The sequence below is a fragment of the Streptomyces cupreus genome (genome assembly GCF_014257025.1).
Classification (GTDB): Bacteria; Actinomycetota; Actinomycetes; order Streptomycetales; family Streptomycetaceae; genus Streptomyces; species Streptomyces cupreus.
In genome coordinates, this window is sequence record NZ_JACMSF010000001.1 from 57,672 (window position 1) to 170,753 (window position 113,082).

Sequence of the window (113,082 nt, forward strand, 5' to 3'; positions counted from 1 at the left end):
GCGGCGCCGGTAAGGGACGTCCTGCGGGGAATGCACCGGAATCGTGCCCTCCAGGGCATGGGCCGGTATCAACTTCCGCGACGGGCTCGCGTGATCACCGCCGGGAGGTGACGCTGGGCGGTATGGCCATCCCGCCCGTACCGCCCCAGCCGCCCGGTCCGCCCCCGGGCGGCGGCTTCGGACCGCCCACCGACGGCTTCGGACCGCCCTCGTACGACGACGGGCCGCCGCCCGGCGGAGGCCCGAGGAGACGACGCGGCCTGCTGCTCGCCCTGCTGGCGGTGATCGTGGCGGGCGTGGCCGTCGCCCTGGTGGTGCTGTTGGCCTCGGGGAGCGATGACTCGCCGGAGGAGAAGCCGACCGCGGAGAGCCCGTCGCCGAGGCCGTCGTTCAGCATTCCGACCGAGCTGCCCAGCAGACTGCCGAGTGAACTGCCCACGTCGCTGCCGTCGGGGTTCCCCAGTGAGCTGCCCAGCGACCTGCCCAGTGAGATCGAGTCGCTGCTGCCGGATCTCGGCGAGGTCGACCTGCCGTAGGGCGACGGCCACGTGCGCGGCGGAGGTGAACCACCACGCACGCGTGCAGGTCGCCGTCAGATGCCGCGCGGCAGGCGCACGTACGTCACCGTCGTCTCGATCCCGCTGTCTACCAGCCGGCCCTGTGCGTCGAAGGCGCCCGTCCCGTCGGTCATGCCGAAGTCGTTGTCGTTGATCAGGGCGAGCGTGTCGCGGTCCACGCGCGCGACGCCCTCGATCTTGCCGGGCACTCCGGCGACCGTGCCGAGATCGACGACCAGCTTCTTGCCGAGGACGGGCACGCCCGCGGCGGCCGGGTCGTCGATCTGCTCCAGCGACGGGGACGTGGTGTCGTCGTCCCAGGGGCCGCCGAGGATGTTCGAGTCCTTGTCCAGCCGTACCAGGTGCAGCCGGGCGGTCTTGTCGGTGCGCTCCTCCACCAGCAGCCGGTCGCCCCCGACGGCGACCACCGAGGAGATCTTGAGCTCGGAGGTGTCGTCCTCGCCGGGGTCCACCACGTTCACCGGGTCGAAGCGGTACGCGTACTCGGCGGTGACCGCCTTCTTCTTCGGCGAGAAACGCAGCAGGCGGGTGGTGCGCGAGGCCTCACCGGCGTCCGCGTCGGGCAGGGAGAGCGGGCTCTGCACGGCCATCACCAGGTCGCCGCCGGGCAGTTGGGCGAGCCCCTCGAAACCACGGTTGACCTTGCGGTGCAGCAGGACGGAGGGCAGCGCCTCGACCACCGGGTAGTCGGCGCCGGTGAGGTTCAGCCCCTCGGGCACATAGCGCGTGAGCACCTTCCCGCGCGCGGAGACATGCACGAGCGAGGGCCCGTGCTCGTCGACCAGCCAGAAGCTCCCGTCCTTGGCCCGCACGATGCCCTCGGTGTCAAGACCATTGGGGTTGTACGACAGCGGTGTGCTCGCGTTGTAGGAGTACGGCGCCTCGTCGCGGCCCTGCTGGTTGGGCATCCCGGTGACGGGCTTGCCGGAGGAGGTGGTCAGCGGGATCGCGTCGATGACCCGTACCGAGTCGCCCGAGACCCGGATCTTGACGATCGCCGGGTCGAAGCCGGGCACCGGGAAGGTACGGCGCTTGGTGCCGTCCACCTTGATCTGGCCGTTGGGCCCGCGGTCGGTGACGGTCCAGAACTCGCCCTCGCGGCCGGTCGGGTAGATGTCGCTGCCGATGCCGCCGAGGTCGACACCCCGGTCGTCGGCGACCGTGCCGGGCAGCAGGGCATTGCTGAACGCGGCGAGCGGTGTGTCGCCGAGCGTGGCGGTACCGACGACCCGGGCGTCGTCCTCGGACGGGGTACCCGCGGCCGGACCCGTCGCCGCCAGGACGGCCAGGACGGCGAGGGGTACGCCCGCTGCGACGGAACGGTGGACGCGGCGCCGGCCGGTGGCGTGCGGGGACATCGGGCCTCCTGAGGACCAAGTTCGGTGACAGCGGCCAGATTTGGGTCCCGCGCGGAACGCCGCGCGACCAACTGGTGAACGCGGGGCGTCGGCCGCTCGTCGAGCCGACGCCCCGAGCACACAATCCCCAGTTGGGATGGCCCCAGGATGTGGGGGCTACCGCTCGGGTCCGGGCTCCGCCGAGGCCAGTGCCGTCGCCGGGTCCTGAGAAGGGCCGCCGGCCGGCACCCAGCGACCGCGCTCCTTCCGGTACGGCCACCAGCGGCCGTCCCGTCCCAGCCGAACCTGCCCCGACGTGCCGACCGCCGTCCAGCGGTTGCCCTTCGCCCGCAGCGACGGTCGCTCGTCCTCGTCCCAGGCCGCCTCCAGAACCGCACGCGCGCGTGCGAGGGTTTCCCCCTCCACGGCCCACTCGTCCTCCAGCGCGGACAGCGCCGCCGGCCCGCCGAGCTCCCAGGCCCGTACGGCAAGCGCCAACTGCTCCCGACCGCGCCCCGAACCATCGGCGAGGCGCTCCAGCACAGCCGGCGCGGGAGCGGCCGCCGCGAGCCGGACCGCGTCCTGGGCCAACGGCAGGTCAGGATGGTCCGCCACTCCGCGCAGAGCGTTGACCAGCAGATGGTGCGCCTCCGCCGCGGTGCGGGCGGCGAGGTACTCCAGGGCGGAGGGGTCGACACCGGGCGGGGGAGGCGTCTCGGTGTCGAGGGACGGCGGTACGCCGGGCTCCTCGGGGAGTTCGGGGAGATCCGGCAGCAGCGGCAGGATGTCCCCGGCCGCGAACGCCTCCGCGGCGTCCACGCCCTCCGGCTCGGGCGCCGCCTCGGTGGGTGCGGTGCTGCGGGCCTGGAGGTCGTCCAGCAGGGCGCGTTCGCCCCGTCCCCGCATCAGCAGCAGCACGAACGGATCCTGGTCCAGCAGCCGCGCCACCTGGTAGCACAGGGCCGCCGTGTGCGCGCAGTGGTCCCACGCCTCGCAGTCGCACTCGGGTTCCAGGTCGCCCATCCCCGGCAGCAGTTCGATGCCGGTGGCCGCCGCGTCCTCGACCAGGTGCGGCGGCATGTCGCGGTCCAGCAGCGCCGCGACATGTCCGGCCCGCTCGACGGTCATGTCCAGGAACCGGTCCCACTGTTCGTCGGACAACTCCTCCAGCAGGACGTCCGCACGGTGCTGTGTGCGGTCGCGGTCCTGGACGACGGCCGTGATGCGCCCAGGGCGCACCGACACCGCGCCCACGCTTCCCGCGCGGGCGAGCCTGCGGCCCGCCTTGAGCTGTGCGGAGTCCAGCGCGGTGTCCTCCAGCGCCTTCAGCCAGGCCCGGCCCCACCACGTCTGCGCGAAGCCCCTCCCGCGCGCGGGCGGCAGCGCCGCGAACGTGCGCTCCGTGTTCTCGTCTCCGTCGTAGCGATTCATCGTGCGCCCCCTCGCAGTTCCACCAGATCGGCCAGCTCCGCGTCCGTCAGCTCCGTCAGCGCTGCCTCACCGGAGCCGAGCACGGCGTCGGCGAGCTCCTTCTTGCGGCTGAGCATGTCCGCGATACGGTCCTCGATCGTCCCCTCGGCGATCAGCCGGTGCACCTGCACGGGCCGCGTCTGACCGATGCGGTACGCGCGGTCGGTGGCCTGCGCCTCCACCGCCGGGTTCCACCATCGGTCGTAGTGCACGACGTGCTCGGCCCGTGTGAGGTTCAGGCCCGTGCCCGCCGCCTTCAACGACAGCAGGAAGACCGGGACTTCACCGTCCTGGAACCGCCGTACCAGCTCCTCTCGCTCGGCGACCGGCGTCCCGCCGTGCAGGAACCGGGAGTTCACACCACGGGCCGCCAGATGCCGTTCGATCAGGCGCCCCATGCGCACGTACTGGGTGAAGACCAGGACGCCCGCCCCCTCGGAGAGGATCGTGTCGAGCAGCTCGTCCAGCAGCTCCAGCTTCCCGGAGCGGCCGTCGATCCTCGGCCGCTCCTCCTTGAGGTACTGGGCCGGGTGGTTGCAGATCTGCTTCAGGCCCGTCAGCAGCTTCACGATCAGCCCGCGCCGCGCCATGCTGTCGGCCTCGGCGATCTCCGCGAGCGTCTCGCGCACCACCGCCTCGTACAGGCCCGCCTGCTCCTTGGACAGCGACACCGCGCGGTCGGTCTCGGTCTTCGGAGGCAGTTCCGGCGCGATCCCGGGATCCGACTTGCGGCGGCGCAGCAGGAACGGGCGGACCAACCGGGCGAGCCGCTCGGCGGCGGCCGGATCCTGACCGCTCTCGACGGACTGCGCGTACCGGGTACGGAAGGTGCCGAGCCGGCCCAGCAGTCCCGGGGTCGTCCAGTCGAGGATCGCCCACAGCTCCGACAGGTTGTTCTCGACCGGGGTGCCGGTGAGCGCCACGCGCGCGCGTGCGCCGATGGAGCGCAGCTGCCGCGCGGTCGCCGAGTAGGGGTTCTTCACATGCTGGGCCTCGTCGGCCACGACCATGCCCCAGGGCACCTCGGCGAGCCGGGGCGCGTCCAGGCGCATGGTGCCATACGTGGTGAGCACGAACTCCCCGTCGGCGAGGGCGTCGAGATCGCGCCGGGCGCCGTGGAAGCGGCGCACGGGCGTCCCGGGGGCGAACTTCTCGATCTCGCGCTGCCAGTTGCCCATCAGCGAGGTCGGGCACACCACCAGCGTGGGACCGGCCGACGAGCCGTCCGTCTGGCGATGCAGATGCAGTGCGATCAGCGTGATGGTCTTGCCGAGGCCCATGTCGTCGGCCAGGCAGCAGCCCAGGCCCAGGGAGGTCATGCGGGCCAGCCAGTTCAGGCCCCGCCGCTGGTAGTCGCGGAGAGTGGCCTGGAGCGCGGCGGGCTGCGGGACCGGCTCCTGCCCCTCGGGGTCGGCGAGCCGCTCCCGCAGGGCCGCCAGCCACCCGGTGGGCTGCACTTCGACTCTGCGGCCCTCGACTTCGGTCGAGCCCGTCAGAGCGGCGCTCAGCGCGTCGACGGGCGTCACCTTGCGGTCCTGTTGCCCGCGAGCCCGGCGCACCTCCTCGGGATCGACCAGGACCCACTGGTCGCGCAGCCGCACGAGCGGCCGGTCGGCCTCGGCCAGGCGGTCGAGATCCTCACGGGTGAGCCGCTGGTCGCCCAGCGCGAACCGCCAGTCGAAGGCGAGCAGGGCGTCGGCGGACAGGAACGACGGCGTGTCGGAGGCGAGCTTGCCGGGGCCCGTCTCGTCGTCGGGCGGGCCGACCACCGCGCGGGCGGTGAGCTCGTGGGCCAGCTCCTTGGGCCAGTGCACGTCGACGCCCGCCGCGGCCAGGGCCCGGGCGCCGGTGGAGAGCAGGTCGGTGACCTCCTCGTCGGCCAGTTCGACGGCGTCCGGCACCGTGGCCGAGAGCAGGGGAGCGAGCGGCGGCCACGCGCGTGCCGCGCGGCGCAGCGCCAGCAGGGCGTCCATCCGCGCGCGGGAGCCGAAGGCGGAGGCCCCGGCCCACACCTGAGCGGCGTCCGCGACGAGCCCCGGATCGCTCACGCCGTGCACCTGGAGCACGGCACGGAACGCGGGCGCCGTCTCCTCCTCGGCCACGGTGGCCAGGCCGGGAACCTCGACGCGCAGGGACAGGCGCACCCCGGCGTCGTGGCCCGCGGCGACATCGGCCGCCCACGCGCGATGCTCGGGCAGACGCTGCGGATCCGGCGCGGCGTAGGCGGGGCCGCCGGTCACGAGGGGAGCCGCGGGTGTGCGGGGCAGGGTGTCCGCGACGGCGTCCAGGAAGCCGCGCAGCAGCCGCTCGGGGTCGGGCAGGCGCAGCGGGCCGGTGGTCTTCAGCGGGACGGCGTGCGCCTCGGGCGGCATCGCCGCGGCGAGCCGGCGGAGGTGCTCAAGGTCCGCGGTGCTCAGCGGGCCGGTGCGCCAGGCGTCGTGGTCGTCGGGTGACAGGCCGGGCAACAGCAGTCCTCGTGCCGCGAGTTGCAGGGCCAGCACGGCCGCCGCGCCCCAGAAGGCGGACCCTCGATGGGCGTGGGTGGAGACACGCGCGTGGACCAGGACGGGCAGGGCGGCGCGCAGGGGGAGCCACACCGCGGGGACATGCGTGAGCTCGACGTCGTCGCCGCCGGGCACGACGACGGTCAGGTCCTCGGCCGATGCCGTCTCGACGAGGGGAAGGGCTTCACCGTCGGGGTGCCAGAAGGCGACCCTGCTGGTGCGTGCCGGATCGCCGGGCACGAACACGGCGGAGCAGCGGGCCAGTTCGAAGATCTCGGAGGGTGGTGCCGGGGGAACCTTCTGCGCAGCGATGGTGAATTCCTCAAATTTGACTACCGGGCGGAGTCGCCGAGGGTACAGCACCGGGTGACTTGATCCGGCATGACGGGGCTGTGTTCTGCGTCACTGCCGTGGGAGGGTGGGGTATGCCCCTGCGAGGACGCCGCTCGCGCACACGGCGAGCCCCTCCCGAGCGAGTGGGCCAAGAGGAGGACCAGTAGGGGGAACACCTCAGGGACGTCTCAGGGTCGCGGTTCGGAACCGCGGGCAGCGCGGGCCCGTTTTGAGAGCAGAGAGCGGCAGTGCGCCGCGGAGGAGGCGACACACATGACGAGGAACCACAAGATCGCCGCAGGAGGTGCGGCGGTCGGGATCATTCTGCTCATCTGGCTGCCCTGGTGGGCAGCGCTCCTGATCATTCTGGGCGTCCCAGCCGCCGCGTACCTCGCACTCGACCCCTCACAGCGGCGCAAGCTGCGCCGCGCCACCCGTAAGGAGCTCGGCCGCTGAGGGAGCAGGGGCCCGGCCGGCATGACCGCCGACCAGGCCCCGGCTCCGGCCGGGCTCCCGGCTCCCGGCTCCCGGACGGGTCCTAGGTCCCGGCCGGGTCCGACAGTGCGCAGGAGTCGACCACATCGCCGCTCGCGGGCTTGCCGACGGTTCGGTCCGCGGGCGGCCGGACGCCCTGTTCCACCCAGGAGACCAGGGCATCGAACGCCGAGCGGTAGCAGGGCAGGATCGGCCGCAGACGGTCCGGATGGCTGTCGTACAGCCCGTCGACATGCGTCCCGCCCTCGATCGTGTAGTAGCGGTGCAACGAGCCCCGACCGGCGGCGCCGACCATGCGTGCGTACACATCCGAGTCGGCCGCCTTCGGCAGCAGCGCGTCCAGATCGCCGTGCAGTGTGATCAGCGGCCTGCCGATCCGTCCGGTCAGTGCCACCCTGGCCACCGCGCGACGGACGGAGGCTGGACGCGACGCGTAGTCGTAGGTCGCGTCCTCGGCGCAGGGCGCGAGGATCTGCTCCGGGGTGGTGCCGGCGGACGGGCCGGGGCAACCCGGGGCGTACGTGGGGTCGAACTCGGCGCGGTAGATCTTCTGCGTGACGCCCCAATAGGCCTTCTCGTGATACGGCCACAGGAATTCGGAGCCGCGTGCGAAGCCCACCGCGTACAGATCCTCATCCCGCGCCGAACCGGCCATGCGGGCCACAGTCGTGGGGAGCGAGGTGAGCAGATTGGGGCCGTCCGCGGTCCACAGCGCCCCTTCCCAGTCCACGCCTCCGTCGTACAGTTCCGGATGGTTCTCCAACTGCCAGCGGGTGAGATAGCCGCCGTTGGAGATGCCGGTGATGTATGTGCGGCGCGGGAGATGTCCGTAGCGCTGGGCCAGGGCCTGCCGGGCGGCGCGGGTGAGTTGTGTGGTGCGGGTGTTCCACTCGGCCACGGCGTCACCGGGCCGGGTGCCGTCGCGGTAGAAGTCCGAACCGTTGTTGCCCTTGTCGGTTGCCGCGTAGGCGTAGCCCTGGGCGAGCACCCGGTCCGAGATCGCTTTGTCCGTCGCGTACTGCCGACGCGTGCCCGGCGCGCCCGTGACTACCAGGCCGCCGTTCCAGCGGTCCGGCAGCCGGACGACGAACTGCGCGTCGTGCTTCCAGCCGTGGGTGGCGTTGAACCGTGAGGAGTCCGGGAAGTAGCCGTCGATCTGGATCCCGGGCACCCCGGACGGCACCCGGGTGCCGACGGCCGTCAGCCCTGTCTGGTCGGCCATGTCGGTGTACGGGGTGCCGGCGAGGCCCGTTGTGGTCAGGTCCGCGAGACAGGCGCTCTGCTGGAAGGCGGCGCCGGGGATCCGCACCCGCTCCTGGCGGGCGCAATGGTCCTCGCCAACAGGTGTCGCCCCGACGGAAGTCGGCCAGGTGAGCGTCGCCGCCATCAGCGTGGCGGCGACGAAGGGAACACCTCGGGACAGGCGCATAGGGGCCTCCAGGGACGGGAGTCGGCGACGGCGCGGGACGGCGTCGGAGCTGCCTCATGGTGCGGTCCTTCCTTGGCGTCATCCATGGGTTGGGACCACATGGAACGGTGCCGTCGCATGGGGGCCAAGACAGGCGTCGGGGGAGCGGGGCGGTGCGGGAAATCTGCTGCGCGGTTGATCAACGGCACGTCACGATGGCCGACATGACGTACGGAAAGGAGGCCCAGCGACTCCACGGTGAGCGCTGATGGCCGCACATGAGGCGTCCCGGACGCCGTCCTCCGAGCCCCGGACCCCGCCCGCGCCCCTGACGCCGGGCTTCGTGCCGCTGCCGCGCTTGTGTGCTGGATCGCCGCCCTGGGGGCCGTGGCACGCGGTCGCCACGACGAGCACCGGTGGGACCGGCTGGTGCGCGTGTGCGAGGCGGGGCCGGGACGGCTTCCGCCGTCCGATCACGTGCCGGTGAACCTCAGCCGGGCACGCGCGCGTGCCGCCGCCCTCGCCGCGGCCCGCAGTCTGCGCGTCCGTGGGACGCCCGTGTCCGGGCTGCCGGCGGTGGCGCTGGTGGGCGTCGTCGGAGGGCGCGCGACCGCCTGGGAAGGCCCTGGCGGCAGGAACTCGTCGACGCCCTGCGCGGCCACTGCGACCCGGACACCGCCACGCAGGCACTCATCGTCGACATCGAGTGAGGTCCGGCGCGTCGGGCCTCAGCTGGGGCGTACGGCCATCTTGTCGAGCGCCTCCAGGAGACCCGGCAGTTCCGGACCGCGACCCACCGGCAGGACCTCGCCGGGCTCCTCGTCGAGCAGCACGAACGCGATGTCGTCGGTCCTGGCCACGAGCGACCAGCCGGGACCGTCGGCACGCAGCGTGCGGGCCTCGCCCGAGGCGAAGGCGGACCGGACCCGCCCGAGGGGCGGCGGGGTGTCCACGTACGCGCGCGCCTCGGCGAGGACCCGGCGGATGCCGCTGTGCCCCTTCGGCTTCGGCTCGCCCTCGCCCGAAGAATCGCCCGAGGACCCTTGCTGGGCCTCCTCCGAGGTGCCCTCCGCGGCCTCCTGCGGCGCCTCCTGGCCCTCTCCGGCCTCGGAGGCGCCCCCCGCGCTCGGGAAGTCGGCGTCGTCGATCTGCTCGCGCCACAGCGCCCACTGGAGGGCGATCTCGTCGGCGCCGAGCCGGCGCTGCGCCGGGCCCCAGGTGGAGGTGTCCGGCGGCGCCAGGGGCGGACCCTCCGCGACATCGGGACCGGGGTCGTGCGGCGGGGGCACGTTGGGGGCCGCGACGGCGACCGCCAGGGGCCAGCCGGGCAGGGCGGCGACGACCGTGCGCTCGTCCGGCGACAGGTCGTACTCCATGCCGCAGTCCCAGGACGCGATGGCGACCGCGACCAGCGAGACGTCGTCGATGACGACCGTCCAGCGGGCACCGTCGCCGTCCTGGCCGAGCACCAGCCCGTACCCGTCGGCGAGCGGCGCGAGGCCGAGCGCCGCGCATGCCTCCGGATAGTCGTCGCCCAGCACGCTCGGGAACTTCGCCGGCGTCAGCAGCACCGCCGTGAGCACATAGAGCGCGTCGTCCTCGGCGGCGACGGCGTCCTCGTCCGTCCCGGCCATCCCAGCCTCCCCATCGGTTCGTCCATCGGCGCGCACCCTAATGCGAGCGGAAGGCGCTTGTCACGACTCCCCACCCCACCCGGAGCTGCAGTTTTCCGGCTGGACGGGGTGAAATCGACCCTCCTTCGTGGCGCGTTTCAGGCCGCCGGGAGACCGAGGAGGTCCCGCGCGACGCTCCGGGGGGACTCGTCGCGTTCTCGCGCGAGGGCGATGACGGCCCGGCATGCCAGCTCGTTCACCCCGAACGACAGCGCCTCCGGCGACACCCAGGCCGCTGCTTCGTCGATGCGCTCCTGATCGTCCTCCGCGCAGGCCGAGACGTAGGCCGCGGCGGCCTCGAAGAGGTTGTGCGTACGCCTGTCCTCATCGGCGCTCGACTCCGTGCGCCACGCATCCAGAAATCTGCCCCAGGACTGTCGGACCCTGCCGAACATGCTGACCACCTTCCCCCTGCGTGGTTGCCATGGCTGATCGTCCATCTCCTGCTGCTCAACGTAGAGTTGGAGTTCCGTCGGCAGAAGGGGGACGGCGCGGTCAAGGGCATGGGTACCCAGCCGGAGGCCGGTACGCCCTCAGCCTCTGAGCGAGGCGATCTTCGTGGTGATGACGGCACACGGGAGGGCGGGGCTATGAAGCAGGCCGAGTTCGACGGTAAGGGGAGCTGTGTCCGGTGGACGGAGACGCCGGGCGAGGAACCCGCGCGCGTGTACGTGCACGGGCTGGGGTCGGTTTCGTCGGTGTACCACGCGCACATCGCGGCCCGTCCCGAACTCGCGGGCCGGCGCAGCCTCTTCGTCGATCTGCCCGGGCACGGCATCAGTGACCGGCCCCAGGACTTCGGCTACACGCTGGAGGAGCATGCGGACGCCTTGGCGGCCGTGCTGGGCGCGGCGGAACTGTCCGGGGCCGAGTTGGTCGCGCACAGCATGGGCGGCGCCGTCGCCATCGTGCTCGCCCACCGGCGCCCCGAGCTCGTCTCCCGGCTGGTCCTGGCGGAGGCCAACCTCGACGCCTTCCCGCCGCCCACCGCGGGAAGCAGCGGAATCGCGTCCTATGAGGAGGACGCGTTCGTCGACGGCGCCCACGCGCGCGTGCTGGAGAAGGTCGGACCGCTGTGGGCGGCCACCATGCGCCTGGCGGACCCCCGCGCCCTGCATCGCACCGCGGTCGGGCTCATCCGTGGTTCGCAGCCCGTGATGCGCGACATCCTCGAAGGCCTGCCGGTCGACCGCGTGTATCTGCAGGGCGAGCTCAGCGGTGAACTGGAGGGCAGGCAGGCCCTGGAAGCGGCGGGCGTGCGCGTGGTGACGGTGCCCGGCGCCGGCCACAACGTCATGTTCGACAACCCTGACGCCTTCGCGGCCGTGGTCGCCGGGCGCGGGTGAGGGCTCAGCCTTCGCGAACGGCGAGCGCCAGGAAGCGGTCGTCCTGGTCGACGTACGACGTCATGCGCCACCCGGAAGCGGCCAGCAGCGGGCGGAGGTTGGGCTCCGCCCGCAGGTCGTCCGGGGTGATCTGCCGCCCCTGACGGGCCGCGAGGGCCGCCCTGCCGATCGGGTGGAACAGCGCCAGCGTGCCGCCCGGGCGCACCACACGGGCCAACTCCCGCAGATTCTCCGCCGGATGGGGCAGATGCGCGATGAGCCCCGCCCCGAAGACGGCGTCCAACGACCCCGAGCGCAGGGGGAGCGCGGCCACATCGGTGAGCAGCAGCTGCCCGTCCCGGTGCCGTCCCGCCCGTACGGCGGCCTCCAGCATGGCCGGGGTCAGATCGGCCCCGAGCACCACTCCCGAGGGCCCCACCGCCGCACGCAGGGGCGGCAGGGCCCGTCCGGTGCCGCAGCCCGCGTCGAGCACGCGGTCCCCCTCGCGCAGGCGGAGGTCGGCGACCGCGGCCGCGTACGCGGGGCAGTCGTCGGGGAACCTGGCGTCCCAGTCGGCGGCGCGGGCGGTGAAGAACTCCTGGACACGTGTGTGGTCGTCGCTCATGTTCCGCATGATCCCTCACCGGCGGGAGTGACGCCCTCACCGACAGGGATGACGCAGCGGCGCACATGTTCGAGCGGGAGGCGATCGTTCAGGGAGGCATCCGTGTCATGTTCCAACACCTTTCGAAATGCGCGCCCTTTGCGCGCCCCTGCCCCGACTAGCGTCCCTGGGCCATGGGACACCTGGACCACGCCGCCCTGGGGTGGCTGACCCCCGTGCTGTCGTACGTCATGGCCTGCATCGGCGCCGCGCTGGGTCTGCGCTGCACCGTCCGCGCCCTCGGCGCCACCGGCAGCTCGCGCCGCAACTGGCTCGTCACAGCCGCCTCGGCCATCGGCACTGGCATCTGGACCATGCACTTCGTGGCCATGCTGGGCTTCAGCGTCAGCGGCACCGACATCCGCTACGACGTGCCGCTCACCGTCGCGAGCCTGCTCGTCGCCATGGCCGTCGTCTGCGCCGGCGTCTTCGCCGTCGGCTACAGCCGCGACCGCACACGCGCGCTCTTCCTGGGCGGGCTCACCACGGGGCTCGGCGTGGCCAGCATGCACTACCTGGGCATGGCGGCCGTGCGCCTGCACGGCGACGTGAACTACGACCCCGTCCTCGTCGGCCTCTCGGTGCTGATCGCCGTCGTCGCCGCGACGGCGGCGCTGTGGGCGGCGCTCAACATCAAGTCCCCCGTGGCCGTCACCGTCGCCTCACTGATCATGGGCGCGGCGGTGAGCAGCATGCACTACACAGGGATGTTCGCGGTGAGCGTGCGGGTCACGCCCGGCGGGGACGTCCTGCCCGGGGCCACGGCGATGCAGTTCATCTTCCCCCTCGCCGTCGGCCTCGGGTCCTATCTCTTCCTGACCTCGGCCTTCGTCGCCCTGTCCCCGACGGCCGGGGAGCGCGAGGCCTCCGCCTCCGCCCAGCGGCCGGTCGAGAGCGTCGCCCGCCAAAGCGCTCCGCTGGATGTGCCGTGATGTCCCGTCGTTCGTCTGCGGCGCCATGGTGGCTGGTCGCGCAGTTCCCCGCGCCCCCTTGGGGTGCTGCCGAACCGACGGCGGACTTCGCCGAAGCCGCTCCGGCCACCCGCACGCCCCGACGAACCACTTCCGAGCGAGGAGGCCATGCGTACACCCCGTAGGACCACCCCACCCGGCGCCCAGTCGCCGCCCTCACCGCCCGTGCGCGGCCGCCGCGCCCACGCCGGACCGCCCGCCGACGAAGGACCGGACGAGTCCGCGGGAGCGGTGCCCGAGGCCGCACTCGCGCGCGGCGGAAGCTGGCGGATACGGCCGCGCACCGTCCGGGCCAAGATCGTCTGCCTGTTGATGGTGCCGGTGGTGTCGCTGCTGGCCCTTTGGGCCTACGCAACCGTCACCACCGCGCAGGACGTCTCCAGGCTGCGGCAGGTCCAACGCGTCGACGCCGAGATCCGCGCCCCCGTCGCGGTCGCCGTCGCCGCGCTGCAGGCCGAGCGCGCGACCGCGGTGCGGCTCGCCACCGACCCCTCCGCAGTGCCGGGCGGCGACTTCAAGAAGCTCACCGAACGCACCGACGCGGCCGTCGCCGAGCTGCGCCTCGGCGACAGCAACACCGTGGCCGACGCCGAGGAACTGCCCGCCGGAGTGGCCCAGCGGCTGGAGGAGTTCGTCACCGGCGCCGAGCGGCTCGGCTCGCTGCGCACCGCCGTGCTCGACCGCAGGGCGGGCTGGGACCAGACCTACGAGCGGTACACCAGGACCATCGCGGCGGCCTTCTCCGTGGGCGGCGCGCTGACCGGCATCCAGGACGCCGACCTCGGTTCCGACGCGCGTGTGCTGCTCGAATTCTCCCGCGCGGGAGAGGCGTTGGCCCAGGAGGACGCGGTCCTGGTCGGCGCACGCCTGGCCGGGAAGCTCGACGGAGAGCGACTGAGGCTGTTCTCCGGCGCCGTCGAGACCCGCCGTACCCTCACCGAGGCCGCTGTCGCCGACCTGCGCGGCCCCGAGCGCACCGCCTGGCAAAAGCTCGCCTCCGGCGGTGACTACGCCGCCGTGGGAGCCGCGGAGGACGCGGTCCTCGCCGCCGCACCCGGGGCACGCGCGGTCGACGCCGCCCCGCAGGCCGCCTGGGACCGGGCACTCGCGCGCGTGCAGGACGAGATGCGCACCATCGAGGCCGACGCGGGACGCGGAGTCGCGGACCGGGCCGACCCGTTCACCCGTGGCCTGCTCACCCCGGCCGGCGCCGCGGTGCTCCTCGGCCTCGCCGCCGTCGCCGCCTCGCTGGTGATCTCGGTACGCATCGGCCGGGGCCTGGTCGTCGAGTTGGTGAGCCTGCGCAACAGCGCGCTGGAGATCGCCCGCCGCAAGCTTCCCGAGGCCATGCGGAGACTGCGTGCCGGGGAGGAGATCGACATCCGTGCCGAGGCCCCGCCGGGGCCGCCCGCGGAGGACGAGACCGGACAGGTGGCCGAGGCGCTGGGCACCGTCCACCGCGCCGCTCTGCGCGCCGCCGTCGAGCGCGCCGAACTCGCCAGCGGCATCTCCGGAGTCTTTGTCAACCTCGCCCGCCGCAGTCAGGTCCTGGTGCACCGCCAGCTCAGTCTGCTGGACAGCATGGAGCGCCGTTCGGACGACCCCAACGAACTGAGCGACCTGTTCCGGCTCGACCACCTCACCACCCGTATGCGCCGGCACGCGGAGAGCCTGATCATCCTCTCCGGCGCGGCACCCGGCCGCGCCTGGCGGATGCCGGTCTCGCTCACCAACGTGGTGCGCGCGGCCGTCTCCGAGGTCGAGGACTACGCGCGCGTGGAGGTACGACAGCTGCCCGAGGCGGCCGTCGTCGGCGCGGCCGTCGCCGACCTCACCCACCTGCTGGCGGAACTCGTCGAGAACGCAGCCCAGTTCTCGCCGCCCCACACACGCGTGCGTATCACCGGCGAACCCGTGGGCAACGGCTATGCCGTCGAGGTCGAGGACCGCGGGCTCGGCATGGGCAAGGAGACCCTCGCCGAGGCCAACCGCCGTATCGAACAGTCCGAGGCGCTCGATCTGTTCGACAGCGACCGGCTCGGTCTCTTCGTGGTGAGCAGGCTCGCCGCCCGGCACGGCATCAAGGTGCACCTGCGCACATCGCCCTACGGCGGCACGACCGCAGTCGTCCTGCTGCCCACCTCGCTGTTGCACGGCGGCGCGGCGGAACGTTCCCCCCGCAAGGCCGCCGAGGCGTCCCGGCCCGCCGAGCGCGAGTACGCGCGCGTGCCCGGCGGCGCCGCGCACCAGGAGCTGGTCGAGGCGTCGGCCGACCGGCCCGCGCTGGTGGCCCCCGCACCCGTGGCCGCGAAGACCGCCACCGAAACCCCGCCCCCCGGAGTCACCGCCTTGCGACTGCACCGTCCCCCGGACGACTCCGACGGCTCCGACGACCTCCCACGCCGCGTCCGGCAGGCGAGCCTCGCCCCCCAACTGCGCGAGCCGCACGCCGAGGAGCCGGACCGGACGTCCACCCCCCGGGACGACGACCGGCGCACACCCGAACTCGTACGGGACCGCATGGCGGCGTACCGCGACGGCTGGGCGCGCGGCGGTGGACGTCAACCCGGCCACGGCGCAGCCCCGGATTCGACAGTGCGCAGCGACAGCAGCGAAGGAGACCCCACATGATCCAGGACCCCGGCATGAGGGCCGCCCAACGGTCCGGCGAAGTCGATTGGCTGCTGGACGACCTGGTGCTGCGCGTGAGGGAGGTGCGCCACGCGGTGGTGCTCTCCAACGACGGGCTCGCCGTGGGTGCGTCGACCGATCTCAGCCGCGAGGACGCCGAACACCTGGCGGCGGTCGCGTCCGGCTTCCACAGTCTGGCCAAGGGCGCGGGCCGGCACTTCGGGGCCGGTGGCGTGCGCCAGACCATGGTGGAGATGGACGACGGCTTCCTGTTCGTGGCCGCCGCCGGCGACGGCTCCTGCCTCGCCGTCCTCACCGCCGTGACCGCCGACATCGGCCTCGTGGCGTACGAGATGGCGCGTCTGGTGAAACGTGTCGGCGAGCACCTCTACACCGCGCCGCGCCTCGCCGCGCGACCGCCCGCCGCGGGCTGAGGTCAGAAGGCGGTCGGTACTGATGAACGAAGAGCTGAGGGGCGCCCCGCGCGAGCTGGGCAGCCAGTGGTACGACAACGAGGCCGGGCCCCTCGTCCGCCCGTACGCCATGACGGGCGGACGCACCAAGCCCGGCCCCACCGGAGTCCGCTTCGATCTGATCGCGCTCGTCACCCTGGACGCGGGCGCGCCGGGCGTCGACGACGACACCGCGCTCGGGCCGGAACACCGGGCGCTGATCGAGCTGTGCCGGCCGGAGACGCAGTCGGTCGCGGAACTCGCCGCGGGCGCCGACCTTCCGGTGGGCGTCGTCCGGGTGCTCCTCGGCGATCTCCTGGAACTGGGCTGTGTCACCGTCAGCCGCCCGGTACCGCCCGCGCAGCTTCCTGACGAACGGATTCTGCGCGAAGTGATCGAAGGATTGCGGGCCCTGTAGATGACAGTTCACAACCAGGTAAAAAGCGGTCGAATCCTTCGGGAGGAAGCCGGAGTTGTCATGATGCTGACTTCGCGCACACGCACTGAATCCGCGTACGCACGTTCCGTGAGGGCGCGGTGCGCACCCGACGACGTCGACTGTTGCCGGCATTCCCGAGAGAAGTGATCGATGGTCTCCGAGCACTCCGATGACCCGGTCGGCGAGACGGCCGCCCTGGCGTTGAAGATCCTTGTCGCCGGCGGTTTCGGCGTGGGCAAGACGACTCTGGTGGGCGCGGTCAGCGAGATCAGGCCGCTGCGCACCGAGGAACTGCTCAGCGAGGCGGGCCAGTTGGTGGATGACACCGATGGCGTGGACCAGAAGGTCACGACCACCGTGGCCATGGACTTCGGACGCATCACCATCCGGTCCGGGCTCTCGCTCTATCTGTTCGGTACCCCCGGCCAGGACCGCTTCTGGTTCCTGTGGGACGAACTCTCCCAGGGAGCCCTCGGCGCCGTCGTGCTCGCCGACACCCGGCGCCTGGAGGACTGCTTCCCCGCCGTGGACTACTTCGAGCACCGGCACATCCCCTTCGTGGTGGCCGTCAACTGCTTCGCGGGCTCCCGCACCTACGGCGCCCAAGACGTCTCGCGCGCCCTCGACCTCGACAAGGGAACGCCCGTGGTGCTCTGCGACGCCCGGGACCGCGACTCGGGGAAGGAGGTGCTGATCCGGCTCGTCGAGTACGCCGGGCGGATGCACACCGCCCGGCTGCTCGACTCGGTGGGCTGAACGGGCTCAGCCCGCGACGGACTTGTGTGCACCACGAAGTCGAACGGCGGCCGGTCGTCGTCCACGCACAGAGTGACGCGGCCGTCGCGGGCGAGGTTGCGCCCCCGTGCCACGCGCGGGCTCCCGTCGGCCCAGACCGTGGAGAGCTTCGCGGTGCGAGTGCCGTACGAGACGAACTCCCGCCATTCCATGTCGGTCATCTTCTGTGCCATGCCCCCAATCTCCTTGCCCGGAGCCCGGCTCGTCCGGAAGGCTGGCGAGCGGATCCTCCCTCGGCCAGGGGGAGACATCGCACGGGGAGACGGGGCATGGCGCAGAATCAGGGACTTGGGTGGCTGTTGGACGATCTGACCGAGCGCGTCGAGCATGTGCGGCATGCGCTGGTGCTCTCCAACGACGGGCTGGTGACGGGCGCGAGCACGGGGCTGCGCCGCGAGGACGCGGAGCACCTGGCCGCGGTCTCCTCCGGGTTGCACAGCCTGGCAAAGGGCTCCGGCCACCACTTCGGCGCGGGCAGGGTGCGCCAGACGATGGTCGAGTTCGACGACGCGGTCCTGTTCGTGACCGCCGCCGGAACCGGCAGCTGCCTCTGCGTCCTCAGCGGAGCGGAGGCCGACATCGGCCAGATCGCCTACGAGATGACGCTGCTCGTCAACCGGGTCGGCGAGCACCTCGCGGTCGACGCCCGAAAGCCCGAGCGGGATTCCAACACAGAGCTCTGACCAGCGCGTTTTCGCTTCCCCGTGGAGTTATCCACAGGCTCGCGCCGAGATCTGCCGGATTGGCTACGGTTCTGTCACGGCAAACGCACACAGCGTGAGCATCCGACTCCACGGGGGAGATCGACCATGACAGGCGACACCATCACCCAACCGCACGGCACCTCCTGCACGCCCGGACGCGCCGCCCGTGAACTGGGGCTGAAGCGACGCGAGTTCGACCTCGCGGTCCACCTCGGCCACATCCGGACCATGCCCGACGAAGGAGGAGGCGGCGCCCGCCGCGTCGCCCGCTCGGAGATCGATCGCGTCAGGGCCTCGGACGGCTTCCCCGAGGCACTGCTGGAGCGGGTGAAGACCGTCGGCACCACCGATGGGGCGGTCCTGATGCAGGTGCCACCCAGCCGGTTCACCCGCCTCGCCCGCCTGGGCCTGGTGGTGCCCGTGCACTTCTACCTCAACCGCTACCGGGCCGTGGTCTGGATGTATCTGGCCGAGGAACTACGGCAGTTCGCGGCCAACGAGGAGAACACCCCGTTGCTGAAGGCGCGTACCCCCGAAGGGCTGCGCGACCAGCTGGACGCCGGCCTGGACCTGCGCCCGCGCAACTGGCGCGGACGCCATCTGGGATTCCTGCTGCGGCAGACCGACGACCCGTGGCAGCAGGCCGGAGCGGTGGCCGCCTTCCTCGACCCCCTCCAGATCGCGGAGATCGTCACCGACCCCTACGAACGCTCCCATCTGAACCGCTTCCGGCCCGGTCCGCCCGCGCACGGATCACCGGGCTCACCGGCCGCGCGCCTGTGCGAGCAGATCATGACGGCGGACGACGCGGATGAGATCGGCTGGCTGCGGGCCGACCTCACGCGGGCGATGGACGAGGCGCGCGAGCACCGGCCCGCGCCGCGCCCCGCGGCGAAGCCGGCCACCGCGGTGCTCGACGAACCCCGGCAACCTCACCGTCTGCTCGGCTGGCTGCGCCGCAGAAGCGACTGATCTACAGCGCCCGGAAAAGCCCCTCCTGGACGACGGACACCAGCAGCCGTCCCTGGAGGTCGTAGATCCGCCCACGGGCCAGACCACGCCCGCCCGTGGCGATCGGCGACTCCTGGTCGTACAGGAACCACTCGTCCGCGCGGAACGGCCGGTGGAACCACATCGCGTGGTCCAGCGACGCGATGTCGAAGCTCCGCGGTCCCCACAGGGGTTCGACCGGGATGCGCACGGCGTCCAGGAGGGTCATGTCACTGGCGTAGGTCAGCGCGCAGGTGTGCACGACCGGGTCGTCGCCCAGCGGCCCGACCGCGCGCATCCACACCGCGCTGCGTGGCTCGGCGTCCTTGACCTCCTCGGGCGTCCAGCGCAACCGGTCCACATAGCGGATGTCGAAGGGCTGGCGGCGCGCCATCCGCTCCAACTGTTCCGGCAGCGTGCCCAGATGCTCCCGGATCTCGTCGGTGACGCTCGGCAGCGACTCCGGGTCCGGGACCTCGCGGGCCGGCGGCAGCTGGTGCTCGAAGCTCCCCTGTTCAGGCTTGTGAAAGGAGGCGGTGAGATTGAAGATCGTGCGGCCCTGCTGCACGGCGGTGACCCGGCGGGTCGTGAACGACCGCCCGTCCCGCACCCGTTCGACCTGGTACACGATCGGAACACCCGGCCGGCCCGGGCGCAGGAAGTACGCGTGCAGCGAGTGCACCGGACGGTCGCCGTCCGTGGTGCGCGCGGCGGCGACCAGCGCCTGGCCCGCGACCTGGCCGCCGAAGACCCGCTGGAGGGACTCCTGGGGGCTGCGGCCACGGAAGATGTTGACCTCGATCTGCTCCAGGTCGAGCAGGTCGACGAGCCTCTCGGCCGGATTCGTCGTCATGGGTGGGATTCTCCTGTGCTCACAACTGGCCTACGTCGGTGACGCGGACCACCGCGCGGCCCTCCGCGTCGGAGGCGGCGAGGTCGACCTCCGCGCTGATGCCCCAGTCATGGTCCCCGTTCGGGTCGTCGAAGATCTGGCGGACCCGCCACAGCCGGTTCGCCGGCTCCTCCTCGATCACCAGGAGCTTTGGGCCGCGGGCGTTGGGGCCGGTACCGAGGTCGTCGTACTCGTCCCAGTACTTGTCCATGGCCTCGCCCCAGGCGTCCGCGTCCCAGCCGGCGTCGGCGTCCAGCTCGCCGAGCTCCTCGACCTGGTCGAGCGCGGCGAGCTCGACACGGCGGAAGAGCGCGTTGCGCACCAGGACGCGGAAGGCACGCGCGTTGGTGGTGACCGGCTTGACCTCGTCGGCCTTCTCCTGGGCCTCCTCCGCGGTCATCTCCTCCGGGTTGGCGAGCTGCTCCCACTCGTCCAGCAGGCTGGAGTCGACCTGGCGCACCATCTCGCCCAGCCACTCGATCAGGTCCTGAAGGTCCTCGGACTTCAGATCGTCCGGGATGTTGTGGTCGAGGGTCTTGTAGGCACTGGCCAGGTAGCGCAGCACGATGCCCTCGGTGCGGGCCAGCTCGTAGAAGGAAACCAACTCCGTGAAGGACAGCGCCCGTTCGTACATGTCGCGGATGACGGACTTCGGCGACAGCGGGTGGTCACCGACCCAGGGATGGCTCTTGCGGTACGTGTTGTACGCGTGGAAGAGCAGCTCCTCCAAGGGCTTGGGGTAGCTGATGTCCTGGAGGCGCTCCATGCGCTCCTCGTACTCCACGCCGTCGGCCTTCATCGCCGCGACGGCCTCGCCCTTGGCCTTGTTCAGCTGGGCGACGAGGATCTGCCGGGGATCGTCCAGGGTGGACTCCACGACGGACACCATGTCCAGGGCGTAGGACGGCGACTCCGGGTCCAGCAGCTCGAACGCGGCCAGCGCGAAGGTGGACAGCGGCTGGTTGAGGGCGAAGTCCTGCTGGAGATCGACGGTGAGCTGTGCGATACGGCCCTCGGCGTCCGGCTGGTCGAGCTTCTCGACGATGCCGCCGTCCAGGAGCGAGCGGTAGATGGCGATCGCGCGCCGGATGTGTCGCAGCTGCTGCTTGCGCGGCTCGTGGTTGTCCTCCAGCAGATGCCGCATCGCCTCGAAGGCGTTGCCGGGCCGGGCGATCACCGACAGCAGCATGGTGTGCGTCACCCGGAAGCGGGACGTCAGCGGCTCCGGCTCGGAGGCGATGAGCTTCTCGAAGGTGTTCTCCGTCCAGCCGACGAACCCCTCGGGCGCCTTCTTGCGGACGACCTTGCGTCGCTTCTTGGGGTCGTCGCCGGCCTTGGCGAGCGCCTTCTCGTTCTCGATGACATGCTCGGGCGCCTGGGCGACGACGAAGCCTGCCGTGTCGAAGCCGGCCCGGCCGGCCCGGCCCGCGATCTGGTGGAACTCACGGGCGCGCAGCGTGCGGACACGGTTGCCGTCGTACTTCGTCAGCGCCGTGAACAGCACCGTGCGGATGGGTACGTTGACGCCCACGCCCAGCGTGTCGGTGCCGCAGATGACCTTCAGCAGACCGGCCTGGGCGAGCTTCTCCACCAGACGGCGGTACTTGGGCAGCATGCCCGCGTGATGGACGCCGATGCCGTGCCGGACGTAACGGGAGAGGTTGCGGCCGAACTTGGTGGTGAAGCGGAAGTTGCCGATGAGCTCGGCGATCTGGTCCTTCTCCTCGCGCGAGCACATGTTGATGCTCATCAGCGCCTGCGCCCGCTCCACGGCCTGCGCCTGGGTGAAGTGCACGATGTAGACCGGCGCCTGCTTGGTTTCGAGGAGTTCGGTCAGCGTTTCGGTGAGCGGGGTGAGTTTGTACTCGTAGGACAGCGGGACGGGGCGGGTCGCCGAGCGGACCACGGCCGTCGGGCGGCCGGTGCGCCGGGTGAGGTCCTGCTCGAACATCGAGACATCGCCGAGCGTGGCCGACATCAGCACGAACTGCGCCTGGGGCAGTTCGAGGATCGGGATCTGCCAGGCCCAGCCGCGGTCCGCCTCCGCGTAGAAGTGGAACTCGTCCATGACGACCTGGCCGACGTCGGCGTGCTTGCCGTCGCGCAGCGCGATGGAGGCGAGAACCTCGGCGGTGCAGCAGATGACCGGGGCGTCGGCGTTGACGGACGCGTCGCCGGTGAGCATGCCGACGTTCTCGGTGCCGAAGAGCTTGCACAGCTCGAAGAACTTCTCCGACACCAGCGCCTTGATCGGGGCCGTGTAGAAGGTGACCTCGTCCCGGGCGAGCGCGGCGAAGTGGGCACCCGCCGCGATCATGCTCTTGCCGGAGCCGGTGGGCGTCGACACGATCACGTTCGCGCCGGAGACCACCTCGATCAGCGCCTCCTCCTGGTGGGGGTAGAGGGTCAGACCCCGTTCCTCGGCCCACGACTCGAAGGCTTCGTAGAGGGCGTCGGGGTCGGCGGTCGGCGGCAGCTGATCGATGAGGGTCACCCACCCATCTTGCCTGGCGTCCCGGCCGACGGGGGAATCGGCTGCCCGCACGAAGATCGCGACCGCTACGCTGTGTCGCCGACGACACGTCAGCGCACTCCGTCAACTGGACAGCGGCACACGAGGAATGGGGCGGGCAACGGCCATGATGGGACCAGCACACTCACTGTCGGGCGCCGCGGCCTGGCTCGGCGTCGGGGCGGCGGCCGCGGCGGCCGGACGTCCGATGCCCTGGCCCGTCGTCCTGGTCGGCGCGCTGATCTGCGCCGGCGCGGCGCTGGCCCCGGACCTCGACCACAAGGCGGCCACCATCTCCCGCGCCTTCGGGCCGCTCTCACGGTGGCTGTGCGAGATCGTCGACAAGCTCTCCTACGCCGTCTACAAGGCGACCAGGAAGCAGGGCGACCCGCGTCGCTCCGGCGGTCACCGCACGCTCACGCACACCTGGCTGTGGGCGGTCCTGATCGGTGCGGGCGCCTCGGTGCTGGCGATCACCGGCGGCCGCTGGGCGGTGCTGGGCATCCTCTTCGCGCACATGGTGCTGGCCATCGAGGGCCTGCTGTGGCGGGCGGCGCGGGGATCGAGCAGCGACGTCCTGGTCTGGCTGCTGGCCGCGACCAGTGCCTGGATCCTGGCGGGGGTGCTGGACAAGCCGGGCAACGGCGCGGACTGGCTGTTCACGGCGCCGGGCCAGGAGTACCTGTGGCTGGGGCTGCCGATCGTGCTGGGAGCGCTGGTCCACGACATCGGGGACGCGCTGACGGTGTCGGGCTGCCCGATCCTGTGGCCGATCCCGGTGGGCCGCAAGCGCTGGTACCCGATCGGCCCGCCGAAGGCGATGCGCTTCCGGGCGGGCAGCTGGGTCGAGCTCAAGGTGCTGATGCCGGCGTTCATGCTGCTCGGGGGAGTGGGCTGCGCGGCGGCGCTCAACGTGATCTGAGCGAGGGCGGCACGTTCCGGTCAGGAACCCTCGGCGTCTGCCCCGCCGTACCGGCGCTCGAAGCGGGCGACGCGACCTTCGGAGTCCACCGTGCGCGCCTTGCCGGTGTAGAAGGGGTGGCTCTCCGAGGAGATCTCCACGTCCACGACTGGGTAGGTCTCGCCGTCGTCCCACTCGATGGTCTCGCCGCTGGTCGCGGTGGACCGGGTGAGGAAGGCGTATCCGGCGGCGCGGTCCCGGAAGACGACCGGGTGGTAGCCGGGGTGCTTGTCCTGCTGCATGAAGGCTCCTCACGGGACTCCGTGCCGGCTGCTTCAGCCGGACAGGGCGTCCTCGTCGACGATGTGCATGGCGGCCTCCTCGGCCGAGGCCGCGGCGCCGTCGATGCCGACGTCCGTGGCGACCAGCGCGCTCTCCTCGTCCTCGTGCGCGCCCTCGTCGGGGGCGACGAGTCGGCCGGAACGGGCCGCGCCGACCTCGTTGTCGAGGAGTTCGCCGTCGGTGCCCTCGCAGTCGCCGAGGCCGTCGCTGTCGGGAGTGTCGAGTTCGGGCAGCTCCTCGGCGAGCCGCTGGTCCAGCGTCTCGCCCTGGTGGCGCTCCGCGGCCGTCACACCGCTGTGCTCCACCGCCCATGGTCGCTCCGGCGGGGACCAGCCGCGGTCGAGAGGGTCGCCGACGCCGTCGTTGTCAAGGGTGTCCTCGGCGTCGAGCAGCCCCGCGTCGTCCTGTACCTCGGACGCGTCGGGCTGGTAGACGTCGTCACCCCATCCGTCGGCGCTGTTCACGGGTACCTCCAGGTGGTGGGGACGGGCCCGTCGTCACCGCGATCGACGACAGGCCGGCGCGCGGGGCACAGGCTGCGCCCGACACGTGCCGCATGCATCCCGGGTGCTCCCCGAACCGGTGCCGGTATCCAGCCTTCCACCCCTTTTCGCCCCTGCGCAACGGCACGAGGCCTGGGCGGCACCGAGACGCCTGTGGGACCTGGTCTCCAGCTGGGAAATCCGGCGACCCGTGTGCGCGGCCGCCGGGTCGGTCGGCCGCCGGGTCGGTCGGCCGCCGGGCCGGCGCGCGGCTCGCCCGCTCGCCGACCGCGGCCCCGGGCCGGGAGGCCACCCTCGCCGGCTCAGGTCCGTTGCCCTCGGGCTGGGGGAGCACCCTCGCCGGCTCAGGTCCGTTGCCCTCGGGCTGGGAGAGCACCCGCGCCGACCCAGGTCCGCTGCCCCGGGCCGGAAGATCCCTTGCCGCCCCACGTCACACGCGCCCGATGCCCCCGGCCAGGTCCGCCCGTTCACCTCACCCGTGCCAGGACCGCCAGAGCGCCGCGTACGCCCCCTGCGCGGCGACCAGCTCGTCATGGCTGCCCAGCTCGCTGATCCGGCCGTTCTCGACGACGGCGATGACGTCGGCGTCGTGGGCGGTGTGCAGGCGGTGGGCGATGGCCACCACTGTGCGGCCGTCCAGGACGCGGGCCAGGGAGCGCTCCAGATGGCGGGCGGCCCGTGGGTCGAGCAGGGACGTCGCCTCGTCCAGGACCAGTGTGTGCGGGTCGGCCAGCACCAGTCGGGCCAGCGCGATCTGCTGTGCCTGCGCCGGGGTCAGGGCGAAGCCGCCGGAGCCGACCTCGGTGTCCAGGCCGTCGTCGAGGGCGCGGGCCCAGCCGTCCGCGTCGACCGCCCCGAGCGCCGCCCACAGCTCGGCGTCCACGGCGTCGTCCGCCGCCCCCGCGCTCGACGGGAGCCGGGAGTGGGGGAGGGCGAGCAGCAGGTTGTCGCGCAGGGAGCCCACGAAGACGTGGTGCTCCTGGTTGACGAGGGCCACGTGCTCGCGGACCCGCTCGGCCGGCATCCGGGACAGCTCCGCGCCGCCGAGGGCGATCCGGCCCTCCCGGGGCGCGTAGATGCCGGCGAGGAGCCGGCCCAGCGTGGACTTACCGGCGCCGGAGGGGCCGACCAGTGCCAGCCGGGTGCCGGGGGCCACCTCCAGGGACACCTTGCGCAGGACGTCCACGCCGTGGAGGTAGCCGAAGTGCACCCGGTCGGCGTGCACGTCGCGTCCGTCGGGGGCCAGCGAGGCGTCCCCGGCGTCCGGCTCGATGTCCCGGACTCCGACCAGGCGGGCCAGCGACACCTGGGCGACCTGAAGCTCGTCGTACCAGCGCAGGATCAGGCCCACCGGGTCGACAAGCATCTGCGCGATGAGCGCGCCCGTGGTCAGCTGGCCGACCCCGATCCAGCCCTGGAGGACGAACACGCCGCCGAGCATCAGGACCGAGCCGAGGACGGTGACATGGGTGACGTTGATGACCGGGAAGAGCACCGACCGCAGCCAGAGCGTGTAGCGCTCCCAGGCCGTCCACTCCTTGACCCGCTGCTTGGACAGCTCGATACGGCGGTCGCCGAGCCGATGGGCCTCGACCGTGCGGCCCGCGTCCACCGTCTCCGCCAGGGCGGCGGCCACGGCCGCGTACCCGGCGGCTTCCGAGCGGTAGGCGGCAGGCGCCCGCTTGAAGTACCAGCGGCAGCCGACCACCAGCAGCGGCACGGCGACCAGCACCGCGGCGCCCAGGGGCGGAGCGGTGATCACCAGTCCGCCCATCAGCAGCGCCGCCCACACCACGCCGATGGCCAGTTGGGGCACGGCTTCGCGCATGGCGTTGGCGAGCCGGTCGATGTCGGTGGTGATCCGCGACAGCAGATCGCCGGTCCCGGCGCGCTCCAGCACGCCGGGCGGCAGCCCGACGGACCGGACGAGGAAGTCCTCGCGCAGGTCGGCCAGCATCCGCTCGCCGAGTATCGCGCCGCGCAGCCGCACCTGCCGGACGAACACCGCCTGGATGACGAGCGCGACCAGGAACAGCGAGACGGTGAGCTCCAGATGAAGCTCCCGGGCCCCGTCCGACACCCGCTCGACCAGGCCGCCGAGCAGCCACGGCCCCGCCATGGAGGCCATGACGGCGGCGGTGTTGACGGCGATCAGGATCAGGAAGGCCCGGCGGTGCCGGCGGAACAGTTCGGTCACGTAGGCGCGTACGGTGGCCGGGGCGCCGACGGGCAGGGTGTTCGCCGTCGTCGGGGCCGCGGGGTCGTAGGCCGGTGGCGCCACGCCGATCATGCGCTCTCCTCGATCTCTTCCAGTGCGTCCAGCCGTGCAGCGCCGACCGGCCGCGAATCGCCACCGAGCCGGGAGTCTCCGCTCCGCCTTGCATCCCCGCCGAGCCGGGAGTCCCCGCCCCGCCTTGCATCCCCGCCGAGCCGGGAGTCCCCGCCCCGCCTCACATCCCCGTCCACCCGGGAATCCCCGTCCAGTCGGGCATCCCCGTCCGGCCGCGCCGAGTCCCGCAGCGCCGCTTCCTCGTCCGTCTCCCGGGTCACCACGGCCCGGTACAGCGGCTCCTTGTGCAGCAGTTCCCGGTGCACGCCGACCGCGGTGACCTCGCCCTCGTGGACGAGGACGACTCGGTCGGCCCGGTCCAGGAGCAGTGGCGAGGAGGTGAACACCACGGTGGTGCGCCCCGCGCGCAGGTCCCGGAGACCACCCGCGATCCGTGCCTCCGTGTGGGAGTCCACGGCGGAGGTGGGTTCGTCGAGGACGAGGACTTCCGGGTCCGTGACCAGCGACCGGGCCAGTGCCAGGCGCTGGCGCTGGCCGCCGGACAGAGACCGGCCGCGTTCAGTGATGAGCGCGTCCATCGGGTCCGCCGCGTCGAGCGAACCCTGGCCCAGCGCGGCCAGTACGTCCTCGCACTGCGCCGCCGCCAGCGCCTCCGCCGACCCGACCGAACCCGACTTGGGCACGTCGAGCAGTTCGCGCAGGGTGCCGGACAGCAGCACCGGGTCCTTGTCCTGGACGAGGACGGCGGTGCGCGCGGTGTCGAGGGGCAGTTCGTCCAGCGGCACCCCGCCCAGCCGGACCGAGGTGCCGGCCTCGGAGGGGTGGCCGCCGAGCCGTTCGGCCAGGCGTCCGGCCGCGTCCGGGTCGCCGCACACCACGGCGGTGAACCGGCCCGCGGGGGCGAGCAGTCCGGTGGCCGGGTCGTACAGGTCGCCGGACGGCAGGTCCGCCGCGCCGGAACCGTCGCTGCCACGGTCGTCGACGGCTCGCTCCAGCGCGAGCACCCGGGCGGCCCGCCGGGCCGAGGGGCGCGAGAAGGAGTAGGCCATGGCGATCTCTTCGAAGTGCCGCAGAGGGTAGGTGAGCAGCATGATCGAGCTGTAGGCGGTGACCAGTTCACCGACGGCGATGCGGCCGTCGCGGGCGAGATGGACGCCGTACCAGACGACCGCGATCAGCAGTAGGCCCGGGAGCAGGACCTGGATCGCGGCGATCAGGGACCACATCCTGGCGCTGCGTACGGCGGCGTGGCGGACCTCCTGGGAGGCGCTGCGGTAGCGGTCGAGGAAGAGTTCCTCGCCGCCGATGCCGCGCAGCACGCGCAGCCCTGCCACGGTGTCGGAGGCCAGTTCGGTGGCGCGGCCCGCCTTCTCGCGCTGGAAGTCGGCGCGTCGGGTGGCCCGGGGGAGCAGCGGCAGGACCGCCACCGCCAGGACGGGCAGGCCGACCGTGACGACCACGCCGAGCGCGGGCTGGTAGAGCACCAGGCCGACGCAGACCAGCACGATGGTGACCGCCGCCGCGGTGAAGCGGGAGACGGCCTCCACGAACCAGCCGATCTTCTCGACGTCACCGGTGGAGACGGCGACGACCTCACCGGCCGCGACGCGTCGGGTCAGCGCGGAGCCGAGCAGGGCGGCCTTGCGGGCCAGCAGTTGCTGGACGCGGGCCGCGGCGCCGATCCAGTTGGTGACGGCGGCGCGGTGCAGGAAGGTATCGCCCAGGGCGTTGCCGGCGCAGGCGAGCGCCAGCAGTCCGCCCGCGAGGGCGAGCCGGCTGCCTGAGCGGTCCACGACGGCCTGGATGGCGAGTCCGACACAGAACGGCAGCGAGGCGACGGACACGAAGTGCACCAGGCCCCAGGCCAGGGCCTTCAGTTGTCCGCCCAGTTGGTTCCGGAAGAGCCACCACAGGAAGCGGGGCCCCGAGCGGGCGTCCGGGACGCCTGGGTCGGGATACGGAAGGTCTTGAATCTGCATGACGTCCCAGTGGCTCGGGTCGGGGTGGGAGGGCGGGGCAACCGCGTACTGCGGCAGCAAACCGTGACAGGTTCGCGTCGCAGCGTGGTCGGAGGCAAGCGGTTTTCCATAGGGGCGAAACGATTCGGCTGTTACCACGGGCCACGCCGGACCCAGGCGTTCCGGCCGACACGCAAAACGGTCGTGCCGACGCCCCATTGCGCCGCCCCCGAACACCCCCGTAGAACACGCGACATGAAGAGACGGATCGTCATGTCCATGCTCGCCGGAGCGACCCTCCTCGCGAGCACCCTCCTCGGAACCAACCCCGCGTCCGCCCAACAAGCAGACGTCCCCGCCGAGTTCGGCTCGGACTGGCACGACCCGGTCACCGCCGCCCCGCCGGTCACCGCCCCGGACACCAGGTCCTGCCAAGTGCCCCTGGCGGAGGCGCAGTTCCGCGACTTCACGCCGTATCTGGGCACGTACACCCCGCCCGACGACTGCGGCGACCGCTGGAACAAGGTCGTGCTGCGCCTGGACGGCAAGGTCAAGGGCCGCCAGTACGACCGCCTCGGCCATGTGAGCGTGGGCGGCGTCGAGATCTTCCGTACCTCGACCCCGCAGCCCTCGCCGGACGGCATCGAATGGTCCGTCGAGAAGGACGTCACGCGCTACAGCGACACCCTCCGCGAGCGTCAGGACGTCGAGATGCTCATCGGCAATGTCGTCGATGACACCTACACCGGCATCATCGACGTGAAGGTGACCCTCACCTTCTACACCGGCAAGGTCGCCCGCACCCCCGACCGCGTCCTCCCCCTGACCGACGGCACCACCCTCACCACCCCGCGCAACAGCGAGCGCATCGTCGCCGAGGTGTACGCCACCGGATCCGGCGGAGGTTGTGAGGAGTACTGGTACCTCACGGTGCCCGACTCCGCGCCGTACTCCTGCCAGGCCGCCGACGGCCCCTACCGCGAGGTGCAGATCAGGGTGGACGGCCGACTGGCCGGCGTCGCCGCGCCGTTCCCGCACGTGTGGACCGGCGGCTGGTCCAATCCCTTCCTCTGGTACGTCGTTCCGGGCCCGCGCGCCTTTGATGTGAAGCCGATCGAATACGACCTGACGCCGTTCGCCGGGATCCTCAACGACGGCCGACCGCACGACGTCCAGGTCTCCGTCGCCGGACTGCCCGAGGGCCGCCCCGGCTGGAGCGCCCCCGTGAACATCCTCGTCTGGCAGGACGAGGGCCGCGCACAGGTCACCGGCGCGCTCACCGCGCACCACGACGAGGGTCTCGCCAACTCCTCGGCCCACATGCCCGGTTCGGAGCACCGGGTGGACACCGAGAGCGGGCACCGGCTGACCGTCGCCGGATACGTCGACACCTCGCACGGCCGGGTGACGACGACCGTCCGCCGCTCGCTGGCGCACACCTCCGCCCATCGCTGGACCGACGGCGAGACCATGGACGCACTCGACGCCACCTGGCGCGACGACGAGTCGGTCACGGTCGACGGACGCGGACCGGTCAGGACGACGCGCACGCAACGGACGTACACGATGGACGGCATCACCACGCTCGGCGCGGACGACCGGCTGCGTACCGTGCTGACCCTCGGCGACCGGGCCTCGGCCGTCACCACCGGCGACGGGCGGCGCACCGCCTGGTCGAGGCTCGACGACACCCACACCGGTGACGCGACCTGGACCGTGAACGTGCCCCGCGACCAGCGCCATGCGGTGGGCACATCCAGCGAGCGCTATCGGCTCTACGGCTCGCATGTACCCGGCGGTTGCTATGACCACTTGCTGGCCACCGAGCAGGGCGTGCTGACGGAGGACCGCGAAGTCTGCTGAGCCCCGTGGTGTGCGACGCGTCACGGGAGGCGTGATTTACACGGCTGCAACGCGGCGGTTTTCCCCACGATCAACAGCACGGTCAGAGTGATCGCCACGGAAATCGCTTTCCGTATTGCAGAAGTGCATCGCAGAAGTCCCGTCCCGGCTTCTGCGCGCCGCCGCTCGTCCCCCAAGGAGTGCCCGTGCCGCCGCCCGTCCCGTCTCTGCCGCGACGCGTCGCACGCACACTGCGTACCTCTCTCTTCGCACAGGTCACCTGCGCGCTCGTGCTCGGCATCGCCGTCGGCAAGCTGTGGCCCGGCTTCGCCGCCGAACTCCAGCCGCTCGGCGACGGGTTCACCCGGCTCATCAAGACGATCATCTCGCCGCTGGTGTTCTGCGTGGTGGTCGTCGGCATCGCGAAGGCCGGTGACCTCAAGGCCTTCGGCCGGATCGGGCTCAAGGCGCTGATCTGGTTCGAGGTCGCGAGCACCCTCGCGCTGCTGATCGGGCTGCTCGCCGCCAACGTTGTCCAGCCCGGCTCGGGGATGAACGTCGACCCGGCGAGCCTCGACTCCTCGGCGGTGGACGCGAAGACCGGCGGCGGTTCGCTGCCGTCGACGACCGAGTTCGTCCTCAACGCGCTGCCCACCAGTTTCATCGGCGCCTTCGCCGAGAACTCTCTGCTCCAAGTCCTCATCCTGGCCTGTCTGGTGGGCGCGGCGCTGCTGCACCTCGGCCGCACCAAGGTGCCGCAGGTGCTGCCCGCCATCGAGCAGGCCCAGGAGATCATCTTCGCGATCGTCGGCTTCGTGATGCGTCTTGCCCCGATCGCGGTGTTCGGCGCGATGGCCGTCCTGATCGGCCAGTACGGCCTCGGCGTGATCGAGACCTACGCCAAGCTGATCATCCTGTGCTACGCGGCGGCCGCGTTCTTCATCGCGCTGCTCGCCCTCGCGCTCAAGGCGCTCACCGGCCTGAGCCTGTGGAAGTTCCTGCGCTACATCCGCGAGGAGATGCTCCTCGCGCTCGGCACCGCCTCGACCGAGTCCGTCATGCCGCGTGTGATGCAGAAGCTGCGGGGGGCCGGTGCCCGCGATGACGCCGTCGGCCTGGTGCTGCCCACCGGCTACTCCTTCAACCTCGACGGCGCCTCGCTCTATCTGTCCATCGGCACGCTGTTCATCGCCCAGGCCGTGGGCGTCGACCTCAGTCTCGGCCAGCAGATCACCGTGGTCCTGGTGCTGATGCTGACCAGCAAGGGCATGGCGGGCATCCCCGGTTCGGCCTTCCTCGCCCTGTCCGCCACCGCTTCCTCGCTCGGCGCGATCCCGGCCGGCGCCGTCGCCCTGCTGCTGGGCGTGGACCGGATCATGGACTCGATGCGCGTGGTGACGAACCTGCTCGGCAACTGCGTCGCCGTGTTCGCGGTGTCCCGGTGGGAGGGGGCGCTGGACATGGACAAGGCGAAGAAGGTGCTGGACGGGGAGGAACCCGTACCGGCGCAGACAGCCAAGGAGCCCGTCTCCGAGGCCAGTTGACGAGCGTACGGCCGCCACCCGGAGTGGCGGCCGTACGCCGGCTCAGTACCGGACATCACTCTGCAGCAGCGGCGGATACACCATCGACGTCTCCCCGTCGACCGTCGCCCCCGCGAACTGCAGCATCGCGCTGAGCGAACCATGCATGGGCGCCGGATAGTTCAGCTCCGGCGCCGACACCTTGTCCAGCGTGTCGAGCTGTTCCGGCGTCAGCCGCACCTCCAGCCCCGCGAGGTTGGATTCCAGATGCTCCACCCGCCGGGCCCCGACGATCGGTACGACCGTCCCCGCCCGCGCCCGCAGCCATGCCAGCGACACCGCCGCCGACGAGGTCCCCCACTCGTCCGCGATCGCGGCGACGGCGTCGATCACCTCGTACTCCCGCTCGCTGGGGCCGCCGACGAAGGCCGCGCGGGCGGAGTCGGTGACCTGGGTGCCGCGTCGGTACTTGCCGGAGAGGAAGCCGTTCTTCAGCGGGCTCCACGGCACCAGCGCCATGCCCTGGTCCTGGGCCAGCGGGGCGAGTTCGCCCTCGACGGTGCGGGCCAGTAGGGAGTACTCGACCTGGAGGGCGATCAGCGGGGTCCAGCCCTTGAGTTGTGCCATGGTCTGGGCCTGGGCGGTGAGCCAGGCGGGGGTGTTGGAGAAGCCGATGTAGCGGATCTTGCCGGCGCGCACGAGGTCGTCCAGGGTGCGCAGGGTCTCCTCGATCGGGGTGTGGCGGTCCCAGTTGTGCAGCCAGTACAGGTCGAGATGGTCGGTGCGCAGTCGGCGCAGCGTCTCGTGGAGCTGGGCGATGATCGACGCGCGGCCCGCGCCGCCGCCGTTGGGGTCGCCGGGGAAGAGGTTGCCGAAGAACTTCGAGGCCAGGACGACGTGCTCGCGCCGGCCCGGACGCGCGGCGAACCAGTCGCCCAGGATCTTCTCCGAGTGGCCGTTGGTGTAGAAGTTCGCGGTGTCGATGAAGTTCCCGCCATGGTCGAGGTAGGTCGCGAGGATCTTCTCGGACTCCTCGACGCTGCATCCGGCGGCGCCGGGATCCTCGCCGAAGGTCATGGCGCCGAGGGCGAAGGGGCTGACGCGGAGGCCGGAGCGGCCGAGGGTGACATAGTTATCGAGCGGCATGATCGTGCTCCTTCGATGGTGGAACGGACATCACCATGGAAGCGCTGAATCGCAGGTCAGCGGTAGAACGATCCGCCTGAGCTCTTGCACGATCCTCCCGATCTGGCTCGGATTGGGCTCGTCGGACCAATACAGTGAAGTGTGCGCACAGCAGAAGGCCTCCTCGACGAGATCCGCGGCATCATCGCGACCCACGCCGGCCCGGACCCGCACACCCCGGTCCCCGGGCTGCTGCTGTCCCGGGTGGAGACGTCGGAGCCGGACTACTCGCTGACCGAGCCGCTGCTGGTCGTGATGGCGCAGGGCGGCAAGCGCCTCATGCTCGGCGAGCAGGTGCACGAGTACCGGGCGGGGCAGTGCCTGGTGGTCACCGCGGATCTGCCGGTCACCGGTCACTTCATGGGCGCGAGCCGACAGATGCCGGCGCTCGGCATGGGGCTGGTGCTGCGCCCGGCCGCCGTGGCCCCGCTGCTGCTGGAGACACCCCCGGCACCCCGGGTGTCCCCGCCCGCGCTCGCCACCGGCGACGCCGGAGTCGACCTGCTCGATGCCGTGGCCCGCCTGCTACGACTCCTCGACCACCCGACGGACGTGCCCGTCCTGGCCCCGCTGATCGAGCGGGAGATCATCTGGCGGCTGCTCACCGGCCCCTACGGCGCGATGGTCCGCCAGATCGGCCGGGCCGACAGCGCACTGGCCTACGTCGTCCGGGCCATCCGCTGGATCCGCGAGAACTACGCCGAACCGATGCGCATCGAGGAGCTCGCCCGGCTCACCGGGATGAGCACCTCGGCCTTCCACCGCAACTTCCGTGCCGTCACGGCGATGAGCCCGCTGCAGTTCCAAAAGCGCATCCGCCTCCAGGAGGCCCGTTCGCTGCTGGTCGCCCGCCCGGGCGATGTCGCCGGGGTCGGGCATCTCGTCGGCTACGACAGCCCCTCGCAGTTCAACCGTGAGTACCGCCGCCTGTTCGGCGTACCGCCCGGCCAGGACGCCGCCCGCCTGCGCGCGGCCACTACGCCCGTACGGCAGTTGCCCTGACCCTCAGCAGGCCCCGCCCGTACCGCAGTTGACGCTCAGCAACCCGGTCCGCCGTCCACCAGGGTGTCCAGCAGCCCGCCGAGCACCTCGCGCTGGTCGTCCGTGAGCGGCGCGAGGATCTCCTGAGCCGCCGACCTGCGTGCCCCGTGCAACTGCTGTAGCGCCTTGAGTCCGTCCTCGGTGAGCTCGATCCGGATCACCCGTCGGTTCGTCGGATCCGGCACCCGGCGCACCTTGCCGCTCGCCTCCAGCCCGTCGACCAGCGAGGTGACTGCTCGCGGGACCACTTCCAGACGCTCGGCGAGGTCGGCCATCCTCGGCGGCGAGGGGTAGTGCGCGAGGGTGCGCAGCAGCCGGGACTGGGCCGGGGTGACGCCCAGCCCTGACTGCTCGATGTGCCGCTTCTGGATCCGGTGCACACGCCGGGTGAACCGCAGCAGTTGCTCGGCGAGCGCGCCGTCGGGATCGGGGGTGCCCACGGGATCGGGGGTGGTCATGCGGGAACAATATCAGGACCAAGCTCATTGTGAGCATAGGTAACAATGAGCTAAGCTCCGTCAGTCCCGTCCTCACCCCTCCGTAGGAGCCCATGCATCCCGATCACGAACCCGCCTGGACACCGCCGGCCGATGCCGAAGAGCAGCCCCGGCAGGTGCGCCGCATCCTGCGTCTGTTCCGTCCCTACCGCGGCCGCCTCGCCGTCGTCGGCCTGCTGGTCGGCGCCGCCTCGCTGGTGTCCGTCGCCACCCCTTTCCTGCTGAAGGCGATCCTCGACGTCGCCATCCCCGAGGGCCGCACCGGGCTGCTCAGCCTGCTCGCCCTGGGCATGATCCTCAGCGCCGTGCTCACCAGCGTCTTCGGCGTCCTGCAGACCCTGATCTCCACCACCGTCGGCCAGCGCGTCATGCACGACCTGCGCACCGCCGTCTACGGCCGCCTCCAGCGCATGTCGCTCGCCTTCTTCACCCGGACCCGCACCGGCGAGGTGCAGTCCCGCATCGCGAACGACATCGGCGGCATGCAGGCCACCGTCACCTCCACCGCCACCTCGCTGGTCGCCAACTTCACCAGCGTGGTCGCCACGATCATCGCGATGCTCGTCCTCGACTGGCGGCTGACGGCTGTCTCGCTGCTGCTGCTCCCGGTGTTCGTGTGGATCAGCCGCCGGGTCGGCAACGAACGCAAGAGGATCACCACCCAGCGCCAGAAGCAGATGGCCGCGATGGCCGCCACGGTCACCGAGTCGCTCTCCGTCAGCGGCATCCTGCTGGGCCGCACGATGGGCCGCTCCGACTCCCTCACCCAGTCCTTCGCGGTGGAGTCCGAGGGACTCGTCGACCTGGAAGTGCGCTCCAACATGGCAGGACGCTGGCGCATGGCCGTGATCACGATCGTCATGGCCGCGATGCCCGCCGTCATCTACTGGACCGCCGGCCTCGCCCTCCAGATGGGCGGCCCCGAGGTCTCCATCGGCACCATCGTCGCCTTCGTCTCGCTCCAACAGGGCCTGTTCCGCCCGGCCGTCAGCCTGCTCGGCACCGGCGTCCAGATCCAGGCCTCGCTCGCCCTGTTCCAGCGCATCTTCGAGTACCTCGACCTGCCCATCGACATCAACGAACCCCAACACCCGGTCCACCTCGACAAGATCAGGGGCGAGGTCCGCTTCGAGAACGTCGAGTTCCGCTACGACGGTGAAGGCGCCCCCATCCTCGACGGCGTCGACATCACCGTGCCCGCCGGCGGCTCTCTCGCGGTCGTCGGCCCGACCGGCGCCGGCAAGTCCACGCTCGGCCATCTGGTGCCGCGGCTGTACGACGTGACCGGCGGCCGGGTCACCCTCGACGGGGTCGACGTGCGCGACCTGGACTTCGACACCCTGGCCCGGGCGGTCGGCGTCGTCTCGCAGGAGACGTACCTCTTCCACGCCTCGGTCGCCGACAACCTGCGCTTCGCCAAGCCGGACGCCAGCGACGAGGAGCTCCACGAGGCGGCGAAGGCGGCGCAGATCCACGACCACATCGCGTCACTGCCCGAGGGCTACGACACCGTGGTCGGCGAGCGCGGTTACCGCTTCTCCGGCGGCGAGAAGCAGCGTCTGGCCATCGCCCGCACCATCCTGCGCGACCCGCCGGTGCTGATCCTCGACGAGGCGACCAGCGCCCTGGACACCCGTACCGAACGGGCGGTGCAGGAAGCCATCGACGCGCTTTCGGCCGACCGCACCACGCTCACCATCGCGCACCGTCTGTCCACCATTCGGGGCGCCGACCAGATCGTGGTCCTGGACTCCGGGCGGACCGCCGAACGCGGCACGCACGAGGAACTGTTGGAGCGGGACGGACGGTATGCGGCGCTGGTCCGCCGGGACGCCCGACTGGAGCCGACAAGATGAAGATATGCCGGGTTTATGAGCTTTAGCGGGTTACCGTGCCCGCATGCACATGAACACTCCGTCACGGAACACGATTCGACTGACGCGCCGGGGCCGAATCGCCCTCATCGCGACCGGGGCCGTCGTGGCCGGCACCGCCGTGGCGGTGCCGCTGCTGAGCCTGGGCAGCGAGGGCGAGGAGAAGCCCACCACCCTGGTGATCCCCGAGGGCCGGCGGTCCGGCCAGGTCTACGAGGCCGTCGACAAGGCGCTCGCCCTGCCCGCGGGCACCACCAAGAAGTCCCTGGCCAAGGCGAATCTGAAGCTGCCGAACGACGCCGAGGGCAACCCGGAGGGCTACCTCTTCCCGGCGACATACCCCCTGGAACAGAACGGCAAGAAGACGACGCCCGAGCAGCTGCTGTCATCCATGGTCGACACCGCCAACAAGACGTTCAACGGCGCCCCGATCGCCGCGGGCGCCCAGCGCAACGCCATGAACGTCTATCAGGCGGTCACCATCGCGAGCATCATCCAGGCCGAGGCGGCCACCAAGGCCGACATGGGCAAGGTGGCCCGGGTCCTCTTCAACCGGCTGGAGCGCGGTATGCCGCTCCAGATGGACTCCACCCTCAACTACGCCCTCAACCGCTCGACACTGAAGACCACGGCGGCCGACACCCGGATCGACAGCCCCTACAACTCGTACCAGCGCATGGGGCTGCCTCCGACCCCGATCGGCAACCCGGGCGAGGACGCGGTGCGCGCCGCGATCAGCCCCACCCCGGGCGACTGGCTGTACTTCGTCACGGTCAAGCCCGGCGACACCCGCTTCACCGCCGACTATGCCGAGCACCAGCGCAATGTCGCCGAGTTCAACCGCAATCAGCGCAGCTCGTCGCCGAAGGCGAAGTGACCGGGCGGGACATCACGCGGCGACCGGCTGCTCCTTGGCCAGCAGCCGCCTGATGTCCCGTACGGCCGCGCGGCCCGCGCGGTTGGCGCCGATGGTGCTCGCCGAGGGACCGTAGCCGACGAGGTGGATCCGCGGATCGGCGACCGCTCGCGTCCCCTCGATCCGGATCCCGCCGCCCGGCTCGCGCAGCTTCAGCGGTGCCAGATGGTCGATGGCGGCCCGGAACCCGGTCGCCCACAGGATGACGTCGGCCTCCACGCGCCGGCCGTCGGCCCACTGCACGCCCTCAGCAGTGATCCGGTCGAACATGGGCTGCCGGTCGAGCACCCCGTCCGCGAGGCCCTGCCGGATAGCGTCGTTGAGGGGCAGGCCCGTGACCGACACCACGCTCTTCGGCGGCAGCCCCTGCCGCACCCGCTCCTCGACGAGCGCCACCGCCGAGCGGCCCGCGTCCTCGTCGAAGGGCCCCTCGCGGAAGACCGGGGGCCGCCGGGTGACCCAGGTGGTGGCCGCCGCGTAGGGGGCGATCTCCAGCAGGTGCTGCGTCCCGGACGCGCCCCCGCCCACCACGACGACTCGCAGCCCCGCGAACTCCTCGGGCCCCGGGTACTGCGCGGTGTGCAACTGCCGCCCGCGGAAGGTCTCCTGGCCGGGGTAGCGGGGCCAGAACGGGCGGTCCCAGGTGCCGGTGGCGTTGATCAGCGCCCGGGTCGACCAGACCCCGGCCGAGGTCTCGACCAGCAGCCGCCCGCCGTCGCCCTCACGTACCGCCCTCACATCCACCGGCCGCCGCACCTTCAGATCGAAGGCGCGCTCGTAGTCGGCGAAGTACTCGGCGATCACGTCGGCGGACGGCCGCGCCGGATCGGCCCCGGCCAGCTCCATGCCGGGCAGCGCGTGCATCCCGTGCACCTTGCCGTACGTCAGCGAAGGCCACCGGTACTGCCAGGCGCCGCCCGGGCCGGGGGAGTGGTCCAGTACGACGAAGTCGCGCTCCGGCTCGAACCCGGTGCGGCGCAGGTGATAGGCGCCGGCGAGGCCTGCCTGCCCGGCGCCTATGACGACTACCTCGGTATTGTTCACGTTTCCACTAACTCCACCGAGGCCGTAGATCTTCCCGAGCGGCTACCGTCCGGACCGTCAGGTCAGGACCGGGTCAGGACGCCTCCGTGGTGGAGGGCGGCAGGTCGCCGTTGTAGCGCTTGTCCACGAAGTCGGCGAAGTCGACCTTCTTCGGGATCAGCTTCAGCTCGGTGAAGGTGTCGGCGATCTCCTGCTCGGAGGCGATGAGCGGCTCGTCGATCGCGACCGGGATCCGGGTGGCGTTGGTCCGCCGTACCGAGGCCAGCGCGACCTCGTAGGGCAGCCCGGTGTCCTTCGCCCAGACCTCGGCCCACTCCTCCTGATGGTCGTGCACCCACGCCGTGGCGCGCCGCAGCCGCTTCAGGTAGTCCTCGATGGCGGCGGCCTTCTTCTTGTCCTGCAGCGCGGCGGGAGCCGCCGCCTGGAAGGTCAGCCCGTTGGTGACTCCCTCGCCGGTCGTCAGGATCCGCCCCTGCTCGGCCTGGAGGACCTGAGAGGTGTACGGGTCCCACACAGCCCACGCGTCGACCTTGCCGGAGGTGAACGCGGCGAGCGCGTCGGCCGGTTGCAGATACTTCACGTCGACATCGCTGAGACTGAGCCCGGCCGCCTGCAGTGAGGCGACCAGCTGATAGTTGGCGGAGGACCCCTGCGCCACCGCGATGGACCGCCCCTTGAGCTGCTCGGTCTTCGTCAGCTTCGAGTCATTGGGTACGAGGATGGTGTCGCCCTTGGACGTGCCGTGGAAGGCGGCCACCACCTTGATCTTCGAGCCGGCGCCCGCCGCGAAGACCGGCGGGGTGTTGCCGACACCGCCGATGTCGACGGCCTTGGCGTTGACGGCTTCGAGCAGCGGCGGGCCGGACGCGAAGGTCGACCACTTGATCTTGTAGTCGAGGTTCTTCAGCTCACCCGCGGCGCGCAGGATGGCTTCCGAACCGCCCTTCTGGTCACCCACGTCGAGCGTGAGGGAGCCCTGGCCGTCGGTGTCCGTGGAGGTCGAGGCGGCCGAGTTCCCGCCGCACGCGGTGAGCAGGAGGGCGAAGGGGAGGAGCAGAGCGGCGGGGACGAGGCGTCGTCGCATGGTGGTTCCGTTCTCGGGGACGGTTCAGGCGGCCTCGGCGCCGAGGCGCCGAAGGAGTCCGGCGCGCAGTTCGGCGAACCTGGGGTCGGTGATGTCACGGGGCCGGTCGAGGTCGATGCGCTGCTCGTGGGCGATGACACCGTCGTCCATCAAGAGCACCCGATCGGCGAGGAGTACGGCCTCCTCGACGTCGTGCGTGACGAGCAGCACCGCGCAGCCGCGCCGCTGCCACAACTCCCCGACGAGCCGCTGCGCCGTGATGCGGGTCAGCGCGTCGAGCGCGCCGAACGGCTCGTCGAGCAGCAGCAGATCGGGTTCCCGCACCAACGCCCGGGCCAGCGAGGCGCGTTGGGCCTCGCCGCCGGAGAGGGTCTTGGGCCAGGCGGTCGTACGGTGGCCGAGGCCGACCTCGTCGAGGGCGCGCTCGGCGAGGGCACGTTCGGGCTTGCCGGGCAGTCCGAGCAGTACGTTGCGCCAGACTCGCTTCCACGGCATCAGGCGGGGTGCCTGGAAGGCGACGGCCTTGCGGCGCGGCACCAGCACGGTGCCCTCGATGTCGCGGTCGAGTCCGGCGAGGATGCGCAGCAGTGTGGACTTGCCGCAGCCGCTGCGGCCGAGGAGGGCGACGAACTCGCCGGGCCGGATGTCGAGTCGGAGCCGGTCGATGACGGGACGGCCGTCGAAGGAGCGGGTCAGCCCCTCGACACGCACGGCGTGCGCGGCCTTGGTGGTCACCGGCCGGTGAACGTCGGTCGCCATTGCAGCAGCAGCCTTTCGAGGGTACGGACGACGAGGTCGGCGAGCAGGCCGAGGAAGGCGTAGACGATGAGGCAGACGACGATCACGTCGGTCCGCAGGAAGTCCCGTGCCTGGACCATGAGGAACCCGATGCCGGAGTCCGCGTTGACCTGCTCCGCGAAGACGAGGGCGAGCCAGGCGATGCCGAGGGAGTAGCGCAGTCCGGTCAGGGCACCGGGCAGCGCCCCCGGCAGCACGACATGCCGCACCAGACCCCACCGCGAGAGCCCGAGCGACTCCCCGGCCTCGATCAACTGGGCGTCCACGCCGCGGATTCCGGCGTAGACATTGAGGTAGAGCGGGAAAGTGACGCCCAGGGTGATGATGGCGACCTTCGGGGCCTCCCCGATCCCGAACCAGATGATGAAGAGCGGGATGAGCCCGACGAATGGCACGGTCCGCAGCATCTGGACCGGCGCGTCCACGAGATCCTCGCCGATCCTGAACAGCCCCGAGACCAGGGCGAGTCCGGTGCCGATGACGGTCCCGAGCAGCAGCCCGCCCGCGACGCGCTGAAGGGAGGTGCCCATGGCGGAGGTGAGTGACCCGTCGCCGATCAGATCGGCGCCCACTTCGGCGATCCGGCCGGGCGAGGCGAGGATGTCGGGGGCCAATGCGCCGGTGCCGCTGAGGAGTTGCCACAGGGCGAGCAGAAGCAGGGGCCCGGTGGTGCGGCGGAGCCAGCGGGGGAGGTGGGGGCGGCGGGAGGAGGCGGGCAGGACGGGGACGAGATCGAGTGCGGGATCAGGGCCGGATACAGGGGATATATCCGCCTTGTCAGGGCTGGGTGGGGCGTGGCTGATGCTCATGGAGTGCTCCACAGGCGAAGAGCGGGCGACGAGGCGGGGAACGCGCCTCGGCACGCACGAGAGAATCGGGGAAGGGCGTCAGCGACCGCGGCGACACGCGGCGGAGGCCACCCGCAGCAGGTCGATATGACCGCGCGTGGTGAGCAGGGCTGAACACAACATGCGGCCGACCGTAATGAGGTGCCGTTGCCCTGGTCAACGGGCGCCCGCCGAACTTCATGCGGGTGTCACACTCGCGCGGCGACCTGCCGGACTCCGACCGCCGGATGAAGGAGGATGGAAGGCATGTCAGACGCCTTCACCACCCGAGTTCTGCAGATCGCCTCCGGCTCCCAGGAGACGGTCGTCGACCTCACCCGCGACTGTGAGGCCTTCCTCAGGGAGGCGGCCGCGGGCCGCGACGGCCTGTTGAACATCTTCGTCCCCCACGCCACGGCCGGCATCGCCGTCATCGAAACGGGCTCGGGCAGCGACGACGACCTCCTGGCCGCCCTGCACACCCTGCTCCCCGCCGACGACCGCTGGCAGCACCGCCACGGCAGCCCCGGCCACGGCCGCGACCACGTCCTCCCGGCCATGGTGCCCCCACACGCGACACTTCCGGTGCTGAACGGGCGCCTGGAGCTGGGGACCTGGCAGTCGGTGTGCCTGGTCGACACCAACCGCGACAACCCGAACCGGCAGGTGCGGTTGAGTTTCCTGGGCTGAACGGGGCCGTCCGCCGCGTCAGTTCGGTCGGCGCAGTCCCGCGACGAGGAGCTTGACCAGTCGCCGGGCGTCGTAGCGGGGGTCGCTGTCGGCGCCGACGCAGAGGTTTCCGATGCCGCGCATGAGGTGGTAGGCGTCGAGGTCGTCGCGGATCTCGCCGGCGGCGGCCGCGGCGTCGAGGAGTTCGGTGCAGACCGGCAGGAGGCGTTCGAGGAAGTAGGCGTGCAGCGCCTCGAAGCCCGCGGTGTCGGACTGCATCGCGGCGGCCAGGCCGTGCTTGGTGACCAGGAAGTCCACGAAGAGGTCCACCCACTGCTCCAGGGCGGCGTGCGGAGTCGGGCCCGCCGCCAGCAGGGCCGGGCCCGCCTCGGCGCAGGTGTCGACCTGGTGACGGTAGACGGCGATCACCAGGTCCGCCCGCGTGGGGAAGTGGCGGTAGACCGTGCCCACCCCGACGCCCGCCTTCGCCGCGATGTCGCGTACCGGCGCCTCCACGCCCGAGGTGACGAAGACCGCGGCCGCCGCGTCCAGCAGGGTCTGCTGATTGCGCCGGGCGTCCTTGCGCTTGGACCCGGCCGAGCTTCCCGGGTTCCTGCCGCTGTCGCTCACCGCGGCACTCCTTCCATGCACAGCCTTGGACAACCTTGAAAAGCGGAACAGTGTTCCGTATCGTAAGTGGAGCAAGGTTCCGTTTCATCCATGATGGCAGACCGGAAGACCAGCAGCCATGCCCCGCCCCGAACGGAAGGCACTTCCATGTCCACAGTCATATCCGCGAAGCCCGTCCTCCTGGCCACCCCGGGCCGCGGTGAGGACCTCCAGGTCCGTGTGTCCGCCCCCGCGACCGGCTGCGGTCTGCCCGTCGTCGTCTTCTCGCACGGCTACGGCTGGTCGATGAACGGCTATGCCCCGCTGGCGGACCACTGGGCGGCACACGGCTTCGTGGTCGTCCAGCCGACTCACCTTGATTCCCGGACCCTTGGCATCCCCGCCGAGGACCCCCGTACTCCGCGCATGTGGCGCTTCCGCATCGAGGACCTCACACGCGTACTGGACGGACTCGACGCCCTGGAGGCCTCCGTGCCGGGACTCGATGGGCGCCTCGACCGCGACCGCATCGCCGTCGCCGGCCACTCCTGGGGAGCCCAGACGGCGAGCGCGCTGCTGGGAGCGCGCGTCCTCGGCCCCGACGGCGTACCCGGCGAGGACATGTCCGACCCCCGCGTCAAGGCGGGAGTCCTGCTGGCCCTGACCGGCCTCGGCGACGACCTGACCCCCTTCGCCGCCGAGCACTTCCCCTTCATGAAGCCGTCGTTCGCCACGATGACCACGCCGGCCCTGATCGTCGCCGGGGACAACGACCAGTCCCACCTGTCCACCCGCGGACCGGACTGGTTCACCGACCCCTACACCTACAGCCCCAGCGACAAGAGCCTGCTCACCCTGTTCGGCGCCGAGCACTCCCTCGGGGGCATCCCCGGATACGAGGTCGCCGAGACGACGGACGAGAGTCCCGCACGCGTCGCCCTGCTCCAGCGGCTCACCACCGCCTACCTCCGCAGCGCCCTCCTCGGCGAGGACACCGACTGGAAGGCGGCGGCCACCGCGCTGGAGGCGGACCCCGCCCCGCTCGGGAACCTGCGGAGCAAGTGAGAAGCCCGTCCACCACCTGAAAGGACATGCGATGATCCTCGTCACCGGAGGTCTCGGCTTCATCGGATCCCACACCGTGCGCGCTCTGCTCGACCTGGGCGAGGACTGCGTCGTGGTCCAGCGCAGCGTCCGTGAACTCCCGGCCGTACTCGCCGGAACACGGGTGGCGGTGGAGCGGGCGGACATCGCCGACCGCGAGGCACTGCTCGCCGTCGGCCGCCGTCACGCCATCACCGGCATCGTGCATCTCGCCGGGTCCTACCCCTGGCCTCCCGTCCCCGAGGCGCCGGTTGAAGCGACCCGGCAGGCTCTCGACGGGCTGCTGAACATCGCACAGGCGGCGCAGGACTGGGGCGTACGGCGGCTCGGCCTCGCCAGCACGATCGGCGTCTACGGCGGCGCCGACCACGACGCACCGCTGCGCGAGGACGCCCCGCTGTCGATGAGTGCCCCCGTCTCGATCCCCACGTTCAAGAAGGTGGGCGAACTGCTCGGCGGATTCCTCGCCGACACCACGGGCATCGACATCGTCAACTACCGCATCTCCGGCACCTGGGGCCCGCTCGGCCACCGCGACCCGTTCTTCGCCGCGCCCGCCCTCGTCCACGCCGCCGCCCGAGGCACCGCCCCGGACCTCTCCCACCTCATGGGACCGGCCTTCGCCGAGGACGGGCTCGACCTCGCCTATGTGAAGGACACCGGCAGGGCGATCGCCCTTCTTCAGCTCGCGGACAAGTTGAACCACCGTACGTACAACGTCGGTTCGGGCAGGGTCACCACCAACGCCCAGCTCATCGCGGCGATCAGGAAGGTGGTCCCCGACGCCCGGGTCGGCCTCCCCACCGGAGGTGAGGCCTCGCACATGGTCCTCGACATCAGCCGCCTGGCCGAGGACACCGGCTACCGGGCCGAGTACGACACCGAGCGGGCCGCCGCCGACTACATCGCGTGGCTGCGCGCGGGCCACGCCGGCTGAACAGGCGGCTCATGTCCCCGGCCGGGGGCGGACGGTGAGGATCTGCTGGGCCTGGCCCACCGGGCCGTGGACGTCGTGCAGGACCGTGCTGGTGAGGCCCTGGCCGGAGGGGCCGAAGGTGACCGTGGCGTCCAGTCCCGTCCAGGGACCGCGTGGCTGCCGGTGCAGGTGGACGGTCAGGTCGACGTTGGGGAACATCCACGCCGTGGGCGGCTGCCGTACGGCGATGCCGTTGGCGGTGTCGACGAGGGCGAGATACGACGCGAGCCGGCCGACCGGAACACCGGCGACCAGGTCCAGCGGCGTGGAGATCCAGGCAGCCGTACGGCCCAGCCGGGGCGGTGCGACCGGGCGGACGTCCAGGGAGGCGATGTAGCCGCCGGGCCAGGCGTCGGACATCGGCCAGGTGGCCAGGGACTCGGGGGAGGTGAGACGGTCGTCGGGGCCGCCCGCGACCTCACTGGTGTCCACGGCGGCCAGGAACCAGGCGCGGGCCCTCACCACCGGGCGGCCGGCTATCCGTACGACTGCTTCGACGAGCTCGATGGTCCGGCCGGGGCGCACGGTCGCCACCTCGATCTCGCACTCGTCGAGGGCGAGGCGGCCGAGGATGTCGTAGCTGATCCGGGACAGCAGCAGGCCGTTGTCCCCGGCGGCGGTCCGGTGACGGTCGACGGCGTGGGCGACGAGTCCGCCCAGCGGGCTGAAGTGGATCTCGTCCTGGGCCCAGGCCCCGCCCGCGTGCGTGGTCGGCTTGTAGCGGTGGTCGTCGATGGGCTCGAAGTAGCTGTCGGGCGTCAACGGAGGCTTCTCCAAGTGCTGTTCAGAGGGTGTTGAGAAGGACAACATAGACGGCCGTGCCCGCGCCGACGCTGAGGATGGTGCGGCGGCCGAAGGCGAGGTGGACGGCGCCGGTCACGGCGACCGCGAGCAACGCGTACCAGGTGCCGTGCGGGTCGGCCGTGATCGTGCCGTGCAGTGCGGTCACCGCGAGGATGGCGAGGATGCCGACCGGCATCCACACCGCCAGCCGCCGCACGATCGCCGAGCCGCGCAGTCGGCCCAGCACGGCGAAGGGGACCCCGCGTCCGTGGGCCGTTCCTTCGAGGTGCTGATCGACCTCAGCCTTGAGGCGCAGGACGCGGAGACGGTCGAGCGCTTCGAGGAGGCCCTGACGCAGGCCGAGGAGGTACGGGAGTTGCGCCGGCTGTTCGGCACCCCCGACTACTTCGTCCGCGTGGCCGTGGCCGACCTGCCCGCGTACGAGGCGTTCCTCAGCCGGCAGGTCATGACCATCCCCCGGATCAAGAACGTCACGTCGCACTTCACGATGAAGACCGTCAAGCAGGGCCCGTAGCGTTCAGCGTCACTTGGGCGGCAGGCCGGCCGCGAAGGCGCGGCCCCGCTCGACCCACGCGCCCAGTTCCTCGTCCTCGGTCACGGCCGCGCCGTCGACCACCACCCAGCCGCGCATCGGGCGGCCGGTCATGTCGAAGACACGGGTGCCGGGGTGGGTGAGCGCCAGAAACCCTGCTCACGAACTTAGGTAAGGGACGTCGTACGGCCGAGCGCTCAGTGCTGCTCGGCCAGGTCCCTCTCCAGGGCGTGGGCGGTGGCGTTGAGGGTGGTGACCAGGGCCTGGAGTCGATGGGGGTCGTAGCGCACGCTCGGCATCGACACCGACAGGCCCGCCAGCGCGGTGCCGTCCCGGTCGCGGACGGGCACGCCGACGGCGACGAGGCCGCGTTCGGAGCGCTCCCGGTTGACGGCGAAGCCGTTGCGGCGCAGGCGCTTCAACTCGGTGCGCAGCCGGGAGAGATCGGGGCGGTCGGCCGGGCGGTCGCGGTAGCGCTCGGGGGCGTAGACCCCGTCCAGATCCTCGTCGGAGAGGTCGGCGAGCAGCAGCAGCCCCGCCGTCGTGCGGTGCGCCGGGAACACCATGCCCTCCCGGGAGCCGACCCGCAGCGCCTGCCGGCACTCCACGCTCGCGATGAACCGGGCCGTCTCCCCGGTGCGCACGATCAGGTTCGTCGTCTCGTCCAGCAGATCCACGACCCGGTGCAGATGGGGCAGCGCCGCCGCGCGCAGCCGGGACACCAGGGACTGGGAGTGCGCGGCGAGCTCCAGCACCGGTCCCGCGCGGTAGACGCGGTCCTCGTCCTGCACGGCGAAGTCCCGGTAGACGAGCATCGCGAGGACCCGGTGGGCGGTGGACCGGGCGACGCCCAGCCGCTCGGCGATCTGCGACACGGTCGCGCCGCCCTCCATCTGAAGGATGGTCGCCGCCCGCAGCGCGTGGTCCACGCTGGCGATGGGGTAGGGCGGCGGGGTCTTGAGCGGTTTGTCCATGAACCTTGACCTTGAGCTCGGATTCTGCTCTCCAGAATCTACCTGTTCTCCAGCCGGACAAGGAGCACGCTGAGCTCCGTGACTCAGTCCTCCATCGCGCACGACACCGCTACGGGTTCCCCGGTACGCCTCCAGGCCGTCGCCGCGGACGGGCAGCCCGAGGTCACCCCGGCGCTCCAAGAGCTGTACCGGGGCTTCGAACAGGAACTGCTCGTCCCGCTGTGGACCGAGATCGGCGACCTGATGCCCGCCCACCCGCGCTCCCGGGCCCTGCCGCACCTGTGGCGCTGGGAGCGGCTGCGGAAGCTGGCCGCACGCGCCGGCGACCTGGTCCCCGTCGGCCGCGGCGGAGAGCGCCGGGCCATCGCACTGGCCAACCCCTCCCTCGGCGGCAGGCCCTTCGCCACGCCGACGCTGTGGGCCGCCATCCAGTACCTCATGCCCGGCGAGGACGCCCCCGAGCACCGGCACACCCAGCACGCCTTCCGCTTCGTCGTCGAGGGTGAGGGCGTGTGGACGGTCGTCGGACGCGACCCGGTCGCCATGCGGCGCGGCGACTTCCTCCCGCAGGCCGGCTGGAACTGGCACGCCCACCACAACGCCACCGCCGAGCCCATGGCCTGGATCGACGGCCTCGACATCCCCATCCAGTACGCCACGGAGGCGCAGTTCTTCGAGTTCGGCCGGGACGAGATCAGCGACGCCGAGCGCACGACCCCCGAGCGGTCACGCTCCGAGCGGCTGTGGGGCCACCCGGGCCTCAAGCCCGTCGCCGCCGCCACCCGGGCCGCCCCCGGCACGCCGCTCCTGGCCTACCGCTGGGAGCACACCGACCGCGCCCTCACCGACCAACTCGCCCTGGAGACCGAGGGATACGGCGGCACCGTCGAGCCCGGTCACGCCGCCGTCCGGTTCACCGACCCGGCGACCGGCGCCGACGTGCTGCCCACCCTCCGTGCCGAGATGCACCGCGTCACCCGCGGCACCGAGACCGCGCCGGTGCGCGAGACGGGCTCGTCCGTGTACCAGGTCTTCGACGGCTCCGGCACCGTCACGGTCGGCGAGACCACCTGGTCGGTCACCCGCGGAGACCTCTTCGTCGTCCCCTCCTGGCAGCCGCTGTCGGTCCGCTCCGAGGCAGGCGCCACCGACTCCGACTCCGGCGCCCTGGACCTGTTCCGGTTCAGCGACTCGCCCGTCTTCGAAGCCCTGCGGCTCGACCGCACCCACGTGGAAGGAACCACCCGATGAAGCTCGCCACCCTCCGCACCGACGGCACCACCCGGGCGGTACGGCTCGACGGCGACGTCCTGGTCGACCTCGGTGTCCCGGACGTGGGCGCGCTGCTGGCCGAGGACGGCTGGGCCGAGCGCGCCGCGACGGCGACCGGGACCACGTACCCGGTCGAGGGCGCCGACTTCGCGCCCGTGGTCCCCGCCCCCTCGAAGGTGGTCTGCGTCGGCCTCAACTACCGCAACCACATCCAGGAGATGGGCCGCGACCTGCCCGAACACCCCACGCTGTTCGCGAAGTTCGCCGACTGTCTGATCGGCGCCCAGGACGACATCGTGCGCCCGGTCGAGACGGAGAAGCTCGACTGGGAGGTCGAGCTCGCCGTCGTCGTCGGCGCACCCGCGCGCCGCGCCCGGGGCGCCGAAGCGGAGGCGGCCATCGCCGGGTTCACCGTGCTGAACGACATCACCTGCCGTGACTGGCAGTTCCGCACCCGTGAATGGCTCCAGGGCAAGATGTGGGACTCCACGACGCCCGTCGGCCCCTGCCTGGTCACCCCGGACGAGCTGCCCGGCGGTGTCCGCCCGGCCGTGGACGTGAAGCTGCTGGTGGACGGCGAGGTCATGCAGTCCGACTCCACCGGCGACCTGCTGTTCGACCCGGTCGACCTGGTCGAGTACGTCTCCACGATCGTCCGCCTCAACCCCGGCGACATCATCGCCACCGGCACCCCCGGCGGCGTTGGCCACGCCCGCAGGCCCGAGCGCTACCTCCTCGGCGGCGAAACCGTCGTCACCGAGATCCAGGGCATCGGCCGCCTGGAGAACCGGGTCGTCAAGGAGAAGTCCGCCTGATGCCCCGCACCTTCGACGACGCCCGCCGCTGGGCCCGGCTCGGCACAGAACTGTTCCTCGGGGCGGCGGGTGCCGGGCTCGGCGAGCCGAGCGCGCTGCCCGGCTGGACCCGCGCTCACCTGGTCGCCCATGTCGCGGCCAACGCCGACGCACTCGGCAACCTCGTGCACTGGGCCGCCACCGGCGAACCCACCCCGATGTACGCCTCGCCCGAGGAACGCGCCACCGTCATCGAAAGGGGCCGCGCCCTGCGGGCCGCCGAACTGAGCGCGTGGCTGCGGGACTCGGCGGACGCGCTGGAGAAAGGGATGGCCGCACTCGGCGAGGAGCAGTGGGGTGCGCAGGTGGTCACCGCGCAGGGGCGGACCGTGCCGGCCACCGAGGTGCCCTGGCTGCGCTCCCGCGAAGTGTGCGTGCACGCCGTGGACCTGGCGAACGGCGTGTCCTTCGCCGACCTGCCGGCCGACTTCCTCACCGCCCTGTGCGACGACGTCGTGGCCAAACTGGCCGCCGCCCCCGGACCGGCCGCCTCGCTGCGGGCCCCGGGCGCTGCCTGGGAGCTGCCGGGCCATGGCGAAACCGCCCTGGTCACGGGCGAGTTGCACGAAATCGCGGCCTACCTGACCGGACGGGAGGCCATCCCGGCCGCCCCCACACTCGGTGCCTGGCTCTGACCCGGCGACCCAAGGGACAGATCATGAACCCTGAATCCAGCCCCGACGTCCTCGTGGTCGGCGGCGGCATCGGCGGCCTCAGCTCCGCCTTCGCCCTGGCCCGCCAAGGACTGCGCGTGCGCGTCCTCGAACGCGCCAAGGAGTTCGGCGAGGTGGGCGCCGGCCTCCAGATCGCGCCCAACTGCACCCGCATCCTCGCCGAGTACGGCTTGCTGGAGGAGGCCAAGACGCTCGGCGTCCTCCCCGAGAACATGGTGATGCGCGACGCGCTCGACTCCCGTGAGCTGACCCGGCTGGACCTGCGCGACCTCGAACGCCGGTACGGCTTCCCGTACATGGTCATCCACCGCAGCGATCTGCACGGCATCTTCCTGCGCGCCTGCCGACGCGCCGGGGTCGAGCTGCTGACCGACCGGACCGTCGTCGGCTACCGGAACACCGCGGACGGCGCCCAGGTCCTCCTGGAGGACGGGCGGGCCGAGTCCGGGCCGCTGGTTGTCGCGGCCGACGGACTGCACTCCGCGGCCCGCCGCCTGCTGGTCGGCGACGACGTGGTCAGCTCCCACTACGTCGCCTACCGCGCCGCCGTCCCGATCGAGCAGGTCCGCGAGAACGGCATCGCGGAGAAGGACGTCACCGTCTACATCGGCCCGCGCTGCCACTTCGTGCAGTACGCCCTGCGCGGCGGCGACATGTTCAACCAGGTCGCCGTGTTCCGGTCGCCCAGGGCGCTGGCCGGGCAGTCCGACTGGGGTACCCCCGACGAACTGGACGCCGCCTTCGAGGCCACCTGCGAGACCGTACGCAAGGGCATTCCGCTGATGTGGCGGGACCGTTGGTGGCAGATGCTCGACCGCGACCCCGTCGAGACCTGGGTGCACGGCCGTATCGCCCTGCTCGGTGACGCCGCCCATCCGCCCCTCCAGTACATGGCGCAGGGCGCGATCATGGCGATCGAGGACGGCTGGGTGCTGGCCGAGCACCACGCCCGCCTCGCCAAGTCCGCCGAGCCGTGCACCGCACCGGACTGGGACGCCGCGCTCGCCGCCTACCAGGCGGTCCGGGTGGAGCACTGCCACCGGGTGCAGACCACGGCCCGCGCCTGGGGCGAGCTGTGGCACCTCGACGGCGAGCCCCGGCGCCGGCGCAACGCGATCATGCGGGCGCGGGACACGTACGACTACTCCTTCACCGACTGGGTGTACGGCCCGACCGCGCTCACCCCGGACGAGGAGCCCCCCATGTTCACACCGATCCCGCTGTCGTCGGTGCCGGCGGCGGACGCCACACCATGAGCGACGTCCGTCCGTACGAGCCCTGACGCGCCCGCGCGCGGATGCGGCAGGTACGGCCGCCCCGGCGCACACGCCTCGATGTCCGCGACCAGCGCGCACAGCGCCTCGTAACCCTGCGGCGCGGCAGGGGAGTTGTCCAATGTGGCCAGTGCGCGCCGGGCGCGGTGCAGGGCACGGTCGCTGCGTCCGTGGCGGTGGTCGACATACGCCAGCGCGTGGCGGGCCAGGAGCGTGGCCCAGTCGTCGTCGCGTACGCCCTGCTGGGCCAGGGCGCGCCGGACCGTGCGGCGGGCGGCGCCGGGTGCGAAGGCGGCCTCGGTCACGGCCTGGGCGGCCAGGCTCACGGCCGGTGAGGGGCCGTGCGCCGGCCGGTCCGGGATCGTGTGCGCGGCCTCCTCGAAGTACTCGGTGGCGCCCCGCGGATCGCCTTCCCGCAGGGCGATCAGCCCCTGGACGTGGGCGATATGGCCGACGGCGGCGTCGTCCCCGGTCAGGACGGCCTGCGGCCAGGCCCGGCCCAGCAGCGCCCGAGCGGCCTGCGGATCACGGTCGGCGCCGAGCCAGGCCGCCAGCCACCGTCCGCGCACGCCCACCGGGCTGTCGTCCGGGGACAGCGGCAGCAGCCGCAGCAGATGATCGCGCCCCTCCTCGGCCCTGCCGTACACCAGCCACCAGAACCACAGACTGACGACGGTCTCCAGGGCGGCCCCGGCATGGTCGGGGCGGTTCACCGCCTGCCGCAGTACGGCGGTGAGTTCTTCCTCCTCCTCTTGTACGAGCGTCACGGCCTGGCTCTGGAGGCCTGTCGCCCACAGGTTCGCCGCTGTCTCGGCGACCTGCCGGCAGTGCGCCGCGAGGCGTTCCAGGGCCGTCTCGCACTCGCCGGCCTCGTGCAGCCGTTCGGTCCCGAAGTCCCGGGCGGCCCGGGTCATCCGGTATCGGGGAGGGCGCGGGCCGCCCGGATCGCGGACCGGTTCCAGTACGTGGATGGCGGCCAGCCGGGCCAGCAGGGAGGGCACGCGGTGGGGCTCCACGCCTCCGCCGCCGCACAGGAAGGCGGCGGTGGACTCGTTGAATGCCCCGGCGAGGACACTGGCCCTGCCCCACACGATCCGCGCCTCACGCTCGCACAGCGCGTAGCCGGCCCCGACCGTGGCCCGCAGCGAGCGGTGCCGGCGCAGCGCGGGGCGCTCGCCGCGCAGCCAGCATTGGTTGACGTCCAGCATTTCGGCGAGGTCCTGCACGGGCTGGAGCGCCACCTGCTCGGCGGCCAGCTCGATGGCGAGGGGGACGCCCTCCAGGGTCCGGCAGATCGCCTCCACCGCGTGCAGATCGGCGCCCTCGGCGCGGAACCCCTGCACCGTGTCCTGGGCCCGCTGGAGGAACAGTTCCACCGCGGCGGGCTGACACGGCAGCGGCGCCAGCCGCAGCACCTGCTCCTCGCCCAGCCCCAGCACCTGCCGCGACGTCACCAGCACCCGCAGCCCGGGCACGGCCCCGAGCAGCCGCTGCACCACCCCCACGGCCTCCCGATGGACGGGGTCCACGTCATCGAGGAACAGCAGGGTGTCACCGGTCTGTGGGCCCCCGCCCCGGGTGAGTGCCCGGCGTACGGCCGCCGCCGGCGCCTCCTTGCCCTGCCCGTGCACATGGACCACCCGCCACGGCCCCCGCGTTCCCACGGCCGCCGCCATCCGGCTCTTGCCGACGCCCGCCCTCCCGGTCACCGTGACCAGCCGGTGCCCCGCCAACAGCCGCTCAAGGACTGCCGATTCCCGTGCCCGTCCGACCAGACCCTCAGCCGGGTCGCCGTAGCACCCGCCCGGCTTCGCGGCGCAGCCGACACACGTCCATACGTTCATGACTTCCCGCACTCTTCGGCAACAGCGATCGGTGACACCTGCCCGGGGTCGGCGGCCCGGGATGCAGAACCGTCACTGCGTGGCGTCACGGCAACCCCAACGCGGTACCGCCATCGAGGTGGCGACACAGCGGGGCGGACCACACGCCACAGCGACAGTGCGAACGCCAGTGCAGCCCCAAGAGCAGGCGCAATTCGATGTCGCCGTGATGCGGCATCAAATGTGCGTAAAGATTGCCGGAATCAGGCAATGAACCGATGCCCGCCCCGGTGTCAGTATCCCGTCAAGTCGGAGCTCAGCGACGGGTGAGAGGGGGACGGCACGCATGGCCTGGTTTCTGGGAATCGGCATCACGGGGGTCGTGCTGCTCGCCCTGTCGCTGGTCTTCGACGGGATGCTGGACGGCGCGCTCGACGGCGCGCTGGGCGGCATCCTCGACGGGTGGCTGTCGTTGCCGGTCGTCGCCGGGTTCACGGCGATGACCGGCTTCGGCGGGGCACTCGCCACCGGCACGGTGGACGCCGGTCCCGGCCTCGCCACGGCGGCGGGCGCCGTCTGCGGGCTGGGGACGGCCTGGCTGACGTACCGCCTCGGTCGCGCCCTGATGCGTGACCAGACGGCCCTCACCCCGCGCGGCGACGACCTCGTGGGCAGCTCGGGCAACGTGGTGACCGCCATCCCGGCCGACGGATTCGGCGAGGTACTGCTCCACATCGCGGGCCAGCGGGTGAAGTTCGCCGCCCGCAGCGCGGTGCCGGTGGCCCGGGGCGCCGAGGTGTGGTCCGAGCGAGGCGTTCATCGTCACCGGCCGGCGCGGCAAGAAGGCCACGGATCCGGAGACCGGACGCGTGTTCACCGACAACAGCGGGCAGAAGGTCGTGGTCGGCGGCGGGGTGTTCGTCGTGCCGTTCGTCCAGCAGAAGTTCAGCCTCGACCTGTCCTCCCGGCACATCCCGGTCGCGGTGCGGGGCGCGGTCACGCTGCGCGGGGTGAAGGCCAACCTGGAACGGCGTCGCCATCGTCAAGGTCGGCGGGACCGAGGACTCCATCCGGGCCGCGGCCCAGCGGTTCCTGATGCAGCAGGACGGCATCGTCGGCTTCACCCAGGAGGTGCTGTCCGGCGCCCTGCGGGCGATCGTCGGGCGGATGTCGGTGGAGGACGTCATCCGTGACCGCGCCGCGTTCGCCGGGCAGGTGGCGGAGGAGGCGGAGGCGAGCCTGTCCGGGCAGGGGCTGGTGCTGGACGCCTTCCAGATCCAGGACATCACCACCGAGGGCTCCTACCTGGAGGACCTGGGCCGGCCGGAGGCGGCGCGTGCCAGGCAGGAGGCGGACATCGCGGAGGCGGTGGCCCGGCGTGCGGCCGAGCAGGCCCGGCTGAAGGCGGAGGAGGAGATCGCCGTCGCGCAGCGGACGTTCGCGCTGAAGCAGGCCGAGATCAAGGCGGAGACCGACGAGGCCGCGGCCCGGGCGGCCGCCGCGGGTCCGCTGGCCGAGGCGGCCCGCCGGCAGGAGATCCTGACCGAGCAGGAGAAGGTCGCCGAGCGGCAGGCCGCGCTGACCGACCGTCAGCTCGACACCCAGGTCCGCAAGCCCGCCGACGCCCAGCGGTACGCCGCCGAACAGGAGGCCGAGGCCCGGCGGGTGGCCCGGGTCAAGCAGGCCGAGGCGGAGAAGTCCGCGGGCATCGCGGCCGCGCAGGCGCAGGCCGAGACGGCCCGGCTGACCGGTGAGGGCGAGAAGCAGCGCCGCAGCGCGCTGGCCGAGGCGGAGGCGATCGAGGGCCTGAAGCAGGGTGAGGCCGAGCGGTCCCGGCGCGCGGCGATCGCCGAGGCGGTCCGGCTGGAGGGCGAGGCCGACGCGGCGGCGATCGGCGCCAAGGGGGCGGCCGAGGCCGAGGCGATGCGCAAGAAGGCGGACGCGTTCGGGCAGTACGGCGACGCGGCCATCCTCCAGATGCTCGTCGAGGTGCTGCCGCAGGTCGTGGCCAAGGCGTCCGAGCCGCTCAGCGCCGTGGACAAGATGACCGTCATCTCCACCGACGGCGCAGGCCGCATCCCGCGGGCCGTCGCGGACAACGTCGCCCAGGGCCTGGAACTCCTCGGCTCCACCACCGGTGTCGACCTCGCCGAGCTGCTGAAGGGCGTCACGCGGCGTGGGGTCGCGCCGGGGGAGCAGCCGGCGCCGGTCAACGGCCAGCTGGAGATCAGCGGCTGACCCAGAATGGACAGCCGCTCCTGGCGCCTCTCGCTCTCCGCCGACGGCGCACGGGCCACGCGTCTTCCGACGCCCGGCGCCGCTGTTGCCGAGGGCCTGGAAACGCCCACCGCCTCCGCCCGGGGCACGGCCAGTGAGCTGGTCCTCACCCTGTACGGCCGTATTCCGGTGGACTCCCTGAAGCTCGACGGCGACCGAGCTGTCTTCGACCTGCTCCAGGCCTGGGAGCCGGAGGAGTAGGAGGCGACGAGGCGTCACCTCCTACGCCACGACTCGGCCCGGCAGGCCCTCCGCTAGGGGCGGGCGTAGGGCCGGGTCATGATCTCCATGTTGTGGCCGTCCGGGTCGTCGAAGTAGGCGCCGCGGCCGCCGAACAGGCGGTTGATCTGGCCGGGTTCGGTGTGGCTGGGGTCGGCGTAGTAGGTGACTCCGAGGGCTTCCAGGCGGGCGATCATGTCGTCGAACTGTTCGTCGGGCACGAGGAACGCGTAGTGCTGGGACTGGATCGGCTCGTCACGCAGCTCGTAGTAGTCGAGCGTCACGCCGTTGCCGAGGTCGAGGGGAAGGAACGGGCCGAAGGGGGCGCCGACCTCCAGTCCCAGGATCGCGGCCAGGAACTCGGCGGACAGTTGCCGATCGCCGGCGAGGATGGCGGTGTGGTTCAAATGGACGGATGTCACGGGCAGTTCGGGTACATGGCCCATGGCCGACCCGGCAGTCACGCGAACGACCTTAGCAACGCAGACGTGTGCACGCCTCTCCCTTCGACGGGAGAGGGGCCTGGCGTCGAGCGAGAGGAAGAGAAGACGTGGATGTGTACGAGGCCGTGGACAGTCGTCGGGCCGTGCGGGCGTTCAGCGATGAGCCGGTGCCCAAAGAGGTACTCGAAAGGGTGCTGGCGGCGGCGACGCGGGCGCCGTCGAGCGGGAACCTCCAGCCGTGGCTCGTGTACGTCGTCACCGGCGAGCCCCTGGCCGACCTGAAGGAACGCGCGACGGCCAGGGCCCTGGCGGGAGACCCGGGTGACGAGCGGGAGTATCCGATGTACCCGGCCGAACTGACCTCACTGTATTTGGACCGCTTCTCCGCCGCGGCCGCCCAACGGTACGAAGTACTGGGAATCGACCGCGACGACCCCGAACGGCCCATGAAGATCGCCGCGTTGAACTCGGAGGCGTTCGGAGCGCCGGTCGTCCTGTTCTGCTACCTCGACCGGATGATGGGGCCGGGACAGTGGGGGGACGCGGGCATGTACTTGCAGACGGTCATGCTGTTGCTGAGGGCGGAAGGGTTGCACAGCTGCCCCCAGGTGATGTGGACGATGTACCGCAAGACCGTCAGCCAGACGGTCGGGGCCGACGACGGGCTCGTACTGTTCTGCGGAGTCGCGGTGGGATTCGAAAGGGAGGGCGTGCCCCAACTGCGCACTGGGCGCGCGGATATGACGGAGACGGTGAGCTTCATCGGGTCTTGACCGCTAGGCAGTGGTGAGGCCGCCGGATGGCCGCTGTGCCACGAACACGAACTCCCGGCCCGGGCGGTCCGGAGCGTCGCGGACGTCCTCGATCGCGTAACCCTGCGCGATCAGGGTCGCCTCGATCTCCTCCCGGCCGCGGAAGTACAATGTCGAGTCCGATGTGAGCACTTGACCGTCCGAGGTGAAGATGTAGGTCCATCGGAACGTCACCAGCGGCAACTGTACGTCCGTGACCTCGACCCAGGTCTCGACCGCGCCGATGCCGGGGATCTCCGTCACGCGGTACGAGTCCTCCCGGTTCCACTCCTCCCAGCCGCGCCTGGCGGGATCCCGGGTCTCGAACACCAGGCGTCCGCCGGGGCGTAGGGACTCGTGCGCCGTTCGGAGGGTTCGCTGCCAGGGCCCCGGGTCGACGATGGCCTGGGCGACGTTGCCCGTCATCGTCGCAAGGTCAACTCGCAGAGGTGGGAGAGCGGTTGCGTCACCACTGATCCAACGCACCTGCCCGCTCCCCGACTTGGTCCTGGCCACGTCGATGGACGCAGCCGCGGGGTCGACTCCGACAACCTCGATTCCCCGGTCGGCCAAGAGCAGGGCGAAGACCCCGGTCCCGCAGCCGATGTCCAGCACCCTGCGCGCCTTGAACTCGTCCGTCATGCGAAGGTACGCGTCGAGGTCGGTGCGATCGGGGTCGAGTTGGTCGTAGATCGCGGCGAGCCGGGGCAGTCCGAAGCACTCGTCAGCCATGCGGGTGACGGTATGCGGCTTGCCTGCGGGTGCTCTACCGGGTTTCGCCGTCGGTCCTGGCTGACAGGCTGAGGCCATGAATGGTGTGTCTGGGACCTACTGGCTGGGCCAACCGATCGACGCCCGCCCCTTGTTCGGTTCGGAGTTGGGAGCGCTGCTCAAGACCCTGCGTGGGCTCCGGGCCGCCGACTGGCGCAGGCCCGCACTTCCCGGCTGGACCGTGCATGACCTTGCCGCGCACATCCTCGGTGACTCCCGCGGCCGCCTCGGCGGAAACCGGGGCGCCCTCCTCCCCGGGGAATCCCTCGTCGCCTACATCCACCGCACCAATCAGGAACTCGTCGACCGCCACGCCGACGACAGCCCGGCCGCACTCATCGACGCCCTGGAATCGGCCGGGACCCAGGTCGCCGAGCGGTTCGCCGCCGCTGACCTCGACGTGCCCGCCCTGGGTGTGTCCTGGGCGGGGGTCGATCCGGCCCCGGCGTGGTTGGACATCGCCCGGGAGTTCACCGAGTACTGGACCCACCGGCAGCAGATCCGCCATGCCGTCGGCCGCCCCACCGACCCCGAGCCACATGCCATGTCCACGGTCCTGGACACCTTCATGCGGGCATTGCCCCACACCCTGCGGCATACCACCGCACCGGTCGGCGCCCAGATCGAAGTGATCGCCGAGGGGGAGGGGGGTGGCCGCTGGTCCGCCACCTCCACGGCCGGCCGCTGGACGCTTGCCGAGCCCCCCAGCGGCCGCCCGACCGCCTCTGTACTCCTCGACACCGAAACCGCCTGGCGGCTGTGCACGCGTGGCATCGAACCCGCCATCGCCCTCGGCCGAGCCCGTATCCAGGGAGAACACCGGCTCGCCGCCGCCGTGTGCGAGGTCGTCTCCATCGTCCGCTGACGGTTCGCACCGCCGATTCAATCCGAGGCCGCCGTCAACCCAAGTTGCCTGCCGCGGCCCGAACCATCAGCGCCGCAGCTCCGTCTCCCGCTCCATGCGCGCCAGCTTCTCCGGGTTGCGCACCGCGTACAGCCCCGTGATGCGGCCTTCGTCGATGCGCACCGCCAGCACCGTGTCGACCTCCCCGTCGAGCCGGAGGATCAGCGCCGGGGAGCCGTTCACCTGGGCCGGCTCCAGCGGGGCCACGGAGGCCAGCCGTGACGTGGCCAGCAGCGCCGCCACACTCTCCGCGCCCACGATCGGCGAGAGTGCGGCCCGCGCGACTCCTCCGCCGTCGCCGAGGAAGACCACGTCCGGCGCCAGGACGTCGAGCAGAGTCTGCAAGTCGCCTGTTTCGACCGCCCGTTGGAAGGCTCCCAGCGCTGACCTGGTCTCCGCCGCCGAGACTTCCCCGCGCGGGCGGCGTGCGGCGACATGCGACCGTGCCCGGTGCGCGATCTGCCGTACCGCCGCCGGGTTCTTGTCCACGGCCTCGGCGATCTCGTCGTAGTCGAGGGCGAACACCTCCCGCAGCACGAACACCGCCCGCTCGGTCGGCGTGAGCGTCTCCAGCACCAGCAGCATCGCCATCGAGACGCTGTCGGCCAGCTCCACGTCCTCCGCCACGTCCGGCGCCGTCAGCAGCGGCTCCGGCAGCCAGGGGCCGACGTAGGTCTCCTTGCGGCGGTCGAGCATACGCAGCCGGATCAGCGCCTGGCGGGTGGCGATCCGTACCAGGTACGCGCGCTGATTCCGTACGGCGTCCAGGTCGACGCCCGCCCAGCGCAGCCAGGTCTCCTGGAGTACGTCCTCGGCGTCGGCGGCCGAGCCGAGCAGCTCGTAGGCCACGGTGAAGAGCAGGTTGCGGTGCGTGACGAACGCCCTCGTGGCGGAGTCGCCCGTCTGTGTCGTGCCTGCCATGCGTGGTCCCTCCGCGCTGTCGACTGTGTCGCACACGGGACACCGGCCGCCGTCGATCTGTGACATCGACAGGTTGTGCCGCTCGTCACTCATCAGGAGCTGTCACAGCGCCGGACGCCCCGGCATCTCATGACTGTCAACGCGCCGCGACGGCGCACGAGTTCACGGATGAGGACCACGCCATGGAACCCCGTTTCGACCTGCTCGCCAACGAGATCGGCTCCAAGATCGCCAAGCGGACCTACAACGTCAGCCTCGTCATCGAGCAGTCGGCGTTGCCGAAGACCACCCAGGAGCTGGTCAGCCTGCGCGCCAGCCAGATCAACGGCTGCGGCTTCTGCGTCGACATACACACCAAGGAGGCCGCCGCGGCCGGCGAGAGCGCGGTCCGGATCGGCCTGGTCGCCGCCTGGCGGCATGCCACGGTGTTCAGCGAGGCCGAGCGGGCCGCGCTGGCGCTCGCCGAGGAGGGCACCCGGCTCGCCGACGCCCACCAGGGCGTGTCCGACGAGACCTGGGCCCGGGTGCGCAAGCACTACGACGACGACCAGATCGCGGCGCTGGTCGCTCTGGTCGCCATGATCAACGCCTCCAACCGGTTCGGCGTGATCCTCAACAACCAGGGCGGCTCCTACCAGCCCGGCACGTTCACCAGCCTGACGAACTGAGCGTCGGGAGAACGCCGGGGCCTGAACTCGGGCCCCGGCGCGGAGCGCCGCGACCCACAGCGCGCGTCAGGGCAGGAAGTCGTAATACGGGCCGTCAGGGCGAAGTTGCGGGAGCACAGCGTCACGTCCCTGCCCCTGAGACAGGCCCGCTTCCCCCGTTGTGGCCGATGCCACCGGTGTCAAGCTACAGCAGCGGGTCTCCGGAAAACCGTTCGTTCGCTTCGCCGGGCCCTGGCACAGTGGCGCACCATGGATGACTCCGAGTTCATGACCGCCGCGGACGTACAGCTCATGCAGGCCCTGGCGCAGCGGATGGTGGCCGTCCGTCCCGACCTGGTGAACAGCGACGCGTCGTTCGGGGAGTTGGCCTGGAACTGGGGCAAGGGGCACGCGAGCCAGGGCGGGAGCTGGCGGCGTCGGCTGTGGTTCTCCGGCGGCGAGCTGGTCGCGTGGGGCTGGGCCCAACTGCCCCACCGGGTACGGCGGAACGACGGATCGGTGAAGGACGTCACCAGTGCCTACCTGGCCTATCAGGTCGATCCTGACCACGGGGAGCTGGTGGACGAGGTGATCGGCTGGTACGACGGTGTGGCGGACGGCATCGAGCGTACGGTGGTGCCGCAGGCCGCCGATGAGTTCGCCCTGAAGCGCTGGGCGGCGCACGGTTATGGGACCGATCCGGACTCGCTCGGCGACACCGGCTCCTGGACCCAGCTCAATGTGCGGGACCTCGATGAGCTGGAACAGCCGGTGCTGCCCGACGGATTCCGGTTCCGCACCGCCGACGAGGCCGGGCCGCGGGCCGTGGTTCAGGCCCATGTGGACGCCTGGGCTCCGTCGCCCTACACAGCCGAGGCCTATGAGGACGTCCGGCGGACACTGCCGTACCGCGGCGATCTGCACGTCCTGGTGGAGGCGCCGGACGGAACGATGGCCGCATCCACGATCATGTGGCTCGACGAGGCGAACAGGACCGCCGAGTTCGAGCCGGTCGGCACGCATCCGGACTACCGGCGGCGTGGCCTGGGCAGGGCGATGCTGCTGCACGGGATGAGTCGGGCGCGGGACGCCGGGGCCCGTCACATGACGGTCGCCTGTCTGGGCGCACCAGGACATCCCGGGGCGCGCGGGCTGTACTACAGTGTCGGGTTCCGGGAGTTCACCCGAGACGTGCCGCTCATCAAGACCGTGCGCTAGGGCAGTTGGGCGCTGTGCGCCTGTGCGCCTCTGTGCCTGTGCGCCTCTGTGCCTGTGCGTCTGTGCCTGTGCGCCTGTGCGCCTGTGCGCCTGTGCGTCTGTGCGAGGATTCCCGGCGTGATCGGTTATGCGGTGAGTTTCCTGCTCGGCCTGGGAGTGGGCGGGCTCTACCCGATGGTGCGTCGGCGCCGAGCCCCCGAAGCGGGACCTCCCGCGGTGGAACTGTCCGCAGCGGTCCAGGAGTCGGTGACCGTCTTCGGGGAAGAGGCCGCCGCTCTGGAGTTCGACGCCAGTGGCCCCGACGCCACCCCCGCTGTCCTGAAGGAGTATCGGGCGGCGTTGACGGCGTACGACCGGGCCAGTGGGGCCCGTACGGAAGCCGACGCCCTGACCGCCCTGCGCGACGGCCGCGCCGCCATGATCCGTCTCGATGCCCGGCGCCAGGGCCGACCGGTCCCGATCGACGCCCTGCCGCCGGCGCCCGAGGCAAGCCGCCCGCTCCCGCTCACCGGCACCGGCGAACGCCATGTGTCCACCGGTCACGGCGACGGCAGGACCGAGGTGCTCATCGACCGCCCCGAGCCCGGCCGTCCCGCCCTGCTGGAGGCCGAGGTCACGGGCGGAGGCAACTTCATCGTCCAGACCGTGACGCGCACCGAGGAACTGACCGGCACGGGCGATTCGCTGCTCTCGATCATCGACGAGTACCACGGCCGCCGTTACCTGCCCGCCGACGCCACCCACCTGCGCGTCATCACCGACAACAGCAGCGACGACCACCGTTGGTCGACCCGCATCGCCCCGTTGTCGGCCGCGACCCCGCTCGCCGCCGAACACCGCGGCCACGGCGACGAGGTGCTCCACCACAGCGGCGGTCCCGCGTTGCTCACCGTCCAGTTCCAGACCGACAGCGGCTGGCAGGTCCGTTACCTGTGCCAGTGCCTGCGGGGCTGGCGCGACTGCGACTGCCGCCCACCCGCATGGCCCAAGGACACCCCCGGCGACTGGGGCGACGGTGTCTCGGGCCTGGGCGACGGACGCCGCACGCTGCGACTGCCCCGCTCCGGCTTCCTGGTCGTCCACGAGGACTACGGCGGCGGCTCTTGGTACCTGACCACCCAGCCGGTGGACATCCCGCCGCAGCCGTCCCGGCCCAGGCGCGGGCGGCGGCGCTGACTCGGCGGAACGCGGAGAGCGGTCGTCGCCATTCCGGGGAAGTGGCCTGATCGAGGCGCGGTGAACGAGTGCGCCGGGCTGTTCGGGACGTCACTCGGCACGATCGAGGCTCATCGCGCGGTGGGTTGGCCAGCGGTGACTCGCGCGGCGTCCAGGACCGTGTCGAAGCAGGGCCAGCCGTCCAGGTCCAGGTTCTGCTCCCGTGGCCGCGTCCGCAGTACCGGTGCCGCCGCGTCGAGCAGGCGCCGGGCCGTTCCCGGCTCGTAGAGGTTGAGCCAGCCGCGGTCGCAGAGGCGTACGACCGTGCCCTTCTCGAAGTACGAGTGGGAGACGACTCTTCCCGGGCCGGGGGCGAAGACCATGGACAGTCGGCGTCGAGCACCCTCCTGCGGTGGCTCCGTGAAGAAGGAGAGCGTCAACCGGCAGTCGGCGTAGTCGGGTTTCACCTGTTGGCGGACCGTCCAGTGCCAGACCGTGCCGTCGACCACGAGGCGGCGGACGCGTCGATCGTTCCCCATGGGGGCACCCTAGACCGCTGACCGGCCTGCCCGGAATCCGGTTTGGCGGTGCCCCGGCCGCGGACCTACCGTCGAGCGGTGGATCTCTTCTCCCGTTCATGGACGGCACTGCGCTCCGCCGTCGCCGACATCCCCGACGAGGACTTCGAACGGCCGTCCGGCTGCGCCGGCTGGCTGGTGCGGGACCTGGTGTGTCACCTGGTCATCGGCGCCCAGGACGTCCTGATCACCCTCGTCACGCCCGCCGACACCGAGCCGACCGTCAACGCGGTCACCTACTGGCAGCAGTTCGCGGGTGGCGGCGAGGGTCTCGGCGGGCGGTTCGGGGGCCGATGGGAGACGGTCGATCAGGTCGAGGTGGTGCAGGGTCCATTCGAGGACGTACGCGTGCAGGAAGTCGCCGACGGTCAGCACCTCGTCGCGGGTGCTGACCCGGGCGGCGGGGTCGGCGAGTACGGCGGCACGGCCCGCCGCGGAGCCGACGTCGTCGAAGTGGAACTTCAGCCACTTCGGCTCACCGTAGGCCGCCGCAAGACGAGGGATCAGCGGAGACCTCGCTCGACGGTTGCCGCTCGCGGTGGGGTGAGGGGGCAGGCCGGTCAGCCGGTCCCAGGGCGCCCCCTTCGGCTCAGCAGATGGTCTGCCAGCTGTTCACGAGCGTGTTGTTGCGGAACGTGGTGGCGGTCCCGCAAGGGTTCTCGTTGATCGCCGAGTTGGTGACCGTGAGGTTCTGGATGGTGATGTCGGAGTTGTTGGGGAACTCCGAACGGGCCGCGAGCCGGATCTCGCCGCCGCCGGTGACACTGCCGCTCTGGGCCGCGACGTTCACGTTGTAGCAGTTCTCGATCAGGATCGAGTTGTTCCCCGTGTTCGAGAGATTGACCCGGTCGATGACCGCGCCACCGCTCTCGGACACACAGAACACCCCGCGTCCGCCGCCGCGCGCGATCACCTCGCCCACGCGGATGTTGGTGGGGTACGAACCGCCCACTCGGCCATTGCGGTTGGCCATGCGGAAGGCCGCGTAGCCCGTGCCGGTGCCCGCGCCGTCGGCGTCGACCTCGGTGACGGTCGCGTTGATCGTCTGATTCAGCAGCAGGCCCGACTCGCCCACGTTGCGGGCGGTGACCGTGCCGATGGCGATGCCGTCGACGCCGTACGTCTCGACCGCGTGGCTGCTCGCGCCGGAGACGTACACGTTGTCGATCCGGACGTTGCGCGTCCACTGGCTGGTGTCGCCGCGGTTGTCGATGCGGACGCCGAGTCCCGCCGACAGGCGCATGTCGATCTGGCCGAGCACGACGTTCTGGACGTTGCGCATGAAGACGCCGTAGAGCGGTGCGCCGGTGAGGTTGAGGTGCTGGACCTCGATGTCGCGGACGCCGCGGGCGTAGACCGGGGCCTGGTCGCCGGAGCCCGATCCGGTGACGTTGATCGTGCCGCAGACGTCGAGCACGGTGTAGCTGGGCAGGGAGACCCGGGAGCCGGCACTGATGGAGCCCGATCCGCGCACGACGACCCGTTCCTTCGAAGTGCGGCCCGCCGTCAGGCTGTTGACGGCCGCCTGCATCGCCGCGCGCATGTCCGTGCCCGTGTACACGACGGAACCGCCGCGGCGGGCGGTCCAGGTGCTGCCGCTGAGTACCGCCTCCGCCTGGTAGGCGCCCTCGCCGCAGGCCGCGGCCAGGCGGGGTGCGGTCGCGCTCGCGGGCTGGGTCAGTAATCCGGCGCCGGTCAGCAGTGCGGTGGCGCAGGCGGCGGTGGCGAGAGCGCGCCCGCGGCGGCCTGTGGCGAGGTGAACTGCGGCTCTGCGTTTCATCTCGGCTTCTCCTAGGGGGTTGGTGACGCCTGGGATTCCCTCTCCCGTGCCCGTGGTCGAACGCGATTCGATTGAATCGATTCACTCCCAGGCGTCGCGTGACCTGGTACGACGTTGCCGTGCGGGAGTGGGTCGGTGTCCGGGCTGGTATAGCAAGCGTTTTCTGGAGCGGCCCGCGAGTGTGCCAACCGTCTTCCCGGGCGTCAAGAGGTACCGCCATTCGAGTGGTGACCGCACAGGCTCCGGCGTACCGTCGAACGATGGACCGACAGTGGACGCGGCCGTTCACTGACCCCGAGGGTGAAAGCCCCGAGAGTGCGACACGACATGAGCAGTAGCCCGCAGCCCACATCCCCGCAGACCACGGCCAAGGAGAACGGCGGTGGCGGAAACGCGATGGCACTGTTCGTCATCGCATCGTGCCAGTTGATGGTGGTCCTGGACATCACCATCGTGAACATCGCGCTGCCGGACATCCAGCGCTCCCTGGACTTCTCCACCACCAGCCTGTCCTGGGTGGTCAACGCCTACACCCTGACCTTCGGCGGACTGCTCCTGCTCGGCGGCCGGGCGGGCGACATCCTCGGCCGCCGGCGGGTGTTCATCTTCGGCGTGCTGCTGTTCGTCTTCGCCTCCCTGCTCGGCGGGTTCGCCCAGAACGAGGGCCAACTCCTCGCCGCACGTGCCCTCCAGGGCGTCGGCGGCGCCATCGCCTCACCGACCTCCCTCGCCCTGATCAGCACCACCTTCCGCGAAGGCCCGGAACGCAACCGGGCGTTCGGCGTGTTCGCCGCGGTGTCGGCGGGCGGCGGCGCGATCGGACTGCTCGCCGGCGGCATCCTCGTCGAGTGGCTGAACTGGCGTTGGGTGCTCTTCGTCAACGTCCCCATCGGATTGCTCATCGCGCTCGCCACCCCCCGCTGGATCAAGGAGTCCGAACGCCACCCCGGCCACTTCGACATCACCGGCGCACTGACCTCGACCGTGGGCATGGTGCTTCTGGTGTACGGCTTCATCCGGGCCGCGCAGGACGGCTGGCGGGACCCGCTCACGCTGGCCTCGTTCGGCGCGGCCGTGGTCATCCTCGCCGGGTTCATCCTGGTGGAACGGCGCTCCACCCAGCCCATCACCCCGCTGCACATGTTCGCCGACCGCAACCGCGCGGGCACCTACGGCATCATGCTGTGCCTGGCCGCCGCGATCTTCGGCATGTTCTTCTTCCTCACCCTCTTCGTGCAGAACGTGCTGGACTTCAGCCCGCTCCAGGCCGGGCTCGCCTTCCTGCCGGTCAGCGCGGTCATCGCGATCGGCGCCGGGCTGGCGTCCAAGTTCCTGCCCACGTACGGGCCGAAGCCCTTCATGGTGGTCGGCGCGATCCTCGCCGCGACCGGACTGAGCTGGCTGACCCTGACCGACGTCCACTCCACCTACGCCGGCAGCGTCCTCGGGCCGATGCTCGTCTTCAGCCTCGGCATGGGCATGGAGTTCGTCTCGCTCACGCTGATGGCGTTGTCCAACGTCCCCGTCCGGGAGACCGGCGCGGCCTCCGGACTCCTCAACGCCACACAGCAGGTCGGCGGCTCGCTCGGCCTGTCCATCCTGGTCACGATGTATGGGACGGCCAGCAGGAACGAGGCGGAGGAGCAGATGCGCCTGTTCCAGTCCCAGGCGACCCCGGCGGAACGGCAGAGCTACGAGCGCACGGGGGAGTTGCCGCCTCCCTGGGGCCACGAAGTTCTCACCGCCGGAGTCTCGTCGGCCTTCATCATGGCAGCGATCTTCACGGTGGTCGCCGCGCTGATCGCGCTCCTGGCCATCCAGGTCCGGCCGTCCGACCTGGAACGGCTGAAGGGCGGAGCGGGCCCGCCGGGGGCGGTCTGAGGGCCGCCGCGCCACATCGTCATATGGCTCCGGGCTCCGCTCCCCACGCCGCCGCGCACAGCGCCCGGTCCACCTCGGCCGTGTAGTGGGCCGCGCCCAGCCATGCCCGCGCGAAACGGTCCACATCCGCCGGGACCAGACGGCCGAAGGCGTCGCGGTCCCGGTCGGCGGCCGCGGCGTGCAGTTCGTCCAGGAGGTCGCCCGCGGTGGCGAGGCCGAGGCGCTGCAGACGGCGGCTGTCGAAGGCGCTGTCGCCGGGGAAGGCCAGCACCCGGCGGCCCCCGGAGGCGGTCTGGTGGACTCGGCGGCGCAGCAGGTGCAGCGGTGGTTCGTTCGATGCGGGCGCAGGGGCTGAGGGTGGCGTTGCCGCGCCGGTGGGCAGGTCGGCGTGCTGGAGGCGGTCGAAGCCCAGGTCCACACGGGCCTTGGGATCGGTGGGGTGGGCGGTGGCGAGGAGGAGGGCGCGGGCGTGCGGGGCCGGGGAGAGGCGGGCCACGACCCGCAGCCGGGTGCCCGGGGCGGCGGACAGCAGGCGGAGGTTGTCGCGGTAGGGGAGCGCCGGGTGGTCGTGGGCGGCGGCCAGCCGGACCGTCAGGCCGCCACAGTCGGCGAGCAGACAGTCGCCCGCAGCCTCACGGACCGTGCCGAGGAGCGTGACGTCCAGGAAGAGCAGGTCGTGCCTGTCGTCGGACAGCGCGCGTACCGCCTGCTCGGCGGCGGGCACGGACCAGAGCCGGTCCAAGGGCTCGCCGTCCCAGGCCACGCCGGACGCGCGCACCGCCCGTACCCCCTTCCCCGCGCCCAGCCGTCCCGTCGGCGACACCGTCGCCCCTGACACCGCGAGCCCCGCCCGGGACAGCTCCCGATGGGACAGCGCCGTGTCTCCGATGCGTACGGCACGCTCGGCCGCCCCAACCGCCCGGCCCGAACCGCCCGGCGCCACGTCGGACACCGTGTACAGACGGCCCTCGGCGTCGGCGGTCCAGGTCACGGCGCCCGCGTATCCGGCCGCCGTGAGGACGGGCTCCGAGAAGAGCCCATAGAGCCGCAGCGAGCCGTCCGGGGTGTACGGCTGCCGCACGCTGCCGCGCAGCGCCGCCAGTTCGGGGCCGGTGGCGTGCGGGAGCCGGTGTGCCGCGCCCAGGACGGCGCGGAGCGCGGTGACGAGATCGGTCAGGCGGTACGACGGATCCGCGCCGCGTGCCGCACGCAGCCCGGTGACCACGGCGACCGCCGACGCGGCGGCCCGGGGCAGCCCGGCGAGCCGCGCGGTGTGCGCCGCGCGCAGCAACTCCGCCTGGAGGACGGCTCCGGCGCCGTCCGTTCCGGCGTCGAGCACGGCGGCCGCGGCGGTATGGAGGGTGTGGGCGGCGGAGTGCTGGTCGGGGGTCGCCGAGTCGGCGGGCGCTGTCGGCTCGGGGTCCGGCGAGGGGGCTGTCGGGGCGGTGTCGGCAGTGGTTTCAGCCGCATCCGCGACAGGCGCCGCCGACGCCACCGCCGCCCGGTGCAGACAGTCCGGCGCCAGCAGACACCCGCACCGGATCGCGTCCGCACTGGTCACCACCCCACCCGGCGCGTGCAGTTCGAGGTCGGTGTCGTCGTCCACGGCGATGTGTACGGTGTCGCCGTCCACGACGACCGGCCGCCCGGCGAGCTTGGCGACTCCCGCGTCCAGCCGCTTGCGCAGCCGGGGCGACAACGCTCCGACCAGTTCTGCGGTCACGTCCGGCGCGACCGGCGGAAGGACCGGGCTCATGCGATCTTCTCCCCTACCCAGCGGGCGAGTTCGAGCGGACTGAGGGCGGCCACCGGCATGCCCGCGGCGACGAGCTGTCCCGCGACGCCGGTGGAGTAGCGGGGGCGGCCCGCGTCGTCGAGGCTCGCGCAGCCCAGCACCTGGCAGCCGGCCCCGACCAGGGCGCGTACCTCGGCGAGCAGCTCGCCGAGCGGATAGCCCTCCTCGAAGTCGCTGACGACCACGACGAGCGTGCGCGACGGGACGGTGACGAGTTCGCGCGCGTGCCGCAGCCCCGCGGCGATGTGCGTGCCGCCGCCCACGCTGACCTCCAGCAGCAGGGACAGCGGGTCGTCGACATGGCCGGTGAGGTCGATGACCTCCGTGGAGAAGGCGAGGAAGTGCGTCGACAGGGTCGGCACCCCCGCCAGCACCGAGGCGGTGAGCGCGGCCCACACCGTGGACGCCTCCATCGACCCCGACACGTCCGTGACCAGGATCAGCCGCCAGTCCGCGGCCCGCTTGGCCCGGGTACGGAACACCGGCCGCTCCGGGACGACCACGATCCGGCCGTCCGGGCCGCGCCGCGCGGTCGCCAGGTTGGCGCGCAGGGTGCGCGGCAGGTCCAGGCCGCCGCCCGGTCGCCGGCTGGGGCGAGGCAGAGCCGCTCCGTGCAGGGCGGGGCGCAGCCGCGTGGCCAACTCCCGGGTCAGCGCGTCCACCAGTCGCCGTACGAGCGGGCGCAGCGCGGCCAGCCGGGCCTCGGGCAGACCGCCCGCATGCCGCAGCACCGTCCGCAACAGGTCCACCGAGGGCCGCACACGGTCCGGGTCGAGCTCGGCCAGCACATCGGTCCGTCCCGACGCCGCCGCGGCCGCCAGCACCTCCTCCCGGATCCCGGGCCCGAACAGCGCCGCCAGTTCCTCGGACCACTCCCGCACTCCGGGGTACGGCGCCTCCCGCCCACCGCCCCGGCCGCCCGCTCCGGGCAGCCCACCTCGACTGCCCTCGCCACGCCCGGTGCCGTACAGCTCGTCCAGCGCGGTCGCCAACCCGGCGGCGGAACGCGCCAGTTGATCCGACCGCCGCCCCAGCACGAGCCGCCAACGGTCGGCGGGGGAGATGCGGTGGTCCTGGACGGTCGGCGCGGGCGTGGGATCTTCGGGGACCCACGAGGCGGTTCCGGGCGACGGCAGATGCCCGGGGTGCTCCAAGTCGGCTCGGCCGGACGTGGGTTCTTGGGGCTCGGGTGGGGTGGCTCGGGGTGACGGCTCGACGGGCGGCGGGCCGGCAGCGCCTCGGCCCGCAGCCGTGGCGACAGGGGACGGCAGCAGCCCGAGCCTGTCCAGGCCCGCACGGGCAATGAGATCCGCACGGGTCCAGGCGGCGAGCGCGGCGGGGTCGACATCACCGGTGTCGCTCACGCCTCCCGTGCCGCCCAGCCGCTCCTCGACGGCGGACAGCAGGCGTTCACGGGCCGCCGGGCTGAGCGTGTCGAACCCTCCCCGCAGCGCGGGCAGCCGGTCGAGGAACGCCCGGTCGGGCAGCTCCACCACCCGGCTCAGCAGTGGCTCCAGCGCGGTGGGCGCCGATTCCAGGAGCGGTCCGGCCGCGGTCAGCACTCCCGTGAGGCGCGCGGTCAGCGCCGACCGGGACTCCGGGCCGGTCGCCGAGTCGACCCAGGAGGCGATACGGCCGCCCAGGGCGTCGGGCACCTCCTGCCCGAGCAGGACGCGTACGGCCCCCGCGGCGCCCCGCATCAGCGGCGAACCGTCGGCGGCAAGCCGGGCCAGCGCGTCGGTGAGCCGGATACCGCCCAACACGTCGGCGCGGTGGGAGAGTTCGAGCAGGGCGTGGGCGTCGGAAGGGTCCTCGGAGCCGGTGAGGCCGTCCACCTGGCGCACGGCGGCCGCCGTCAGCAGCTCGGCCACGGCGGCAGCACGAGCCGTACGGTCCTCGTCGGCGTCGAGCCCGGGGATGTGACCGGCGCGCAGCCGGTCCAACAGGGCGAGACCGGTGAGGAGTTCGGGGAGCGTGCCGGAGTGGGGCAGCACGTCGGCGACATCGGCGAGCCGTTCGTCCGAGAGCGCGGGCAGGCCGCACTCCGCCGCCTCCCGCAGACCGCGCAGCGTCTGGTCGGCCGTACTCCCGCCCTCGTCCCGCTCCGCGCGCCGACGCTCCCGCAGCACACCCTCGGCGGCCTGCGCCGGAGTGACCCCGCGCACCCCCGCCGCGGCCAGCATCGCCGCCGTGGCCGGAGTCCAGCGCACCTCCCACCGCGAGGTGAGCGCCTCGGCCCCGCCCGTCCCGGCCACGTCCTGGGCCTGCCCGTACGGCACCCCGCACACCGTCAGCCGGCGCAGCAACAGCTCCCGTCGGCGGTCCAGTTCCGAACGCATCGGATCCAGCCGCAGATCACGCGAGGCGCTCTCGGCACCCGGGCCCGGCAGGCCGAGCGCCTCCAGCTCCGCCTCCACCGCCGGGGCGAGGCCGCTGCGGGGTGCGCCGGGCGCGGGCTGTCCGGTGCGGGTCCCGACGAGCACCCGCTCCATCGCCCGGGCGACGGCCCTGCCCCGGCCGTACGGTTCACCCTGCGCCAGCACGGTCTGCACCGCCTCGACCAACTCACCGCGCCCCGCCGCGGGCAGCCCCCGCAGCCGAGCAAGGTCACCGGCGAGGCGGCTGATCTCCCGCGCGTCGGCGGGCCCCGACGGATGACCGAGCGACCGCAACGCGGCACACATCTCCACCGCCGCCCGCGTCAGCGCGTTCTCCAGCGCGGCGGGATCTCCGGCCGCCCGCAGGACCAGGTGCTGCCACTCCGGGTCGCGGATGCCGGCCGGGTAGCCGGAGCGCTCGTCCAGCAGGGCGTAGGCGTAGGGGATGAGCGAGGTGGTCCAACTCCCGCTCGCCGCACGCTCGTCCGGGGCCTCGCCCGAGGAAGGCTCGCCCGACACCAGCGCCGGGGCGTGAAACGCGCCGACGACCACCGCGGCCCGCTCCCCGTCGGCGGTCGCCGCCGCCAGACGTGCGCGCATCCACCGCTCGCGCCGCAGATCAAGCTCGGGAACGCCCCCCGCGCCCACCGCGTCCTCGCGCAGCGCCCATCCCGTGAGCAGCGCTGCCCGGCGCAGCGCCTCCGGCGGGGAGCCGGGGGCCGTGGCCTCCACGAGCCGGTCCCACAGGTCGTCCCCCGGACGCCCGGTCAGCCGGGCCCGCAGGGCATCGGCGATCCCGGGACCGACGGACGCCGAGCCCGCCGTACCGCGCCCCTCTCCCCACGCGCGGTCGGCCAGCGGCAGGTCGCAGGCCACGACCGGAACCCCCTGCCGAGCCGCCCAGCGCACCGCGGCCAGCTCCGGCGAGAAGTCGGCGAACGGGTAGAACGCCGGTCCGCCGCCTCCGTCCGGTGGCGCGGCCGCGAGCGCGACCGGCGCGCGTGTCTCCACGTGGCCGAGCCACGGCAGCCACTCCTGCATCTCGTCGGGGAGTTCGACGAGCACCACGTCCGGCTTCGCCGCGTCCAGCAGAGCGGGCATGGCCGCGGCGAGGGACGGCGCGTGATGCCGTACGCCGATGAGGTACGGCGCCGTCGGGTCGGTCAGGGCCGCCACGGCCTCGTCGGGGGAGAGGGGCACGGCGTCAGCCCTCCAGCACCGTGCGCAGGTCCCACAGGGTGCGCCAGGTGGCGGAGCCCTGTTCTGCCCTTCGCCGGACCGGACCGTCCCAGTAGCCGCGCAGGCGGGCCGCGTCGGCGGGGTCGTCCTTGCGGACCACACCGAGCAGATGACCGGGCAGCAGCCCGAGCACATCGCGGTCGCCCGGGAAGTACGCCGCCGCCAGCCCCAGCGCGCCCGCCACGGACACGGCCTCCGCGGTGCTCATCACCGTGGACGGCCGCTCCACCTCCCAGCCCTCCGCCGACCGGCCCTCCCGCAGATCCCGGAACGCGGTCACCAGCGCCTCCAGCACCGCGTCGTCGACCTGGAAGGCCGCGCCCGCCCGCTCCACGGAGGCCCGCGCCTGGCTGCGCACCAGCGCGGTCTCGGCGTCGAGGTCCGCGATGGGGCCGACCGTCTCGAAGTTGAAGCGGCGCTTGAGCGCGGCGGACATCTCCGAGACGCCCTTGTCGCGCAGGTTGGCGGTGGCGATGAGGTTGAAGCCGGGTGCGGCGTGCGCCAACGAGTCCTCGCCGCCCGCCAGTTCGGGCACCGCGATCCGCCGCTCGGAGAGCAGCGAGACCAGCGAGTCCTGCACCTCCGGCAGACAGCGGGTGACCTCCTCGACCCGGGCGATGGCGCCCCGGGACATGGCGGTGAGGACGGGCGAGGGCACCAGCGCCTGTCGGCTCGGGCCCTGGGCGAGCAACAGGGCGTAGTTCCAGCCGTACTTGAGCTGGTCCTCGGTGGTGCCCGCGGTGCCCTGCACGACCAGTCCGCTGGTGCCGCACACGGCCGCCGACAGCAGCTCGGACAGCATGGACTTGGCGGTGCCGGGCTCGCCGACCAGGAGCAGTCCGCGCTCGCCCGCGAGCGTGACGACACACCGCTCGACCAGGGCCCGGTCGCCGACGAACTTCTCCGACACCTCCAGGCGCCGCGGCACGCCGTCCGGCACCTCGGCGGTGTCGGGCAGCTTCAGCGCCCGGCCGCCGCTGCCCATGACGAACGTGACGACGGCCCGGGGCGTGAGCTGCCAGGCAGGTGGGCGCGGACCGTCGTCGTAGGCGGCGAGGAAGGCCAGTTCGGTGGCGTACAGGTCCTCGGGCGGGACGATCTGGCGGGTCGGCGCGGAGGGCAGGGTGCTGGTCATCGGCGACGGTTCTTCCGGTCGGCGGGTGTGTGGGTCGGCTGGGGCAGGGGCGCGTCCGTCATCGGCGCCGCCCCTTCCGGGTGGCCTGTGTGGTCAGCTCCTCGTAGGCCGGGGTGTCGCCGCCGCGGACGCGGTCCCAGGCGCGGGCGAACAGCTCGGGCAGCGGGAGAAGCGGGACCGCGCGGACGTGGTCGTCGATCCGGTAGAGGCCCTCCTTCCAGGCCTCCACCGGCAGCGCGGAGCCCTTCAGGTCGCGCCAGGCGCCCGGCAGGAACAGGGTGCGCCCGGCCCGTGCCCGCTTTGCCTCGACGACCAGGTCGGTCGCGGCCAGTTCGGCGCGGGCCTTCTTCAGCCGGGCGGGCTTCCAGCCGGTCCAGCGGGCGCAGTTGCGGTCCGTCGGGTCCGGAAGCGCGAGCAACTGGAGGTAGAGCGCCGCCGCGTCCTCGCCGAGGCCATGGGCCGCGGCGACCTCCGTGACCAGGTCCGGCACGCTGATCATGGGGTTCTGGGCGTGGCCGGGGGAGCCGTCGGCGGCGACGGACCGCGCGAGGTCGTCGGCCAGGAGTGTCCGCAACGACCGCAGTCCGGCTCCTCGCCCGGGACCCACCAGTCCTTCGAGCAGCCCGAACACGGCGTCGTCCGGGCCGGTCAGGCCCGCGGGCCGGACCAGGGTGATCTCGTTGTCGCCGTGCCACGGGCGCAGCACCAGCGCCTCGCCGACGCGGGTCAGCCCGTGCGTGTCCGCTCCTCCGGTCTCCGGAAGTCCGTACGCCTTGCGCACCTCCACGGCCGTCGTGCCGCCCTTCTCCGTCCACTCGACGTCGAGCGGGAGGATCAGCTCCGGGTCGGCGAACCGGCGGCGCAGGGCGGCGAGACCCTCCGGCAGGGCGGCGCGCAGGGGGTGTCCGTAGGGCAGGCCGTAGGCGAGCGACGCCAGGGCGGCGACGGCGCCGACCAGGTCGTGCCGGCCGGGCATCGCCGCCGGGTCCTGCGGGGCCAGGTTGCCGTCCTTGTCGACGCGCAGGACCGTGGTGCGGCTGATCCACGGGGTGTGCCCGGGGTTGAGCACCTGCTCGGCGGAGCCGATGGGCAGCCCCGCGAGGTCGGCCGAGAGGTCCTCGGGCAGCCGGACGACGGAACCGAGCCGCTCGGCCCACACCCGGCCCGCCGCGTCGATGTCCGGTCCGGTCGTCCACAGGTCGGCGGGGTCGGCGGGCAGCAGGGCACCGAGCAACGCGCTCCTGTCCGTCGGGGACAGCGAGCCCAGCTTGCCGTTCGCCTGATCCATCTGACGCGGCTTCAGCCCCGTCACGGCGAGCGCCTGGGCGTCGCGCTCCTCCGGGCGGCCGGCCAGCAGCACGGTCGCCTGGAGCGGGCCGAGCCCGTCCCGCGTCGCGGCGGCGAACGCCTCGGGCGCCTCCGGGAGCCAGGGACAGGCGCCCTTGTCCCGGATCAGGCGGGCCACGGCGGCGAGCCCGTCGGAGGGGAACGCCTGCCCGTGCCGCGTCTCCTTCTCCAGGGTGAAGTGGGCGACGGCGCCGAACTCACCGGACGGATCGTGGTCCAGGGCGAGCCAGTTCACCCGGCCGCGCGCCATGTCGACGTTCTGGCAGCCGAGGACGACGACGGTACGGCCGTCCCTGCGCAGCACCTGCCCGACGCGCTGTTGGTTGTTGTCGTGCGGCTCGCCGAGGACGACCGCGCGCAGGCTGTCTCCGGGGGCGGCGAGCGGCCCCTCGGCGAGGGCCTCGAACAGCAGGAGCAGCGCCTCCCGTCGGGCGTCGGTCAGCGTCGGCAGGGCGGCCCGGTAGGCGAGCGGGCGGAGTGCGCCCAGCAGCGAGGGCCAGATCGTGCCGATGCCCGGGATCGTCAGCCCGTCGCTGATCCAGCCGTCCCCGACCAGGGCCTGAGGCGGCAGCGGCTTGCCCTCGGCCGGGAGCCCGTTCAACACGTGGTTCACCGCGCGGATCTGGCGGAGAACGGTGTACTTGTGCTCGCCGCCCCAGCCTCCCCACAGGGAGGCGATGCCGGCGGTGGCCTCGCGCATCGTGCGGTCGTCGCCGTGGTCGGGGCTGTAGTCGGCGAACATGCCCTCGGTGCGCCGCCGGTCCGGCACCACCCGCTCGACGGGCGGCGCCGCGAGAGCGGTGGCCGACTCGGTGACCCGCAGCGCCGCCCGGACCAGCGCGGAGACACCGACGATCAGCCGCTCGTCGGTGAGTTCGGGCAGCGCCGCCGCCACGGCCCGCCGCACGAACTCGTCGGTGCCGGGGATCCTGGCCCGCGCTTCGAGGTCCGGGGCCGCGTCGTACCGCGCCCGATGCTCCGCCAGGCCCGCGGTCCCCGCCCGCAGCAGCTCCGCCGCCCGCTCGTCGCTCAGGGCGCGCAGCACGGCCGAGCCCCGCTCGTCGCGGGGACGCAGGGCGTGCCAGAAGGACAGCGGCGGTACGTACCGGTTGCCGGCGGCGAACTCGCTGCCCCGCTCGCCCAGGGTCACCCGGCCGAGCAGGCCGCCGTCGGACGGGTCGTCGGCGTCGAACAGGGCGATGTGCGAGTCGACGATCGCGGCGACGGGCTCGGCGCCACCGGGCAGCCGCAGCGCACCCAGCGGAGTTCCGCGGGTCCCGCGCAGGGCGGCGGTCCGGCCGTCCGGCGTACCGGCGGTCGTCCGCGTCTCGTCGCCCGCCGTCTCGGTGCGCACCCAGCGCCCCAGGACCGTACCGTCGGTGCCGAACGGACTGTGTTCGAGGCCGGGTTGCAGCGGCAGCACCTCGCACTGGTGCTGCTGGAGCGTGGCGTCCTCGCGGATGCCGCAGCGCAGGAAGGCGGGCAGCGAGGCACGCCCGTGCGTGCCGGTCGCCGGGTCGTACTCCAGCCACACCTGCTGGAGCCCCTGCCGGCCTTGGCGCCAGCATGTGGTGCCGTCGCCGATGACGGCACGGCTCGGGGGCAGGACGGTGTCGCCGGCGTGCAGCGTGCGACCGCCGGTGGCCCGGCCGCCACCCGGCAGCGGAATCGAGGGGGAGCCGACGTGATGGCCGTACCAGTAGCCGAGTTGCTCTCCGCCCAGGCTGAACACCTCCGAGGGCCGGGCCGACCAGTACCCGGACTGCTTGCCGTCGTGCCGCCACATCACCAGCAACTCGCCGTCGGTGTAGCGGAACTGCGGGCGGCTCCAGCGGTCCAGTTCGACGGGCAGGCGCAGGTCGTGTTCGAGCAGCACCTTGTCCGGGCCGACGACGACGGCCTTGTGCCCTCGGGAGAGGATCAGCGCGGGCCAGGCCTCGCTGACCGACAGTTCGTTGTGGTGGCCCCGGGCACGGGTCTCGGAGCCGAGCAGCCGCAGCGCCTCGTCGAGGGCGGGCCAGCCCAGCTCGTCCAGGATGCCCGCGCGCAGGGTGCGGCCGAGCACCGGTGCGATCTCGTGGGCGGCGATCCGGGCGACGGCGTCGGCGTCGACGCGGGAGGCCACCGGGCGGAACGTCCGCAGCCGGTCCAGCGCCTCGCGGGCGCCGGGCAGACCGGTCGCGCGGGTGAACTCCCCGGCCCTGTCGGCGATCCACCCGCGGAGCACCTCGCCCAGCACCGGGTGCGCGGTCAGCGCCTCCAGCACCTCGGACGAGGTCCGCTCGCGGCCCAGGGTGTCGATCGCCTCGTGGAGCAGGCGCCGCAGCCGGGGGTCCGCGGCGGTGGCCTTGAGGTCGCGGCGGCCGGGGCGCTCTTCGCGCAGCCAGCGGTCCAGGGCCAGATGGACGCGGGTCGCCGTGCCGGGTACCGCCAGCGGCACGCCCTCCGCCGCGCACAGGTCGAGCAGGTCCAGGTCGGCACCGGCGTGCCAGCGGCCCGCGAACAGGTCGACCGCCCGGCCGTCGGCCCGCAGCCGCTGCGTCATGCGCGCCACCAGCGCGAGGGTGGCGGGGGAGCGCCCGGAGACCGCGGCGCCGTGCTTGCGGTGGCTCGCCCAGCGACTGAGCCAGTCCGCCGCGTCGACCTCGCCCGCCGCCTCCGCGTCCTCGCCGGTCAGCAGTCGGTCGGAGCCGGTCTCCGCGAGCAGCCCCAGCCAGAACTCGTCGTCCTCGACGCTGCGGCCGAGTCCGCCCGGCATGATCTCCAGCAGCCGCACGCGTACGGCCGGGCGCTGCTCGGCGAGGACGGACAGGGTGGCCCGGTAGGTGTTCCAGAAGGAGGCCGGTGCCCGTACGGCGGCCGGGGAGGCGATCAGGTCGGCGACCAGCTCGCACTCCTCGGTGACCCGGGACAGACCGGCCGCCTTGATCAGGCTCCGGGCGTCCTGCGGCAGCGAGGCGTACGGCGGCATGCCCGCCGCGCAGCGCTCCACCGTCAACTGCCGGTACTGCGCCCACGCCGCACCCGGGTCCAGACGGCGGGCGAGGTCCTTCACATGCTCCTTGAGAGCCTTGACCGTCAGCGCCCCGGCGAAGGCGAACTCCAGGAACACCGCCCGCTGCCGGTCCTCGTCGACGGTGAGCGCGTGCACCCGCTCGGCCTCGCGCGCCTTGCCGAAGAAGGCCGCCGCGTAGGTGGTGTTCTCGTGCTGGAGGAAGATCCGGGCCGCCTGCTCGTAGAAGGTCGGCAGGAAGTGCGGGACGGCCCGGCCGAGCCGCTCGCCGAGCTCCTCGAAGCCCTCCTTGGCGGTGCCCGGACGGGACTTGGCCTGCCGGGCGAGCCGCTCGACGTCCTTGACCAGGGCCAGCGCGTGGTGGCCGTTGGCCGGGTCGTGGACCAGCGCCCAGGCGGGGAAGCCGAGCGTCTCGCGGCGCACCTGGCCGACCTCGGGCGCCTCCGGCTCGCGGGCCAGACCGAGGAACTCAAGGGCCAGGTCCTCGGCCTCGCCGAGGGTGCCGGGCACGAGCCGGACGATGTGCCGGTCGTCCAGGGCGGGGTGGGTGTAGCTGCGGACGGTGAGGGTGTCCGCGTCCTCGCGAGTGGTGGTGCCCGGCGGCAGGACGGCGCCCGCCTCCAGCAGCGCGGCCGCGGTGGTCTCGTCGTACGTGCTCATGCGGCCTTCTCCTCGTCCTCGATGTCGCGACCGGCGTACAGCGCGGCCGCCATGCGCATGCCCTCCGACCAGGCCACAGGCCCGACCTGACCCGGCTTCAGCACCCTGCCGCCGGCGTCCGTCCAGGTCAGCGGGCCGGTCTCGGTCTCCATGTAGGTGTCGTAGTCGCCGATCCAGACCCGGGCCTCGATCGCGCGGCCGTCCTCGCGCAGCGAGCAGACGGCGTCGCCGCCGCGGACGCGGTAGCCGAGCTGGGTGGCCCTTCCGTGCAGGAACCGCAGCTCCTTGAAGACCCCGCCCGCGTAGTCCTGGACGACCGCGGACTCGGTGTCGAGATCGTCCGGGCGATGCCACACCTCGCGGAAGAGCTGCTGGGCCCGCTGCTCGACGCCGAGTTCGACGGCGAACTCCCTGAGCTCCTCCAGGTCGTCGAGGAGCACCGGGTGCGGGACGCTGACGAGTTCGGGGCTGATGCGCACGGTGTCGCCGTCGAGGTCGACGAGCCCGAGTCCGCGCTCCAGGTCGGCGTCCCGGAGGAAGCCCGCGACCGCACCGTCGGGTCCGGTGACCACGAGGTCGCGCAGGGCGTTCTGCCAGGCCGGGTCGGGCCACACCCGGGCGATGACCGTGAGCGGCACCGGAAGGGAGCGCACCATCCACCGCTCCACGTCGGTCAGACACCGCCGTTCGTGCCGCTCCAGCCACTCGGCGAGCTGACGCAGTCCCACCACCGCGGGATCGTCGGCGAGTTTGGCCGGTACCGACTTCAACCGCCGTCCTGCCGCGTTGCGGCACACGACCTTCCCCGCGTCCAGCGCGACCTCGTAGTCGCCGGCCGTCACCCACCCCACAGGTGCCTCCCCGCACTCCAGTGATCAAGTGACCGGAACTCTAGGCCAGACCACTGACAACGCCCCACCGCGGTCCCTGACCTGCGCAGGAGACGCTCACCCCAGCATCAGTGACCCGTCGTCAGCCGCTACGACATGAACGCCCACGCTGATCTCCTCGACCGTCGCCCGCAGCCACTCCCGGTCCGCGGCACCCGCCCGCTCCAGCCGCATCCGGCAGACCCGCAGCGGCACCATCCGCAGCCCGGTCAGCCGGCCGCTGTCCGCCGCCACCGAGACCAGGAACATCAGCCGCAGATCGTCCCGGTACTGCTCGAAGCCGCCGATGCCCTCGTAGTCGTCGACGAAGTCGCCGCAGCCGTAAAGGATCAGGCGGTCGCGGTACACCTCCACCGGACGCGGATGATGCGAGGAGTGCCCGTGGACGACATCGACTCCGCCGTCCACAAGGGCGCGCGCGAAGACGACCTGGTCCCGGGGCACGTGGTACCCCCAGTTGGAGCCCCAGTGCACCGACACGACCACGAGGTCACCGGGCCGCCGCAGCCGCCGTACGCCCTCCAGCAGCGAGGCCGCCGCGCCCGGCGTCGGCGCGGGGGTGTAGGCCACGCCGGACTCGTCCTCGGCCGCCGCCCAGGACGGCGGGACGCCGCTGGAACGCATCCCCAATGCGAACACCAGCACCCGGCCACCGCCGTTGAGCGGGATCACCGCCGGTGCGTACGCCTCCTCCGCGGCCCGTCCGGCGCCCGCTGTCCGCAGCCCCGCGCGGGCCAGCGACGACAGCGTCCCCGCAAGGCCGGTGCGGCCGAAGTCCAGGACGTGGTTGTTGGCCAGCACGCAGACATCGGGCCGGGCCACCGCCAGGGCGGGCAGGTTGGCCGGGTGCATCCGGTAGTGGATCTCCTTGCCGGGCTCGAAGGTGCCGTTGTCGGTGACCGACGTCTCCAGATTGACGATCCGCGCGTCCGGCGCGGCCGCATCGAGCACCCGCAACGCCTCGCCCCACGGCCAGGAGGGCGGTACCGGGGCGGGAACCGGGCCGTTCACCGACTCCGCGAGGCGGACATAGTCACGGGCGTCCGTCACGTACGGCTCGCGCAGGGCCGGGTCGCCGGGGTGCGCGAGGATCTGGTCCACGCCGCGCCCGAGCATCACATCGCCGCACAGGAACAGCGTCACCGCATCGCCGCCCATATCTCCACGGTAGGCCGGTTGCCCGGCCGGATCGGAGGAACTCGGAGAGCGGAGGCGATAGCGATGATCTCCCACTCGGTCGTCGTGCCCGCGGGCCCGGGCATCGAGCTGGCGGGCGACCTGGTCGTACCCGAGGACGCGCGCGCGGTGGTGCTGTTCGCGCACGGCAGCGGCAGCTCCCGGCTCAGTCCGCGCAACCGGCAGGTCGCCGCGGAACTGCGCACCGCCGGGCTCGGCACGCTGCTGATGGACCTGCTCAGCGACGAGGAGGAACTTCAGGACGAGCTCACGCGCGAGCACCGTTTCGACATCCCGCTGCTGGGCGGGCGGCTGGTGGCCGCGATCGACTGGCTGGCGGAACGGGACGACACCCGGGGGATGCTCGTCGCCCTGTTCGGTGCCAGTACCGGGGCGGGCGCCGCCCTGGTGGCCGCCGCCGAGCGTCCCGCGCGCGTGCTGACCGTGGTCTCCCGGGGCGGGCGGCCCGATCTGGCCGCGGACGCCTTGGACGCCGTACGCGCGCCCGTGCTGCTGATCGTGGGCGGGCGGGACCGCGAGGTGCTGCGGCTGAACGAGGAGGCGGCGCGGCGGCTGCGGGTGCCCTGCACGCTGCATGTCGTGCCCGGGGCCACGCACCTGTTCGAGGAGCCCGGCGCCCTGGAGGAGGTCGCCGACGCGGCCCGGCAGTGGTGCGCCGACCACGTCCGGGCCTCCGCGGGGGGCTGAACCCGTGCCGCGTGCCTACCCTGAACGTGTGGCTCGTGCCAACGACGAGGTCTCCGCGCTCTTCCAGGAGTACGCGGACCTGATCTCGATCACCGGAGGAGACGCGTTCAGGGCACGCGTCTACGAGAAGGCCGCCCGCGCGATCGGCGGCCACCACGCCGACGTGTCCCAGCTGGACGTCAAGGGCCTCCAGGAGATCCCCGGGGTCGGCAAGTCGATCGCCGAGAAGGTCATCGAGTACCTGGGCAGCGGCCGCGTGTCCGCGGTCGAGGAACTGCGCGCGAGGATCCCGGCCGGAGTGCGCCGGCTGACGACGATCCCTTCCCTCGGCCCCCGAAAGGCCCTGATGCTCTACGAAGAGCTGGGCATCTCCTCGATCGACGAGCTGGCCGACGCCATCCACGAGGAGCGGCTGCGCGATCTGAAGGGCTTCGGACCGCGCACCGAGGAGAAGCTCCTGCACGGCATCGACCTGCTGCGCGCCTCCGGGCGCCGGGTGCTCGTCGATGTCGCGACCGATCTGGCCGAGGAGGTCGTCGCCGCGTTGTCCGAGGTCAGCGGCGTGCAGCGGTGCGAGTACGCGGGATCGCTGCGGCGGGGCCGCGAGACCATCGGCGACATCGATGTCCTGGTCACCGCCCGCAGGGCGGGGCCGGTGATGCGGGCCTTCACCGAGCTGCCGTACGTCTCCGAAGTGATCGCCCACGGCGAGAAGAAGACCTCCGTGCGCACCGACCGGGGCCTCGCCGTCGACCTGCGCGTCGTACCGCCGGACTCCTGGGGTGCGGCCCTGCTGTACTTCACCGGCTCCAAGGCGCACAACATCCGCGTCCGGGAGATCGCCGTCCACCAGAAACTGAAGCTCTCCGAGTACGGGCTGTTCGACGCCGAGAGCGGCAAGAAGATCGTCTCCCGGACCGAGGAGGACGTCTACGCCCGGCTCGGGCTGCCGTGGATCCCGCCCACGCTGCGGGAGGACCGCGGGGAGATCGAGGCGGGGCTGCGCGACGAGCTGCCCGACCTGGTGACGGAGGCGGACGTACGGGGCGATCTGCACACGCACACCGACCTCACCGACGGGCTCGCCTCCCTGGAGGACATGGTCGCCGCGGCGGCCGAGCGCGGCTACGCCTACTACGCGATCACCGACCACGGCCCCGACCTGTACATGCAGCGCATGACCGACGAGCGGATGCTCGCGCAGCGCGAGCGGGTGCACAAGCTCAAGGCCAAGCGGATGCGGCTGCTGCACGGGGTCGAGCTGAACATCGCCCCGGACGGCGGCGTCGACTGGCCGGAGGAGTTCCTGGACGGCTTCGACCTGTGCGTGGCCTCGGTGCACTCGCACTTCGACCAGGGGCGGGCGGCGTTGACCCGGCGGCTCGTGCGGGCCTGCGAGAACCCGTACGTCAACATCATCGGCCACCCCACCACCCGCCTCATCGGCAAGCGGCCGCCCATCGACGCCGACCTCGACGAGGTCTTCGCCGCCTGCGCCCGCACCGGCACGGCCCTGGAGATCAACGCCCACCCGGACCGGCTCGACCTCGGCGACGAGCACATCCTGCGGGCCAAGCGGCACGGCGTGCGGTTCGCGATCGACAGCGACGCCCATGCCGTACCCCACCTGGCCAACCTGCGCCACGGCGTGGCGACCGCCCAGCGTGGCTGGCTGACCAAGGACGACGTGATCAACACCTGGACCCTGACCCGTCTGCGCCGTTTCCTGCGCAAGGGGAGGTCCTAGGAGGTGCCCCATGACCCATCGGATACGTGACGTGATGTCGTCCGGAGCCGTGGCCGTCGAGCCGATGACCACGGTGGAGAAGGCGGCGCGCGTGATGAGCGAGCAGAACGTCGGCGACGTCCTGGTCGCCTACGACTGTGATCTGTTCGGAGTGCTCACCGACCGCGACATCGTGGTGCGGGCCGTCGCCGAAGGCCGTGACCCGCGCACCACGGCGGTCGGGGCCGTGTGCAGCCGGCCTCCGGTCGTCACGGTGAGCCCCGAGGACAGTACCGACCATGCGATCGAGCTGATGTGCCAGTACGCGGTGCGGCGGCTGCCGGTCGTGGAGCGCGGCGGCTGCCCGGTCGGCATGGTCAGCCTCGGCGACCTCGCCGTCACCGAGGACACGCACACGGCTCTGGCGGACATCAGCCGGGCCGCCCCGAATCACTGACGGCGCCGGTTCCGCCAGGCCTCGTGGTGGTCCAGGACCGTCTGCTCGATCGGACGGTAGGTGATGCCCAGTTCCTTGACGCTGCGGCTGTTGTCCACAGGGAAGCGGATGCCGAGGTGTCGGCGGATGTACTCCTGGGTCAGCCCGAACGCGGGGCCCAGCACACGGACCGGCCAGTGCGGGAGCGCGGTGCGGGGCAGGCGCAGGTCGCGGGGGTGACGGGTGCGGACGATACGGGCGATGTCGTGGAAGGACGTCATCGTCGGCGCGGCGACGATGTAGCGGCCGTGGGCGTCGGGCTGCTCCGCGGCCGCTATGTGGGCGTCCGCCACATCGCGGACGTCGGCCGTGGTGAAACTGAAGTCCGGTGCGCCGTAGAAGAAGTAGCCCTTGAACAGCTCGTCGAGGAGGAAGAGGCTGCCGGACTCGGAGGCGGGGGTGAGTGAAGGGCCCAGGATCAGGCCGGGGTTGATCGACACCATGCGCCAGCGGTGCTGTGCCGCCTCGGCGTCCCAGGCGGCGCGTTCGGCGAGCGTCTTGGCGTAGTGGTAGGGGTTGTTCCGCACCGTGCTGCTGGTGTTGAAGTACTTCTCCGACAGCGTCCCGCCGTCCATCTCCCGCACATCGGCGTAGTCGCCGAAGATCGCGCCGACGGTCGAGGTGAACACCAGCCGCTCCACGCTCGGTGTGCGCTCCACGCTGCCCAGGACGTTGCGGGTGCCGAGCAGCGCCGGGTCGACCATGTCCCGTCTGCCGTCCTTGATCTTCTCCGGCATGAAGAACGGCGACGCCACGTGGAAGACGACCGCGCAGCCGCTCATCGCCGTGTCGAAGGAGCCGTCCGCCAGCAGGTCCGCCTCGAAGAGTTCCAGTCGGCCGGGGAACTCCTCGCCCATGGCGCTCAGCGGGCGCACCTTCGCCGCCTGCCGGGTGCCGCGCACGGTGGCGCGGACCCGGTAGCCGCGCTCCAGCAGCCGTCTCACCAGATGGCTGCCGACGAACCCGCTGCCGCCGGTCACCAGCACGGTCCTCGATCCGTCAGCGCCCATGATCCCTCTCCTTCGGCCCGGCCTTCAGGGTCGGGCATCCGGAGGTGACCGGAAATACCCCCGGGGGTACCCGTGCTACTGTCTCTCATATACCCCGGGGGGTAATTCTGATCGAAAGGGAGCGCCCGACGTGTTCTTCATCGACACCCTCGACGTGGCAGGACTCGGCAACCGCGGCTATCTGGCGGGCGGTGAGCGGACGGCCGCGGTGGTCGATCCACCGCGCGACGTCGACCGGGTGCTGGCGGCGGCCGCCCGGCGGGAGGTGCGCATCACGCATGTCGTCGAGACGCACCTGCACAACGACTACGTCTCCGGCGGCCTGGAGCTCGCCCGGCTGACGGGCGCCGACTATCTGGTGCCTGCCGCCGCGCGGGTCGCCTTCGCCCGGACACCCGTGCGGGACGGGGACCGCGTGGTCGTCGACACGGGGCTGACCCTGCGCGCCCTGGCGACGCCCGGTCACACTCCGCACCACACCTCCTACGTGCTGGAGGAGCGCGAGAGCGAGGTCGCCGTCTTCACCGGCGGATCGCTGCTCATCGGCACCGTCGGCCGACCCGACCTGGTGGAGCCCCGGCTGACCGAGGAACTGGCCCGCGCCCAGCACGCCTCGGCCCACCGGCTGGCGGCCGAACTCCCCGACGAGACCCAGGTGTTGCCCACCCATGGCTTCGGCAGCTTCTGCTCCGCCTCCCAGGCCGACGGCGACGCCACGACCATCGGCAAGGAGAAAGCACACAACGACGCCCTCACCCGTGACGTCGACACCTTCGTCGCCGAACTGCTGGCGGGCCTGGACGACATCCCCGCGTACTACGCGCACATGGGCCCCCTGAACGCGGCCGGCCCGCAGCCGGTCGACCTCACCCCGCCCGCCCTTGCCGACGCCGAGGAGATCGCCGCGCGGCTGGCCGCGGGGGAGTGGGTGGTGGACCTGCGCAGCCGGGTCGCGTTCGCCGAGGGGCATCTCGCGGGCTCGTTCAACTTCGAGGCCGGGGGCCAACTCGCCCCCTATCTCGCCTGGTTGGTCCCGTGGGGCAGGCCGGTGACCCTGCTCGCCGAATCGGCCGAGCAACTGGCCGACGCCCAGCGCGAGTTGGTGCGCGTCGGCATCGACCGGCCGGCCGCCGCGGCCACCGGCGGACCCTCCGACTGGGTCCGCGCGGGCGACACACCGGCCGCCTTCCCACGGGCCGCCTTCGCCGACCTCGCGCGCCGGTACCCGGCCGAGGGTGTCGTCGTACTCGATGTGCGCCGCACCTCCGAACGCTCCGCCGGATTCGTCGACGGCTCGCTGCACATCCCCCTGCACACGCTGCGCCGGAGGCTCGACGAGATCCCCGAGGGCGAGGTGTGGGTGCACTGTGCGGGCGGGATGCGGGCCGCCGTCGCCGCGTCCCTGCTCGACGCGATCGGACGTGACGTCGTCGCGGTGGACGACGCCTTCGACGCCGCGGAACAGGCCGGACTCACCGTCCGGAACGCCTGACATGGCGAGTCGGATCACCGTCCAGGAGGCGGCCGAGCGAACCAGGAACGGGGGTTCGGCACTGCTGGTGGACGTACGGGAAGCCGACGAATGGCAGGCGGGGCACGCCCCTTGGGCCGTCCATCTGCCGCTGTCCGCACTGGGCGCGCCCCTGTCGCCCGACGTGCGGGGACGCCCGCTCGTCGTGGTGTGCCGCTCCGGCAACCGGTCCCGACAGGCCGCCGAGCTGCTGGTCGCCCAGGGCGTCGGGGCGGTGGACGTGATCGGCGGGATGAACGAGTGGGCGCGGGCCGGGCTGCCTCTGGCGGACGCCGGGTGAGCGCTCTGATACTCGCCCTCGCCGCCGGGGCCGTGGTCGGTCTCGCGCTCGGCGCGCTCGGCGGCGGCGGCAGTGTGCTGGCCGTGCCCGCGCTGATCTATCTGCTCGGCTTCAGCCCGGCCGCGGCCACCACCGCCTCCCTCGTCATCGTGATCGTCACGTCCGCCACGGCGCTGTTCGCCCACGCCCGCGACGGGCGGGTGCGATGGCGTGCGGGCCTGGCGTTCGCGGCTGCGGGCATCGGACCGGCGCTGCTCGGTGGGGCCGTCGCCGGACGGATTCCGCAGGCTCTGCTGACCGCGGCCTTCGCCGTGCTCGCGGCCGTGGTCGCGAGCCGCATGCTGGGCACGAGCCGACCGGGCCCGGTCGTCGGGGAGCGTCCGCCACGGCCGCGTCGGGCGGCGGCGGTCGGTGCCGGGCTCGGCACGGTCACCGGGGTCCTCGGCGTCGGCGGCGGCTTTCTCGCCGTACCGGCGCTGGTGGGCGGCCTCGGGATGCGGATGCGGGCCGCCGTCGGCACCAGCCTGCTGGTCATCACCGTCAACGCCCTCGCCGCGCTCACGCTGCGCGCCGGGACCGTCGAGGGCCTTGACTGGTCGCTCGTCGCGCCGTTCGCCGGGGCCGCGGTGCTCGGTGCCTGGGACGGGCGGCGGCTGGCGGCGAAGGTGTCCGGGGGCGCCCTTCAGCGGATCTTCGCGCTGGTGCTGCTCGCGGTGGCCGTCTTCATGCTGCTGGACGCGGTGCTGTGAGACTCGCGTTTCGCCATGCGGTCAGGCCAGCGACAGGAAGAGCTTCTCCAGCCGGGCCCGCATCTGCTCGGCGTCCTCGCCGGAGCTGCGGCCGGCCTCGATGTCGGTCACGCACTGCTGAAGACCCGTCGCGATGATCGCGAAGCCCGCCCGGTCGAGGGCGCGTGAGGCGGCGGCGAGCTGCATCACGACCTCCTCGCAGTCCCGTCCCTCCTCGATCATCCGGATCACACCCGAGATCTGGCCCTGCGCCCGGCGCAGCCGGTTCAGCACGGCCTTGAGGTCGGCACCCGCGAGGTCCAGTTCCACGATCACTCCTCCAGAAATACCCCTAGGGGTACTCTACGTCCCAGTTCGGGACGACGTCGACGACCACCAAGGATCACATCTGCCATGACAGCTCCACTCACCCCTGACACCCTCACCCCGGGCCAGGCCGGCGCCCGGCTGGCCGAGTTCACCGTCATCGACGTACGGACACCCGGCGAATACGCCTCGGGCCACCTGCCCGGGGCCCTGAACCTCCCGCTGGACCAGCTCCGCGGCGCCCTGCCCGAGCTGCGGCGGGCGGCCGGGCTCCTCGTGGTGTGCGCCTCGGGGGCCCGCTCGGAGAACGCCTGCCGCACCCTGGCCGCCGAGGGCATCCCCGCCGCCACCCTCTCCGGCGGCACCGCCGCCTGGGTGGCCGAGGGCAACGCGCTCCACCGCCCCGAGGCCGCCCGCCGCACGGTCTGGGGCATGGAACGCCAGGTCCGCTTCACCGCCGGCACCCTGGTCCTCCTCGGACTGCTCCTCGGCGTGCTGGTCCACCCGGCCTTCCAGCTGCTGGCGGCGGGCATCGCGGGCGGCCTGGTCTTCTCCGCGCTCACCAACACCTGCGGCATGGCGGCCGTACTCGCCAGGCTCCCGCACAACCGGCCCCGCCCGGCCGACCTGGAAGCCACGCTGGCCGCCCTCCGGGCCCGCTGAGTAGGCTCGCGAACATGCGGATCTCCGTCTCCTCCGACATGGACGAACCCGTCGCCCGCTTCCTTCTCGCGGAGCTGGAGCGCCGAGGTCACGAGGTCGCGCCGCACGGGGCGCTGCGGGCCGGCGACGACCCGCAGTGGGCGGTCTGCTCCGAGGCGGCGGCCCGCGAGGTCGCCGCCGGTACGGCCGACCAGGCCGTGGTCTGCTGCTGGACCGGCACCGGCGCCTCCATCGCCGCGAACAAGGTGCCCGGCGTACGGGCCGCGCTGTGCACGGACGCCTACACGGCGGACGGCGCGCGCCGCTGGAACGACGCCAATGTCCTCGCCCTCAGCCTGCGTCTGACCTCCGAGCCCCTGCTGAAGGAGATCCTGGACGCCTGGTTCACGGCCGAGGCCAGCCAGGACGCGGAGGACCGCGAGAACGTGGCGCACATCGGGCGGCTCGACAGGTAGCCCGGGGCCGGGGTGGCGTGTTCGAGTCACCCCGGTGAAATCGGCCGACGAAGGATTGTGTACGACTCGGGGAGACCGTACGCGCGTACGACGGTCCTGGAATGCGCGTATCGGGTTCCCGGGGGCCGCACGCACCCCCGTGCCCGACCCCGCTGTGAAGGATCTGTGAACCAGCCGGCCGGGGCATGCAGGCGTGATGTGCGGATGCCGGGCCGCCCTCTTCACCAAACCCCCTCCCTCGCTGGCCTGAACGCGCCTTGTTTCGTCAACTCGAAACACACCAAGGTGTATTGAGCACTTGAGCATCAGGAGTCACAAGCGCGCTGCTTGACCCGGGCGAACCGATCAGCCCGGGGCACTGACGGGGGAACTTGATGCGGTGCGCACCAGCCGCCGCCGACCAGGGCGGGGTCTTTTTGCGCGCCGCTTGTGGAATGTCTCCCTCCGCCGTCTCTTGGTGCCTTCGTCCCGGTGCCCGAGACAGGGATAGGAGGGGGAATGCCGATGAGCGCGGTGAGCGCCGCCAAGCCGACGTATCCCGGCGTCTACGTCGAAGAGCTTCCCAGCAGCACCCGCACGATCTCGACCCTGACCACGTCCGTGACCGCCTTTGTGGGCCACACCCGGCGCGGTCCGCTCAACGAGCCCGTGCGCGTCACGAGCTTCACGGAGTTCGAGCGCCGCTTCGGCGGTCTGAGCGCGCGGAGCGCCGTCGGTCACGCGGTTCACCAGTTCTTCGGCAACGGCGGTACCGTCGCCGTCATCGTCCGCGTCGCCAAGTCCGGCAGCGGCAAGGCCGCCTGCGTCACCCTGGAGTCCACCGAGGGCCACAGCGAGACCCGTGTCCTCGACGTGCACGCCAAGGAACCCGGCGTATGGGGCAACGGTCTGCGGGTCGCCGTCGACCACGACACACAGTGCCCCGACGACACGTTCAACCTGCGGGTGTACGACGCCCGCGGCGAGGCCCGCGAAAGCTTCACCGGCCTGTCCATGGACTCCTCCGACGGCCGCTACGCACCCACCGTGATCAACGCCGGCTCCCGGCTGATCCGCGTCGAGGTGCTCGGCGAGGGCCGCCCCGACCCGTCCGGCACCGTCTCCAAGCCCTTCGGCGACGAACTGCCCGACCTGGCCGTCGACCTCACCGTCAAGATCGGTGACGTGGAGCGCGAGTTCACGTTCTACGACCCCGACTCCGACGGCGAACCCCCTTGCTCCGTCGCCGAGTTGGCGCTGCTGCTGGAGCGCAAGCTGCGCGCCCTGCCCGACGCCCCCGGCAAGCACGCCTTCGCGGGCGCCGAGGTCACCGCCTTCGGCCGCCGCGTCCAGGTGGTCGCGGGCTCCACCGACCCCGAGGACGTCGTCCGCTTCCTCGGCGAGTGCGCCAACGACCTGGGCCTTGAGGCCTCCGTCAACCCGCCGGTGTTCCCGCTGGAGGGCGGCGAGGACGGCGAGGCGCCCGGACCGCGCGACCTCATCGGCAGCGAGTCCGGCAAGACCGGCATCCAGGCACTGCGCGGTGTCGCCGACGTCAACCTGCTGGCGCTGCCCGAGATCTCGGCGTACGAGAAGACCGAGGACATGCTCACCGTCGTCTCGGCAGCGCAGCGGCTGTGCGAGGAGCGGCGGATCTTCCTGCTCGTCGACGCGCCCGGCACCTGGGTCAGCGTGGACACCGCACGCGCCGGGCTCGCCGCCTTCGACGCCGTCCGCGGCAACCACGCCGGTCTGTACTTCCCGCACATCCAGCTCACCGACCCGCTCACCGGGCGGCTGCGCGCCTTCCCGCCGTCCGGCGCGGTCGCCGGCGTCATCGCCCGCACCGACTCCGAGCGCGGTGTGTGGAAGGCACCGGCAGGCACCGAGGCCCGGCTCGCCGGCGTGCGCTCGCTCACCGTCGACCTCACCGACCGCGAGACCGGACTGCTCAACCCGCTCGGCGTCAACTGCCTGCGCACCTTCCCTGTCACGGGGCCCACGGTGTGGGGCGCGCGCACGCTCCAGGGCTCGGACGCCCTCGACAGCGAGTGGAAGTACGTGCCGGTGCGACGGCTCGCGCTGCACGTGGAGGAGAGCCTCCAACGCGGCCTGCAGTGGGTGGTGTTCGAGCCCAACGACGAGAACCTGTGGCAGCAGATCCGCCTCAGCGCCTCCTCCTATCTGCACACCCTCTTCCGCCAGGGCGCCTTCAAGGGCGGCACCCCGCGCGAGGCGTACTTCGTCAAGTGCGACAGCGACACCACCACGGACGAGGACATCGCGAACGGCGTCGTGAACGTCCTGGTCGGCATCGCGCCGGTCAGGCCCGCCGAGTTCGTGATCGTCAAGATCCAGCAGACGTCCGGGCAGTTCGAGCTCTAAGGAATCCCGAGGACATTTCGATGGCTGAGTTCACGGTCAACGCCCATCGCTTCGACCCCTACAAGAACTTCAAGTTCCTGGTCCTGTGGGACGGTCGGACGGTCGCGGGCATCAGCAAGATATCTCCGCTGAAGCGGACCACGGAGGTCGTCAAGCACCGCCACGGCGGCGACCCCTCCTCGCCGCGCAAATCCCCGGGCCGCTCGGAGTTCGAGGGCATCACCCTGGAACGCGGGGTCACCCACGACCCCGAGTTCGATCGCTGGGCCAACAAGGTCTGGCAGGTCGGCGCGGGCCTCGGTTCGGAGGTCTCCCTCGCCGACTTCCGCAAGGACATCGTCATCCAGGTCCTCAACGAGGCCGGCCAGGTCGCCGTCTCCCACAAGCTCTACCGGACCTGGCCGAGCGAGTACCAGGTCCTCGGCGAACTGGACGCCAACGCCAACGCGGTGGCCATCCAGACGCTGAAGCTGGAGTGCGAGGGCTGGGAGCGGGACTACGAGGTGCCCGAGCCGGACGAACCCTCCTTCCTCAACCCGGCCTGACCAGCGGGAGGTTGGGGGACATGACGAGCACGGGGGCGGCCGAGCTGCTGGCCACCTGGGAGGCCGGACTCGCCCAGGCACCGGCCGGGCGCACGCTGCTGCTGCACCGCACCGCCCGGCCGGACCTCGACGGCACGGCACTGCCGGTGCTGCCACTGGGTGAACGCGAGGCGGACCTGTTCGCCCTGCGCCGGGCCCTGTTCGGGGACCGGATGCAGGTGCGCCTGGAATGCGCGGCCTGCGGCGCGGACATGGAGTTCGACCTGGACGCCGGGGAGTTCGCCTCTCGTGCGGCCGACCACCAGGTCACGGTTTCCGAGGGCGGCTGGGAGGTGGAGTTCCGGCTGCCCGGCGTCGCCGACCTCGCGGCGGCCGCCCGGGCGGCGGACCCACGCGCGGCACTGCTCGCCCGGTGCCTGGTCTCGGCGGCGCACGACGGGACGGCGGCCACGGCCGACGCCCTGCCCGCCCCCGTCCAGCGCCGGATCGCCGAGGCGGTCGAGGCCGCCGACCCCGGCGCCGACGTGACGCTCAACGTGGCCTGCCCCGACTGCGGGCAGGCCACCCGAGCCGAACTCGACATCGCCTCCTACCTCTGGACCGAACTGGACGCCTGGGCACGCGACGTCCTGCTCGACGTCCATCTGCTCGCCACCGCCTACGGCTGGAGCGAGCCGCAGATCCTGGCGCTCAGCCCACTGCGCCGCCGCTACTACCTGGAGCTGTGTGCGGATGTCTGACGCCCAGGGGGCGCCGGTCCCCGACTTCCTCGACCGCCTGATCGCCCGGCACGCACCGGCCACCGGTCCGCGCCCGGGCGTGGTGCGGGTACGGCCCCGGCTGCCCGGCCCGTTCGAACGCGTCGAGGCGGTACGGGGGACCGCGCCGGAACCCCAAGAAGGCCCGAATTCGCTGTGGCCGACGGCCACTCCGCAGCGGGAGGCGCCGGGGCCGACCGAGGTCAGGCTCCACACGGAACGGGAGCGGACCGTCGTACGCACTGAACGCGCCCTGCCTGAAGGGGACTTGGAGCCGACTCCGCTTCCCCCTCAGATGCCCGTCGCGCCGCTGCTGCGTCCCGTCGCGCAGATCGCGCCGGAGCCGCGGACGGTTCCCGACGTCGCGCGTCGCGCGGAGGGACGGGAGCGCGCCGACCGCGACCCCGCCCCCGGCCCGGCGTCCGTGCCCCTCCCCTCGGGTACGGCCGCCGTCACCGCCGCCGTGTCCACCCCACCGCGGCCCAGCGCCGCGGACACGGCGGCGGCACGCGACGCCGTACGACAGGCCGCGGCGCGTCGGCCGGCGCGGCAGCCGGAGCAGGTGGTGCAGGTGCGGATCGGGCGGCTCGAAGTGACGGCGGGGCCACCTCCGTCGGGCGGCAGCCCGCAGCGGTCGCCGGAGCACGCGCGGCCCGGGACGACCCTGAGCCTCGCGGAGTACCTGGCGCGAGGGCGTGAGTGATGTCGAGCGAGACAGACCGAGGAACCGAGGAACCGACGCCATGAGCAACGCACTCGCCATTGCCCACGTCACCCAGGCCCTCGCCCTGCTGATCGAGTCCAACCTGGGCCCCGAGATCGACATGGCCGTCAAGGTCGAGCCGCGCAAGCCGCCCGCCGAACCGCCCGCCGAGCCCACCGTCTCGGTGTTCCTGTACCAGGTCACGCCCAACACCTCGCACCGCAACACCGACCTGCCGACCCGCGCGTCCGACGGCAAGCTGATCAAGCGGCCCGCAGCGGCGCTGGACCTGCACTTCCTCATCAGCGCCTACGGCGACGAGACGGAATTGGTCGGCCACCGGCTGATCGGATCCGTGGTGCGCACCCTGCACGAGATCCCGGTGCTGCCGAAGGACGTCATCGAACAGGCCGGTGAGCGGCCCTACTTGGCGGGCAGCGACCTCGCCGAGACCGTGCAGCGAGTGCGGTTCACGCCCTCGGTGACGGACGTGGACGAGACGTCCAAGCTGTGGGGGATGCTCCACCAGACGCCGTACGCGCTGTCGGTGGTGTACCAGGCGGCGCTGGTCCTGATCGACGGGCTCGGTACGCCGACGCCCGCCAAGCCGGTGGAGCGCTCGACGGTACGGGTGGTGCCGTTCCAGCCGCCGCGCTCTGTCGAGGAACCCGCTCCCGAGAAGCCCGTCGCCGAGCCGGAAGAGGCACCCAAAGACGTGGTCCCGGTGAAGCGGGCGGCGAAGAAGACCGCCAAGACCCCGGTCCGCGCCCGCAAGTCGGCACCATCGCGCGCCGCGAAGAAGACCGACGGGGAGGGGAACTGAGGCGCCATGGGAACGGGGGCAGGTGAGGACATGGGGACGCACGAGTCGACCACGGCCGCGGCAGGCACGCTTACCGCGGAGATCCGGCGCGTCCTGGACCGTATCGACGCCCACGCCACAAGCGCCGGGCAGCCCGAGGACGAGCGGGCGACTGCCGCACCGGCGCCCACGGACGGCACCGGCCCCCTCGACGCCCTGGCCGCCTGCTTCGGCCTCACCCCCTTCGAACGCGACCTCGTCCTCCTCGCCGCCGCCGACGAACTCGACCCCACGACCGCCGCCCGCTGCGCCGCCGCCTGCGGTGACCCGAGGCGGGCGTACCCGACCTTCTCGCTCGCGCTGGCCGCCCTGGCGGAACCGCACTGGAGCGCGCTCACCCCCGTGGCACCGCTGCGCCGCTGGCGGATCGTCGAGCTGGAGGACGAGTCCCGCCTGACGACCTCACGGCTGCGTCTCGACGAACGGATCCTGCACTTCCTGCTCGGCTCGCCCTACCTCGACGCCCGACTCCACGGCCGCCTGCGCCGCACCTCGACGCCGGAGCATCTGCCTCCGTCGTACGACCGGGCCGCGAGCCGTATCGCCGAGGGCTGGACCACGGTTTCCGGCCCCGACGCGCCACCGCTCGTGGAGGTCACCGGCGGCGACCCGCGCAGCCGTGCCGACCTCGCCGCCGCGGCGGCGGCCCGGATCGGACTCGGCCTGTACGCCATGGGCGCCGAGGACATCCCGGCCGACCCCGCAGAGCGCGACGCCCTCGCCCGGCTGTGGCAGCGCGAGGCGATCCTGTTGCCCGCCGCACTGCTGGTGGAGGCGGGCGAACTGGACCGCGACCAGCGGGCGGCGACCGAGGCGTTCCTGGCCGGGGCCGCCGTACCGGTCGTCGTCTCCAGCGAGGATCCGATGCGCTCGGACCGGCAGCAGGGCGCCCGGGTGACCGTGCCCCGGCTCGACGACGACGAGCAACTCGATCTGTGGGCCGAGGCGTTCCACCCCGTCGCCGACCTCGACGACGGTGAACTCCGTTGTCTGATCGCCCAGTTCCAGCTCCCACCGCACGTCGTGCGCTCCGCGGCGGCCACGGTACGGCGCCGACTGCCCTACGAGGACGACCTGGACGCCGTCCAACTCGCCTGGCTGGCCGGCCTGGACGAGGCCAGGATCGGCATGGACGAGCTGGGCCGCCGTATCGAACCGGAGGCCGGCTGGGACGACCTGGTGCTGCACGACCGGCAGACCGGCGTCCTGCGCGAGATCGTCGCGCATGTACGGCAGCGGGCCACCGTCCACCAGGAGTGGGGCTTCGCCGCGACCCTGCGCCGCGGCCTCGGCGTCACCGCCCTGTTCGCGGGCGGCTCCGGTACCGGCAAGACGCTCGCCGCCGAGGTGATGGCGAAGGAGCTCGGCCTGGATCTGTTCGTGATCGACCTCTCGCAGGTGGTCAGCAAGTACATCGGCGAGACGGAGAAGAACCTGCGCCGGGTCTTCGACGCGGCCGAACGCGGGGGTGCGCTGCTGCTGTTCGACGAGGCGGACGCCCTGTTCGGCAAGCGCAGCGAGGTCAAGGACAGCCATGACCGGTACGCCAACCTGGAGGTCAGCTATCTGCTGATGCGAATGGAGGCGTACCGGGGCCTGGCGATCCTCACCACCAATATGAAGAAGGCCCTGGACACGGCCTTCCTGCGGCGGATCCGCTTTGTCGTGGACTTCCCCTTCCCGGCCGAGCACGAACGCGCCGAGATCTGGCGGCGGGTGATCCCGTCCCAGGCTCCGGTGAAGGACCTGGACCCGGGGCTTCTGGCCCAGCTCACCGTCGCGGGCGGCTCGATCCGGAACATCGCGCTGTCGGGAGCCTTCCTGGCGGCGGAAGAGGGTGACCGGCTCCAGATGCGGCACATGCTCGCGGCGGCCCGCACGGAGTATCTGAAGCTGGAGCGCTCGCTGACGCCGTCGGAGGTGCGCGGATGGGTGTGACACCGCATCAGATCCGAGTAGAGGTGGGCGAGTTGGCCCTGACCGGGTTCCGGGTGGATCCGGAGCGGGTCTCGGCCGCGTTCGAGAGCGAGCTGACCCGGCTGATCCGGGCGCACGGAGTGCCCTTGGCGACGGAGGGTGCGCTGACCGTGGACGCGCTCAGCGGCCTTCCGCCGCTGCCCGCCGGTCTGTCGGCGCGGCGCCTCGGGCAGGAGCTGGCGCGCGCGGTGCATGAGGGGCTGAGCGGGTACGGGGAGGTGGCCCGGTGAGCGACTCGCATACGCAGGAGGCCTCTTCGGAGCAGACGGCGGAACAGCGGCGCCGCAAGCGCAAGGAGCGGGCCGCCAAGTCCCGTACCCCTGAACCGAAGGACATCGTCAGCGGCGCGGGGCAGCCTCTCGACCCGGGCGTCCGGCGGGAGTTGGAGGAACGGCTCGGGCACGACCTGAGCCGAGTACGACTGCACACCGGCCGTGACGCCGGGCAGCTGACGGAGCTGCTCGGCGCGGACGCGGTCGCGGTGGGTCAGGACGTCTTCTTCCGCGAGGGCGCCTTCAAGCCGGGCACCGATGAGGGACTGCGGCTCCTGGCCCATGAGCTCCTGCACACCGTCCAGAACCCGCACGGCCTCGGCACGTTGCGGGCGGGGCGTGAACTCGGTGCGGTCAGCTTGCCTCAGCAGGCCATCGAGCTGGAGGCGGAGGCGGCGGCGCGGGATGTCGTACGGCAGCCGGAGGCTTCGGGGTCCGCGGAGGTCGGGGAGGGGCAGGCCACGCCTGGGTGGCTGCGGTACGCCACCGTCGACGCCGACCGGCGGCGTATGGAGCAGCTGGATCCCGCGACGCTGGTGGACCGGCTGGCCAACGGGCTGCTGCGGTCGCTGCGGGGGGATCCGGAGGACCGGTCGGGGCGCGTGCGGTTGCAGTTGGCGCAACTGGCGCCGGAGGTGCAGGACGTGGTGCTGGAGCGGCTTGAGGTTCGGCTGCCCACGCCTGTCGTCGACCGATTGGTGGGCCTCGTCGAGGAGACGGAACAGGGGCCGCTGCCTCTGGACGCGGCTCCGGCGCCGGGGGCGGTGCCTGATGAGGCGGAGGAGGTCGAGGAGGAGCGCGAGCGGGGGCCTGGCGAGGCGGCCGAGGAGACCAAGGAGACCGAGGAGACCGAGGAGGGCGGTCGTCAGGAGGACGACCCGTCCGAGGGGCAGGGTTCCGCGCGCGACCCTGAGGAGTCGGTGGGACGTGAACAGGAGCGGTCTCAGGATCGGGAGGAGGAACGGGACGCCTCCCGGCAGGACGCGCAGAAGGACGCGGGGGACGCGCAGAAGGAACAACAGGAGCAGCAGGGCCAGAGCGACGAGGGTGTCGCGGAGGAGGCCGGCCCGCAGGAAGAGCCCGCGCCGGAACCCGAGCAGCAGGCCGGGGAGAAGGAGGGCGTCGGCCCCGCCGAGCAGGCACCCCGCCAGGCCGCCGCCCCCGCCGCCGTGGACCGGAGCGGGGCCGAGCCGGGGGAGAAGCGGCGCACCGGGGACGACACGCGCGCGACCCGCACCCTGGGCGACCCGACGAACGAACAGGACACCGACGACGAGCCGTTGGGCCTTGAACCGGAATCCGCGGAAGGCGACGCCGACCGTGACCGCGAGATCCAGACGCGGGAGGACGAGGAGCCGGGCGGCGAGGAAGCGGCCCCCTCCGAAGCCGACCTCCTCGGGCACACCGACGCCGCGAAGAGCCCGGGCATGGTCGAGGAACGGCAGAAGGGGACGGCCTCTCGGCCGGTGCTCCCGTCCACCGACGTCGAATCGGTGTCGGACGCGGTCCAGGGCGACAAGGGAGCCGACAGCTCCCAGGACGCCGCCTCACGCGGCGAGGAGACGGGGCAGGAAAGCCAGACTGTCGACGATCTCCCGAGCACGGTGTCCTTCGGGCCGGACTCCGAGCGGCCCGGGGCCGACAGCGCCCTGGAAGCGGCCTCACCGGGCGCAGGTGCCGCCGGTCAGGTTGCCGGGCCCGGCGGGGACCGGGACAGGAAGCAGACGGAGGAACGCGCCGAGGACGCGGAGGCCCGACACCGCGACGAGGACGCCCGTGCCTCGGACGGCGCCGGGCCCGACACCGCGTCCCAACCCGGTGAGACGGCCGGGCCCGAGCAGTTGGCCAAGGCGGACGAGGACGCCCGTAGCCAGGCCGCGGGCGCGCCTTCGGGCACCCAGGGCGCGGCGGGCGGCCGTGAGGCGGACTCGGGCAGGGGCGGGGCAGCGGCCCAGGGCCGGACGGACACGGACGCCGGTGGTCGCAAGGGGGCTGAACAGCAGGCGGACAAGGGCACGGACAAGAGTGCGGAGAAGGGGACGGAGAAGGAGGCAGACAAGGGGACGGACAAGGGCCCGGACAAGGGGACAGACAAGGGTCCGGACAAGACCGGCACCGACCCTGTACCCACCCCCGCCGACCAAGACGTCACCGAAGGCAAGGGCGACGCCACCACCCCCGGCCCCGTGACCGGCCCCGACAAGGTCTCCGCCCCGGGCCCCGTCGGCACCCCGAAACTGGCACCCGGCAACGGCCCATCACCCGCGTCCGCAGGACCGCAGGCCAGGACCAACACCCCGAAGGCCACCGAAACCCCGGCACCCACCGGCACCCGCGCCAAGCCGAAGGGCGCCAAGCGGCAGGCGGCACAGCAGGCCGCGAAGACCGCACGGCGGGGCGGCGGGGGCGGCGGTCGTACGGCTTCCGCGCCCACCCCCGCACGGGCCCCGGGCCGTGGCCGTACCGCCCCGGCCGGTGGCTCCAAGCCCAAGAAGGAGGCGCCCGCGCCGGACGTCTCCCATGCCACGCCCGAGGCGGGCCTGGCCACGGCGGCGTCGCTCAAGCCGCACCAGATGCTCGAGACGCTGAAGGGCGTGGACGGTGCCGTGGGCCGGTCCGTCGCCAAGGAGCGCTCCGCCCTGCGCAAGGCGCCGCCGACCACGCAGCGGCCCTCGGGTTCGCCGCGCACGGTCCCCGGCGGTCCGACGGCCTCGGCCCCCGGCGCGTACACCAACGCGAAGGTGGCCCGCACCGAGGCTGCCGCCGGAAAGACGCCGGAGATCACCGGCGAGCAGAAGCCGGAAGGCGAGGTGCCCGGCGCCGACGTGCCCGAGCCCAGCTGGTGGGACATCGCCGTCACCATCGGCGCCCAGCTCTTCGGCAAGCTGCTGAAGGAGATCCTCCCGCTCGACGATCTCATCGACTCCATCCTCGGCCTGCCCACCAAGGACGAGGGGCTGCGGAGCGCCCGCGTCGGCGACGCCCCGAAGCTGCCCCTGGAGAACGACTCCGACCCGCAACGCACCGACGAACAGGGCCAGAAGCTCGACGAGCGCAAGAACGAGCTGCACACCGCCGGCCGTGAGGACGCGGCCCGCCCGATGGGCGAGGACCAGATCTACCCGGACGTCCCCAAGGAGACGCTGACCGGGAGGGTGCCCGGCGGGAAGGGCGGCGCGAAGGCGAGCGGTCCCCGGTCGGTGTCCGGCGGCGTGCCCATCGAGTCCGCCTCCGCCGTCGCCGAGCACGACCGCGGCCCGCAGATCCGCGCCGGTTTCGCCGAGGGCGGCCAGAAGATGACGCAGGAGCGTCGGGCCAAGGACAAGAAGGCCGCCGACGACCGCGGTCAGTACGACCAGGACCTCCAGCGCGAGGTCGCCGCCAGCGGCAGGAAGCAGGCCGACGCCCGTGACAAGGGCCGCTCCGACATCGCCGACTCCCGCGACAAGTGGCGCAAGGAGCAGGACGACAAGGTCGCGGACATCGACGGCAAGAAGGGCAAGAAGTACGACCAGGTCCGCAAGGACATCAAGAAGAAGGAGGAGGACACCGACAAGGACGTAGACAAGCGCACCGAGGACGACAACAAGAAGATCGAGACCGAGCAGACCAACGCCGAGCGGGACGCGGAGAAGAAGCAGGAAGAGGGCAAGGACGACGCCGACAACTGGCTCGAAGAGGCCATCGAGAAGCTGAAGGAGTTCTTCGAGGGCCTGAAGAACGCCATCAAGGGCATCTTCGAGAAGGCCCGGCAGGCCGTCACCGACCTCATCGACAAGTTCAAGCAGCAGGTCTTCAAACTCATCGACGACGCCCGCAACTGGGTCATCGAGCAGATCAACACCTTCGCCGACGCCCTGATCGCGCTCGGCGACGAACTCCTCGCCGACTACCCGGCGATGCGCGACAAGTGGCGCAACACCATCGACGGGGCGCGCGACTGGGCCGTACAGAAGGTCAACGAGTTCGCGGACGCCCTCAAGGAGGTCGCCGGGAAGCTGCTCGACGGGCTGTGCGGGGCGCTGCTCGCCGGTCTCGACGTGCTGGAGACGGGGCTGTTGGCGGCCGTCGACATCGCCGAGACCGTCACGGTCGGTGCGCTGGAGTTCGGTGCCGCCGCAGTCGCGGCGCTCGGCGAGTGGGCCGCCATCTTCAACGACATCGTCTCCGACCCCGGCGACTGGATCAGCAAGGCGGGCGCGGCGGCGGAGACGGGCGCCCGGGACCACCTCTTCGACGAGATCAAGACGGCGGTCAAGGCCTGGTTCAACCAGAAGGTCCAGGAGATCATCGGTATCCCGATGGAGGACTTCCAGGCCCTGATCGACGGTGGTGTGACGGTCGACCAGATGGCCCAGATGGCCTGGGACGAGGCGGTTCCCCAACTCCCGGTCATCATCGGCGTGTTGGTGATCGAGAAGGTCGTCGCCAAGCTGATCCCCGGGGCCGGCTGGGTGATGGCGATCATCGACGCGTTGCAGACCGCGTGGGGCGCGCTCAGTGAAATCCTCGCCGCCTTCGGCCTGTTCATGGACTTCCTGAAGTCGGTGAAGAGCGGAAACGGCGCGCTGCCCTTCGCCAAGGCCGTCGCCGCGGGTGTCGTGGCGCTGCTGGAGCTGGTCTACACGTTCCTGATCGAGGGCGTCGGCCGCTTCATGGGCAAGGTCGCGGACCGGCTCGGCGACATGCTGAAGAAGATCCGCACGAAGAAGGACAAGCCGGGGGAGCCGGACGCGCCGACCAAGCCCAAGGACGACAAGCCGAAGGACGACAAGCCCAAGGACGAGGCACCCAAGGACACCGACAGGCCGGCCGACCCCCCGGCCCCGCGCAAGCCGTCCCCGGACAAGACGTCCCGCCCCCGGTCCAAGCCCCGCCCCGGCAAGCGCTCCGCACCGGAGAAGAAGCCGCGCCTCGCGCACACCACCCGCCCGAAGAAGCGCCGCGACGACGACGAGCGCCGCGAGGAGGGCCGTGATGTGAACGCCGCCAGGCGGCGGGCGCGGGACGCGGAACGCAGGATGCGCGACGACGACAGGGACGAGCGCGGCGGCGGCACCGACCGCCGCGGCCCGGCCCGGGACACGCTCCGCACCGACCGGCGCCGCCCCGTCACCGACCGCACGGACGGCCGTGAGCCCGCCTCCGGGCGCACACCCCCCGGCGACCGCCGGGCGGACGACAGGCGGCGCCCCGACGAGCGCCGACGGGACACCGACGGGCGGAGCGACCGGCGCGACACCGACACGAACCGCGACCGCCGTCCCCAGGACCGGGACCGGGATCGGGACAGGGGCCGGGACCAGGACAGGGACAGCCGGCCCGGTGACCGACGTCGCCGCGGCCCGCTCCGCCGCGCCCGCCAGACGGTCAAGGCGGCCGTGAACCGCGCCCGCCGGGCGGCCGGAAAGCTCTACGGAAAGGCCCGCCGCACGCTAGGCGGTCGGCTGAACGACCGGCTGCGTCGCCTGCGGGAGATGTGGCGCCGCCGTCACGACCGGGACCGTACGCGGGACCGGGACCGCAACCGGCGCCGCGAGAACAACAGGCGGCGGGAGGACACCACCCGGCAGCAGGCACCGCCGCTGCCGCAGGTGCGGTTCCGCATGCAGAACAGCGAGGTGCACACGCTGCTGTTCAACGGCCGTACCCAGAGCGCCGATCTCGTGGTGCGCAGTGTGCAGCAGGCGATGAGCGCGTTCTTCGGTGCCTGGCGCACGGAGATCGGCACGATGCCCGACGGGGACGAGAAGAACGCTCAGACGACCGCCCTCAACAAGGCGGACGCGCTGGCCAAGAAGATCGACGGCATGCAGAACAGCATGTCGCCGCGGTACACGACCGCGAACTACGGCAGCCGTCCGATTCCCACGAACATCCGGTCCCGGGAGTACAAGCGGCTCCAGGCGGCGATGGTCCGGCTCGCCCGTCTACTCGAAGAACGCGAAACGAACAACAACGACGCCATTCCTCCCGCGGTCTTCCCGCCCTTCGTGGACAACGTGCGCGCACGGAGCTTCAAGGCCTACTACCTGCAGGAGGACATTCCGGCGGGCCAGAAGGCGGGAAGTGCCAGCACGAACCCGCCCAACCCCGTCGGATGGAGCGAGGCGCTGACCCAGGCCCCGAACCGCTTCGTCAAAATGCACCTCCTGCCTTTCAAGCTGGGTGGTCTGGCATCCGGCTCGAATCTCGTACCGGCGCCGAGCAACGTCAACACGCGATTCCACTACGGTGTCGAAGGGCCCGCGGACACGGCGAGAAAAGCGGCGGGGAAGGCGATCTGGTACACGGTCCGGGTCAAGTTCCGTGGAAATCCCCATGAGTTCTTCCCGGAGAACGTCATGACGAGGTGGAACTACCACTACAAGTCCGGGAACACGTGGAAGGAAAGGCCGCCGAGCACGCTTCCGAAGCACCACTACACCGAGGACGTTCCCTTGCCGAAGTTCATCGAGGTGAACCGGCAGAGCGAAGAGGACCGCATGTTCCTGAAGTACTTCAAGGCCTCCAGTGCGATGGCCACGGAGATCAGGAGGCTGTCCGCCCGGCGGCGGTTCCGCAGCGCCCGCGATCTCACCAGGCGACTGGAGCAACACCTGAAGACCACCAGCAGCCCGTTGCTGAGCGAGTTCAGCACGGTCAAGGCGGAGATCCGCGCACGGCACATCGAAGGACTGATCTCCTACTGACCACGGCACGGCCGCCCCATGCCTGACGAACGGAGCACCCCATGACCGACCTGAACGCCGCCGAACGAGGGCTGCGGCTGATGATGAGCGAACTGCGGGAGACGTCCGAGTTCGAGGTGCACGACGCCCTGCCCGGTGTCGTCGACCCCGCCTGCGAGGATGTGGACGCGGCATTCGCCGGCATCATGGCCACTACGGGCGTCGCTCTGGACGACGGGCTCAAGAACTGCTTCGTGCGTTTCGACCGGCTCTCGGCCTGCTGGGATCTGGAGGGTTCCGAGAACGGCCTCTCCGGAGAGTTCTGCATTTCGCACCTGCCCGCCGTGATCGCCACCGAGGCACCGCCCTCGGCGCCGGAGTTGATGACCGAGGACGAGCGGCAACGGTATGCGCAGTTCCGGGTTCTCGACGATCACCCGGTGAGCGGGACCGGAGCCTTCGCGGCCCTGCGTCTGAATCCGGAGAGCCCAACTCCGGAGATCTGGTACCACGACTTCCACTACAACCTGGGCGGATTCCGGATGGCCCTCGACTACTGCCGGTATCTGGACGTCCTCACGCTCACCAAGGGGACGTTCGGCTGGCAGTTCCTGTTCTGCGACGTCTCCTTCACGGACGACGACTTCCTGGGCCTGGGGGACGAGCTGGGAGAAATGCTCGCCGTCTTCCCCCGCCTCTTCCCCGACCGCGACTACACGGACCTGCGCGCCCGACTTGAGGAACGCCTGTGACCCGCTACGCCGACATCCCCAAACCCATCCGCTCCGGCATGGTCGTCGTTGACCCCGACACCGGCGCCCCCCAGCGGGTCATCGTGCTGCAGTTCAACCCGGACACCCTGGAGCGCAGTGTCGCGCCGCAGTCCGCCGGGGACAGCGGTGACGCCGGTGGCGGTGGGACCGGGAGCGGGGACCGCAATGAGGCGCTCCGGCTCAAGGGCCCCGCCCAGGAGACCTGGAAGTTCACCGCCGAGATCGACGCCACCGACCAGTTCGAGGTCGCCGCGCCCGACGGGATCCATCCCCAGCTCGCCACGCTGGAGATGCTGGTGCAGCCGACCACCGCCCAACTGCGTGCCGCGAGCCGGCTGTCGCAGAAGGGGGCCATCGAGATCAGCCCGATCGAGATGCCGCTCACCCTGTTCACTTGGGGGAGCAAGCGGGTCATGCCGGTGCGGCTCACCGAACTGTCCGTCAACGAGTCCGCGTTCGACGTCAACCTCAATCCCATCCGCGCCTCCCTCAGCATCGGCATGAAGATCCTCACCGTCAGCGATCTCCCGGCCGGACACCGGGGCGCGGACCTCTATCTCGCCCACCTCGCACAGAAGGAGCGGCTCGCCGCCGCCGCGCGGGGCGGCAGCATGGGCGGGCTCGGGCTCGCCGGAACCAACGTCGTGACCGGAAGGGGCTGAGCGGCACTTATGGCCGAGCTTGAGCCGTACGAGAACGCCTTCGACGCGATACCGGGTGCGCACCCCTATCCGCGGAACAGCCGGTACCACGATGCCGAGATCGGCATCCACCGGCGCCCTGACGGGACCGAAGTCCGGTACACCAAGCGGCGGTTGCTGCCTCCCCTGGACGAGCGGGAGACGCAGGGGCACACCGTCGCCGCGGGGGAGCGGCCCGATCTGCTCGGGCAGCGCTACTTCGGCGACCCCGGCCAGTGGTGGCAGATCGCCGACGCCAACCCCGTACTGGATCCACGCGAGTTGACCGAAGAGCCCGGACGTGTCGTCGACATCCCGCTCACCGGCGGATTCCCCCGCGGAGACCGGCGTGTTTGATCTGCCCGTGGGGCAGGGCCCCGTCCACATCACCCTCCTCATGGGACCCAAACTCGCCCGGCCCGTCCCCGCCGAGGTCACCGAGGCGCTGCTGACCGCCCAGATCACCGCCACCGCCGGTGAACGCAGCGGCTTCCAGCTGGCCTTCGACCTCACCAAGAACGGCATCATCAGCCGACGGCTGCTGCCCGAGGGCTTCTTCGACCCGAAGACCCGGATCATCGTCACGGTCAGCGTCAAGGGCACCCCCGACGTGCTCTTCGACGGCCTGATCGTCCGCCATGAGGTGGGTGCCAGCAACCGGCCCGGACACTCCACCCTCACCGTCACCGGCGAGGACCTGACGCTGCTGATGGACCTGGAGGAGCGCACCGCCCCATACCCGAACCTGCCGCCCTCGCAGCGGGTGCTCGCCATCCTGCGCCGCTACTCCGACTACGGCATCCGGCCTGACGTCTACACCGAGAAGGTCGCCCAGCCCCCGCACCAGGACCTGCGCGTCCACTACCAGACGGGCACCGACCTCCAGTACGTCACCGAACTCGCCCGCGCCAACGGCTACACCTTCTATCTGGAGCCGGGCCCCAACCCCGGTCAGTCCTCCGCCCGTTGGGGCCCCGAGGTCCGCCTCGGCATCCGCCAGCACGCCCTCAACGTCAACATGGACGCCAACTCCACCGTGGACCAACTGACGTTCGCCTACGACGGAACCGCGCGCGAGGAGCCGCAGGCCCGCTGGCAGAACCCCGAGACCCGGCAGTCCGCCCTGCTCCCGCAGCCCTCCATCAGCCCCCTGCGCCCGCCCCTCGGCAAGCGGCCCACCCCGGCCCTCAAGCGCAGGACCCTCGCCGGCACCGCCAAGCAGCAACGCGAGCAGGCCGAGGCGGAGTTGCTGGCGCGCGCCGCCGTCTCCGCGGACGTCGTCTCCGGCTCGGGCTCCCTCGACGTCAACCGGCACGGCTACATCCTCCAGCCCCGCCAGCTCGTCGGCGTGCGCGGTGCGGGACGGGCGTACGACGGCGACTACTACGTCAAGTCCGTCACCCACAACCTGCGCCCGGGCTCGTTCCAGCAGAACTTCACGCTCTCCCGCGAGGGCCTCGAAGCCCGCGGCGACTACGTCAGGCCCTGAAAGCCCCAAGCCCGGAAGGCACAAGCATGGCGGCACCCAGCAATCGCTACCTCGGCAAGTTCCGCGGCCGGGTCGTCGACAACGACGATCCGCTGCGCATCGGCCGGATCACCGTCGAGGTCCCGGACGTGCTCGGCGACGAGCCGTCCACCTGGGCGCTGCCCTGTCTGCCGTTCACCGGGCCCGAGGCGGGCCAGTTCGTGGTGCCGCCGCCCGGCACGGGAGTGTGGGTGGAGTTCGAGCAGGGCGATCCCAGCTTCCCGGTGTGGACCGGGTGCTGGTACGGCGCCGCCGAGGAACTGCCGCCCGACGCACGCCGCGAGCTCCAGGCGAACGCGTCCAGCAAACCGGTCGTCGTGCAGACACCGGGGGCCCACAAGCTCGTCCTGAACGACACGCCCGGCGCCGAGCAGGGGATCCTCCTCCAGGCCCAGGGCGGCGCGTACATCCGCATCACCAAGGAAGCCGTGGTCATCGCGACCGGCGCGGGCGCCGAGGTCATCCTGCGCGGGCGTGAAGTGACCATCAACGAGGGCCAGTTGACCGTGCTCTCGAAGCGATAGAAGACGGGGGACGAACGAAGTTGTCCGGGAGTCTGCTCGACGCGGGTGCCGTGATCGGCTGCCCGCACGGCGGCCGTGCGAGCACCGCCACCACACCCACCGCGGCCGTGCTGATCGACGGCAGGGCCGTCGCCACGGCCGCGCACGCCTATGCCGTCACCGGCTGCCCGCACACCGTGAACGGCGTGCCCAGCCCGTGCGTCTCCGTCCGCTTCAGCGCCGACGGCAGCGGCGTCACCGTCGACGGCGCGTCCGTGCTGCTCGACACCTCCGCGGCCCAGTGCCTGAGCGCGGCCTTCGTCCCGCAGGGACCGCCCGTCGTCCAGGCCGCGCAGCGAAAGGTCACCGTCCGATGAGCCCACGCACCCGCAGCGACATCGCCTTCCCCTTCCGGCCCGACCGCCGGGGCCGCACCGCGCACGCCGGGCATGGCGAACACGTCCACGACCTGATCGAGCAGCTGCTGTTCACCAGCCCCGGCGAGCGCGTGATGCGCCCCGACTTCGGCTGCGGACTGCTCGATCTGGTCTTCGCCCCGACCAGCCCGGAACTGGTCAGCACCCTCGAACTGTCCGTCCAGGCCTCGCTCCAGCGCTGGCTCGGCGATCTCATCGAGGTCGAGACGCTCGACGTGGTCGGCGACGACAACACCGTCCGCGTGTACCTGTCCTACGTGCTGCGCGCCACCGGCGCCCGCCGCGACGACGTCTTCGAAGGGAGGGCCGCCGCATGATCACGTCCCGGCGCAGCAAGGTCCGCGCCGCCCAGCTGGGCGGCGTCGACTCCGTCGAGGTCGGCGACGACGGGCTGCTGCTCACCGTCACCTTCCTCGGCAAGGCCCCGCACGGCCTCGGCCCCGAGAACGTCCGCATCGACGGCGGCCGCCGTGTCACCGGCATCACCGCCGTCGACGTCAGCGTCGAGCGCGAGGAGGACCCCGAGCTCGACGACCGGCTCTACGTCACCCTCGACCGGGCCGGCGACACCTCCCGCTACCGGCTCTCCCTGGTCGAGGCCGACCCCTACGGCCGCCCCGGCACCGAACCCTTCCGCGGCTTCGACCAGCGCTACCACAGCGCGACCTTCACCTTCCTGCCCGACTGCCCAACCCCCTTCGACTGCAAGGAAGAAGAACGACCGACCTCGGACTTCCCGGCCGCGCCCGTCATCGACTACACCGCCCGCGACTACGACACCATCCGCAAACTCCTGCTGGACCGGCTCGCCCTCACCACCCCCGAATGGGTCGAGCGCAACCCCGCCGACCTCGGCATGACCCTGGTCGAGCTGCTCGCCCACACCGGCGACCAGCTCAGCTACCAGCAGGACGCGGTCGCCACCGAGGCCTACCTCGACACCGCCCGCCGCCGGGTCTCCGTACGCCGTCATGTCCGGCTCATCGACTACGCGATGCACGACGGCTGTACGGCACGGGCCTACGTCGTCGTGGAGACGGCCGGCGACCACACCCTCGCCCCGGGCACGTACCGCTTCGCCTCCGTCGACGTGCGCACCCTCGACCCGCACGATCGCCCCGAACCCGGCACCGTCGTCGACGAGAGCGCGCTCGGCGACCTCGACGAGCGAGGCTCGGTGGAGGTCTTCGAACCGGTCGTCACCGCCGACCCGCTCGAACTGCGCGTCGCCCACAACGCGATCCGCCTGTGGACCTGGGGCGGCGAGACCCGCACCCTGGCCAAGGGCGCCACCTCCGCCACCCTGCGCGACGAGTGGGCCGACCCGGAGACCTGCCGAGGCCGCCGACTCGATCTCAGGCCCGGCGATCTACTGATCCTGGAGGAGGTCAAGGGCCCGCGCACCGGCACTCCCGGTGACGCCGACCCCGCCCACCGCCAGGCCGTCCGTCTGACCTCCGTCACCCCCGCCGTCGACCGCATCGAGGACCAGCCGGTCCTGGAGATCACCTGGGCCGCCGAGGACGCCCTGCGCTTCCCCCTGTGCCTGACCACCCTCGGCGGACGCGACTGCCTGCCCGTCGAGGACGTGACCCTGGCCCGCGGCAATGTCGTCCTCGTCGACCACGGCCGCACCCTGACAGGCCTGCCGGAGACGTTCACCGTGCCGCACGAGCCGGCCGTCATCGCCCCCTGCGAACCCCCCGCCTTCGGCTGCTGGGACCGCGATGAGGGCAACGCACCCGCGAGCATCGTCAACTCCCTCACGGATCAGGCGGAATCGGGTCGGGCACTGCGCCCCGACGACATCCGCGAACTCTTCGACGTCGTCGGCGAGAGCGCCACCACCCGCGCCAGACTCGGCCTCGAACGCGCCGGACAGCGGCAGGAACAGGTCGTCCCCGGCACGGCGTACGCCCAGGCCGCCGCCCTGCGCAGGCTGCTCGCCCAGTCCGTGTACCCGGGCATCCGGCCCCGCTTCCGCCCTGTCCTCGGCCGGGCGCCCATCGCCCAGGCCGTGCCCTTCCCCGACCCGGCGACCGTCGCCACCGGGCAGGCCGAGCGCATCGCCGCCATCCCCGGCCGGATCCGGCAACGCCTGGTCGAACTGTGGCGCAGTGCCCGCGACCGGGACGGGCTGGGCGAGGAGGAGATCGCCGAACTGACCGTCGTCTACGGCCTGAAGACCCTGGAACGCCTCGAACTGCGCCGCCATCCGGTGCGCGCCCTGCGTGAACTCCTGCACCGCAGTGACCGGTTGCTCGACGGCAAGCTGCGCCGCATCGAAGGCCTCACCGCACGCGCCCGCGCCGGAACCGTCCTCGACGGGCACATCGCCTGGGAGATCGCCCACAGTTGGGGCCCGGCGTACGCGGCCGGACTGCACCCCGACGAGCCCGTGCTGCGCGGCTCCGCGAGCGCCGGGCTCGCCCAGGACCCGCGCCGCGCCCTGCCCGCCGTACGCCTGCACCACGAGGACGAGGTGTGGCAGCCGCGCCGCGACCTGCTCGACAGTGGCCCCCGCGACCGGCACTTCGTCGGCGAACTGGAGGACGACGGCCGGCTCGCCCTGCGCTTCGGCGACGGACGGCACGGCGCCAGGCCCACCCCCGGCGCCCGGCTCGCCCTGCACCACCGGCTCGGCGGCGGCACCGCCGGCAATGTCGGCGCCGAGGCCATCAACCATCTCGTCGTGGCCGCCGACTGCGAGCCCCCGCCCGCCGCAGTGGTCCGCAACCCGCTGCCCGCCACCGGCGGCACCGACCCCGAACCGGTGGAACAGGTGCGCCAGTTGGCCCCGCTCGACCTGCGCCGAACCCGCCTGCGCGCGGTCACCGCCGAGGACTACGCGGCCCTCGCCACCGCCCTGCCCGGCGTCCAGCGAGCCGCCGCCGAACTCCGCTGGACCGGCAGTGTCCAGGAGGCGCACATCGCCATCGACGCGCTCGGCAGCGGCGCACCCACCCCGGAACTCCTCGCCGAGGTCACCCAGTCCCTGGAGACCTACCGGCGCATCGGCCACGACCTCGTCGTCGGCCCCGCCCGGCTCGTCCCGCTGGACATCGCGCTGACCGTGTGCGCCCTGCCCGGACACCAGCACGGGCAGATCCTGGCCGAGTTGTACCGCGTCCTCGGCGCGGGCCCGGGCGGGTTCTTCCACCCGGACACCCAGACCTTCGGCGAACCGGTCCGGCTCAGCCGACTGGTCGCCGTCGCGGCGGCGGTCCCCGGCGTGGAGAGCGTCGAAGTCACCCGGCTGCAACGGCTGTTCGAGCAGGACCGAGGAGAGAGCGAGGACGGCGTGCTGCGGCTCGGCCCGCTGGAGGTCGCCACCTGCGACAACGACCCCGACCGGCCGGAGAACGGCCGACTGGCGATATCCCTGGGAGGTGCCCGATGAGCCAGGCGTGCTCCTGCGGCGGCGCGTGCGGCGGCCACGACGAACGGCTCGCCCCCGCCCCGCTCCACAACCCACCCGGCCGCACGGCCCTCGACTACCGTGTCGGCGAGTACGGCTCCTTCCTCGCAGCCCTCCTCGACCGGCTCGCCTCACCGGCCTACCTCGCGCTCGACGGACTCACCGTCCGCACCGCCGACGACCCGGCGATCGGCCTGCTCGACGCCACCGCGGTCCTCGGCGACCTGCTCACCTTCCACTCCGAGCGCATCGCCGACGAGGCCTATCTCCGTACGGCCAACGAGCACCGCTCCCTGGCCCTGCTCGGCCGGCTCGTCGGCCACCGGCCGCGCCCCGGCGTCGCCGCCACCACGCATCTGGCGTACACCCTCGAACGCGACCCGCGCGCCGAAGCGCTGCCCGTCCTCATCCCGCGCGGCGCCCGCAGCCATAGCGTGCCCGCGTCCGCCGAGGAGGAGTCGCTGACCTTTGAGACTCGCCGGGATCTTATGGCGCGGTGGGACTTCAACGAGCTGAAGGTGCGTCGGCGTCGGCCCTCTCTGATGACGCCCTCGGAACTGGAGCGGCGGTCCGAGATCTTTGTCGAGGGGACGGCGAACTCCCTTCAGACCGGGGATCAGTTGTTGTTCGTCTTCGGCGAGCAGGCGGGTGGGCAGCGGTTGTTGCTTCCGGTCGCCAAGGCGCGTGTCGATCGGGACGACGAGATCACCGCGATTTCGCTGCCGAAGTCGGCGCCTCCTACTTTGAAGGAGCTTGTCGAGGAGGTTCGGCGGTGGATCGATGGCGCGTCCCATCCGCGGCCGGTCAGTCGGTTTGTCGAGGACTTCGAGGATCAGGTGCTGGCCCCGTTGCGGGCCGACCTGGAGGGGATCAAGAGCCCGGAGCGGCTCGCGGCGCGTCTTGCGGAGCCCGTTGCCCGGCTGGGTGAGGCTCAGGTGTTGGCTGCGGCGTACGAGGAGGTGGCTGCTTGGTTCGAGCGGTTGGAGGCCGTTCTGGCGGACATCGCTGAGCGGGCGTTGGAGTTGGCACCGGCGCAGGATGATTCGTCTGCGGCGCCGTTGGGGCTGGTCGCGCCCCTTGGCGGCGATTCTCGCGCCGCTGCCTTTCAGGCGCTGAGCGCCGTACTCCCCGCCCTACGCGCCGCGTCTGGCTCCGAAAGCCGCCCCGCACGCCCCACCACCGACCCTGCCGGTCTCCTCGCCGCTCTGCACCCCACCCTCTACCCCGCCTGGCGCAAAGCCGCCGCCCCCGGCGCCCCCCACCTCCTCCGCGAACTCCTCGCCATGCGTGTCACCGCCGCCCCCTTCGGCGCCACGGCGCCGCTCAAGCCCGTTCAGGACGACCGGGGGCGAGTCATCCGCACGGCCGACTGGCCGCTCACCGGCGCGGTCCTGGCGAGCATGCGCGTCGTGTTCGATCCGGCGGGCAAGGTGCCGGTGCGGGCCGAGTTCCAGTACGTCGAGGGCAACGGGTCCGACCAGCGCAGCGAGAACCTGCCGAGCACCGTGCGGTTCCCGCTCGGCACCGGGCAGGTCGACCTGTCGGTGCGCTCCGGCCAGGACCGCGATCTGAACTGGCTCAACCGCAGGCCCGCCGACTCCCAGGAACCCGGTGTCACCGCCCGCTTCCACTCGGGACTGCCCGAGCGCACGTTGTTCGTCTCCCGGCCCGGTGAGGACGGCCTGATCCAGGTCGGCATTCACAACGGCACCGCCCGGCAGATCCCCGTACGCCCCGGCGCCAGTGAGCAGTTCACGCATGGCGAGTACGAGATCAGCGTGCGGTACACGGTGGGCAGCGCCGAGCCCAACGTCGAGGTCGTCATCGCCTCCAGGCCCGAACCCGTCAACCGTCGCGTCCTCCAGCTCGACACCGTGCACGCCGGGATCACCGTCGGCAGCTGGGTGGCGATCCAGCGCCCGGCCAAGGGCAAGGGCGTGCCCGGCGACGCCAAGCTGGCCTTCGTCACCACCCAGGTCGTGGCGGCGCGTACGGCGGCGTACACCAACTACGGCATCACCGGCCGGGGCACCGAACTCACCCTCGCCGACCCGTGGTTGGACGAGTTCGACGTACTGCTCTCGCACATCCGCGACACGACCGTGCACGCCGCCGGCGAACCGCTGCGCCTCGCCGACGAACCCCTCGGTGAGGACGTGCACGGCGACGAGATCGAACTCGCCGAGCTGTACGACGGGCTGCGGCCCGGCCGCACCCTCATCGTCACCGGCGAGCGCAGCGACATCCCCGGCACCACCGGAGTGCCCGCCACCGAGGTCGTCACCGTCGCCACGGCCGACCCGGCCGTCGACCCCCAACTCCCAGGCGACCGGGTCCACACCCGGCTCACCCTCACCGCGCGCCTCGCCCACCGCTACCGCCGCGAGAGCGTGCGGATCCTCGGCAACGTCGTCGAGGCCGGGCACGGCGAGAGCCGCGAGGAGGCCATCGGCAGCGGCGATTCCGACCGCGTGAACCAGACGTTCGCGCTGTGGCAGTCCCCGCTCACCTGGCTCGCCGACGACAACCCCCTCGGCGCCACCCCGGTGCTGGAGATCCGCGTCGACGGCGTCCTGTGGCACGAGGTCGACAGCCTCGCCGGACGCGGCCCGGCCGAGCGCGTGTACATCACCGGCTCCACCGCCGACGGCCGTACGACGGTGACCTTCGGCGACGGAGTGCACGGCGCCCGGCTGCCCTCGGGCCACGAGAACATCCGCGCCCGCTACCGCTTCGGCACCGGCAAGGCCGCCAACGTCGCCGCCGACCGGATCACCCAGCCGCTCACCCGGCCGCTCGGCGTCACCCGGGTCACCAACCCGCTCCCCTCGACCGGCGGTTCGGACGCGGACGGACCCGGTCTTACCCGGCGCACGATCCCCCTCGCCGTCTCCGCCCTGGACCGCCTGGTGTCCGCCGCCGACTACGAGGACTTCGCCCGCTCCCGCGCCGGAATCGGCCGGGCCGCCGCACGCGAACTCTTCGACGGACGGCGCCGCGTGCTGCACGTCACCGTCGCCGGCGCCGACGACGTGCCCCTCGGCGACTCCGACACCCTGCACGCCCTGCGCGGCGCGCTCACCGAGTACGGCGACGCGAACCTCCCGGTGCGCGTGGACGCCCGTGAGCTGGTCCTGCTGCTCCTGGCGGCACAGGTGAAGGTGGCCCCCGACCACGCCTGGGAGATCGTCGAGCCCCGGCTTCGCCAGGCGCTGCTGCGCCGACTCGGCTACGAGGGCCGCGAGTTGGGGCGGCCCGCCCGTCTCTCCGAGGTCCTGGCCACGGCCCACTCCGTGCCCGGCGTCGACTATGTGGACGTCGACGTCTTCACCGGCGTCCCCGCCTCCGCCACCCCCGAGGAACTCACCGCCATCCTCACCGACCCCGGCCCGCCCAAGGCATCGGTATCGGCGCACCCGGCGACCTACGACGAGAAGGTCCACACCGTCCGCGCCGAGAACGGCGAGACGCTGTCGGAGATCTCCGGCCGCCACGGCGTCCCGCTCGCCGAACTCCTGCGCCTCAACCCCGACATCACCGACACCCGGCGCCTGCCCAGGGGCCGGACGGTGTTCGTCTTCCGCGGTATCCGCCCGGCCCAGCTCGCCCTGCTGTCGCCGAAGGCCGCGGACACCCTGATCCTGACGGAGGTCAAATAATGTCCCCGGACGTCCGGTTCGAGACCCTGGTGTCCAGGGAGGCCGACGGGCTCGCGAAGCTGCTGCCCCGCTGGCATCTGCTGCGCGACGCAGAGGAGGGCGGCGCCCTGCGTGAGCTGCTCGCGGTCATGACCGAGCAGCTCGACCGGGTCCGCGACGGTGTCGAGCAGGGCTACGAGGACCTGTTCGTGGAGACCGCGGCCCCCTGGGTGCTGCCGTATCTCGGCGACCTGGTCGGCTACCGCACCCTGACTGGTTACGAACGCGTTCTCACCACCGGCCTGCACGACGGAGGCCGCGCCGCCCTCGCCGAGGCCGTCGCCCCGCGCTCCGACGTGGCGGCGACGGTCGGCAACCGCCGCCGCAAGGGGACCCTGCACCTGCTGGAGGAGATCTCCGAGCAGGTCGCCGGGTGGCCGGCGCGGGC

Annotated in this window: 96 protein-coding genes and 5 pseudogenes (1 of these 101 cut by a window edge); 60 read left to right on the forward strand and 41 right to left on the reverse strand. The window is 72.1% G+C overall.

Annotation, left to right across the window (positions count from 1 at the left end; all coding sequences use genetic code 11):
• The first annotated feature begins 122 nt into the window (after nt 1-122).
• Entirely contained in the window at nt 123-536 is a 414-nt protein-coding gene (locus tag H4N64_RS00210; RefSeq protein WP_186279729.1) for a hypothetical protein, read from the forward strand.
• A 56-nt stretch (nt 537-592) separates the two neighbouring features.
• On the opposite strand, the gene H4N64_RS00215 is transcribed toward H4N64_RS00210, so the two are convergent.
• From H4N64_RS00215 to H4N64_RS00225, 3 genes are all read right to left on the reverse strand, one after another.
• Complete coding sequence (locus H4N64_RS00215) at nt 593-1,936, reverse strand: esterase-like activity of phytase family protein (protein ID WP_186279730.1); 1,344 nt, start codon at nt 1,934-1,936, stop codon at nt 593-595.
• A 156-nt stretch (nt 1,937-2,092) separates the two neighbouring features.
• Complete coding sequence (locus H4N64_RS00220) at nt 2,093-3,346, reverse strand: SWF or SNF family helicase (protein ID WP_186279731.1); 1,254 nt, start codon at nt 3,344-3,346, stop codon at nt 2,093-2,095.
• The gene (locus tag H4N64_RS00225; RefSeq protein WP_186279732.1) at nt 3,343-6,252 is read right to left on the reverse strand and encodes an SNF2-related protein; all 2,910 of its coding nucleotides are present in this window, start codon (nt 6,250-6,252) and stop codon (nt 3,343-3,345) included. The genes H4N64_RS00220 and H4N64_RS00225 overlap by 4 nt, the downstream gene beginning before the upstream one ends.
• Before the next feature lie 243 nt (nt 6,253-6,495).
• Between H4N64_RS00225 and H4N64_RS00230 the strand changes: the two genes are divergently transcribed.
• Nucleotides 6,496-6,678, forward strand: coding sequence for a hypothetical protein (locus tag H4N64_RS00230; protein ID WP_015662161.1), 183 nt, complete (start codon nt 6,496-6,498; stop codon nt 6,676-6,678).
• Nucleotides 6,679-6,760: 82 nt separating this feature from the next.
• Here the strand turns inward: H4N64_RS00230 and H4N64_RS00235 are convergent, their stop codons facing one another.
• The 3 genes from H4N64_RS00235 to H4N64_RS00245 form a co-directional block, all read right to left on the reverse strand.
• Nucleotides 6,761-8,146: a tannase/feruloyl esterase family alpha/beta hydrolase gene (locus H4N64_RS00235; RefSeq protein WP_186279733.1), complete on the reverse strand. Its 1,386-nt coding sequence runs from the start codon at nt 8,144-8,146 to the stop codon at nt 6,761-6,763.
• Nucleotides 8,147-8,853: 707 nt separating this feature from the next.
• Nucleotides 8,854-9,759 (reverse strand): hypothetical protein, encoded by a 906-nt coding sequence (locus H4N64_RS00240; RefSeq protein ID WP_186279734.1) that lies wholly within the window; start codon nt 9,757-9,759, stop codon nt 8,854-8,856.
• A gap of 137 nt (nt 9,760-9,896) precedes the next feature.
• On the reverse strand, nt 9,897-10,193 hold the full coding sequence (locus H4N64_RS00245; RefSeq protein ID WP_186279735.1) for a hypothetical protein: 297 nt from the start codon (nt 10,191-10,193) through the stop codon (nt 9,897-9,899).
• Nucleotides 10,194-10,388: 195 nt separating this feature from the next.
• Between H4N64_RS00245 and H4N64_RS00250 the strand changes: the two genes are divergently transcribed.
• The gene (locus H4N64_RS00250) at nt 10,389-11,144 is read left to right on the forward strand and encodes an alpha/beta fold hydrolase (RefSeq protein ID WP_186279736.1); all 756 of its coding nucleotides are present in this window, start codon (nt 10,389-10,391) and stop codon (nt 11,142-11,144) included.
• A 4-nt stretch (nt 11,145-11,148) separates the two neighbouring features.
• Here H4N64_RS00250 and H4N64_RS00255 read toward each other — a convergent pair whose 3' ends face one another.
• Entirely contained in the window at nt 11,149-11,748 is a 600-nt protein-coding gene (locus H4N64_RS00255) for a class I SAM-dependent methyltransferase (RefSeq protein WP_186279737.1), read from the reverse strand.
• Between the two features lie 173 nt (nt 11,749-11,921).
• Between H4N64_RS00255 and H4N64_RS00260 the strand changes: the two genes are divergently transcribed.
• The 5 genes from H4N64_RS00260 (at nt 11,922) to H4N64_RS00280 (ending at nt 17,036) form a co-directional block, all read left to right on the forward strand.
• On the forward strand, nt 11,922-12,719 hold the full coding sequence (locus H4N64_RS00260; protein ID WP_186279738.1) for an MHYT domain-containing protein: 798 nt from the start codon (nt 11,922-11,924) through the stop codon (nt 12,717-12,719).
• Nucleotides 12,720-12,866: 147 nt separating this feature from the next.
• Nucleotides 12,867-15,389 (forward strand): sensor histidine kinase, encoded by a 2,523-nt coding sequence (locus H4N64_RS00265; protein WP_186279739.1) that lies wholly within the window; start codon nt 12,867-12,869, stop codon nt 15,387-15,389.
• On the forward strand, nt 15,386-15,823 hold the full coding sequence (locus H4N64_RS00270; protein ID WP_186279740.1) for a roadblock/LC7 domain-containing protein: 438 nt from the start codon (nt 15,386-15,388) through the stop codon (nt 15,821-15,823). The genes H4N64_RS00265 and H4N64_RS00270 overlap by 4 nt, the downstream gene beginning before the upstream one ends.
• Nucleotides 15,824-15,845: 22 nt before the next feature.
• Nucleotides 15,846-16,259, forward strand: coding sequence for a DUF742 domain-containing protein (locus H4N64_RS00275; RefSeq protein ID WP_186279741.1), 414 nt, complete (start codon nt 15,846-15,848; stop codon nt 16,257-16,259).
• Between the two features lie 171 nt (nt 16,260-16,430).
• Nucleotides 16,431-17,036, forward strand: coding sequence for a GTP-binding protein (locus H4N64_RS00280; RefSeq protein WP_186279742.1), 606 nt, complete (start codon nt 16,431-16,433; stop codon nt 17,034-17,036).
• Between the two features lie 29 nt (nt 17,037-17,065).
• Here H4N64_RS00280 and H4N64_RS44705 read toward each other — a convergent pair.
• A pseudogene (locus H4N64_RS44705) lies at nt 17,066-17,248 on the reverse strand (pyridoxamine 5'-phosphate oxidase family protein); the annotation flags it as partial.
• 96 nt (nt 17,249-17,344) lie between these two features.
• On the opposite strand from H4N64_RS44705, the gene H4N64_RS00285 reads away from it, so the two are divergent.
• Complete coding sequence (locus H4N64_RS00285; protein ID WP_186279743.1) at nt 17,345-17,758, forward strand: roadblock/LC7 domain-containing protein; 414 nt, start codon at nt 17,345-17,347, stop codon at nt 17,756-17,758.
• Between the two features lie 126 nt (nt 17,759-17,884).
• On the forward strand, nt 17,885-18,751 hold the full coding sequence (locus tag H4N64_RS00290; protein WP_186279744.1) for a DUF6397 family protein: 867 nt from the start codon (nt 17,885-17,887) through the stop codon (nt 18,749-18,751).
• Nucleotide 18,752: 1 nt separating this feature from the next.
• Here the strand turns inward: H4N64_RS00290 and H4N64_RS00295 are convergent, their stop codons facing one another.
• Nucleotides 18,753-19,622, reverse strand: coding sequence for an acyl-CoA thioesterase (locus tag H4N64_RS00295; RefSeq protein WP_186279745.1), 870 nt, complete (start codon nt 19,620-19,622; stop codon nt 18,753-18,755).
• A gap of 19 nt (nt 19,623-19,641) precedes the next feature.
• A complete protein-coding gene (locus tag H4N64_RS00300; protein WP_186279746.1) occupies nt 19,642-22,155 on the reverse strand; it encodes a DUF3516 domain-containing protein in 2,514 nt (837 codons plus the stop codon).
• Between the two features lie 145 nt (nt 22,156-22,300).
• Between H4N64_RS00300 and H4N64_RS00305 the strand changes: the two genes are divergently transcribed.
• Nucleotides 22,301-23,095, forward strand: coding sequence for a metal-dependent hydrolase (locus tag H4N64_RS00305; protein WP_186279747.1), 795 nt, complete (start codon nt 22,301-22,303; stop codon nt 23,093-23,095).
• A 20-nt stretch (nt 23,096-23,115) separates the two neighbouring features.
• Here H4N64_RS00305 and H4N64_RS00310 read toward each other — a convergent pair whose 3' ends face one another.
• The 4 genes from H4N64_RS00310 to H4N64_RS00325 form a co-directional block, all read right to left on the reverse strand.
• Nucleotides 23,116-23,376 (reverse strand): type B 50S ribosomal protein L31, encoded by a 261-nt coding sequence (locus tag H4N64_RS00310; protein WP_186279748.1) that lies wholly within the window; start codon nt 23,374-23,376, stop codon nt 23,116-23,118.
• 33 nt (nt 23,377-23,409) lie between these two features.
• Nucleotides 23,410-23,880, reverse strand: coding sequence for a DUF5709 domain-containing protein (locus H4N64_RS00315; protein ID WP_186279749.1), 471 nt, complete (start codon nt 23,878-23,880; stop codon nt 23,410-23,412).
• 511 nt (nt 23,881-24,391) lie between these two features.
• Complete coding sequence (locus H4N64_RS00320) at nt 24,392-26,209, reverse strand: ABC transporter ATP-binding protein (RefSeq protein WP_186279750.1); 1,818 nt, start codon at nt 26,207-26,209, stop codon at nt 24,392-24,394.
• The gene (locus H4N64_RS00325) at nt 26,206-28,188 is read right to left on the reverse strand and encodes an ABC transporter ATP-binding protein (protein ID WP_260859481.1); all 1,983 of its coding nucleotides are present in this window, start codon (nt 28,186-28,188) and stop codon (nt 26,206-26,208) included. The genes H4N64_RS00320 and H4N64_RS00325 overlap by 4 nt, the downstream gene beginning before the upstream one ends.
• 234 nt (nt 28,189-28,422) lie before the next feature.
• On the opposite strand from H4N64_RS00325, the gene H4N64_RS00330 reads away from it, so the two are divergent.
• Together H4N64_RS00330 and H4N64_RS00335 are read left to right on the forward strand one after the other, a co-directional pair.
• Nucleotides 28,423-30,030, forward strand: coding sequence for a peptide-N4-asparagine amidase (locus tag H4N64_RS00330; protein ID WP_336246604.1), 1,608 nt, complete (start codon nt 28,423-28,425; stop codon nt 30,028-30,030).
• A gap of 185 nt (nt 30,031-30,215) precedes the next feature.
• The gene (locus tag H4N64_RS00335; protein ID WP_186279751.1) at nt 30,216-31,553 is read left to right on the forward strand and encodes a cation:dicarboxylate symporter family transporter; all 1,338 of its coding nucleotides are present in this window, start codon (nt 30,216-30,218) and stop codon (nt 31,551-31,553) included.
• 42 nt (nt 31,554-31,595) lie between these two features.
• Here the strand turns inward: H4N64_RS00335 and H4N64_RS00340 are convergent, their stop codons facing one another.
• Nucleotides 31,596-32,678, reverse strand: a complete 1,083-nt coding sequence (locus H4N64_RS00340) for an aldo/keto reductase (protein ID WP_186279752.1) — start codon at nt 32,676-32,678, stop codon at nt 31,596-31,598.
• Between the two features lie 141 nt (nt 32,679-32,819).
• Between H4N64_RS00340 and H4N64_RS00345 the strand changes: the two genes are divergently transcribed.
• Nucleotides 32,820-33,719 carry an AraC family transcriptional regulator N-terminal domain-containing protein gene (locus tag H4N64_RS00345; RefSeq protein WP_186279753.1) on the forward strand — a complete coding sequence of 300 codons (900 nt, stop codon included), beginning with the start codon at nt 32,820-32,822 and terminating at the stop codon, nt 33,717-33,719.
• A gap of 35 nt (nt 33,720-33,754) precedes the next feature.
• Here H4N64_RS00345 and H4N64_RS00350 read toward each other — a convergent pair whose 3' ends face one another.
• Entirely contained in the window at nt 33,755-34,198 is a 444-nt protein-coding gene (locus H4N64_RS00350; protein ID WP_186280231.1) for a MarR family transcriptional regulator, read from the reverse strand.
• 110 nt (nt 34,199-34,308) lie between these two features.
• On the opposite strand from H4N64_RS00350, the gene H4N64_RS00355 reads away from it, so the two are divergent.
• Together H4N64_RS00355 and mltG are read left to right on the forward strand one after the other, a co-directional pair.
• On the forward strand, nt 34,309-36,111 hold the full coding sequence (locus H4N64_RS00355; protein WP_186279754.1) for an ABC transporter ATP-binding protein: 1,803 nt from the start codon (nt 34,309-34,311) through the stop codon (nt 36,109-36,111).
• A gap of 43 nt (nt 36,112-36,154) precedes the next feature.
• Nucleotides 36,155-37,006, forward strand: a complete 852-nt coding sequence (mltG, locus tag H4N64_RS00360) for an endolytic transglycosylase MltG (protein ID WP_186279755.1) — start codon at nt 36,155-36,157, stop codon at nt 37,004-37,006.
• A gap of 12 nt (nt 37,007-37,018) precedes the next feature.
• Here the strand turns inward: mltG and H4N64_RS00365 are convergent, their stop codons facing one another.
• From H4N64_RS00365 to H4N64_RS46665, 5 genes are all read right to left on the reverse strand, one after another.
• On the reverse strand, nt 37,019-38,089 hold the full coding sequence (locus H4N64_RS00365) for an NAD(P)-binding domain-containing protein (protein WP_186279756.1): 1,071 nt from the start codon (nt 38,087-38,089) through the stop codon (nt 37,019-37,021).
• 73 nt (nt 38,090-38,162) lie between these two features.
• Entirely contained in the window at nt 38,163-39,173 is a 1,011-nt protein-coding gene (locus H4N64_RS00370; protein WP_186279757.1) for an ABC transporter substrate-binding protein, read from the reverse strand.
• Between the two features lie 24 nt (nt 39,174-39,197).
• Entirely contained in the window at nt 39,198-39,932 is a 735-nt protein-coding gene (locus H4N64_RS00375; RefSeq protein WP_186279758.1) for an ABC transporter ATP-binding protein, read from the reverse strand.
• Nucleotides 39,905-40,780 carry an ABC transporter permease gene (locus tag H4N64_RS00380; RefSeq protein WP_186279759.1) on the reverse strand — a complete coding sequence of 292 codons (876 nt, stop codon included), beginning with the start codon at nt 40,778-40,780 and terminating at the stop codon, nt 39,905-39,907. The genes H4N64_RS00375 and H4N64_RS00380 overlap by 28 nt, the downstream gene beginning before the upstream one ends.
• A 78-nt stretch (nt 40,781-40,858) precedes the next feature.
• Entirely contained in the window at nt 40,859-40,942 is an 84-nt protein-coding gene (locus H4N64_RS46665; protein ID WP_374222749.1) for a putative leader peptide, read from the reverse strand.
• 123 nt (nt 40,943-41,065) lie between these two features.
• On the opposite strand from H4N64_RS46665, the gene H4N64_RS00385 reads away from it, so the two are divergent.
• Nucleotides 41,066-41,488: a secondary thiamine-phosphate synthase enzyme YjbQ gene (locus H4N64_RS00385; RefSeq protein WP_186279760.1), complete on the forward strand. Its 423-nt coding sequence runs from the start codon at nt 41,066-41,068 to the stop codon at nt 41,486-41,488.
• 18 nt (nt 41,489-41,506) lie between these two features.
• Here H4N64_RS00385 and H4N64_RS00390 read toward each other — a convergent pair whose 3' ends face one another.
• The gene (locus tag H4N64_RS00390) at nt 41,507-42,097 is read right to left on the reverse strand and encodes an SbtR family transcriptional regulator (protein ID WP_186279761.1); all 591 of its coding nucleotides are present in this window, start codon (nt 42,095-42,097) and stop codon (nt 41,507-41,509) included.
• A gap of 147 nt (nt 42,098-42,244) precedes the next feature.
• Between H4N64_RS00390 and H4N64_RS00395 the strand changes: the two genes are divergently transcribed.
• Both H4N64_RS00395 and H4N64_RS00400 read left to right on the forward strand, forming a co-directional pair.
• Complete coding sequence (locus H4N64_RS00395) at nt 42,245-43,141, forward strand: alpha/beta hydrolase family protein (RefSeq protein ID WP_186279762.1); 897 nt, start codon at nt 42,245-42,247, stop codon at nt 43,139-43,141.
• A 31-nt stretch (nt 43,142-43,172) separates the two neighbouring features.
• Entirely contained in the window at nt 43,173-44,117 is a 945-nt protein-coding gene (locus tag H4N64_RS00400; RefSeq protein WP_186279763.1) for an NAD-dependent epimerase/dehydratase family protein, read from the forward strand.
• Between the two features lie 9 nt (nt 44,118-44,126).
• Here H4N64_RS00400 and H4N64_RS00405 read toward each other — a convergent pair whose 3' ends face one another.
• Both H4N64_RS00405 and H4N64_RS00410 read right to left on the reverse strand, forming a co-directional pair.
• Nucleotides 44,127-44,966 (reverse strand): thioesterase family protein, encoded by an 840-nt coding sequence (locus H4N64_RS00405; RefSeq protein ID WP_186279764.1) that lies wholly within the window; start codon nt 44,964-44,966, stop codon nt 44,127-44,129.
• Complete coding sequence (locus tag H4N64_RS00410; protein WP_336246605.1) at nt 44,941-45,186, reverse strand: AzlD domain-containing protein; 246 nt, start codon at nt 45,184-45,186, stop codon at nt 44,941-44,943. Before H4N64_RS00410 ends, H4N64_RS00405 begins: the two co-directional genes overlap by 26 nt.
• A gap of 21 nt (nt 45,187-45,207) precedes the next feature.
• Here H4N64_RS00410 and H4N64_RS00415 point away from each other — a divergent pair, with 21 nt between their 5' ends.
• Complete coding sequence (locus tag H4N64_RS00415; RefSeq protein ID WP_186280236.1) at nt 45,208-45,474, forward strand: Lrp/AsnC ligand binding domain-containing protein; 267 nt, start codon at nt 45,208-45,210, stop codon at nt 45,472-45,474.
• Between the two features lie 9 nt (nt 45,475-45,483).
• Here the strand turns inward: H4N64_RS00415 and H4N64_RS44710 are convergent, their stop codons facing one another.
• A complete protein-coding gene (locus H4N64_RS44710) occupies nt 45,484-45,606 on the reverse strand; it encodes a hypothetical protein (protein WP_260859482.1) in 123 nt (40 codons plus the stop codon).
• A gap of 83 nt (nt 45,607-45,689) precedes the next feature.
• On the reverse strand, nt 45,690-46,466 hold the full coding sequence (locus tag H4N64_RS00420; RefSeq protein ID WP_186279765.1) for an IclR family transcriptional regulator: 777 nt from the start codon (nt 46,464-46,466) through the stop codon (nt 45,690-45,692).
• 78 nt (nt 46,467-46,544) lie between these two features.
• Here H4N64_RS00420 and H4N64_RS00425 point away from each other — a divergent pair, with 78 nt between their 5' ends.
• The 4 genes from H4N64_RS00425 to H4N64_RS00440 are packed head-to-tail and all read left to right on the forward strand — an operon-like array spanning nt 46,545 to nt 50,522.
• Complete coding sequence (locus H4N64_RS00425; RefSeq protein ID WP_186279766.1) at nt 46,545-47,717, forward strand: cupin domain-containing protein; 1,173 nt, start codon at nt 46,545-46,547, stop codon at nt 47,715-47,717.
• Nucleotides 47,714-48,553 carry a fumarylacetoacetate hydrolase family protein gene (locus tag H4N64_RS00430; protein ID WP_186279767.1) on the forward strand — a complete coding sequence of 280 codons (840 nt, stop codon included), beginning with the start codon at nt 47,714-47,716 and terminating at the stop codon, nt 48,551-48,553. The genes H4N64_RS00425 and H4N64_RS00430 overlap by 4 nt, the downstream gene beginning before the upstream one ends.
• Nucleotides 48,553-49,227 (forward strand): maleylpyruvate isomerase family mycothiol-dependent enzyme, encoded by a 675-nt coding sequence (locus H4N64_RS00435; protein ID WP_186279768.1) that lies wholly within the window; start codon nt 48,553-48,555, stop codon nt 49,225-49,227. Before H4N64_RS00430 ends, H4N64_RS00435 begins: the two co-directional genes overlap by 1 nt.
• Nucleotides 49,228-49,250: 23 nt before the next feature.
• Nucleotides 49,251-50,522 (forward strand): FAD-dependent oxidoreductase, encoded by a 1,272-nt coding sequence (locus H4N64_RS00440; protein ID WP_186279769.1) that lies wholly within the window; start codon nt 49,251-49,253, stop codon nt 50,520-50,522.
• Here the strand turns inward: H4N64_RS00440 and H4N64_RS00445 are convergent.
• Entirely contained in the window at nt 50,408-52,384 is a 1,977-nt protein-coding gene (locus tag H4N64_RS00445) for an ATP-binding protein (RefSeq protein ID WP_186279770.1), read from the reverse strand. The two genes, H4N64_RS00440 and H4N64_RS00445, sit on opposite strands and share 115 nt — an antisense overlap.
• Nucleotides 52,385-52,709: 325 nt before the next feature.
• Here H4N64_RS00445 and H4N64_RS44715 point away from each other — a divergent pair.
• The 3 genes and pseudogenes from H4N64_RS44715 to H4N64_RS00460 form a co-directional block, all read left to right on the forward strand.
• Nucleotides 52,710-53,171 (forward strand): annotated as a pseudogene (locus H4N64_RS44715) (hypothetical protein); the annotation flags it as partial.
• Nucleotides 53,172-53,181: 10 nt separating this feature from the next.
• Nucleotides 53,182-54,601: pseudogene (locus H4N64_RS00455) on the forward strand (SPFH domain-containing protein).
• A 6-nt stretch (nt 54,602-54,607) separates the two neighbouring features.
• Nucleotides 54,608-54,841 (forward strand): hypothetical protein, encoded by a 234-nt coding sequence (locus tag H4N64_RS00460; RefSeq protein WP_186279772.1) that lies wholly within the window; start codon nt 54,608-54,610, stop codon nt 54,839-54,841.
• A 53-nt stretch (nt 54,842-54,894) separates the two neighbouring features.
• Here H4N64_RS00460 and H4N64_RS00465 read toward each other — a convergent pair whose 3' ends face one another.
• Nucleotides 54,895-55,305, reverse strand: coding sequence for a VOC family protein (locus H4N64_RS00465; RefSeq protein ID WP_186280238.1), 411 nt, complete (start codon nt 55,303-55,305; stop codon nt 54,895-54,897).
• 104 nt (nt 55,306-55,409) lie between these two features.
• On the opposite strand from H4N64_RS00465, the gene H4N64_RS00470 reads away from it, so the two are divergent.
• Complete coding sequence (locus H4N64_RS00470) at nt 55,410-56,075, forward strand: nitroreductase family protein (protein ID WP_186279773.1); 666 nt, start codon at nt 55,410-55,412, stop codon at nt 56,073-56,075.
• Nucleotides 56,076-56,078: 3 nt separating this feature from the next.
• Here the strand turns inward: H4N64_RS00470 and H4N64_RS00475 are convergent, their stop codons facing one another.
• Nucleotides 56,079-56,825: a class I SAM-dependent methyltransferase gene (locus H4N64_RS00475; RefSeq protein ID WP_186279774.1), complete on the reverse strand. Its 747-nt coding sequence runs from the start codon at nt 56,823-56,825 to the stop codon at nt 56,079-56,081.
• A 76-nt stretch (nt 56,826-56,901) separates the two neighbouring features.
• Here H4N64_RS00475 and H4N64_RS00480 point away from each other — a divergent pair, with 76 nt between their 5' ends.
• Nucleotides 56,902-57,729, forward strand: coding sequence for a maleylpyruvate isomerase family mycothiol-dependent enzyme (locus H4N64_RS00480; protein WP_186279775.1), 828 nt, complete (start codon nt 56,902-56,904; stop codon nt 57,727-57,729).
• Nucleotides 57,730-57,795: 66 nt separating this feature from the next.
• Here the strand turns inward: H4N64_RS00480 and H4N64_RS00485 are convergent, their stop codons facing one another.
• Nucleotides 57,796-58,689: an RNA polymerase sigma-70 factor gene (locus H4N64_RS00485; protein ID WP_186279776.1), complete on the reverse strand. Its 894-nt coding sequence runs from the start codon at nt 58,687-58,689 to the stop codon at nt 57,796-57,798.
• A 182-nt stretch (nt 58,690-58,871) separates the two neighbouring features.
• Here H4N64_RS00485 and H4N64_RS00490 point away from each other — a divergent pair, with 182 nt between their 5' ends.
• The 3 genes from H4N64_RS00490 (at nt 58,872) to H4N64_RS00500 (ending at nt 61,730) form a co-directional block, all read left to right on the forward strand.
• On the forward strand, nt 58,872-59,357 hold the full coding sequence (locus H4N64_RS00490) for a carboxymuconolactone decarboxylase family protein (RefSeq protein WP_186279777.1): 486 nt from the start codon (nt 58,872-58,874) through the stop codon (nt 59,355-59,357).
• A 249-nt stretch (nt 59,358-59,606) separates the two neighbouring features.
• Entirely contained in the window at nt 59,607-60,554 is a 948-nt protein-coding gene (locus H4N64_RS00495) for a GNAT family N-acetyltransferase (RefSeq protein WP_186279778.1), read from the forward strand.
• Between the two features lie 117 nt (nt 60,555-60,671).
• Nucleotides 60,672-61,730, forward strand: a complete 1,059-nt coding sequence (locus H4N64_RS00500; protein ID WP_186279779.1) for a hypothetical protein — start codon at nt 60,672-60,674, stop codon at nt 61,728-61,730.
• Nucleotides 61,731-61,840: 110 nt separating this feature from the next.
• Here H4N64_RS00500 and H4N64_RS00505 read toward each other — a convergent pair whose 3' ends face one another.
• The gene (locus tag H4N64_RS00505) at nt 61,841-62,248 is read right to left on the reverse strand and encodes a hypothetical protein (RefSeq protein ID WP_186279780.1); all 408 of its coding nucleotides are present in this window, start codon (nt 62,246-62,248) and stop codon (nt 61,841-61,843) included.
• Between the two features lie 78 nt (nt 62,249-62,326).
• Between H4N64_RS00505 and H4N64_RS00510 the strand changes: the two are divergent.
• Nucleotides 62,327-62,533, forward strand: a pseudogene (locus H4N64_RS00510) (maleylpyruvate isomerase N-terminal domain-containing protein); the annotation flags it as partial.
• Here the strand turns inward: H4N64_RS00510 and H4N64_RS00515 are convergent.
• Nucleotides 62,531-62,794: pseudogene (locus H4N64_RS00515) on the reverse strand (maleylpyruvate isomerase N-terminal domain-containing protein); the annotation flags it as partial. The pseudogenes H4N64_RS00510 and H4N64_RS00515 sit on opposite strands and share 3 nt — an antisense overlap.
• 82 nt (nt 62,795-62,876) lie before the next feature.
• A complete protein-coding gene (locus H4N64_RS00520; protein WP_186279781.1) occupies nt 62,877-64,067 on the reverse strand; it encodes a hypothetical protein in 1,191 nt (396 codons plus the stop codon).
• A 327-nt stretch (nt 64,068-64,394) separates the two neighbouring features.
• On the opposite strand from H4N64_RS00520, the gene H4N64_RS00525 reads away from it, so the two are divergent.
• Nucleotides 64,395-65,948: an MFS transporter gene (locus H4N64_RS00525; protein WP_186279782.1), complete on the forward strand. Its 1,554-nt coding sequence runs from the start codon at nt 64,395-64,397 to the stop codon at nt 65,946-65,948.
• A 19-nt stretch (nt 65,949-65,967) separates the two neighbouring features.
• Here the strand turns inward: H4N64_RS00525 and H4N64_RS00530 are convergent, their stop codons facing one another.
• From H4N64_RS00530 to H4N64_RS00555, 6 genes are all read right to left on the reverse strand, one after another.
• Nucleotides 65,968-67,704 carry an SWIM zinc finger family protein gene (locus H4N64_RS00530; RefSeq protein WP_186279784.1) on the reverse strand — a complete coding sequence of 579 codons (1,737 nt, stop codon included), beginning with the start codon at nt 67,702-67,704 and terminating at the stop codon, nt 65,968-65,970.
• Nucleotides 67,701-71,321, reverse strand: a complete 3,621-nt coding sequence (locus H4N64_RS00535) for a DUF5682 family protein (RefSeq protein ID WP_186279786.1) — start codon at nt 71,319-71,321, stop codon at nt 67,701-67,703. Before H4N64_RS00535 ends, H4N64_RS00530 begins: the two co-directional genes overlap by 4 nt.
• Before the next feature lie 4 nt (nt 71,322-71,325).
• Nucleotides 71,326-72,495, reverse strand: a complete 1,170-nt coding sequence (locus H4N64_RS00540) for an ATP-binding protein (protein WP_186279788.1) — start codon at nt 72,493-72,495, stop codon at nt 71,326-71,328.
• A gap of 58 nt (nt 72,496-72,553) precedes the next feature.
• Nucleotides 72,554-77,515 (reverse strand): hypothetical protein, encoded by a 4,962-nt coding sequence (locus H4N64_RS00545; RefSeq protein ID WP_186279790.1) that lies wholly within the window; start codon nt 77,513-77,515, stop codon nt 72,554-72,556.
• Entirely contained in the window at nt 77,512-78,366 is an 855-nt protein-coding gene (locus H4N64_RS00550; protein WP_186279792.1) for a DUF4132 domain-containing protein, read from the reverse strand. Before H4N64_RS00550 ends, H4N64_RS00545 begins: the two co-directional genes overlap by 4 nt.
• Nucleotides 78,367-78,462: 96 nt before the next feature.
• Complete coding sequence (locus H4N64_RS00555; RefSeq protein ID WP_186279794.1) at nt 78,463-79,563, reverse strand: CapA family protein; 1,101 nt, start codon at nt 79,561-79,563, stop codon at nt 78,463-78,465.
• Nucleotides 79,564-79,626: 63 nt separating this feature from the next.
• On the opposite strand from H4N64_RS00555, the gene H4N64_RS00560 reads away from it, so the two are divergent.
• Genes H4N64_RS00560 through H4N64_RS00570 form a run of 3 tightly spaced genes read left to right on the forward strand, consistent with a single transcriptional unit; the run spans nt 79,627 to nt 82,472 of the window.
• Nucleotides 79,627-80,289, forward strand: coding sequence for a dienelactone hydrolase family protein (locus tag H4N64_RS00560; protein ID WP_186279796.1), 663 nt, complete (start codon nt 79,627-79,629; stop codon nt 80,287-80,289).
• A 28-nt stretch (nt 80,290-80,317) separates the two neighbouring features.
• On the forward strand, nt 80,318-82,036 hold the full coding sequence (gene polX / locus H4N64_RS00565) for a DNA polymerase/3'-5' exonuclease PolX (RefSeq protein WP_186279797.1): 1,719 nt from the start codon (nt 80,318-80,320) through the stop codon (nt 82,034-82,036).
• Between the two features lie 10 nt (nt 82,037-82,046).
• On the forward strand, nt 82,047-82,472 hold the full coding sequence (locus H4N64_RS00570; protein WP_186279799.1) for a CBS domain-containing protein: 426 nt from the start codon (nt 82,047-82,049) through the stop codon (nt 82,470-82,472).
• Here the strand turns inward: H4N64_RS00570 and H4N64_RS00575 are convergent.
• Nucleotides 82,466-83,521, reverse strand: a complete 1,056-nt coding sequence (locus H4N64_RS00575; protein ID WP_186279801.1) for an NAD-dependent epimerase/dehydratase family protein — start codon at nt 83,519-83,521, stop codon at nt 82,466-82,468. The genes H4N64_RS00570 and H4N64_RS00575 overlap by 7 nt on opposite strands.
• Before the next feature lie 130 nt (nt 83,522-83,651).
• Here H4N64_RS00575 and H4N64_RS00580 point away from each other — a divergent pair, with 130 nt between their 5' ends.
• Genes H4N64_RS00580 through H4N64_RS00590 form a run of 3 tightly spaced genes read left to right on the forward strand, consistent with a single transcriptional unit; the run spans nt 83,652 to nt 86,081 of the window.
• A complete protein-coding gene (locus tag H4N64_RS00580) occupies nt 83,652-85,013 on the forward strand; it encodes a rhodanese-like domain-containing protein (RefSeq protein ID WP_186279804.1) in 1,362 nt (453 codons plus the stop codon).
• A 1-nt stretch (nt 85,014) separates the two neighbouring features.
• Nucleotides 85,015-85,332 (forward strand): rhodanese-like domain-containing protein, encoded by a 318-nt coding sequence (locus tag H4N64_RS00585; RefSeq protein WP_186279806.1) that lies wholly within the window; start codon nt 85,015-85,017, stop codon nt 85,330-85,332.
• A complete protein-coding gene (locus H4N64_RS00590; protein WP_186279808.1) occupies nt 85,329-86,081 on the forward strand; it encodes a TSUP family transporter in 753 nt (250 codons plus the stop codon). The genes H4N64_RS00585 and H4N64_RS00590 overlap by 4 nt, the downstream gene beginning before the upstream one ends.
• A gap of 21 nt (nt 86,082-86,102) precedes the next feature.
• On the opposite strand, the gene H4N64_RS00595 is transcribed toward H4N64_RS00590, so the two are convergent.
• A complete protein-coding gene (locus H4N64_RS00595; protein ID WP_186279810.1) occupies nt 86,103-86,390 on the reverse strand; it encodes a metal-sensing transcriptional repressor in 288 nt (95 codons plus the stop codon).
• A gap of 84 nt (nt 86,391-86,474) precedes the next feature.
• Between H4N64_RS00595 and H4N64_RS00600 the strand changes: the two genes are divergently transcribed.
• The 20 genes from H4N64_RS00600 to H4N64_RS00695 all read left to right on the forward strand — a co-directional run.
• Nucleotides 86,475-87,050, forward strand: coding sequence for a rhodanese-like domain-containing protein (locus tag H4N64_RS00600; protein WP_186279812.1), 576 nt, complete (start codon nt 86,475-86,477; stop codon nt 87,048-87,050).
• A 14-nt stretch (nt 87,051-87,064) separates the two neighbouring features.
• The gene (locus H4N64_RS00605; protein WP_186279814.1) at nt 87,065-87,505 is read left to right on the forward strand and encodes an RpiB/LacA/LacB family sugar-phosphate isomerase; all 441 of its coding nucleotides are present in this window, start codon (nt 87,065-87,067) and stop codon (nt 87,503-87,505) included.
• A gap of 498 nt (nt 87,506-88,003) precedes the next feature.
• Nucleotides 88,004-89,869 (forward strand): phage tail sheath subtilisin-like domain-containing protein, encoded by a 1,866-nt coding sequence (locus H4N64_RS00610; RefSeq protein WP_186279816.1) that lies wholly within the window; start codon nt 88,004-88,006, stop codon nt 89,867-89,869.
• 20 nt (nt 89,870-89,889) lie between these two features.
• Nucleotides 89,890-90,414, forward strand: coding sequence for a phage tail protein (locus H4N64_RS00615; protein ID WP_186279818.1), 525 nt, complete (start codon nt 89,890-89,892; stop codon nt 90,412-90,414).
• 20 nt (nt 90,415-90,434) lie between these two features.
• Nucleotides 90,435-91,154: a T4 family baseplate hub assembly chaperone gene (locus H4N64_RS00620; RefSeq protein WP_186279820.1), complete on the forward strand. Its 720-nt coding sequence runs from the start codon at nt 90,435-90,437 to the stop codon at nt 91,152-91,154.
• Nucleotides 91,147-91,875: a hypothetical protein gene (locus tag H4N64_RS00625; protein ID WP_186279822.1), complete on the forward strand. Its 729-nt coding sequence runs from the start codon at nt 91,147-91,149 to the stop codon at nt 91,873-91,875. Before H4N64_RS00620 ends, H4N64_RS00625 begins: the two co-directional genes overlap by 8 nt.
• A gap of 40 nt (nt 91,876-91,915) precedes the next feature.
• Nucleotides 91,916-92,698 carry a Pvc16 family protein gene (locus H4N64_RS00630; protein ID WP_186279824.1) on the forward strand — a complete coding sequence of 261 codons (783 nt, stop codon included), beginning with the start codon at nt 91,916-91,918 and terminating at the stop codon, nt 92,696-92,698.
• A 30-nt stretch (nt 92,699-92,728) separates the two neighbouring features.
• Nucleotides 92,729-94,675, forward strand: coding sequence for an ATP-binding protein (locus H4N64_RS00635; protein ID WP_186279827.1), 1,947 nt, complete (start codon nt 92,729-92,731; stop codon nt 94,673-94,675).
• Nucleotides 94,666-94,944 (forward strand): hypothetical protein, encoded by a 279-nt coding sequence (locus H4N64_RS00640; protein ID WP_186279829.1) that lies wholly within the window; start codon nt 94,666-94,668, stop codon nt 94,942-94,944. Before H4N64_RS00635 ends, H4N64_RS00640 begins: the two co-directional genes overlap by 10 nt.
• Entirely contained in the window at nt 94,941-101,678 is a 6,738-nt protein-coding gene (locus H4N64_RS00645; protein ID WP_186279831.1) for an eCIS core domain-containing protein, read from the forward strand. The genes H4N64_RS00640 and H4N64_RS00645 overlap by 4 nt, the downstream gene beginning before the upstream one ends.
• Nucleotides 101,679-101,719: 41 nt before the next feature.
• Nucleotides 101,720-102,409, forward strand: a complete 690-nt coding sequence (locus tag H4N64_RS00650; protein ID WP_186279833.1) for a hypothetical protein — start codon at nt 101,720-101,722, stop codon at nt 102,407-102,409.
• Nucleotides 102,406-103,092: a hypothetical protein gene (locus tag H4N64_RS00655; protein WP_186279835.1), complete on the forward strand. Its 687-nt coding sequence runs from the start codon at nt 102,406-102,408 to the stop codon at nt 103,090-103,092. The genes H4N64_RS00650 and H4N64_RS00655 overlap by 4 nt, the downstream gene beginning before the upstream one ends.
• A gap of 9 nt (nt 103,093-103,101) precedes the next feature.
• On the forward strand, nt 103,102-103,467 hold the full coding sequence (locus tag H4N64_RS00660; RefSeq protein ID WP_186279837.1) for a LysM peptidoglycan-binding domain-containing protein: 366 nt from the start codon (nt 103,102-103,104) through the stop codon (nt 103,465-103,467).
• Nucleotides 103,460-104,599: a hypothetical protein gene (locus H4N64_RS00665; protein ID WP_186279839.1), complete on the forward strand. Its 1,140-nt coding sequence runs from the start codon at nt 103,460-103,462 to the stop codon at nt 104,597-104,599. The genes H4N64_RS00660 and H4N64_RS00665 overlap by 8 nt, the downstream gene beginning before the upstream one ends.
• A gap of 26 nt (nt 104,600-104,625) precedes the next feature.
• Nucleotides 104,626-105,162, forward strand: a complete 537-nt coding sequence (locus tag H4N64_RS00670; protein WP_186279840.1) for a phage baseplate assembly protein V — start codon at nt 104,626-104,628, stop codon at nt 105,160-105,162.
• A gap of 20 nt (nt 105,163-105,182) precedes the next feature.
• Nucleotides 105,183-105,518: a hypothetical protein gene (locus H4N64_RS00675; protein ID WP_186279842.1), complete on the forward strand. Its 336-nt coding sequence runs from the start codon at nt 105,183-105,185 to the stop codon at nt 105,516-105,518.
• On the forward strand, nt 105,515-105,895 hold the full coding sequence (locus tag H4N64_RS00680; protein ID WP_186279844.1) for a GPW/gp25 family protein: 381 nt from the start codon (nt 105,515-105,517) through the stop codon (nt 105,893-105,895). The genes H4N64_RS00675 and H4N64_RS00680 overlap by 4 nt, the downstream gene beginning before the upstream one ends.
• Complete coding sequence (locus tag H4N64_RS00685) at nt 105,892-108,978, forward strand: putative baseplate assembly protein (RefSeq protein ID WP_186279846.1); 3,087 nt, start codon at nt 105,892-105,894, stop codon at nt 108,976-108,978. The genes H4N64_RS00680 and H4N64_RS00685 overlap by 4 nt, the downstream gene beginning before the upstream one ends.
• Nucleotides 108,975-112,655, forward strand: a complete 3,681-nt coding sequence (locus H4N64_RS00690; protein ID WP_186279848.1) for a putative baseplate assembly protein — start codon at nt 108,975-108,977, stop codon at nt 112,653-112,655. The genes H4N64_RS00685 and H4N64_RS00690 overlap by 4 nt, the downstream gene beginning before the upstream one ends.
• Nucleotides 112,655-113,082, forward strand: the 5' end (the start) of a protein-coding gene (locus H4N64_RS00695) for a hypothetical protein (RefSeq protein ID WP_186279850.1). 1,696 nt of this gene lie beyond the right edge of the window; only the first 428 of its 2,124 coding nucleotides appear in the window; it begins with the start codon at nt 112,655-112,657; its stop codon lies beyond the right edge, outside the window. The genes H4N64_RS00690 and H4N64_RS00695 overlap by 1 nt, the downstream gene beginning before the upstream one ends.

What these genes read in the sequence shown, in the direction of transcription:
- H4N64_RS00210 (WP_186279729.1), top strand. Translation starts at nt 123, where the DNA reads ATGGCCATCCCGCCCGTACCGCCCCAGCCGCCCGGTCCGCCCCCGGGC.
- H4N64_RS00215 (WP_186279730.1), bottom strand. Translation starts at nt 1,936, where the DNA reads ATGTCCCCGCACGCCACCGGCCGGCGCCGCGTCCACCGTTCCGTCGCA.
- H4N64_RS00220 (WP_186279731.1), bottom strand. Translation starts at nt 3,346, where the DNA reads ATGAATCGCTACGACGGAGACGAGAACACGGAGCGCACGTTCGCGGCG.
- H4N64_RS00230 (WP_015662161.1), top strand. Translation starts at nt 6,496, where the DNA reads ATGACGAGGAACCACAAGATCGCCGCAGGAGGTGCGGCGGTCGGGATC.
- H4N64_RS00235 (WP_186279733.1), bottom strand. Translation starts at nt 8,146, where the DNA reads ATGCGCCTGTCCCGAGGTGTTCCCTTCGTCGCCGCCACGCTGATGGCG.
- H4N64_RS00240 (WP_186279734.1), bottom strand. Translation starts at nt 9,759, where the DNA reads ATGGCCGGGACGGACGAGGACGCCGTCGCCGCCGAGGACGACGCGCTC.
- H4N64_RS00245 (WP_186279735.1), bottom strand. Translation starts at nt 10,193, where the DNA reads ATGTTCGGCAGGGTCCGACAGTCCTGGGGCAGATTTCTGGATGCGTGG.
- H4N64_RS00250 (WP_186279736.1), top strand. Translation starts at nt 10,389, where the DNA reads ATGAAGCAGGCCGAGTTCGACGGTAAGGGGAGCTGTGTCCGGTGGACG.
- H4N64_RS00255 (WP_186279737.1), bottom strand. Translation starts at nt 11,748, where the DNA reads ATGAGCGACGACCACACACGTGTCCAGGAGTTCTTCACCGCCCGCGCC.
- H4N64_RS00260 (WP_186279738.1), top strand. Translation starts at nt 11,922, where the DNA reads ATGGGACACCTGGACCACGCCGCCCTGGGGTGGCTGACCCCCGTGCTG.
- H4N64_RS00265 (WP_186279739.1), top strand. Translation starts at nt 12,867, where the DNA reads ATGCGTACACCCCGTAGGACCACCCCACCCGGCGCCCAGTCGCCGCCC.
- H4N64_RS00270 (WP_186279740.1), top strand. Translation starts at nt 15,386, where the DNA reads ATGATCCAGGACCCCGGCATGAGGGCCGCCCAACGGTCCGGCGAAGTC.
- H4N64_RS00275 (WP_186279741.1), top strand. Translation starts at nt 15,846, where the DNA reads ATGAACGAAGAGCTGAGGGGCGCCCCGCGCGAGCTGGGCAGCCAGTGG.
- H4N64_RS00280 (WP_186279742.1), top strand. Translation starts at nt 16,431, where the DNA reads ATGGTCTCCGAGCACTCCGATGACCCGGTCGGCGAGACGGCCGCCCTG.
- H4N64_RS00285 (WP_186279743.1), top strand. Translation starts at nt 17,345, where the DNA reads ATGGCGCAGAATCAGGGACTTGGGTGGCTGTTGGACGATCTGACCGAG.
- H4N64_RS00290 (WP_186279744.1), top strand. Translation starts at nt 17,885, where the DNA reads ATGACAGGCGACACCATCACCCAACCGCACGGCACCTCCTGCACGCCC.
- H4N64_RS00295 (WP_186279745.1), bottom strand. Translation starts at nt 19,622, where the DNA reads ATGACGACGAATCCGGCCGAGAGGCTCGTCGACCTGCTCGACCTGGAG.
- H4N64_RS00305 (WP_186279747.1), top strand. Translation starts at nt 22,301, where the DNA reads ATGATGGGACCAGCACACTCACTGTCGGGCGCCGCGGCCTGGCTCGGC.
- H4N64_RS00310 (WP_186279748.1), bottom strand. Translation starts at nt 23,376, where the DNA reads ATGCAGCAGGACAAGCACCCCGGCTACCACCCGGTCGTCTTCCGGGAC.
- H4N64_RS00320 (WP_186279750.1), bottom strand. Translation starts at nt 26,209, where the DNA reads ATGATCGGCGTGGCGCCACCGGCCTACGACCCCGCGGCCCCGACGACG.
- H4N64_RS00325 (WP_260859481.1), bottom strand. Translation starts at nt 28,188, where the DNA reads ATGCAGATTCAAGACCTTCCGTATCCCGACCCAGGCGTCCCGGACGCC.
- H4N64_RS00330 (WP_336246604.1), top strand. Translation starts at nt 28,423, where the DNA reads ATGAAGAGACGGATCGTCATGTCCATGCTCGCCGGAGCGACCCTCCTC.
- H4N64_RS00340 (WP_186279752.1), bottom strand. Translation starts at nt 32,678, where the DNA reads ATGCCGCTCGATAACTATGTCACCCTCGGCCGCTCCGGCCTCCGCGTC.
- H4N64_RS00355 (WP_186279754.1), top strand. Translation starts at nt 34,309, where the DNA reads ATGCATCCCGATCACGAACCCGCCTGGACACCGCCGGCCGATGCCGAA.
- mltG (WP_186279755.1), top strand. Translation starts at nt 36,155, where the DNA reads ATGCACATGAACACTCCGTCACGGAACACGATTCGACTGACGCGCCGG.
- H4N64_RS00370 (WP_186279757.1), bottom strand. Translation starts at nt 39,173, where the DNA reads ATGCGACGACGCCTCGTCCCCGCCGCTCTGCTCCTCCCCTTCGCCCTC.
- H4N64_RS00375 (WP_186279758.1), bottom strand. Translation starts at nt 39,932, where the DNA reads ATGGCGACCGACGTTCACCGGCCGGTGACCACCAAGGCCGCGCACGCC.
- H4N64_RS00380 (WP_186279759.1), bottom strand. Translation starts at nt 40,780, where the DNA reads ATGAGCATCAGCCACGCCCCACCCAGCCCTGACAAGGCGGATATATCC.
- H4N64_RS46665 (WP_374222749.1), bottom strand. Translation starts at nt 40,942, where the DNA reads ATGTTGTGTTCAGCCCTGCTCACCACGCGCGGTCATATCGACCTGCTG.
- H4N64_RS00385 (WP_186279760.1), top strand. Translation starts at nt 41,066, where the DNA reads ATGTCAGACGCCTTCACCACCCGAGTTCTGCAGATCGCCTCCGGCTCC.
- H4N64_RS00395 (WP_186279762.1), top strand. Translation starts at nt 42,245, where the DNA reads ATGTCCACAGTCATATCCGCGAAGCCCGTCCTCCTGGCCACCCCGGGC.
- H4N64_RS00400 (WP_186279763.1), top strand. Translation starts at nt 43,173, where the DNA reads ATGATCCTCGTCACCGGAGGTCTCGGCTTCATCGGATCCCACACCGTG.
- H4N64_RS00405 (WP_186279764.1), bottom strand. Translation starts at nt 44,966, where the DNA reads ATGTTGTCCTTCTCAACACCCTCTGAACAGCACTTGGAGAAGCCTCCG.
- H4N64_RS44710 (WP_260859482.1), bottom strand. Translation starts at nt 45,606, where the DNA reads ATGACCGGCCGCCCGATGCGCGGCTGGGTGGTGGTCGACGGCGCGGCC.
- H4N64_RS00420 (WP_186279765.1), bottom strand. Translation starts at nt 46,466, where the DNA reads ATGGACAAACCGCTCAAGACCCCGCCGCCCTACCCCATCGCCAGCGTG.
- H4N64_RS00430 (WP_186279767.1), top strand. Translation starts at nt 47,714, where the DNA reads ATGAAGCTCGCCACCCTCCGCACCGACGGCACCACCCGGGCGGTACGG.
- H4N64_RS00435 (WP_186279768.1), top strand. Translation starts at nt 48,553, where the DNA reads ATGCCCCGCACCTTCGACGACGCCCGCCGCTGGGCCCGGCTCGGCACA.
- H4N64_RS00440 (WP_186279769.1), top strand. Translation starts at nt 49,251, where the DNA reads ATGAACCCTGAATCCAGCCCCGACGTCCTCGTGGTCGGCGGCGGCATC.
- H4N64_RS00445 (WP_186279770.1), bottom strand. Translation starts at nt 52,384, where the DNA reads ATGAACGTATGGACGTGTGTCGGCTGCGCCGCGAAGCCGGGCGGGTGC.
- H4N64_RS00460 (WP_186279772.1), top strand. Translation starts at nt 54,608, where the DNA reads ATGGACAGCCGCTCCTGGCGCCTCTCGCTCTCCGCCGACGGCGCACGG.
- H4N64_RS00465 (WP_186280238.1), bottom strand. Translation starts at nt 55,305, where the DNA reads ATGGGCCATGTACCCGAACTGCCCGTGACATCCGTCCATTTGAACCAC.
- H4N64_RS00475 (WP_186279774.1), bottom strand. Translation starts at nt 56,825, where the DNA reads ATGGCTGACGAGTGCTTCGGACTGCCCCGGCTCGCCGCGATCTACGAC.
- H4N64_RS00480 (WP_186279775.1), top strand. Translation starts at nt 56,902, where the DNA reads ATGAATGGTGTGTCTGGGACCTACTGGCTGGGCCAACCGATCGACGCC.
- H4N64_RS00485 (WP_186279776.1), bottom strand. Translation starts at nt 58,689, where the DNA reads ATGGCAGGCACGACACAGACGGGCGACTCCGCCACGAGGGCGTTCGTC.
- H4N64_RS00490 (WP_186279777.1), top strand. Translation starts at nt 58,872, where the DNA reads ATGGAACCCCGTTTCGACCTGCTCGCCAACGAGATCGGCTCCAAGATC.
- H4N64_RS00495 (WP_186279778.1), top strand. Translation starts at nt 59,607, where the DNA reads ATGGATGACTCCGAGTTCATGACCGCCGCGGACGTACAGCTCATGCAG.
- H4N64_RS00505 (WP_186279780.1), bottom strand. Translation starts at nt 62,248, where the DNA reads ATGGGGAACGATCGACGCGTCCGCCGCCTCGTGGTCGACGGCACGGTC.
- H4N64_RS00520 (WP_186279781.1), bottom strand. Translation starts at nt 64,067, where the DNA reads ATGAAACGCAGAGCCGCAGTTCACCTCGCCACAGGCCGCCGCGGGCGC.
- H4N64_RS00525 (WP_186279782.1), top strand. Translation starts at nt 64,395, where the DNA reads ATGAGCAGTAGCCCGCAGCCCACATCCCCGCAGACCACGGCCAAGGAG.
- H4N64_RS00530 (WP_186279784.1), bottom strand. Translation starts at nt 67,704, where the DNA reads ATGAGCCCGGTCCTTCCGCCGGTCGCGCCGGACGTGACCGCAGAACTG.
- H4N64_RS00540 (WP_186279788.1), bottom strand. Translation starts at nt 72,495, where the DNA reads ATGACCAGCACCCTGCCCTCCGCGCCGACCCGCCAGATCGTCCCGCCC.
- H4N64_RS00545 (WP_186279790.1), bottom strand. Translation starts at nt 77,515, where the DNA reads ATGAGCACGTACGACGAGACCACCGCGGCCGCGCTGCTGGAGGCGGGC.
- H4N64_RS00555 (WP_186279794.1), bottom strand. Translation starts at nt 79,563, where the DNA reads ATGGGCGGCGATGCGGTGACGCTGTTCCTGTGCGGCGATGTGATGCTC.
- H4N64_RS00560 (WP_186279796.1), top strand. Translation starts at nt 79,627, where the DNA reads ATGATCTCCCACTCGGTCGTCGTGCCCGCGGGCCCGGGCATCGAGCTG.
- H4N64_RS00570 (WP_186279799.1), top strand. Translation starts at nt 82,047, where the DNA reads ATGACCCATCGGATACGTGACGTGATGTCGTCCGGAGCCGTGGCCGTC.
- H4N64_RS00575 (WP_186279801.1), bottom strand. Translation starts at nt 83,521, where the DNA reads ATGGGCGCTGACGGATCGAGGACCGTGCTGGTGACCGGCGGCAGCGGG.
- H4N64_RS00585 (WP_186279806.1), top strand. Translation starts at nt 85,015, where the DNA reads ATGGCGAGTCGGATCACCGTCCAGGAGGCGGCCGAGCGAACCAGGAAC.
- H4N64_RS00600 (WP_186279812.1), top strand. Translation starts at nt 86,475, where the DNA reads ATGACAGCTCCACTCACCCCTGACACCCTCACCCCGGGCCAGGCCGGC.
- H4N64_RS00605 (WP_186279814.1), top strand. Translation starts at nt 87,065, where the DNA reads ATGCGGATCTCCGTCTCCTCCGACATGGACGAACCCGTCGCCCGCTTC.
- H4N64_RS00610 (WP_186279816.1), top strand. Translation starts at nt 88,004, where the DNA reads ATGCCGATGAGCGCGGTGAGCGCCGCCAAGCCGACGTATCCCGGCGTC.
- H4N64_RS00615 (WP_186279818.1), top strand. Translation starts at nt 89,890, where the DNA reads ATGGCTGAGTTCACGGTCAACGCCCATCGCTTCGACCCCTACAAGAAC.
- H4N64_RS00620 (WP_186279820.1), top strand. Translation starts at nt 90,435, where the DNA reads ATGACGAGCACGGGGGCGGCCGAGCTGCTGGCCACCTGGGAGGCCGGA.
- H4N64_RS00625 (WP_186279822.1), top strand. Translation starts at nt 91,147, where the DNA reads ATGTCTGACGCCCAGGGGGCGCCGGTCCCCGACTTCCTCGACCGCCTG.
- H4N64_RS00630 (WP_186279824.1), top strand. Translation starts at nt 91,916, where the DNA reads ATGAGCAACGCACTCGCCATTGCCCACGTCACCCAGGCCCTCGCCCTG.
- H4N64_RS00635 (WP_186279827.1), top strand. Translation starts at nt 92,729, where the DNA reads ATGGGGACGCACGAGTCGACCACGGCCGCGGCAGGCACGCTTACCGCG.
- H4N64_RS00640 (WP_186279829.1), top strand. Translation starts at nt 94,666, where the DNA reads ATGGGTGTGACACCGCATCAGATCCGAGTAGAGGTGGGCGAGTTGGCC.
- H4N64_RS00650 (WP_186279833.1), top strand. Translation starts at nt 101,720, where the DNA reads ATGACCGACCTGAACGCCGCCGAACGAGGGCTGCGGCTGATGATGAGC.
- H4N64_RS00660 (WP_186279837.1), top strand. Translation starts at nt 103,102, where the DNA reads ATGGCCGAGCTTGAGCCGTACGAGAACGCCTTCGACGCGATACCGGGT.
- H4N64_RS00670 (WP_186279840.1), top strand. Translation starts at nt 104,626, where the DNA reads ATGGCGGCACCCAGCAATCGCTACCTCGGCAAGTTCCGCGGCCGGGTC.
- H4N64_RS00680 (WP_186279844.1), top strand. Translation starts at nt 105,515, where the DNA reads ATGAGCCCACGCACCCGCAGCGACATCGCCTTCCCCTTCCGGCCCGAC.
- H4N64_RS00685 (WP_186279846.1), top strand. Translation starts at nt 105,892, where the DNA reads ATGATCACGTCCCGGCGCAGCAAGGTCCGCGCCGCCCAGCTGGGCGGC.
- H4N64_RS00690 (WP_186279848.1), top strand. Translation starts at nt 108,975, where the DNA reads ATGAGCCAGGCGTGCTCCTGCGGCGGCGCGTGCGGCGGCCACGACGAA.